The sequence below is a fragment of the Roseateles sp. So40a genome, assembly GCF_048081605.1.
In the GTDB taxonomy this organism is placed as follows: domain Bacteria; phylum Pseudomonadota; class Gammaproteobacteria; order Burkholderiales; family Burkholderiaceae_C; genus Roseateles.
Map to the genome: position 1 here is coordinate 3,046,484 of NZ_CP182288.1, position 111,446 is coordinate 3,157,929.

The window sequence follows — 111,446 nt, forward strand, 5'->3', positions numbered from 1 at the left end:
GAGGCGATGTCCGCCGATCAGGAAAGGCACGCCGTGCTCGGCGTCCTGCGGTGCGTTGCGCATCAGGTCCACGCCCTGCGGATTCGCGCGAGAGCCCGCCAGCACACCGCCCGGATTCACGATCGGCAGGAACACCAGCCGCAGCGATTCCAGTTGCTGATGCAGGCTGAGGTCCCAGCGCAGCCGTCGCACGAGGCTGCCCAGGTAGGCGAGCACGACCTGCGCGCCGATGCGCTCCAGGCCATGAACGCCGCCGATGAAGGCCAGCGCCGGCACGGACGGATCGGGATTGCCCATCGTCACGCCGAGCACCGGCAACGCGCCCTGCGGCGTGGTAACGGTGACGAGTTCACGCGCCCCGATCAGCGCCCCGCCCTGTTCGATCAGGCGGTGCAGCTCGCGCAGTTCCGGCAGGAGGACCTCGGCCCGAGGGGCCGCATCGGCGGTGAAGACGGCCATGTCCGGCAAGCCTCGTGGGCGGGTCGCAGCGAACCCGGCAGGCTAGCCGCGATGGCGGCACTTGGCGATGGCCCGAACGGGCCACGGAAAAGGTCAGCGAGGAGGCGGAGAAGACCGGGAGGCCAGGACGTCCGGGGCTCAGGTCTTGCCGGGCTCGCGGCCGTCGGGCAGCAGGCAGGCGTCGACGACCTGCAGCTTGTTGTCGCGGGCGAAGTTCATGACGAAGTCCCAGGCCATCGGCTCGACGGACTTCAGCGCCTCGTTGACGATGACGCACTTCACGCCGTTGACCACGCGCGGCACGCAGTAGGGGGAGTAGCCCAGGTAGGCGTCGCGGCCGCTGCGCGTGCCGCCGGGACGGAAGCAGGACATGGCCCCGGCCAGACGTTCGGCCCAGTCGCTCGGACGGAAGGTGCGGCCATCCGTGGTGATGCCCTGGATGAACACTTCTCGCGGCTTGGGCTGCTCAGTCATTGGCTACTCGGTCTCACGCGTCCCGGCCCGCGGCGGGGGGACGGGCGTCCGGTCGCGGCAGGCAAAACCGCTATTGTGCCCTGGATGTGTTGCGTCGCAGCACGCATGGGCTTACGGCTCGCCCTGGTCAGCGTGACTGCCGACACTGTCCAGGAGGAATCGTTTCCCCGCTGAGGGTCGACCCGTAGAATCGGCCGCTTCACCCCTCCCATTCACCCCCCACTCCGACTACCTGGAGAGTTGATGAACGCCTCGGACTCCTCGTTCGCCGCCCCGACCGAACCCCATGTGATGCAAACCTATGGCCGCCTGCCGATCGCGTTGTCGCACGGCGAAGGCGTGTGGGTGTGGGACACGGCCGGCCGACGATACCTGGACGGGCTGGGCGGGATCGCCGTCAACACGCTCGGGCACAACCACCCGGTGCTCGTGGAGGCGCTGCGGGATCAGGTGGGCAAGCTGATCCACACCAGCAACTACTACCACGTCCCGCTGCAGGAGCAGCTCGCGGCGAAGCTCTGCGCGCTGTCGGGCCTGACCAACGTGTTCTTCTGCAACTCGGGCCTGGAGGCCAACGAGGCGGCGCTGAAGATCGCGCGCAAGTACGGGCATGACCGCGGCAACACCTCGCCCGAGGTGATCGTCTTCGAGAAGGCCTTCCATGGCCGCTCGATCGCGACGCTGTCGGCCACCGGCAATCCGAAGGTGCAGGACGGTTTCGGTCCGCTGGTGCCGGGCTTCGTGCGCGTGCCGCTGAACGACATCGAGGCGCTGCGCAAGGCCGTGGCCGAGCATCCCAACGTCACCGCCGTGTTCCTGGAGACCATCCAGGGCGAAGGCGGCGTGAACCCGGCGCGCATCGATTTCCTGAAGGACCTGCGCAAGCTCTGCGACGAGCATGAGCTTCTCCTGATGCTGGACGAGGTGCAGTGCGGCATCGGCCGTACCGGCAAGTGGTTCGCGCACCAGTGGGCGGGCATCGTGCCCGACGTGATGCCGCTGGCCAAGGGCCTGGGCTCGGGCGTGCCGATCGGCGCGGTGGTCTGCGGCGACAAGGCCGCCAAGGTCTTCGGACCGGGCAACCACGGCACGACCTTCGGCGGCAATCCGCTGGCGATGCGCGCGGGCGTGACCACGTTGAGCGTCATGGAGGCCGACGGCCTGCTGGCCAACGCGGCCACGGTGGGCGCCGAGCTGAAGGCGGCGATCGAGCGCGGCCTGGCCGGTGAGTCCGGCCTGGTGGAGGTGCGCGGCCAGGGACTGATGCTGGGCATCGAGCTGGACCGTCCGTGCGGCGTGCTGCTGCAGCAGGCGATGGAAGCCGGCCTGCTGCTCAGCGTGACGGCCGACCGCGTGATCCGCCTGGTGCCCGCGCTGACGCTGACCAGCGCCGAGGCCACGCAGATCGCCGACATCCTGGTGCCGCTGGTGAAGGCCTTCCTGGCCCAGACGCCGGCCTCCGCGCCATGAAGCCGGGGAACAGCCTGATGCGTCATTACCTGCAGTTCAAGGACCTGCGCGCGGAAGAGTACGCCCACCTGTTCGACCGTGCCGCGATGATCAAGCGGCGCTTCAAGAACTACGAGAAGTACCAGCCGCTGCAGGACCGCACGCTGGCGATGATCTTCGAGAAGGCCTCGACGCGCACCCGCGTGAGCTTCGAGGCGGGCATGTACCAGATGGGCGGCTCGGTGGTGCACCTGACCACCGGTGACAGCCAGCTGGGCCGCGCCGAGCCGATCGAGGACAGCGCGCGCGTGATCAGTCGCATGGTCGACATCGTGATGATCCGCACCTACGAGCAGACCAAGCTCGAGCGCTTCGCGGCGCACTCGCGGGTGCCGGTGATCAACGGTCTGACCAACGAGTACCACCCGTGCCAGATCCTGGCGGATCTGTTCACGTTCATCGAGCAGCGCGGCATGGACCGTCGCGGCGCGATCGACATGGAGTGCCTGAAGGGGCGCGTGGTGGCGTGGGTCGGTGATGGCAACAACATGGCCAACACCTGGCTGCAGGCGGCGGAGATCCTCGGTTTCACCGTGCACGTGAGCACGCCCAGCGGCTACGAGATCGATCCGGCGGTGGCCGGCATCCGGGACACGAGCTGCTACAAGGTCTTCAAGGATCCGAAGGAAGCCTGCAAGGGCGCGGACCTGGTGACGACGGACGTGTGGACGAGCATGGGCTACGAGGCCGAGAACGAGGCCCGCCGGGCGGCGTTCGCGGACTGGTGCGTGGACGCGTCGATGATGGCGCAGGCCAAGCCGGACGCGCTGTTCATGCACTGCCTGCCGGCGCACCGCGGCGAGGAAGTCGCCGCGGACGTGATCGACGGGCCGCAGTCGGTGGTCTGGGACGAGGCCGAGAACCGCATGCACGTGCAGAAGGCGCTGATGGAGTACCTGCTGCTGGGCCGCATCGGCTGAGCTGACGAATCGATCCAAGCGCTTGTTCCTCGGGACAAGCGCCCCACGACAAGGCCCGCTGCGTGCGGGCCTTTGTTCATGGTGGCGGGCGTCAGATCACCATGCCGTGGGTGATGGCGAAGCGTTGTGCTCGGCTCATCATGACCATATCCAGGGATGGCAGTCGCTCGGCAAGGAGTGCAGCCGAGTGTTCGCGCATGGCGTCATCCCCTTCAATCAACTCGAACTTGAACGGCTTGAAGTCCGTGCCATCGAAATTTCCACAGAAGAATCGGCGAATGCGAGACGCGTTCGCCACAAGGATGTCGAAGACCACCTTGCCGACCACACCTCGCGATTGGAGCTCGTGAACGATCATGTCCATTTCGTCCAAGGGCGCAGACGGACCGACCGCCAGCACGCAAGCGGAAAACCTCATCGGATCCGGAGAGGGACAGACGACGTAATGCTTCATGGCATTCCTTTCAAAAGTCGATGGCAGCTGTCTTCAATCATTGAGAGCACCCGCGTCACCAGATCAATGGCTTCGGCGCGTTCCTCGAGAAGCCGGGCCCCCACGACAATCGCGGAGACGAGTTGCACCGCCACCTCTGGCGCGACCACGTGATCCGCGGTCGCCGACTGCGCCTTCGTTGAACAACGAGCTGCGCATTCTTCGCGTCGCCCTTGCGCGGCGCCATTGCCCAATCAAGTCAATGTGCACGCGTTCAAGTGAGCGTCAGTCGACAACCCGCCATCGCCAAGCCGAGCCGGCGCCCTACTTCACCGCCCCGATCGCCTTCAACCCGTCCTCGTAGGAGCCGGCGGGATAGTGCTTCTGCACCGCCTTCCACACGGTGCCCGCGCGCGCGTTGCGCTCCAGTGCGTCGGTGAGGATCTCCCGCTCCTTGGCCGGCAGATGCCGCGACAGGTAGATCCCGCTGTCCGTCCAGTTCAGCTCCGCCATCGCCTCCAGCCGCAGGCGGTCCAGCAACGGACGTGTCCGCGAGTCCTGCAGCAGTGTGCCCGCCAGGATCGACGGCGCCATGATCGTCACATCGGCCAGGCTGCGCTCCAGCGTGCGCACCACCGACGCCGTGTCCGCCTCCATCACCAGCCGGCGTTGCGCCCGCAAGGTCTTCAGCAGCTCCAGGTAGGGCTCGCCGTAATCGAAGCCGCGCACCACCGCCACCCGCAGCTCGCGCCGCTCGGCCAGGTCCGCCAGGCTCTCGATCGGCGCGCGGTCCGAGGCCAGCGAGATCAGCATCGCCCGCGCCTTCATCATCGGAATGAAGTCGCCGTGCAGGTCGCGCTGCGTCGTGCGGGTCGCCGGCACCAGCACGTCGGCGCTGCCGGCGGCGAACATCGCCTCCACGCGCGCCCGCGGCACGACCACGAAATCAAACTGGCAGCCCGTCTCCGACGCCACCTTGCGCAGCACGTCCGGGAACACGCCGCTGACCTCGCCGCCCGAGGTCACCACGCTCATGCCGATCGGCGCCACCGGCACCCGGATCGCCCGCGTGCAGTCGGCCCGAGCCGCGCCCGCCCACAGCGTCGCGCCGGCCGCCAGCCACACCGCCGCCCGCCGCAGAGCGCGCGCCCGGCGTTCGATCGCCGTGACCCGTCCGCATGCGGATCGGCCCGGCTGCCCGAGATGCCACCCATTCATCGTTGTTATCTCCCGTGCCGGGGCTGCCGCCGGCGCCCCATGTCGAGGGCCAGATTAGCAAAGCCGCGCCCGCCCACAACCGCCGAAACCCGCGACTCCCCCCGCCCGTCGCCCATCCGGAGGGGGATGAACCCTCCGGTTCGGGGGAGCCCGGGGCCGCCGGGTACGCTCCAATGGCGGGTGCGAGGCGGCGCGGGCTCACCCCGGAGGTCGCCCACTCGCGAAGCTTGACGTCAGCCCCGCGTGGCATCCTTGCCGCTGTCATGAAAACCGCTCTGATCTCCGACCTGCACGCCAACCGCCAGGCGTTCGCGGCCGTTCTCGACCACGCCCGGCGCCAGGGCGCCCTCCATTTCGCGCTGCTCGGCGATTACGTCGGCTACGGCAGCGATCCGGGCTGGGTCGTGGATCAGGTCCGCGCGCTGCGCGAGGACGGCGCCATCGTCGTGGCCGGCAACCACGACCTGGGCGTCACCCAGGGCCCCCGCCCCACGATGAACGACGACGCGCGCGCCGCCATCCTGTGGACGCGCGCCCAGCTCAGCGAGTCGCAACTCGCCTTCCTGGCCAGCCTGCCGATGGCCGAGGAAGAGGACGACTGCCTGTACGTCCACGCCAACGCCTTTGATCCGACCGGATTCGCCTATGTCCAGGGGCGCCTGGAGGCCATGCGCAGCCTGCATGCGACCGAGTGCAGATACACCTTTTGCGGCCACATGCACGAGCCGATGCTGTACCACCTCTCGGGGACCGGCAAGGCCGGCGACTTCCGGCCCCAGCCTGGTGTGCCCATCCCGCTGCTGCCCAACCGGCAATGGCTGGTGATCCCCGGCGCCTGCGGCCAGCCGCGCGACGGCAACCCGGCGGCGGCCTACGCGCTGTTCGATCACGACACCGAGGAGCTCACCTTCCAGCGCGTCCCGTACGATGTCGAGGCCGCCGCTGCCGCGCTGCGCGCCGCCTCCGGCCTGCCCGCCGGACTGGCGGACCGACTCGCGCAACGCCTGGCCATCGGCCGCTGAGCGTGCCAAGGAATCGATGAACGACGCCCACCCGACGCCTGCTTCACCCTCCACCCCGGTCCCGATCACCACCCCGCTGCAACCCGGCCAGGTGCTGGATGGGTTCGTGCTCGAGGCGCGGCTGCATCAGGGCGGCATGGCCAATCTGTGGCAGGTGCGGCGCCAGTCCCCGGCTGACGCGCCCGAGGGCGAGACCTTCCCGCTGATCATGAAGGTCCCCCGCATCAAGGGCGGCGAGGACCCGGCCAGCATCGTCGGCTTCGAGGTGGAGCAGATGATCCTGCCCGCGCTCAAGGGACCGCACGTGCCGCGTTTCGTCGCGCGCGGCGACTGGCGCCGGCAGGCCTACATCGTCATGGAGCGCATCGAGGCCGACAGCCTGCGCCCGCGGCTGGACCAGGCGCCGCTGCCGCTGGTGGAGGTGGTGGAGATCGGCATCCAGGTCGCGCACGCGCTCACCGACCTGCATCGCCAGCACCTGGTGCACCTGGACATCAAGCCCAGCAACATCCTGCTGCGCCCCGACGGCAGCGTCGTGCTGGTGGACTTCGGCCTGTCGCGCCACGACTTCCTGCCCGACCTGCTGGAGGAGGAGTTCTCGCTGCCGATGGGCACCGGGCCCTACATGTCGCCCGAGCAGGTGCAGTTCGTGCGCAACGATCCCCGCAGCGACCTCTTCGCGTTGGGCGTGATGCTCTATCACCTGTCCACCGGCGAACGCCCCTTCGGCCAGCCGACCTCGGTGCGGCAACTGCGCCGGCGCCTCTACGTCGACCCGATCCCGCCGCGCGCGATCCGTCCCGAACTGCCGCCGTGGTTCCAGGAGATCGTGCTGCACTGCCTGGAGGTGCGCGCCGAGCGCCGCTATCAGAGCGCCGCGCAGCTCGCCCTGGACCTGCAGCGGCCCGACGCGGTCCCGCTGACCGCGCGCGCGCACAAGCTCCAGCGCAGCGGGCTGGTGCGCCGATTCAAGCGCTGGTTCCTGGCGCTGGGCGAGGAGCCGCAGGCGCCGGCCTCGGTGGGCGCGCAGGTCGCCCGCAGCCCGGTGATCATGGCCGCGGTCGACGTGCAGGGCGCCACGCCGGCGCTGCTCGAGGCCCTGCGCGAGGTCGTGCGCCGGCTCATGCAGACCGAGCCGGGTGCGCGCCTGGCCTGCGTGGGGGTGATGAAGACGAACCGCCTCGGCATGGACGAACTCACCGACGCGCAAGGCCGCAGCCATCACGTGCAGCAGCTGATCGCGCTGAAGAACTGGGCCCATCCGATGACGCGCGAGCTGGCCCTCGAGGATGGCCGCCTGACCTTCCACGTGCTGGAGGCCCCCGACACCGGCGACGCGCTGATCGAGTTCGCCGCCAAGACCGGCGTCGATCACGTCGTGATGGGCGCGCGCGCCAGCTCGGTCATCCGCCGCTACCTGGGCAGCGTCTCGGCGCAGGTCGTCACGCAGTGCACCTGCTCGGTGACCGTCGTGCGGGAGCCCCCGCAGCCCGACGATCCGCCGCCGCCCGACAGCCCGCCGATCAGCCCGTCCGCCTCGAACTGAGCCCATGTCCGCCATCGCCGACAACCCCTGCACCCGCTGCGGTGCGTGCTGCGCGAGCTTTCGCGTCGACTTCTCCCGTCAGGAACTGATGAGCGAGGGCGGCACCGTGCCCGACGGACTGACGGTGGAGGTCACCGGCCACACCTGCCGCATGCGCGGCACCGACCACGCGCGCCCGCGCTGCTCGGCGCTGCAGGGCCAGGTCGGCGAGCGCGCCGGCTGCGGCATCTACGAATGGCGCCCGTCGCCGTGCCGCGAATTCGGCATGCGCGCCCCGCTGGGCCTGGGTGACGAGGCCTGCACCCGCGCTCGCGCGCGCCACGGGCTGCCGCCGTTGGGGAACTGAGCCCCGCGGGCTCGGCGCCGCGGCAGCTCAGCGTGACTTGACCGTCGGCCGGTCCATCTTCGCGCGCAGGCTGTCGAGCTTGGCCGAATAGAGCTGGCGTTGGCGGCTGGTGACGCTGTACTCCTCGGCCTTGGCGAGCTCGTCGCGCACGATGTCCCACTTGCCCAGGCCGACGTTGGCCAGGGCCATCCAGAAATGGAACTCGTGGTAGTAGGCCGAGCGGTCGATCTCCTTGGCGAAGTAGTCGCGGGCCTTGGCGTAGTCGCCCGTCTTCATCGCGGCCACGCCCAGGTCGAAGAACTTGAACGGCGGGAACGGCTGCAACGCGGCGAGCTGCGCGTCGTAGGCCTGCGCCTCGGCGAGCTTGTCCTGGAAGCGCAGCGCCTGCACGAGGTTGCCCATGGCCTGCACGTTGGCCGGTTCACGCGCCAGCACCGCGCGGAACACGCGCTCGGCGAGGACGGTCTCGCCGTGGCGCCGATAGATCACGCCCAGCGTGTTGAGCGCCGACAGCAGGCGCGGGTCGTACAGCCAGGCGGCGCGCGCCCACCAGTAGGCGCGGTCGGTCTGAGCCTGGGACATGAGCTCCGCGGCGCGGTTGTTCAGGTACATCGCGACGATCATGCGTTCGTCGATCGCCATCGCGCGCTGGCGCGCGATCTGCGCGCCGGGCAGGAAGTCCACCACCAGCGAGGACTCCTCGCCCAGCACGCGGAAGTCCGTGCGGCGCCGTGCCAGCGCGATGTTGACGTGGCCGGAGACGACCTGCAGGTCGCCGACGCGGCTCCACTGCTCCTCGTCGTAGATCTGGCGGAAGGTGACCGGCAGGCCCATCTCGCGCGCGAAGACCGCGGTCATCATCGCCAGCGACAGGCAGTTGCCGGCCTTGGCGTCATAGGCCTCGGCGGCGGTGCGGGTCATCTCGGCGTCGTACTCGAGCTGCAGGTCGCCGCGCTTGTACAGCGCGTCCAGCAGCATCGCGCGCAGGTCGCGGGTGTCCAGCATCAGCGGCCCGGTGGTGGAGTTGGGCAGCCGGTCGTGCAGGAACTGCCGCATCCTGGGCGAGATCGCCATCACCTTGTCGGGCTCGATCACGTCGCGCGCGGGGGCGAAGAGCTCGTCGTGGATCAGCGGCGCGGGATCGATCGCGGGCGTGGGAGGCGGCGCGGTGGCGCAGCCGGTGAGCGCGAGGAGCGCGAGGAGCGTCAAGGCGCCGAGTGAGCGCAGCGCGGCGCGGCCGCGTGGCGCGGGGTGAGAGACATGGACTGCTTGGATCGCCTGGCTGGTTCCCATGACCGTCTCCGACGCGGCCTCTGACAGGGCCGCTGGAGGGGATGCTAGTCCTGTGGGGACGCGGGCGCATCCCCGCATGCGACGGACGCGGGGATACGGCGGGTGAATCCCGCCGATGCGGGGACCGAGACACCCCTCACCCCAACCCCTCTCCCGCTTCGCGGGCGAGGGGCCTTCGCGCAGTCAGGCATTGAGGCCCCCTCTCCCGCTTCGCGGGCGAGGGGCTTTCGCGCAGTCAGGCATTGAGGCCCCCTTTCCCGCTTCGCGGGCGAGGGGCTTTCGCGCAGTCAGGCATTGAGGCCCCCTCTCCCGCTTCGCGGGCGAGGGGCTTTCGCGCAGTCAGGCATTGAGGCCCCCTCGCCCGCGAAGCGGGAGAGGGCGGGGGGTGAGGGCTCTTGGCAGTCAGCGCCGCTCGACCACGAACACGGCGACGCTGCGTGCCGGCACCCGGAAGACGCCCTTGGCGCCGTCGACGCCGGCCTCACGCCGCACGCGCGCATCGGCGGCCCCGGCCGCGCGCTGCACCGGATGCAGTCGCCAGGCGAAGCCAGCCTCGGCCGGCAGCGTCATCTCGGCCGCTTCGGCGCCCGCGTTGACGACGTACAGCAGCCGCTCAAACCCCGCATCCGCCCTGCCCTTGCCATCCAGCCGCCCGACGATCACGCCCGCCTGCTGCCCCGGCCCCGTGTTGTGGAACACCAGACGGCGCTCGATCTCCCGCGGATCGCTCAGCCGCAACAGCGGTGTGCTCGCGCGGATGCGCAGCAGATCGAGGAACACGCGGCTCGTCCAGCCGATCTGCGCCGGCCCCGGCTTGATCGCGGGATCGGCCAGCAGCGGCCGCAGCAGCGCGTCGTCGGCGACCACGCCGCTCTCGCCACCCACGCCACCCTCTCCACCCGGCGGCAAGCCCGCGCCAAACCCGTTGTCGCGCCCGCGCCAGTCCAGCCGGTTGAACCAGTCGCCGGAGTCGTAGCTATTGCGATCCATCGACTTGGACCGCAGCAGCTCCCCACCCGCGTGGAAGTACGCCACGCCCTGGCTGAGCGCGTTGATGCCCAGCACCACGGCCTGCGTGCGGGCGCGATCCTCCGGCGAGGTCTCGCGCGGCAGCTTCAGCACCAGCGCGTCGAAGAGCGTCTGGTTGTCGTGGTTCTCGACATAGTTGACGACCTCCGCCGGCACCGACGCGTACCCGGCGGGCTGATCCCCGTAGGGCAGCTCGTCGCCGCGCACGCGCCGGCCCTCGGCGGTCTCCAGCACGACGCCGCGCAACGTGCCGGCCATCGCCAGCTTGAGCAGGTCGCCCTGGCGCAGCAGCTCGGCGCGACGTGCCGCGTCACCCGCCGGCGCGGGGATCACGAAGCCGGGCCGATGCATCGAGGTCGCCGCGTCGTCCCCGGCGGCCCCGCCGCGCACCGCGTCACGTCCACGGTCGCTGAAGGTCCCGATACCCGTCCCGTTGAGCGATCGCTGCGAGGCCTGCACGAATCGCCGGCCATCGGCCACCTCGCCGAAGTTCCACCCCTCGCCGATCAACGGCACCTCGCGGCCGAGCTCGCGCCGCAGCCTGGCCTGCAGCCGCTCCATCACCGCGCGCGGCTGATGCCCCATCAGGTCGAAGCGGAAGGACGCGATCTTGTAGGCCCGCGCCCAGAGCACCACCGAGTCCTCCAGCAGCTTGCCCATCATGAGGTGCTCGGTCGCGGTGTTGTCGCAGCAGGTCGAGCGCTCGACGCGGCCCGCCGCATCGAGCCGCTGGTAGTAGCCGGGGACGATGCGATCCAGCACCGAGTGCGGATGCTGCCCCGAGGCAGTCGTGTGGTTGTAGACCACGTCCATGCCCACGCGCAGTCCCGCCGCGTGCAGGCCCATCACCATCGCGCGCAGCTCCCGCACGCGCACCGCGCCGTCATTGGCATCGCTGGCGAAGCTGCCCTCGGGCGCATTGAAGTGATATGGGTCGTAGCCCCAGTTGAAGCAGTCGCTCGCGGCTTCGGCCATCACGGCGCGGCGTTGCGCGTCGCTGTCAGGCGCCAGGCCCTGCGGAACACGCGGCACGGTGCAGCCCCGCTCGGGCACGGTGGCCAGGTCGAAGATCGGCAGCAGATGGACGTCGGTCAGCCCGGCGCGGCCCAGCGCGCGCAGGTGACGCATGCCGTCGGACCGCGATTGCGTGAACGCCAGGTACTTGCCGCGCTGCGACGCGGGCACGGTGGCGTCGTCGCGGGAGAAGTCGCGCACATGCAGCTCGTAGACGACCATGTCGGTCGGCGTCTTCACGCGCGCGGGAATCGCGCTGGCGTCCCAGCCCGCGGGCTTGAGCCGCGGCTCGTCCAGGTCGGCCACGTAGCTGCGCGCCGAGTCCGCCGACAGGCTCACCGAGTACGGATCGGTCACCAGGTTGCGCACGCGTCCGACGCCGGGGACGAAGACCTCGACCAGGTAGCGGTAATACGCGCCGCCGCGCACGCCGGCGGCGGTGGCGGACCAGATGCCGGTGGCGTCATCGCGGACCATCGGCTGGCGCGAGCGCGCGGCGCTGTCCGGGCCGTCGTGGACGCAGAGCTCGACCCGGTCGGCCGTCGGCGCCCAGAGCTTGAATCCCGCTCCTTGAGCACCATGGGCGCCGAGCGACACACCCAGCGCCGTCTCGCGCTGCGCCGCGGCGTAGCGCTGGTCCAGCGCCCGCGCCGTCTGCGCCGGACTCCAACGCGTCACGCGGCCATCCGCGCCCTCGACGGTGACGAGCGCCTGCCCGGTCCACAGCGTCGTGGGATCGACCGAGGCGTCCAGCGTCAGTTCCGCGCCCGGCCCCAGATAGGCCGCCTGCGCGGCGACCTCCGCGGGCAGCGGCGCGTCCGTGGCCTGCAAGGTCTGAACCCGATCCGCACCGGTCACCCGGCCGTCGACGATCGCGAGCGCGCCGGCCGCCGACCGGTGCACGCGCACGACCTCGCCCGCAGCGAGCTGCAAGCCGGGCCAGCGCAAACGCCGTGCGTCGAGCCAGACCGGCTGCGGCGCCGCCGGATCAGCGGGCGCGACGCTGGCCGACGCCGCCGCCAGCACCGTGGCGGGCGGGCCGTCGCAATCGGCGAGTGGGCGCTGCTGCGCGGCGGCCAGTCCGGGCATCGCCAGCGCGGCCAGGAGCGATGTGACAAGCGAGGTCGCGATCCAAGTCATGTTTTAGATGGTAGCAAAACTACATACGCGAAGGATCAGGACTTCCCTTCATAGGTCATTCCTTCTATGCTGCGGCGCGGCGACCGGGAATCACCGGTCACGCAGATGTACTTTTGCTACAGACAAGAAGATCCGGAGACCGATCGATGGTGCGAACCGCCCTGACCTGCGCGATGGCCGCGCTGGGCCTTCTGAGCGTCGATGGCGCGTGGGCCGCAACCACTGCACCCGCCGCGCCCGATGCCGCCGCCACGCCGGTCGACCTGTCTCCGGTGAAGGAGCTCCGAGGGCGCAGCCCCCTGCCCGAAGGCTGGCAGCACGGCGCGTTCATCGAGATCTTCGTGCGCGGCTTCCAGGACAGCGACGGCGACGGCATCGGCGACCTGCGCGGCGTCATCCAGCGGCTGGACTACCTGCAGGCGCTCGGCATCAAGGGCATCTGGCTGATGCCCATCACCGCGAGCGCCGATCGGGACCACGGCTACGCGACCACCGACTACCGCGCCATCGAGCCGCAGTACGGCACGCTGGCCGACTTCGACGCGCTGATCCGCGAGGCTCACAAGCGCGGCATCGGCGTGGTGATGGATTACGTCATCAACCACAGCGCGCGCGAGCATCCGTTGTTCCAGGCCGCGGCGGCCGATCCGGCCAGTCCCTGGCGCGACTGGTTCGTGTGGAACACGCAGCCGCTGAGCGCGCTGCAGGACTGGGACATCTGGGGCAAGACGCCGTGGTACCTGCCCGGCGAGGAAGTGCCCGAGGTCGCCGAAGGCGCGAGCGCGCCGCCCAAGCCCGAATCCACCGCGTCGTCGCCGGCAGGCTCGCCGCGCTACTTCGCCACCTTCGGTCCGCACATGCCGGACTACAACATGCGCCACCCCGCCGTCGTGAAGTACCACGAGGACAACCTGCGCTACTGGCTCAATCGGGGCCTGGACGGGTATCGACTCGACGCCGTGCCGCACCTGATCGAGAACAGCGCCAAGGACTGGAATGACCAGCCCGAGAGCCGCGCCCTCACCGGCGCGTTCACGCGGCTGATCCAGCGTTATCCGCATCGCTTCGTCGTCTGCGAGGCCACCGCCGAGCCCAAGGTCTACACCCGGCCCGAGATCTGCGGCAGCGCCTTCGCGTTCGGCCTGGAGCGCGCGGTGATCGACGCGGCCAAGGGCGGGGACGGCGCGGTCGAGGCGACGGCCAAGGTCGCGCGTTTCTTCACCGAGGCGCCGCTGGGCATGGCCACCATGCTCAGCAACCACGACATCTTCGCGGGCCGGCGTCCCTGGGACCAGTTCGGCGGCGACGAGGCCGGTTATCGGCTCGCCGCGGCGACCTACCTGCTGCTGCCCGGCACGCCCTTCCTGTATTACGGCGAGGAGATAGGACAGGCCGGCGTCGCGGGACTGCCCGGCGACGCGCCGCTGCGCGCGCCGATGAGCTGGACCGCCGATGCGCGCGGCTTCACCACCGGCACGCCGTTCCGGCCGGTCTCACCGAACATCGCCACGCACAACGCGCAGGCGCAGGCGGCCGATCCGGGCTCGCTGCTCAACTTCTACAAGGCGATGCTGGCGCTGCGCAACACGCAGCCCGCCCTGGCGCGTGGCAGCTACGAGGCGCCGCTCGCGCAGGGACGCGTGCTCAGCTTCCAGCGTGCCTACCGGGGGCAGCGCGTGCTCGTGGTGATCAACTACGGCCAGGAGGCGGCGCGCGTCGAGCTGCCGGGCCTGCCGGCCCGCGCGCGGCTGAAGACGCTGTATCCGGCGGCGGGATCCACCGCGGCGCGTCCGCTCGCGGATGCCCCGGCCGCCGCAACTGCCGTATCCGCCGCATCCGCCCCAACGGCCGACGCCTCCGGCCGCCTCACGCTGGACGCCGCGCCACGGTCCTTGCAAGTCTTCCGACTGCGCTGAACGGGGCGCACGATGGCCTTTCTCCCGCTTCTGGCACGATGCCCCTCGCCGCTTGTTTCCCTCGCCTTGAGCCTGCTTGTCATGACGCACACTCCCGCCGCCGCCGCGACGGCCGCTTCCGTCTCCCCTGCCACCGCCGTGGCGCTTGACCGGGTCGAACCGCCGGACTGGTGGGTCGGCATGAAGTCCCCCGAGCTGCAGCTGATGCTGCACGGCGCGGGCATCGGCGCGCTGCAGGCCGAACTCGCGCCGATGCCGGGCGTGACGCTCGTCGGCACGCGGCGCGGGGACAGCCCCAACTACCTGTTCGTCGACCTGCGCCTGGCGCCCGACGCCCGGCCCGGCACGCTGACGCTGCGGCTGAAGCGCGATGGGCAGACCGTCCTCGAGCATCCATACCCGCTGCGCGCGCGGGTGGCGGGCTCGGCCGAGCGCGAGAGCTTCGGCCCGAAGGACACGATCTACCTGGTGGTGCCCGACCGCTTCGCCAACGGCGATCCGCGCAACGACGAGGTGCCCGGCTTGGCCGAGGGGCTGAACCGCGCGGACCAGGGCGGGCGGCATGGCGGCGATCTCGCCGGGCTGACCGCGCACCTGGACTACATCGCCGCGATGGGCTTCACGATGCTGTGGCCCACGCCGCTGTCGGTGAACGACAGCCCCAAGTGGAGCTATCACGGCTACGGCGCGACGGATTTCTATCAGGTCGATCCGCGCTTCGGCAGCAACGCGGACTACGTGCGGCTGGGCGCGGAGGCGAAGCGCCACGGCATCGGGCTGATCCAGGACATCGTGCTGAACCACATCGGCGTGCACCACTGGTGGATGAAGGACCTGCCGACGGCGGACTGGGTCAACGCCTGGCCCCAGTACACGGAAACGCATCACGCGCGGATGTCGCTGCAGGACCCGTACGCGGCGCCCAGCGATCGCAAGCGCTTCAGCGACGGCTGGTTCAGCCCGGGCATGCCCGACCTCAACCAGCGTCAGCCGCTGCTGGCGACCTATCTGACGCAGATGAGCCTGTGGTGGATCGAGACCGCGGGCCTGGCGGGCGTGCGCACCGACACCTACAGCTACTCGGACAAGGACTTCCTGGCGGTCTGGTCACGGCGGCTCAAGGAGGAGTATCCGAAGCTGAACATCGTCGGCGAGGAATGGAGCCCGCATCCGGCGGTGGTGTCGTACTGGCAGGCGGGCAAGCGCAACCACGACGGGTATGTGTCGTCGCTGCCCAGCCTGATGGACTTCCCGCTGCAGGAATCGCTGCTGGCGGCGCTGAATCAGCCGGATTCGCACGACGGCGGGTTCACGAAGCTGTACGAGGCGCTGGCGCATGACTTCGTCTATCCGGACCCGGCGAACCTGGTGCTCTTCGAGGGCAATCACGACACGCCCCGGACCTACAGCGTGCTGCACGAGGACCTGGACCTGACGAAGATGGCGTACGCCTACCTGGCGGTGGTGCGGCGCATCCCGCAGTTCTTCTACGGGTCGGAGATCCTGATGACCAGCCCGCGTCATCGCGACGACGGCGCGGTGCGGGCGGACTTCCCCGGCGGCTGGGCCGGCGACACGGTGAACGCGTTCACCGGCGCGGGGCTTGGCGAGCGCCAGGCGGGCGCGCAGGCGTGGCTGAAGCGGCTGCTGAACTGGCGCAAGTCGGAGCGGCTGGTGCACGAGGGCGCGCTGATGCAATACGCGCCGATGGGCGAGGCGTATGTGCTGTTCCGCTACGACGCGGCGAAGGGCCTGGGCGGCAAGCGGGTGATGCTGGTGATGAGCAAGGCGCGAGAGCCCCGCGAGCTGGACCTGTCGAGGTTCCCCGAGATGATCCGCGCGGGCGACGCGGCCGTGGATGTGATGACGGGTGAGCGCAAGACGCTGGGCCAGTCGATCACGCTGCCGGCGCGATCGGTGACGGTGCTGATGATCGAATGAACGTGGCGGCCTGACGGCTGCCTGTTCGATGTCATGCGAGAGGCTGCGGGATGCAGACCTCTGCTCGGTTTCCCTGAGACACGGGGTCGAAACCGACTTTCATGAGCCAGCGTTTCAGCATCTTCTTGCTGAATGGCTGGCCAATCCTCTTCATTCAAGTCACGGGAAACTCCCACGGGAGCGCTTTCCCGGGGCGGACAAGCTCCGCCCGCTCTAAGAGACTTTCTCCGCGGCCGCAAATTTCCCCCTTCCAACAACGGAAGGGCTTTTTGATTCACGGAGATATTCATGTCCATTCGAGAACTGACGGAAGCCGAGATCGAAATGGTTTCGGGCGGTGATGCCGCAGCGACCCGGACGCCGGGGCAAGACGCATGGGGGGAGAGCAACTTCGGCGGATACGCCCATTACCAGCAAGTCCTCTGGGACTTCTGGTACTCGACACACAGCGTGATCGACGGCGCTGGCCGCGATACGCAGTGCGCGCAGTGATGCGTTAGCCGTCGCTCCCCCATCACACAAGCGCGAGGGGCCAAGCCCCTCGCCAGGAGGCAACCATGAAAGCACTCTGCGGGCTGCTGCTCAGCCTGCCGCTACTTGCCGTGGGACAAACCGGCGTCACCGCCCACACGGACGGGAAGACCGTGTGGATCGAAGACGGTGGACTGGGCCCGAAGGAAGTCGAGAAAGTCCACGAACTCTTCGCGACCCATTGGCATTACGAGGCGATCGTCGTCAGGAACATCATGGGCGGCGTGGACCTCGCCGAACAGATGCTCTACACGAAGTTCGCCAACAAGCCGGTCACGGTATCCAGTCGCTGCCTTTCAGCGTGCGCTTTGCTCGCCTTGGCCGGGGATCCCGTCATCCTGAACCGCGATGCGGTCCTCGCCATTCATGGCACCTACTCGCGCGTTGACGGCAGCCTCAACGCTGAACGTTCCTTGAAAGGCCTGGACTGGCTGGCCGGGCGCCTGCCAACCGTCCCGAAGGAGACCCTCCGTACCGCCCTCACCTTTCCTCGCAAGGACGACCAGGGGCTCTTGATCCGGCCCGCCAACGACGGTTCAGGCTTGATCGCCGTCGACCTCTGCCAGCGTCTGCCCGACCAATGCAAGCGCGTGCGGTACATCGGTCCGGGGGAGTCGCGAATGACGCTGGCCGAGCCCACCGCCATGTCGTCAGCGCCGACCACGGCGAGGGCCGTTCCTTAGCCCACGCACCTCCCGGAGCACCGTCTCGAAGCGATCCGACGCAGAATCCCCGCCATCGCCGCGCTGTCTCACTCCGGGAGTTCCGCCATGGTCCCTGCCCTGCGCTCGTTGCTGCACGTGATCGCCGCGCTCGCGCTGTCCCCGCTGCCCTCGCTCGACGCCCATGCGGAGGACTACACCGGCCCGATCTTCGACGCGCACCTGCATTACAACGAGGAAGCCTGGAACGGCCGCGACGGCCCGCATCCGCCCGCCGACGTGCTCGCCCGCCTCCAGCGCAACGGCGTCAAGGCCGTCCTCGCCAACTCGCGCCCCAACGACGGCTCCCGCTCACTGGCCTCGATGCTTGAGACGAAGGCCGCCGGCATCACCGTCATCCCCTTCGTCCGGCTCTATCGCACCCGCGCCGACTACGACAACTGGTTCCGCGACCCCAGCATCGCGCGCATGGTTCAGGACGAACTCGCGCGCGGCACCGCGTCGGGTCCCTATCGCGGACTGGGCGAATTCCACCTCTACGACAGCGCCAACGCCCGCGGCCCCATCGCCCGTCAGCTGATGGCGCTCGCCGACGAGAAGGCGCTCGTGGTGCTCGCGCATGTCGACGACGCGGCCATCGAGCTGCTCATGGACGCCACGCCCTCCAACGGCCGCGATACGCGTCTGATCTGGGCCCACACCGGCATCAACGGCGCGCCGATCGCGCGCGTCGAGGCGCTGCTCGCGAAGTACCCGCGGCTGATGGGCGAGCTGTCCTACCGGCCCGGGCTCACCTGCGACGACGGCAAGCTCTGCTCCGACTGGCGCGCGCTCATCGAACGCTACCCCGATCGATTCCTCATCGGCTCGGACACCTGGGTCAACCAGCGCTGGTTGCACTACGACGCCACCATGAAGGGCTACCGCGCCTGGCTCGGCGATCTGCCCGCCGACATCGCGCGTCGCATCGCCTGGGGCAACGCGGCCCAGCTCTTCGGGCTCACGCGGTGATCAACGTGCCGGCGCGCTCGGTGACGGGCTTCGCGATCGAGTGATCGCGGCGAACGCCTGCACCGCGGCGGATGGATGTTGCGAGCGCCAGGCGTTCTCGAGGAAGGTCCGGCGGTAGAGCTGCGCCGCCTGGCTCTGCGGCTGCCAGTCGGGACGAGGATCGAGTGATCGTCCCCGGCCCCAGGAGTCTCCCGCCTTCTGCGCCTCCAGCCATTTGCCGGCTCGCGTGGGTGAATGCCTCCGCGAGACCGCCTCGTCGGAGGGAAGCAACCCGAGCCGTCCCAGGCGGCAGCCGACGATGGCCGCGCCCGGGCGGCTGCGCGTATCGGCCCGCCCATCCCCGAACACGCGTCCATAGAAGGTGTCGTACTTGTCGCCGCGCTCAAGGCCACGGCGATCTCGCGTGGCCAGCAGGTCGGCCACCAGCGTCTTCTCGAAGGACGGATGCGAGCGGCGCGCCGTGTGGCACGCGTGGAGCAGGTCGCACAGGGCCGTGGCCACATTGGACGAGGTCGCACTCGCCGAGGCCAACGCCAGCAGCAGCGGCGGCTGGTCGCGTCGGTCCGTGCGTCTCAAGGACTCCAGCGCGAAGCCGGGATCGATGTCCTGGCGACCGACCAGGCTGGCGAGCAGCCGCACGTACTGCACGACCATGGACTCCGCCCTGAGCGCCCGGCCTCCCCTGCCACGCCGGGACAACGCCGTCCATCGGACCATCATGTCCAGCAGATCCTGCCTCAGCAGGCCGTTGAGGCGGGAGTTGCCGGAGGCCGGGCTGAACCAGGCGATGACCGCGAGCGCCTGCAGACGCGCGACACCATCGTCGGAGGTCTGGATGTCGCGCTCGGCGACGCTGTGGTCATACCAGGCCTGGGCCCGTTCGAGGCTGGTTCGTGGCCGCCCCTGCGGGAGCATCCAGTCAGCCACCGAGCCGTCGTAGAGCGCTTGCGCGGGGAAGTCCACGTAGCGGGGGTCGCCATGGGACAGGGGATCGGCCCCGTCGTGAATCCCACCGGCGTCGATGGCGAGACCGGACTCGCTCCTGCCGTAGGCAGGCGGCGGCGTTTCTCCAGAACTGACCGCGTCGTCATAGGACGGCGGTGGTTCGTAGGGGTTGAGATGAGGGACAAGGGTCAGGGGCGGCATGAAGGCTCGGGGCGAAACGAAGCGCACCTAGTCGGCGTCCTTCGGGCCGGGTTCGTCGGTGCCGCCCTCACACGTAGCAACTGCAGCCCAGCGATCCCCAGAACGCCTGCGCCGCCGACGCATCGCGCGCGGCGCTCGCCACCGCCGTGTGGTCGTGACCGTGCACGCCGCACTGGCTAGCGCAGCCGCACATCGCGGCGTATTGATACCGACGCTCCGCGTCGCTCATCGACGAGGACGTCGACTTGCGCGCCTGATACCCGCCGTAGCTGCGCACCGGCGACCAGTCCGGCATCGCCGGCGGCAGCGCGGGCGCGAGCGATGCGTACGCGCCGCTGCCATGCACCGGCTTGCCCGCCACCACCGTCAGCACCGAGGTGATGTCCTGGATCTGATCCTCGGGCACGCTGAGGAAATCGCGGTCCAGCACCGCCAGATCGCCGAACGCGCCTGCCTTGAGCACGCCCTTCCTGCCGGTCTCTCGCGAGAACCACGCCCCGTCCGCCGTCATCAATCGCAGCGCCGCGATCCGGTCCAGCCGGCGCTCTTCCGGATAGAGCACCGTCCCGCCGATCGTGCGGCCCGACACCAGCCAGTACAGCGCCTGCCACGGGTTGTAGCTGTTCACGCGGGTCGCGTCGGTGCCCAGCGACACCGGCAGCCCCATCTCCAGCATGCGCTTGACCGGCGGCGTCTCGGCCGTCGCCTTCAGCCCATAGCGGCGGATGAAGTACTCGCCCTGCATCGACATCCGGTTCTGCACGGCGATCCCGCCGCCCAGCTTCTTGATGCGCTCCAGGTTCTGCGGCGTCACCGTCTCGCAGTGATCGAAGAACCAGCCGAGCTTGTCGATCGGATGGTCGCGATGCACCTTCTCGAAGACATCCAGGCTGCGCGACACCGTCTCGTTGTAGGTCGCATGCATGCGCCACGGCCAGCCGTTGCCCGCCAGGAAGCGCACCACGCCCTCGAGGTCGTTCTCCATCGCCGCGGGCATGTCGGGGCGCGGCTGGAGGAAGTCCTCGAAGTCCGCCGCGCTGAACGCGAGCATCTCGCCCGCGCCATTGAGCTTGTAGAAGTCGGTCCCGTCACCGGGCTTGCCCATCCTGGCCCAGCGCTGGAAGTCCGCCAGTTCCTGCTTCGCCTTCTGCGGGAACAGGTTGTAGGCGATACGCACCGTGAGCCGGCCTTCCTTGGCGAGCTTGTCGATGATCCCGTAGTCGTCGGGATAGTTCTGGAAGCCGCCGCCCGCGTCGCCCACCGACGTGACGCCGAGCCGGTTCTCCTCGCGCATGAAGTGCAGCGTGGAGTTGAGCTGCTGCTCGGGATCGAGCTTGGGCCCGAGGTTCAGCGTGTTGTAGAGGATGAACGCATTGGGCTCGGCCAGCAGCAGCCCGGTGGGCTCGCCGCGCGCGTCGCGTTCGATGATCGCGCCGGCGGGTTGCGGTGTGTCCTTGGTGTAGCCCACCGCGCGCAGGGCCGCGCGATTCAGGAAGGCCTGGTTGTAGAGGTTGAGCACGAACACCGGCGTGTCCGGGGCCGCCGCGTTGAGCTCGGCCAGCGTGGGCATGCGCTTCTCGTCGAACTGGAATTCGTTCCAGCCACCGACGACCCGCACCCATTGCGGCGCGGGCGTGCGCGCGGCCTGCTCCTTGAGCATCAGCAGCGCCGCGCCCAGCGAGCGCACGCCGTCCCAGCGCAGCTCCATGTTGTAGTTGAGCCCGCCGCGGATGATGTGCATGTGCGAGTCGGTCAGGCCCGGGATCACACGGCGCTTCTCGACGTCGACCACCCGTGTGAGCGCGCCTGCGAGCTTGACGATCTCCGCGTCGGTGCCCACGGCCATCACGACGCCGTCGCGCAGCGCGATGGCGGTGGCGTCCGGCCGGGCCGGGTCCATCGTGGTGATGCGGCCGTTGCGCAGGATGAGCTCGGGCGCGCCGCCCGATCCCGACTGCGCGAGCACCGGGCCGGCCATGACGCTCAGCCCGAGCGCGGCGGCGGCCTCCATGAAATCGCGGCGGTTGCCTTGCGGCGCGTCCTCGCGGCCTTGGCGGATCAGGTCGGTGAACATGGCGTCTCCTGTCGGATGAACCCGCCGATTCTTCGCCCGAATGCCGGATCTGGCTTCTCCCAAAGTGGGGACACCCATCAGGGTGGGCGCGACCCTCGAAGGGGTCATTGCGACGCGGGTGCGGCCTGCCTACGCTGCGGGGTTTTCAAGGAGTCCCCATGCAATCACTTTCCGAAAGGTATGGCTTTCCGATCCCGGACAAGCTCGACGAGCGCCCGTCCAAGTACGGCGTGCCCACGCCCGAATCGGTCTATGGGCCAGCAGACCCTGCAGTGATCGAGCTTGCCGAGAAGATCATCGAGGAGCACCGGGAAGTGCTTCGCGCATTGGCCAAGCGGTGATCGACTTGTGTGCGGTCTAACATTTCTCGCTCGCGATCAGATCGCCATCTCTCGCAGCGCTCACTTGGAGGCTGTGATGGTGGACGTCGCGCAAGGGCTGGTGGACGCTCGGGAACTGGCAAGGATCCTGCAGTCGTTTGAGCGGCCCTTCACGGCCGATCCCGTTTGACCACCCGCGACTCCAGCGGCTTGACCTGATAGTCCGGTTCGAAGCGGCAGGTTGAGCCCAGCGTGGCCTTGGCCTTCTCGCAGCCCGCCGCGATCGAGGCCGGCGTGGGCTTGCGCCCCTGCGTGACCCAGCCGGTCAGCGCCTCCATCAGCGCCGCGTAGGTCGGGTCGCTCAGGTAGCTGTGGTCTTTGTCGCCGGTGAAGGTCTGCACCAGCGCATCGCCGCGACCGGCCGCCGTCATCGTGCGTCCGAAGCTCTCCTGCAGCTCGACCATCGCCGTCGGGTCGTGGATCGCATGCACCGTCAGCACCGGCACCGGGATCTTCCCGCCCAGGTCCGCATCGGCCGACAAGGTCGCCACGGCCTTCGCATCGGCCGCGTAACGCGCCACGCCCGCGTTGAGCGCCGCATCGTCGCTCGATCCCGCGTAGACCGCGCCGACGTTGCCGAAGGGACTCGCCCCGCCAGTGCGCTTGAACGCGATGTCCTGGAAGTGCCAGGTCGCCCAGTTCAGATGCGACTGGATGCTGCGCTCCGGGATGTGGATCACGTCGACGATGGTCTTGACCTTCGCGGCCTGCTCCGGCGTGCGCTCCGACGCCGGCTTGTTCAGGCCGAGACACTCGTCCACGCGTTTGGCCAGGTCGGCTTGCTTCATCGTCGAGTCCAGCGGCAGACCGATGTTGAGCGGGTATTGCGGCTCGCTGGGCAACGGGTGGTTGCGGCAGAGGTATTGGTAGACCACGCGCAGGTCCAGACGGAAGTCGTAGCTGCGCGTCCCGCCGCCGAGCACGCCCGAGGTCAGCAGCACCGCGTCATACGGCTTGCCCTCGGCGAACAGCTCCGCGCCCTTGGCCGCGACACTCGCTCCCCAGGACTGGCCGTGCAGGTAGACATGCCTGGGCTTGGCCACCTTGGCGATGAACAGCCGGCGCAGGCGCTCGTTGTCCTGCGCCGCGGCGCTGACGGCGACCCCGCCCTGCCGGTAGCTCGACGCCGCGAACGCGTATCCCAGCCGCGGCATGATCGTCCACCGCTCGACATCCTCCGTGACCCGCTTCATCGTCGGCGCGCCCAGGAAAGGCCCCCCATGCGCGTGCACGACCAGATCGCCGTTCCACTGCCTGGGCATGACGATCATGTAGAGCGCCCCCGCGCTGTCCTTGCCGCTCAGGCAGCTCGCGCCCTCGCCCACACCGGTCGGGCAGGCCGCCGGGCTCGGCGCGGCCTCGGCCGCCATGTCGAAGCCCGCGTCCCCTCCGGGCGCGCCCGCTGGCGCGGGGCCCTTCGCGAAGGCGGCCGGCGCCGCGGCCGTCAGGCCGATCGCGACCATCGCCGCGGCCCGGCCGAGTCGCTTCATCCGCCGATGTCGCAAGGCCCACATCACGCCCAGCGCCAGCGCCGTCAACGCGAGCGATCCCGGCTCGGGCACCGCCGCGATGAAGCCGAGCTGCTCGCTGGCCACGCGCTGCAGCAGCACGGCATCGCGGGCGCTGATGCCGAGGTCGCGCGCGGCGATCTCGTCCAGGCCCAGCACCGACGGATCCACGCCGGTGATCGTGCCGAACAGCGTCAACGCGCTCAGGTAGGACCCGTACTTGCTCGCATGGGTGCCGTCGTCGAACCACAGGTCCAGCAACCCGTCCGTCGTCGCCGTCGACGCGTACATGTCCGGCGTGGCCACGCCCGACGCGATCGCGCGCATGAAGGCCTCGCCCACCGGCGCGATGCCCGCGATGCCGCCCGATCCATCCGTGCCGGCCATCAGCGCCGCCGCGGCATAGGCCTGCCTCAGGTCCTCCGTCATCGCCTGCAGCGACGGATAGAACGACGGCGCGGGCTGACCCGTCGGCGTGACCTCACCGGTCGTCTCGTCCGTCACCGTCGTGCTGGGCGCGTTGACCAGGTTGGGCCGCGCCCAGGTCTGGTAGAGGTACACGTCCGCATCCGCGTTGGCATTGGCATTGCCCGGCACGTTGCGCAGCAGCGAGCAGGTGCCCGTGGAGGCGCCGGTGATCTCCGCGCACCGGGCGTTCGTGCCGCCGATCAGGTCGCGCTCGCGGTAGCTCAGCGCGTTGCCCTGGTGGATCCAGTTCTCGATCAGGTTGGTGTACGTGCCGAAGTACGCCGGGTTGGACGCCAACCCGGGCTGCTTGGTCAAGGGTTCGTCGCTCTGCTCCTGCAGCACGACCTTGTCCCAGGACTGCGCGCCGATGTTGCCGCGCAGGTCCCAGCCCGCCGAGTTGGTGTTGAGGAACTGGCCGCGCAGCGAGGCCGCGTTGCGCGCCGAGATCGACACGTCGTAGTTCAGCCCGACCTGCACCGTGAACTGCTTGAAGATGCCGGCCACGCCGCCCCAGGGATGGGGCTCGAAGCTGTTGGCACCGCTTGGATTGCTGGCGTACATCGCCGCGGTCAGGTCATGGACGTTGGCCGCGTTGTAGCTCATCACCGGGTCGACACGACCGAAGGTGTAGCTGTTGCCGACGAAGAGGATCTTCGTGGCCTCGGCATGGGCGGTCATCGGCGCGACCATCGCGGCGACGGCGGCGGCCGCGGCGATCGACAGCGAGACCGTGACGGCACCGCGTCGAAGCGGACGGGGCATGGAGAGGGACATCGTCGTGCTCCTGCGTGGCTGAGGGGTGAGGCGTTCGACGCCCATCAGAAGTTGTGGCGGATGCCGGCTTCGACGCCGCCGCTGTCGCCGCCCGGCACCGTCGTGGCGAGGCCCACGTTGAAGCGCGTGCCGCGGCCCTTGTTGTCGATGCGCGAGATGTTGCCGTAGAGCGCCGTGCGCTTGGACAGGTCGTGCACGTACCCGAGCGCGATCTGGTTGGCGTCGCTGGCGACATTCTTCGCCTTGAGCCAGGTATAGGCGAAGCGCAGCTCGCCCTGCGGCCAGACTTCCCATTGCGTGCCCAGCATCGTCGCGGTGGTGCTGGTGATGCCGATCTCGTTGCGGCCCCACAGCGCCATCAGCTTCGCGGGGCCCCACTTGTAGGACAGGCCCACGTTGCTCTGCGTGTAGTCGCCGGTGGCGTAACGCGTCCTGGACATCGCCGCCGATGCGTTGAAGGTCTCATTGCGCCAGCCCACGCGCACGCCGGTCAACTGGCCGTCCTTGCGCGTCGGACCCGCGCCCTGCTCGCCCAGCGCGAGCATCGCGTGCCCGTAGAACCCGTTCAGGCCCGAGGGCGTGAAGTAGCCGATCGAGTTGGACGCCCGCACGCTGGTGCGCGCGGTCGTGCCGCCGGCGGGCACCGGGTAGAAGAGCAGCCCTGAGCTGCCCACGCCGTTGGTCCCGAACGGATGCATCGAGGTGGTCAGGTTGCCGAAGGACGGCACGTAGTCGCGGCCCAGGCGCAGCTCGCCCCAGTCCGCGGACGAGATCTGCACCGTGGCGCGCCGGCCCCAGGTCAGGCCGCCGCTGACGGAGTCCTTGTTGTTGGTGCTGGTGGCGCCGCTGGTGCCGTCGTCGACCGCCACGGCGGACTCCAGCCAGAAGCCGACCTTCAGGCCGCCGCCCAGGTCCTCGGTGCCACGCACGCCGAAGCGGCTGGACGTGTTGCCGTCGCTGTTGACCAGGTAGCGCGTGTCGCTGCCGCTGGACTTCAGCGCCTGCACGCCGATGTCGAGCAGGCCGAAGAGCTGCACGCTGCTGTTGTTGCCGCTGCTGTTGGCCTGCGCATGGGCCAGGTTCGCCGCTCCCACCGCGCTCGCGGCCAGGACCAGGGCCGCGGACGCGCTCCTCGCATGTCGTGTCGTGTTCATCAACGTTGTCTCCGTCGGGGTTGTTCTAGGTATCCGGGGCGGACCTTAGAGACCGGGCCTCATAGCGTCAAATACACTGATCGGCAGAGTCCGAGACGATTTCGATATGGGACGTACGTAGCTTTCCCCATGCGGTGGGGAGCCGGCGCGGCGAGCCTGAGGACCTGGAGACAACGCAGACATGGACCTGAGACATCTGCGCTATTTCGTGACGGTCGCGGAGACCGGCCACATGACGCGCGCCGCGGCGCTGCTCGGCATGCAGCAACCGCCGTTGAGCCAGCAGATCAAGACGCTGGAACAGGAGCTGGGCCTGGCCCTGCTCCACCGCCATCCCAAGGGCGTGAGCCTGACCGATGGCGGCCGGCAGTTCCTGGACGAGGCGCGACGGCTGCTGCGCGACTACCACGACATGCGCGACCGCATGGACCGGCTGGCCGGCGGCCAGCACGGGTTGCTGGCGATCGGCTTCACGAGCTCGGCCGCGGCGCATGCGTACACGCCGTCGGTGCTGCGCGCCTGTCGCGGCGAGCATCCCGGCATCGCGCTGACGATGACCGAGAACCACGCCGCCGGCCTGATCGAGGCGATCGTGAAAGCCCGGCTGCACTGCGCTTTCCTGCGCGTGCCGGTCGCGCAACCCGAGGGCGTGTGCTTCGAGACGCTGCTGACCGAGCCCGCGCTGCTGGCACTGCCGCTGGACCACCGCCTGGCCACCGTGCCGCGCGCGGCCACGACACCGGTCCCGCTCGCGGAACTCGAGGACGAGGACCTGATCCTCGTGCGCCGCCCGGGGGCGCCCGGTCTCTACGCCAACCTGCTGGCGCTGTGCGAGCGAGACGGCGTCAAGCCGCGCAGCTTCGTCGAGGTGGACCGGATGATGATGAACCTCAACCTGGTGGCCGCGGGCGCGGGCTTGTCCGTGGTGCCCGCGTCCATGCGCGGCGTGCATGCGCATTCCATCGTCTTCCGCCCGCTGGAGAAACACGCGCGGCTGGAGGCGCCGCTCACGCTGGCCTACCGTGAGCACGACCAGGCCGGCCCGACGGCCACCTTCCTTGCGCTCGCGCGGCGCATCGCGCTGGACCATCGCGATGCATAGGCGCTCGGCGCTGAAGGCCGCCGGGATCGCCGCGATCGCTGGCATCGACGCAATGGCCGCCTGCACGCGCGCGAGCGCCGCGCCGGGCGCCGAGCCCTGGCCCACGCGGCCGCTGCACCTGATCGTGGCCTACCCGCCTGGCGGCGTCAGCGACGAGACCGCCCGCGCGCTGGCCGAGTTCATGAGCGCGCGGCTCAAGGTGCCGGTGATCGTCGAGAACCGCGCCGGCGCGGGCGGGCTGACCGCGCTGGAGTCGCTCGCGCGTGCCGCGCCTGACGGGCACACGCTGGCCTATTGCGCGATCTCGCCGTTGGTGTTCGCGCCGGCCAGCACGGGATCCACCACACTGCTGCGCGACGTCGTGCCGGTGGTCAGCCTCATGGACACGCCGGTGCTCGTGCTCGCGCATCCCTCGTTCAAGGTCCGGGACTTCGCCGCGATGCTCGCCGCAGCGCGGGCCGCGCCGGGCCGGCTGCGCTGGGCCACCTCGGGTCACGCGACGGTGGGCCACATGGTGCTGGCGCAGGTGCGCGCCGCCGCGGGCGTGGACATCATCCACGTGCCCTACAAGGGCGGCGGCCAGCAGCTCACCGATGCGATCGGTGGGCAGTTCGAGCTGCTGTCATCCAACGTCGCGTCGCAGCAGCTGCAGTACGTGCGCCAGGGTCGGCTCAGGGCGCTGGCCATCGGCTCGCCGGTGCGTCTGCCGGTGCTGCCCGATGTTCCGACGCTCGCCGAGCTCGGCTTCGCCGAAGCCAACCTGGTGTCGACCTTCGGGATCTTCGCGCCGCGCGGCGTGCCTGACGAGCGCCTGCGGCTGATCAACGCCGTGATCAACGAGGCACTGCGCCAGCCCGAGCTGCGCGCGCGCATGCTGGACGTCAGCAACCTGCCCACCGGCGGCAGCGCGGCGGACTTCGCGGCTCGCATCGCCAAGGAGCGCGAACGCGCGCTACGCGTGCCCGCGGACTGAGCCTCAGCCCAGCCGCTCGAGCACCTCCTCGGCGATCGCCAGCGCGCTGGTCAGGCCCGGGGACTCGATGCCCATCAGGTTCACGAGTCCCGGCACGCCGTGCTGCGCGGGGCCATCGATGCGGAAATCGGGCGCGGGCTCGTCCGGCGCATGGATCTTGGGGCGCACGCCGCTGTAGGCGGGTTGCAGCGCCCCGTCGGGCAGCTCGGGCCAGTAGCGGCGCACGTCGTCATAGAAGACGTCGGCGCGCGCGGGATCGACGGTGTAGTCGATGTCCTCGGGCCGCGCGACGTCCAGCCACTGCGCATCGGGACCGAAACGCGCCTGACCGCCGAGGTCCAGCGTCAGGTGCACGCCCAGCCAGGCATCCTGCGGGAGCGGGTACACGAGCCGCGAGAACGGCGCCCGTCCTTGCAGCGCGAAATAGCAGCCCTTGCTGAACCGCGCGACGGGAGGTGCCGGCAGGCCCTCGATCGCCGCGGCGACCTGCGGCGCATGCAGGCCCGCGGCATTGACGACGACGCGCGCGGCGATCGACAGGTCCGCGGTGTGGACGTGATGCAGCGGCACCACCGAGTCCGTCGCCATCACCGAGTTCACCGAGGTCACCGATGTCACCACCGCGCCGAACGCCACCGCGCCGCCGTGTCGCTCCAGATCGCCCTGCAGCGCGAGCATCAGCCCGTGGCTGTCGACGATGCCGGTGGACGGCGAGAGCAACGCGGCCTCGCACCGCAGCGCGGGCTCCAACGCGATGGCCTCCTCGCGCGTCAGCCATCGCAGGTCGTCGACACCGTTGGCGGCGGCCTTGGCCTGCAGCGCGCGCAAGCCCGGGAGTTGCTCCGGCGAGGTCGCCACGACCAGCTTGCCGCAGCGCCGATGCTCGACCCCGTGCGACGCGCAGAACGCGTAGAGCAGCTGCTTGCCGCGCACGCACAACCGCGCCTTGAGCGAGCCGGCCGGGTAGTACAGCCCGGCATGGATCACCTCGCTGTTGCGCGAGCTGATCCCGGTGCCGATCGCGTGTTCGCGCTCGAGCACCAGTGTCTCCAGACCGCGCATCGCCAGCGCCCGGCCCACCGCGAGGCCGACCACGCCGGCCCCGATCACCACCGCATCGACTTGATCCATGCGGCCGATTGTGCCGAGCACGTCCGGCATGGCCGTACGCGGAACCCGCAGCGCGAGCGTCCCGGGCGATCAGGCCCGCAGGTCGGCCAACGCCTGCGCGTGCAGCAGGCCGAAGGCGCTGACGGCGGCGGCATCCACGCTGAACTCGCCCGCGGCGAGGCACTGGGCAAGCGTCTCCAGGTCCAGCGTGAGGAACTCGCTGACCTCGCCGTCGCCATTGCGCGGCGCGAAGCCCGCAGGCAGCTGCAGGCTGTAGACATGGAGGATCTCGTCATGCAGGCCCTCGGGCTCCATGCGCGTGCTGCGCAGGGCGCCACGCGGCTGCACCGCGGCGCTGAGCGCCATCGGCACGCCGGCTTCCTCGAGCAGCTCGCGCCGCGCGCAGTGAACGAGATCCTCGTCGGCGGTCAGGCCGCCGGCCGCGAGGTTGTCGAGCTTGCCGGGATCGGTCGCCTTGGACAGGGCGCGGCGTCCGCAGATCAGCCGCGCGCCGGGCAGCAAGCCGTTGACGTGCACCGCGCGGCTCATCAGGCCGAAGAAGCGGAACGCGGACCGCTCCAGGCGGAAGAGCACGTCGCCGCGCGCGGTGGCGGGATCTTCGACGGGATGCTCGCAGGCGTAGCGCTCGCCGCGCCAGCCGGTGATCGCGCCCCGCTCGCGCAAGGCCAGGGCGACCTGACCGACGCGTTCGGAACGCGCGTCGACGTCCCAGGACATCGCGTCCCAGCACAACGCGCCGTCGCGCATCGCGAGTTCGGGCCAGACCTCGGCCAGCACCGCCGCGCGCATCGGATGGATGCGACCGAGAGTCAGGTCTCCCAGCCGCAACGGCAACAGCCCGTCGGGCACGGGCTGCCGCGCCTGTTGCAGGCAGCGCGGCATCACCGCGACCAGCGAGGAAGGGAGCAAGGTGCGCATCGAGGCATTCTCTCCGGGCCTCCCCCAAGAATGACTGGAATGTGCGAGAGACGTGACCCCGCGAACGCAGGATGATCGCGGCCTTGTTCAGAGAAGAACACGCCGTCTATACGAAGGAGCCGCTCGATGAAGCTCGCCTTGCACCACGCCTTCCGCCGGGTCGGCGCCACCGACCACGATGCCCGCATCGCCGCCGAGACCATCGACGGCGCCGTGGAGAAACGCATGACCGATCGCCAGACCCCTTACGCGAAGCTCAGCGACCTGCAGGTCGTGAGGACCGAGGTGATCGACCTGAAGTCGCAGTTTTCGTTGTGGCGAGGCGAGGTCAAGCAGGAGATCTCCGGCGTGCGCGGAGAGATCACTGTGTTGCGCGCGGAACTGAAGCAGGACATCGCGGCGGTGCGCTCGGAGTTGAAGCAGGACATCGCCTCGGTCCGCAGCGAGGTCACGCAAGTCCGCAGCGAGCTGAAACAAGACATTGCAGCCGTGCGAGGCGAGATGTCGTTGCTGCGAGGCGATGTCAAACAGGATCTCGCCAACACGAGGACGGAGCTGATCCGATGGATGGTTGGTGGCCAGTTGGCGACCGTGACGCTGGTGGCGTCGCTGCTGTTCGGGATGTTGAAGTACCTGCATCCCTGAAGCTCTCCGACAAGAAAAAACCCCGGCAGCTTGCGCTGTCGGGGTTGTTCTGGTGGGCGGTGCAGGGTTCGAACCTGCGACCCCTGCCGTGTGAAGGCAGTGCTCTACCGCTGAGCTAACCGCCCGGTATTCAGACCGGGTCACCGGATGCGGCGAATCATCAACAAGACTTTGGTGGGCGGTGCAGGGTTCGAACCTGCGACCCCTGCCGTGTGAAGGCAGTGCTCTACCGCTGAGCTAACCGCCCGGTCTTGTCGTCCTCGACCGCCGCTTTCGCTGCCGCCGGGGATGTCCGGGAAAGACAAAGATTATGCCATGAGTTTTTGACCTCACTCAAGAACTCTTTGAAGAATCCTTCGAGCGAGACGCGCCAGCGCCGGATTCAGGCCGTCGCTGCCGCGGTGGCGGCGGCGGGCTCCGCGCTCTGCCAGATGCGCTTGCCGCCGCTGGCCTTGTCGAGCTCCGCCAGCACCTTGTCGTGCAGCGCGAGTTCCTCGTCGCTCGCTGCGATCACCGGCAGCGCGAAAGCGCTGAAGTCGATGGCCGCGACCTCGAGGTCCCCGCCCTGCCCCGGCGTCGCCGTCGCGCTGTCGTCGATGACCAGCGAGTCCTGACCCCGCGTCAGCCGGATGTAGACCTCGGCCAGCAGCTCCGCGTCCTTCACCGCGCCGTGCAGGCCGCGGTTGCTGTTGTCGACTTCCAGACGCCGGCACAACGCGTCCAGCGAGTTCGCCTTGCCCGGGAACATGTCCCGCGCCATCAGCAGCGTGTCGCGCACGTTGTCCACGCACTCGTGCAGCGGCGCGCGACCGCAACGCTTGAGCTCGGCGTTGATGAAGCCGACGTCGAACGCCGCGTTGTGCGCGATCAGCTCGGCGTCGCGGATGAACTCGAGGAATTCGTCGACGATCTGCGCGAACTTGGGTTTGTCCGACAGGAACTCGGCGCTCAGCCCGTGGACGCGGAACGCCTCCTCGGGCATGTCGCGTTCAGGGTTCAGGTAGAAGTGCAGATGCCGCCCCGTCAGCTGACGGTTCACCATCTCCACCAGGCCGATGTCGACGACGCGGTCGCCCTGCTCGGGGTTCAGGCCGGTGGTCTCGGTATCGAAGAAGATCTGACGCATGAAGGGTCTCTTGAGGTCTCGCCCGGAATCAGCGGAGCGCGGGATCAGCGGCCCGCGGTCGCGGCCTGCAGGCGCGCCGCGCGGCGGTAGGCCCAGATCATCATGAGCACGCCGCCGATGATCATCGGCACGCTCAGCCATTGGCCCTGGCTCAGGTGCAGCGGCTGGTCGTCGAGCTTGAGGAAGCTGTCGGGTTCGCGGAAGTACTCGGCGACGAAACGCGCCACGCCGTAGCCCACCAGGAACAGGCCCGACACCGCCGCCATCGGCCGCGGCTTGCGCGCGAACAGCCACAGCACGATGAACAGCAGCAGGCCCTCGCCGAGGAACTGGTACAGCTGGGAGGGATGGCGCGGCGTCATGACAGCGTCGTGCGCCTGCGGGAACACCATCGCCCAGGGCAGGCCCGGATCGGCCGGACGGCCCCACAGCTCGCCGTTGATGAAGTTGCCCATGCGGCCCGCGGCCAGTCCGGTCGGCACGCAGGGCGCGACGATGTCGCCGACTTCCAGGAAGTGGAAGCCCCGGCGCCACGCGAAGAACGCCAACGCCACGAGCACGCCCAGCAGGCCGCCATGGAAGGACATGCCGCCCTGCCAGACCGCCAGGATCTCGCCCGGATGGCTGAGGTAGTACGCCGGCTTGTAGAAGAAGACGTAACCCAGCCGGCCGCCGAGCACCACCCCGAGCACGCCGTAGAACAGCAGGTCGTCGATGTCGCGGCGGGTCCAGCCGCGCGCCGCGTTCCAGGGCTTGGCGACCATGCGCGTGCCCAGCCACAGGAACAGCGCGAAGGCCGTCAGATACATCAACCCGTACCAGTGGATCGGCCAGCCGAAGACGGAGAAGGCCACCGGGTTGAAATTGGGATGCACCAGCATGGGAAGGGGTCTACTGCGCCGCGAAGGCGCGAATCATAAAGGCGCGGCGAGCCCGTGCCTTAAGGCGCCTTCCGCCGACGTCAGCCGACGTCAGCCGCCGTCAGCCGCCGTCAGCCGCCCAGGGCCGCCAGCTGCTTGCGGCAGTCCTCGGCGTCGCCGCCGCTGCCCCGCCGGTTGTCGACGCAGCGCTGCAGCGCGACGCGCGCGCCCGCCTTGTCGCCCTTGGCCGCCAACGCGCTGCCCAGTCGACGGTCCAGGCCCAGTTGCTCCGCGCCCAGCAGGCCGCGCGCGCGCTCGAACGACGCCACGGCCTTGTCATACTGGCCCAGTGCGTCATAGGCGCGTCCGAGGCCGTACGCGCCCATCGCCTGGTTCGGCTGGTTGCGCAGCAGTTCCTCGAACCACGGCACCGCACGCTCCTTCTGATCGCCGAAGAAGAGGTTGCGGCCGTAATCGCTCCACAACACGCGCAGCTCCAGCAGTAGTTCCGGTCGTTGCGTGCGCACCGCGCGCAGCGCCTTCTCCATCGCCGGCCAATCCTTCTTCGAAGCCGCCACGCGCGCGCGCATCAGGTTCAATTGCGCGGCGTCCTTGACATCCTGCTCCAGCGCGCGGGCCTTGGATTCACCGCCGCCGATGAAGCTGGGCAGCGCGAGGTAGTACTGCTGCAACGCGCTGCGCGGCTCGGGCGCCTCGGGCATCAGGGTCATCGCGCGCTGCGCCAGCTCGCTCACCCGGCCCAGCGACCCCAGCGCCTTGAGCTTGCTGCCGCCGCGCGCCTGCATCACCAGCGACAAGGCCAGCGCGTACTGGCAGGCGCCCTCGTTCGGCGAGCGCTGCACGCACTGCTCCAGCCGCTGGATGTTCTGCTTGAGCACCGCGCCGTCCGCGAGGTCCAGCTGCGACAGCGCCAGCGCGGCCACGGCCTGAGGATCGTCGGCATCGGCCTTCACGCGCTGCGCGGCCAGCTTCTCGAGGTCATCGGCGCGGCCCGCGTCGAGCAGCGCCTGCAGCTCGGCGTCCTTGAAGACGGCGGCCTGGGCGGGCGTGGCGAAGGCCACGCTCATCACCATCGAGAATCCGGTGATCACGCAGATCGCCCCGACCAGGCGGCGCCATCCGGTCAGGCGATCAGACTTCTTCGTGCGGGGAACTTTCACGGGCAAACGTCCTTTCATCGGCGCATGGTGGCAGAACTCGGCGGCGCCTGCACGACCGACGCCGCCGCCGAACCTGCCGTCGCCGCGATCTGCGACCGCACATGGTCCACGAATCGCCGCACGACCGGCGGCGCGTCGGCGCGCCAGATGAGGCTGGTGTCGCAGGCCGGCACATCGACGCCAGGCCAGGGGCGGTAGCGCACGCCGGGCCGCTGCAGCGCGCAGACCGATCGCGGCACCCACGCCACGCCCATGCCGGCGGACACCAGGTTCACGATGGTCTGCATCTGGATGGCCTCCTGGGCGATCTGCGGCGTCGCCCCATGCGCGCGATAGAAACCCAGCAACGCGTCGAACAGCGAGGGCGCGATCTCGCGAGGAAACACCACCAGCGGCTGGCGCAACACGTCCGCCAAGGCCGCTTCGCCTGCGCCCGTCCGTCCCGGATCGCCGCTTTCGTCGAGCGCCCAGTCCTGCGCGTGCGCCAGCACCAGCGGCTCGGTGGAGACGATCAGGCGCTCGAACCCGGGCGGCTCCGCGCCCGGCGCGTGGATCACGAAGCCCGCATCCAGCTCGCCCGACTCGAACCCGCGCAGCTGCACGTCCAGCGTCGCCTCGCGCAAGGCCAACTGCACACCGGGCATCGATTCCCGGAACAGGCGCAGCCAGCGCGGCATGTCGCCATAACCGACCGTCGACACGAAGCCCAGGTTCAGCCGGCCCGCCTCGCCGCTGGCCGCGGCGCGCACCCGCGCGGGCACCTGTTCGGCCTGCTCCAGCAGGCGCGCGCCGGCCTCCACCAGCGCCTGTCCGGCCGCCGTCAGCGCGACGACCCGCCGGCCGCGTTCCAGCAGCGGCACCCCGAGTTGCGCCTCGAGCTTCTGCACGGCCAGGCTCAGCGGCGGCTGCGTCATGTGCAGGCGCTCGGCGGCGCGGCCAAAGTGCAGTTCCTCGGCCAGCACCAGGAACTGGCGCAGCGGACGGAGCTCGATCATCGATACATCCGGTGAATCAAAACGCTGTCAACTATATATTGGACCCGCCAAAACGCGCGGCGCATACTGGCGCGCTCCAAGCATTGCCCGCCAGGACGCTCCCATGACCGCCAAGCCCACCGACGCCACCAACGCCCCGCACGACGACGCCCCGAATCGCCGCTCGAGGAACATCACCGAGGGCGTCGCGCGCGCGCCCAACCGCTCGATGTATTACGGCATGGGCTACCAGGAGAGTGATTTCGGCAAGCCGATGATCGGCGTGGCCAACGGCCACTCGACGATCACGCCCTGCAACTCCGGCCTGCAGAAACTCGCCGACGCCGCCGTCATCGGCCTGAAGGCGGCCGGCGCGAACGCGCAGCTCTTCGGTACGCCGACGATCTCCGACGGCATGGCCATGGGCACCGAGGGCATGAAGTACTCGCTGGTCTCGCGCGAGGTGATCTCCGACTGCGTCGAGACCTGCGTCGGCGGCCAGTGGCTGGACGGCGTGATGGTCATCGGCGGCTGCGACAAGAACATGCCCGGCGGCATGATGGGCATGCTGCGCGCCAACGTGCCGGCCATCTACATCTACGGCGGCACGATCAAGCCCGGTCACTACAAGGGCCAGGATCTCAACATCGTCAGCGTCTTCGAGGCGGTGGGCCAGTTCAGCGCCGGCAAGATGAGCGAGGAGGACTTCTGCCAGATCGAGAAACGCGCCATCCCCGGCAGCGGCTCGTGCGGCGGCATGTACACGGCCAACACGATGAGCTCGGCGTTCGAGGCGCTGGGCATGTCGCTGCCCTACTCGTCGAGCATGTCCAACGTCGAGGACGAGGTCGTCGAGAACACCAAGCGCGCCGCTGAATACCTGGTCCAGGCGGTCAAGGCCGACCTCAAGCCGCGCGACATCGTCACGAAGCAGGCGATCGAGAACGCGGTTGCGGTGATCATGGCCACGGGCGGATCGACCAACGCGGTGCTGCACTTCCTGGCGATCGCGCACGCGGCCGAGGTGGACTGGACCATCGACGACTTCGAACGCATGCGCACGAAGATCCCCGTGCTGTGCGACCTCAAGCCCAGCGGCCGCTTCCTGGCCGTGGACCTGCACAAGGCCGGCGGCATTCCGGCCGTCATGAAGCAGCTGCTCAAGGCCGGGCTCCTGCACGGTGACTGCATCACCATCACCGGCAAGACCGTGGCCGAGAACCTCGCCGATGTGCCCGAGCTGTCGCCCGAGCAGCAGGTCATCCGCGCGGTCGCGGATCCGATCTACGCGCAGGGCCACCTGGCGATCCTCAAGGGCAACCTGTCGCCCGAAGGCTGCGTGGCCAAGATCACCGGGCTGAAGAATCCCGTCATCACCGGCCCGGCACGCGTCTTCGATGACGAGCAGTCCGCGCTGGCCGCGATCATGGCCGGCCAGATCAAGGCCGGCGACGTGATGGTGCTGCGTTACCTCGGCCCCAAGGGTGGCCCGGGCATGCCGGAGATGCTGGCACCGACCGGCGCGCTGATCGGCCAGGGGCTGGGAGAGAGCGTCGGCCTGATCACCGATGGACGCTTCTCGGGCGGCACCTGGGGCATGGTGGTCGGCCACGTCGCGCCGGAAGCCTATGAAGGCGGCGCCATCGCGCTCGTCCACGAGGGCGACTCCATCACCATCGATGCGGTGCAGCTGCTGTTGCAGCTCAATGTCGAGGAGGCCGAGCTCGCCCGCCGCAAGGCCGACTGGGTCCAGCCCGCGCCGCGCTACACGCGCGGTGTGCTGGCCAAGTTCGCCCGGAACGCCTCCAGCGCCAGTTCCGGCGCGGTGCTCGACAAGTTCGAGTAAGGCGTTCGACTCGTTCAAGTCGCCCGAGTCTCGGGCGTCGCTCGACCAAGACCAACGGGGCCCGCGGGCCCCGTTGTCCATTCAGGCGAGAACGCGGTACCGCGCTTCAAGGGCGCATCAACGGCGCTTGCGCTGCTTGTCGCCCTGCCCGATCGCATCGACCGAACGCTGACGGCGCATCTCCTTGCGCTCGTCGAGTTTCTCCATTTCCTTGCGTTTGGTGTAGCCGCTCTTGTCGGCGAACTCCCACCACACGACGGCCGCGGCGAACGGCGACAGCACCCACCACCAGCTCAGATCCCCAAACGGGCCGATCTCGGCCAGCTTGAGCAAGATCAACAGCACCCCCGTCACGATCAACCACATCGTCTTTCTCCTCGTGCGCGCACCTGGCTGGCGCGACCCCCAACACTACAATCGCCCGGGTCCGGACGCCTCCGCGCCGCCCATCGCATGTCGCGATGTTGGTCCGTGGTGGGGCATGTCGATTGTTCCCGGCAGGACCTGAAAGGATGCCATGAAAAACGCCTTGTTCATCTCCGCGGCACTGCTCGCCGCGCTGTCCGCCCCCAGCGCGTTCGCCAACGAGCAGCTCGCCCAGAAGAAGAACTGCATGAGCTGCCACACGATCGACCAGAAGCGCGTCGGCCCGCCCTTCAAGGACGTCGCCGCCAAGTACGCCAAGGACAAGGACGCGGTGAAGAAGCTGTCCGAGAAGATCGTCAAGGGCGGGTCGGGCGTGTGGGGCCCGGTGCCCATGCCCCCGAACCAGGTCTCTCCGGCCGAGGCCGAACAGCTCGCCAAGTGGGTGCTGTCGGTCAAGTGACCGCCGGGGAAGTGACCACCGGGGATGGGCGCCCCTGACGCAGGCCCTTCGGGGCCTGCCCTGCTTCTGGCGCCAGCGCGTCTTGAATGCAGCGTCGGTCCGGGCGCCCGTCCACCCGAGGTTCAGGCCACGAGCTTGACCAGTTCCTCGTGCGCCAGCTCCGGCAGATGCCCGCGCTCCCGCGCGAGGTTGATGGACTTCGTCACCGTCGCGAGCTCCACCACCGCGTTGTCGATGCGGTAGCTGCCCCGCCCCTGCATCCAGCGCAGCACGTCCCACAAATGCCAGACCGAGGAGGCATTGCCTTCATGGATCGGCGACGGGAAGCTCATCGGGTGGGTCAGCATCAGCTTGCGCATGTTCTGGCGCGACACCCCCACCACCATCGCCACGTCGGTCAGACCGACCATGTCGGGTGCGGCCTCGATCAGCCTCGCGCCCGGCAGGGCCTCGCGCACCTCGCGCAACGCGCCGAGCAAGGCCGGCTCGGCCCGCTCCGCTCGCCTTCTGAAGTTCAGCATCACTCGCCCTCGCAGGCCCATCGCGACCTGCGCGTCACCGCATCCGGCCGCCGCCAGGCGCTGCATCAGGTGCACCTCCTCGCAGTCCTGGGGCGGCATCTGGTACTTGAGCGTGAACACATATTCCACAAACGTCTCCTTCTGGCTGGGCGTTCGCCGGACGGACCCTGTCGCCCGTGCCCGGTCTTGAACGCGATCCGCGCCCTGAGCGGGGCGCGGAATCGGGATTCTTCGCCGCGAGGCGCCCGAGCTCCACAACCCGCGCGAGTGTGAATCTCCCCCGGCTTCCCCCGTTGATGTCAGTCGACCCCTTCGATCCAGGATGGCGAAGCCTCGCGCGGTTTGCGACAGCGCAAGAAAAAGCCCCGCCAAGGCGGGGCTCAGAGGGTGTCGGCGGTATCAGACCCGTGGAACCGGCGACAACCGGCGGCTCACACGGCGGGGTACCGGGCCTTCGATCAATAGGCCTGGCCCAGCTGCTCGAGGATGGCCGGGTTCTCCAGCGTGGAGGTGTCCTGCGTGACGGTCTCGCCCTTGGCGACCGAGCGCAGCAGCCGGCGCATGATCTTGCCGCTGCGGGTCTTGGGCAGGTTGTCGCCGAAGCGGATGTCCTTGGGCTTGGCGATCGGACCGATCTCCTTGGCCACCCAGTCGCGCAGCTGCTTGGCGATGGCCTTGGCCTCGTCGCCGCTCGGACGCGGGCGCTTGAGCACGACAAACGCGCAGATGGCCTCGCCGGTGGTGTCGTCGGGACGGCCGACCACCGCCGCTTCGGCCACCAGCTCGGTGCAGCCCACCAGCGCGGACTCGATCTCCATCGTGCCCATGCGGTGGCCGGACACGTTCAGCACGTCGTCGATGCGGCCGGTGATCGTGAAGTAGCCGTTGTCCGCGTCGCGGATCGCGCCGTCGCCGGCCAGGTAGTAGCCCTTGAGCTCGGGCGGGTAGTAGCTCTTCTTGAAGCGCTCGGGATCGCCCCAGATCGTGCGGATCATCGACGGCCACGGCTTCTTCACGACCAGGATGCCGCCCTGTCCGTTGGGCACGTCATTGCCGGTCTCGTCGACGATGGCCGCGGTGATGCCGGGGAACGGCAGCGTGCAGGAGCCCGGCACCAGCGGCGTGGCGCCCGGCAACGGCGTGATCATGTGACCGCCAGTCTCCGTCTGCCAGAAGGTGTCGACGATCGGGCAGCGGCCGCCGCCCACATGCTGGTGGTACCACTCCCAGGCCGCGGGGTTGATGGGCTCGCCCACCGAGCCCAGCAGACGCAGCGACGTCAGGTCGTAGTTCTTCGGGTGGACGGTCTCGTTGGTCTCCGCCGCCTTGATCAGCGAGCGGATCGCCGTCGGCGCCGTGTAGAAGATCGTCACCTTGTGCTTCTGGATCATCTGCCAGAAGCGGCCGGCGTCGGGGAAGGTCGGGATGCCCTCGAAGACGATCTCCGTGCCGCCCAGTGCCAGCGGGCCGTAGGCGATGTAGGTGTGGCCGGTCACCCAGCCGATGTCGGCGGTACACCAGAAGATGTCGGAGTCCTTCAGGTCGAAGGTCCATTTCGTGGTGAGCGCCGCGTGCAGCAGATAACCGCCCGTGCTGTGCTGCACGCCCTTGGGCTTGCCCGTCGACCCCGACGTGTAGAGCAGGAACAGCGGGTGTTCGGCCTCGACCCACTCGGGCTCGCAGCTGGAGGACTGGCCCGCGACCGCGTCGTGCAGCCATTCGTCCCGGCCGTCGACCCAGGCGATCTGGCCGCCGGTGCGCTTGTAGACCAGGACGGACCGGATCGTCGGACAGCTGTTGCCGGCCAGCGCCTCGTCGACGATGGCCTTGAGCGGCAGGGACTTGCCGCCGCGCGCCTGTTCGTCGGCCGTCAGCACCATCACCGCGCCGGCGTCCTGCACGCGATCGCGCAGCGACTGCGCGGAGAAACCGCCGAACACCACCGAATGCGTCGCGCCGATGCGCGCGCAGGCCTGCATCGCCACCACGCCCTCGACCGACATCGGCATGTAGATGACGACGCGGTCGCCCTTCTTCACGCCGCGCGCCTTGAGCGCATTGGCCAGCTGCGCGGTCTTGGCCAGCAGCTCGGCATAGGTGACGCGGGTGACGCTGCCGTCGTCGGCCTCGAAGATGATCGCGACGCGGTCACCGCGGCCCGCCTCGACGTGACGGTCCAGGCAGTTGTAGGACACGTTGAGCCGGCCGTCCTCGAACCACTTGAAGAAGGGTGCGTCGGACTCGTTGAGCGTCTTCGTGAACGGCTGCTTCCAGCTCAGCAGCTCGCGCGCCTGGCGCGCCCAGAAGCCGGCGTAGTCGGTGTCGGCCTCCTGGCACAGCGCCTCGTAGGCGGCCATGCCGGACACATGCGCGCCCTGGACGGCGGATGCGGGGGGGTTGTAGATCTTGTCGCTCATGGCCTTTGTCTCCGTACAGGCAGGATCTTTCGAACTTGGAATCACGCTCGGGCGAACTCTGAGCGTTCACACTGACGATGTGCTTACTCTTGTAGAAGAGCTTCCGGCGAGCGGATGACATGCCCGTTCGGAAACCCGCCGGCATGCTCTCACTAAAATCGCCCGGTTTGGCGGTTACCGCCAGTTGCGACATTTCGACTCGAAGGACACCTCCCGATGACCGCTCCGAAGCCCCGGCTCAATCCGATGGCCTCCATCATGTTCGGCAGCCGCTGGCTCCAGTTGCCGCTGTACCTGGGCCTGATCGCGGCGCAGGCGGTGTATGTCTTCCAGTTCTGGACGGAGCTGGTGCATTTGGTCGAAGCCGCCTTCGGCAACAAGGAGGCGCTGGACCTGCTGATCCACAGCGTGGGCTACAAGGCCGACACCGACGTGCCCAAGCTCAACGAGACGATCATCATGCTGGCCGTGCTGGGCCTGATCGACGTGGTGATGATCTCCAACCTGTTGATCATGGTGATCGTGGGCGGCTACGAGACCTTCGTCTCTCGACTGCACCTGGAGGGCCACCCCGACCAGCCCGAGTGGCTGGACCACGTGAACGCCTCGGTGCTGAAGGTCAAGCTGGCGACGGCCATCATCGGCATCTCGTCGATCCACCTGCTCAAGACCTTCATCAACGTGCAGAACCTGACCGAGCAGACGTTGATGTGGCAGACGCTGATCCATCTGGCCTTCCTCGTGTCGGCGCTGGCGATCGCTGCGACGGACCGGCTGCTGTCGCATCACCACACCCCCAAGCAGCATTGACGCGGCGCCCGGCGCCAGTCTCATGAACGCATGAGCTCATGAACGACGAAGGGACCCTCGGGTCCCTTCTCTGCTTCTGGCGCCTTATGACGCGTACACCTCAGCGTGGCTTGCGCAGCAGGATCAGCGTGCCGGCGATGCCCGACAGGATCGATCCGCCGAGCACGCCCAGTTTCACGCGAGTTTCATAGTCCGGCCCCTGGCCCTCGAAAGCCAGCCCGCCGATGAACAGGCTCATCGTGAAGCCGATCCCGCACAGCACGCACACGCCGAAGAACTGGACCCAGTCCGCGCCGCCGGGTTTCTCGGCCAGCCCGGCGCGGATCATCAGCCAGGAACTGCCGAACACGCCGATCGCCTTGCCCAGCAGCAGTCCCAGCGCGATGCCCAGCGACACCGGGTGCAGCAGGTCGCCCGGGTGCAGGCCCAGCAGGGACACCCCGGCGTTGGAGAAAGCGAACATCGGCAGGATCAGGAAGGCCACCCACGGGTGCAGGCCGTGCTCGAGGTCCTCGGCCGGCGAATGGCCTCTGCCGTCGGTCGACGGGATGAAGAGCGCGGTGGCCACGCCGGCCAGCGTCGCATGGACGCCGGACTTCAGCACGCAGGTCCACATCACCAGGCCGACGACGAGGTACAGGTCCACGCGCGTGACCTTCGCGCGGTTCAGCGCGAACAGCACGAGCAGGCAGGCCCCCGCGGCGCCGAGCATCGCCAGCGACAGCTGGCTCGTGTAGAACAGCGCGATCACGACGATCGCGCCGAGGTCGTCGATGATGGCGACCGCCGTGAGGAACACCTTCAGCGAGGCCGGCACGCGGCTGCCCAGCAGCATGACGATGCCGATGGCGAAGGCGATGTCGGTCGCGGCGGGGATGGCCCAGCCGTGCAGCCCGATGGGATCCGCGTGGTTGATGCCCGCGTAGATCAGCGCCGGCACGGCCATGCCGCCGAACGCGGCGACGATGGGCAGCACCGCCTGCGAGCGCTGCGAGAGCTCGCCGCTGACGAACTCGCGCTTGATCTCCAGCCCGACGAGGAAGAAGAACACGGCCATCCACAGGTCGTTGACCCAGACCAGCAGCGGCTTGGCCAGCACGAGCCAGTCGCCGCCGATGCGGACCTCGCCCTCGATGCGGGTGAAGGCGACGTACAGATCGCGCCACGCGGAGTTGGACAGGATCAGCGCCGCCACCGCGGCGATGGCCAGCACGATGCCGCCCGCGGATTCGCTGGCGAAGAAGCGTTTGAGTCCTGGAGTCAAGAAAAGGTCCTTCCGAAATGGCGATGCACGCCGGGCCCGAGGAGGCGAAGGCGGCAGTAGAGCATTGCAAACGCGGGTCGTCGATGACTTGAGCAGGTCAGCGGCGGCCGTGAAGACCGCATCATCGCTGGTGCGCCGACCGTTCCCTCTGAAGAGGGAGTGTCGCGTTCTCCCCAAGGTGCCGTGAGGGCGGCGTTGCTAGGATCCCGCGCTTCACCACCCGTCCGGGGCAAGTATCCCGGACCTTCTAGGGAAGTCCCATCATGATCCGACTGTTGTTCGCCGCCGTTCCGCTGCTGGCCCTGGCCGCGTGTGCCAGCGATGGCGCGACCGCCACGACCCAGACCGCCGACGCCAACGGACAGAAGGTCACGTGCGAGCGCGAGGCCCGCACGGGCTCGATGCTGGGCAAGCGCGAGTGCGGTCCGGCGATGTCCGACGACGATCGCCGCCGCATCTCCAACGAGGTCGGCAACATGGTCAAGCCGCGCGGCACGACGGCGCCGGGGAGCTGATCCTTCCCCATTCCTTCCCCATTCCTTCCGCATTTGGTGCGGATGGCAGTCCGGATGCCGGACGCCGCGCGGGGGAAATCGGGGGCTGGAGGATAATCCGCCGCGTCCATGAGCCCCCGAGCACGACCATGACCACCACGATCCGCTACGCCGACCTCGTCGAAAGCGTCGCCGCCGCGCTGCAGTACATCAGCTACTACCACCCGGCCGACTACATCCAGCACCTGGCCCGCGCCTATGAGCGCGAACAGAGCCCGGCCGCCAAGGACGCCATCGCGCAGATCCTGACCAACTCGAAGATGTGCGCCGAAGGCCGCCGTCCGATCTGCCAGGACACCGGCATCGTCAACGTCTTCCTCAAGATCGGCATGGACGTGCGCTGGGGCGACTTCCCCGGCTCCATCCAGGACGCCGTCAACGAAGGCGTGCGCCGCGCCTACAACCACCCCGACAACAAGCTGCGCGCGTCCGTGCTCAGCGACCCGATCTTCGAGCGCAAGAACACCAAGGACAACACGCCCGCGGTGATCTTCATGGACGTCGTCCCCGGCAACACCGTCGACGTCATCGTCGCGGCCAAGGGCGGCGGCTCCGAGAACAAGAGCAAGGTCTACATGCTCAACCCCAGCGAGAACATCGTCGACTGGGTGCTGAAGACCGTCCCGACCATGGGCGCGGGCTGGTGCCCGCCGGGCATGCTGGGCATCGGCGTCGGCGGCACCGCCGAGAAGGCCGCCCTGCTCGCCAAGGAAGCCCTCATGGACGACATCGACATGTACGAGCTGCTCGAGCGCGGTCCCAAGGACAAGCTCGAGGAACTCCGCATCGAGCTCTATGAGAAGGTCAACGCGCTGGGCATCGGCGCGCAAGGCCTGGGCGGCCTGACCACCGTGCTCGACGTCAAGATCAAGACCTATCCGACGCACGCGGCCTCCAAGCCCATCGCGATGATCCCGAACTGCGCCGCCACGCGCCACGCGCACTTCGTGCTCGACGGCTCCGGCCCGAGCTACCTCACGCCCCCGAGCCTGGACCTGTGGCCTGACGTGCAATGGGCGCCGGACTACAACAAGAGCAAGCGCGTCGACCTGAACACGCTGACCAAGGACGAGGTCGCCAGCTGGAAGCCGGGCGACACGCTGCTGCTCAACGGCAAGATGCTCACGGGCCGCGACGCCGCGCACAAGCGCATCCAGGACATGCTGGCCAAGGGCGAATCGCTGCCGGTGGACTTCACCAACCGCGTCATCTACTACGTCGGCCCGGTCGACCCGGTGCGCGATGAGGTCGTCGGTCCCGCGGGCCCGACCACGGCCACGCGCATGGACAAGTTCACCGACATGATGCTGGAGAAGACCGGCCTGATCGCCATGATCGGCAAGGCCGAGCGCGGCCCGGTCGCGATCGAGTCCATCAAGAACCACAAGTCGGCCTACCTGATGGCCGTCGGCGGCTCGGCCTACCTCGTGTCCAAGGCGATCAAGCACGCCAAGGTCGTCGGCTTCGAGGACCTCGGCATGGAAGCGATCTACGAGTTCGACGTGGTCGACATGCCGGTGACGGTCGCGGTGGACGCCGGCGGCACCAGCGCGCACATCACCGGCCCGGCAGAGTGGCAACAGCGCATCGCCTCGGGCAAGCCCGTCAAGATCCCGGTCGCGGCGGGCTGATCGCCCCCTCGCGAGCGATGGACTGGCCACCTTCGGGTGGCCTTTTTCTTGCGCGGGCGCCTCAGCCGACCATCTTCGACAGCTTGTCCACCAGCCCCTGCTTCTGGCCCAGTCCCGACATCGAGGTATCGAGCGCGGTGTACTGGCGCCGCAAGCGCTTCTCGTAGCTGGCGACGCGGTCCTCCAGCGCCTCGACCCGCTTGCCGTTGGACTTCAGGTTGTCCTGCAGCCCCTTGGTCCGGGTCGTCAGCGCGCCGTCCATGCCCAGGATCTGGTCCGTCATCGTGCGCAGCTTCACCGCGATGCCGCTGTTGTCGGGGTGATCCTTGTCGATGCCCATGAACAGCTGCTTCATGTCCGCGCGCTGCGCCAGCGCCTTCGTGAACTTGCTGTCGTTGATGGTGATCGCGCCGTTCACCCCCATCGTCAAGCCGATGTCAGGCAGGTGCGCGAACGCGCCCGGCAGCGTCGTGCCCGCGGACACCGCGCCGCGCAGCCGGCTGGTCAGGCTCACCGCGGTGCTGTCGCCCTGCAGGGCGGCCGCGGTCTTGTTCTCCGCGTCGTACTTCGTGTTGTCGCGCAACAGTCCGATCGCGGCGTTGTAGGCCGTCACGAACTCGGTGATCACCTTCTTCAGCGCCTCCTTGTCCTGGCTCGCCGTGACTGTCGCCGCGCCCGCCTTCTGCAAGGTGAAGGTCACGCCGTCGATGGCCGAGTCGATGGTGTTGGTGGCCGAGGTGATCGCCAGTCCGTTCACCGTCAGCTTGGCGTTGGCCGCGCGCAGGTCCTCGGTCATCCGCGAGGGCTGACCCGGTCCCCCGAAAGACAGGTCCGCCAGCGAAGGCTGCCCCTGTCCGGGGGAGGTCGGCGGGTTGGTCGTGATCCGGAAGCCGTTCTCCGCACCGGTCTCCCGCGAGCGGATCACCAGCCGCGAACCGCTGACGTCATTGACCAGCGAGGCCACCACGCCCCCGCCGGCGGCATTGATCCGGTCGCGGACATCCTCCAGCGAGTCGCGTGGAGGCTCGATCGTGATGGACTTCGGCGAGCTGCCCGCCTTGGAGGTGAAGCTCGACCGGTCGGCGCTCCATTCGCCGAGCTCCAGCGTCAGCGAACCGCCGCCGAGCTTGTCGCCCTTGGCGAACATCGGGCTCGACAGGCTCTGCGACGCCGCGAGCCGCTCGACGTTCATCGCGTAGCTGCCCTCGGCCGCCCCGCTGCCGCCGGTCACGCCGACGACGGTCGCATCGGACGAAGTCGCCGTCACGCCCTGCCAGGTGTCAGGTTTGGTGAGCTTGGCCGCCGCGTCGCGCAAGGCGCTGAGCGAGGCCTGCACCTTGCCGAACACCGAGATCTTGGTCTTGATCTTGTCGCTGGCGGCGTTGAGGTTGTCGATGGGCGTGCGCTCCACCGACACCAGCTTCTGGACGATGGCCTCGACATTGAGGTTGCTGCCCAGTCCTGCTGAACTGATTCCCATGGAATCCTCCCTGGTCCATGCGCCTGTAGGCGGCGCTGTTTATGCCAGGAAGGTTAAGCAAGTTTGCTGGTTCGTGAAGCGATCAGGTATGCGGGATTCACGCCCCTGTTTGGTGCCTCGGTGAATCGGTGGACATCACGGCCACTGGCAGCGCGGCATCTCCGGCCGTGCGCAGCACGCGCTGCGGGAACGGGATGTCGATCTCCAGGCGGTTGAGCAGGCGCAGGATCGCCAGGTTCACGTCGGAGCGCACCCCGCCCTGCCCGTTGTGCGGGTCCGAGATCCAGAAGCCGACCGTCAGCTCCAGGCCGTCGGCGGCGAAGTTGCTCAGCGACACCGACGGCGCCGGCTCGGACAGCACGCGCGGCACCCGCTTGATCTCCTCGATCAGCTGCGGGAACAGCGCGTCGACGTCGGTGCCGTAGGCCACCTGCACGACCGTCGTCACGATGACCTGCGGATCCGCGAGCGACAGGTTCTCCACGCGCGTCGTGATCAGCGACTCGTTGGGCACGATCGCCTCGCGGCCGTTCAGCGCGCGGATCACCGTGTAGCGGGTCTTGATGTCGCTGATTCGGCCCTCGAAGTTGTCGACCTTGACCATGTCGCCGATACGCAGCGAGCGCTCGGCCAGGATCATGAAGCCCGAGACGTAGTTGGCCGCGATCTTCTGCAAGCCGAAGCCCAGACCCACGCCCACCGCGCCGCCCAGCCACGACAGCGCGCTCAGGTTCAGGCCCACCATGTTCAGCGCCACCATCGCGCCGATCACCAGCAGCGCGGTACGCGTCAGGTTGACCGCGATCTTGCGCATGGACAGGTCCATCACCGCCTTGCCGCGCAGCAGCCGCGACTCGATCGCCGAGGACAGCCACAGCACCACGAGCATCACCGCGCCGACCTGCAGCACGCCCACCAGCAGGTCATAGACCGTCGTGTAGTGGTTGCCGTTCTTGGGCAGGAAGGTGAGCTGGTAGTCGTCGAGCTCATCGATGATGATGGGCAGCACGCCCACGATCCACAGGATCGATCCCAGCCACGCGACCCACGACACGCTGCGCTCCAGCAGCTTGATGCCCAGCGAATCGGGCATCGTCGCGCGCAGCACGCGCGCCACCAGCCGGATCACGACCAGCGACAGCAGCACCGGGATCACCACGCGGAACAGCGCCACGGGCTCGCCCAGCAGCGGCATCAGGCGACGCGCGCCCAGCGCCAGCAGCAACGCGATCACCGGGAACAGCACGCCGTCGAAGACGCGATGTCCCATCAGCACCGAGTGGTGGCCCGGCGCGGGCCGCACGTGCTTGCCGATGCGATGCACGATCAGCCACGACAGCGCCAGGCAGGCCAGCACCAGGCCGACCTCGATCAAGGCCTGCGGTCGCGCCAGCATCGTCAGCAGCGACTCGAGTTCGCGCAGGCTCAGGGTGTGGTTCAGGGGAGTGGTGGTACCCAAGATGGAACTCAAGAAGGAAAACAATTCGGGGGCCGGCCGCGGCCGGATCAATCAGTCCAGGAGGCGGCTGGGTGGCCGCGACCCTCGTGCCGGCTCAGATGCCGGCCAGCGTGCGCAGGTGCACGCCCACGCTGCGGGCCAGCGCGCCGAGGTCATAACCGCCTTCCAGGCACGACACGATGCGACCCTTGGCGTGGCGCCGGGCCACGTCCATGATCCGCAGCGTGATCCATTCATAGTCCGCCTCGACCAGCCCGAGCTGCGCGAGGTCGTCGTCGCGGTGCGCGTCGAACCCCGCCGAGACGAACAGCATCTGCGGCTTGAAGCGCTCGAGCGCGGGCATCCACAGCGCCTCGATCATCTCGCGCACCTCGGGCCCGCGCGTGTACGGCGGCACCGGCACGTTGAGCATGTTCGCGCCCTTGGGCTCGGTGCCCGAGTACGGGTACAGCGGGTCCTGGAAGATGCTGACCATCAGCACGCGGTCGTCGCCGGCCAGGATGTCCTCGGTGCCGTTGCCGTGATGGACGTCGAAGTCGATGACGGCGACGCGGTCCAGGCCGCGCACGTCCAGCGCGTGGCGGGCCGCGACGGCCACGTTGTTGAAGAAGCAGAACCCCATCGTCTGCTCGCGCGTGGCGTGATGGCCCGGCGGGCGCACGGCGCAGAAGGCGTTCTCCGCGCGGCCGTCGATGACGAGGTCGGTCGCCTGCACCGCCGCGCCCGCCGCGCGCAAGGCCGCGGACCAGGTGTGCGCGTTGGCGCAGGTGTCGGGATCGAGCGCCTTCATCGGATGCGGCACGCCGTCCCGGGCCTGCTGCTCCAGCGTCTCGAGCTCGGCCTTCAGCTCCGCGACGTAACGCGCGGAGTGGGCACGCTCGAGCGACTGCAGCGCGGCGCGCGGCGCGTCGTGGCGGTCGAGTGCGGTGTCGATGCCGTGGGCGATCAGCCAGTCCTCGATCGCGGCCAGGCGCTGCGGGCATTCCGGGTGACCGGCGCCCATGTCGTGGCGATGGCAGTCGGGGTGGCTGATGAAGGCGGTGGACATGGTCGGGTCATGCGCGTGGCGTCGTCGGACCGAAGGGATTCTGCGCTATCGTGCGCCGATGAGTTCCGACGCTCCGACCCTCGCCTCCCAACCGCTGGCCGACCTGCGCCGGCAGATTAGCACGATCATCAAGGGCAAACAGGCGCAGACGGAGGACTGTCTGGCCTGCCTGCTCGCCGGCGGCCACCTGCTCATCGAGGACCTCCCGGGCGTGGGTAAGACCACGCTGGCGCATGTGCTGTCGATTTCACTGGGGCTGCGTTTCTCGCGCGTGCAGTTCACGACCGACCTGATGCCGTCGGACCTGCTGGGCGCCAACATCTACCAGCCCGGCGCGCAGGCCGCGGGCGGCAGCGCCTTCCAGTTCCACCCCGGGCCCGTCTTCAGCCAGGTGCTGCTGGCCGACGAGATCAACCGCGCCGGACCCAAGACGCAGAGCGCGCTGCTCGAGGCGATGGAGGAGTACCAGGTCAGCGTCGACGGCACGACCCACGCGCTGCCGCTGCCCTTCTTCGTCATCGCCACGCAGAACCCCAGCGAGCAGCTCGGCACGCATCCGCTGCCCGAGTCGCAGCTGGACCGCTTCCTGATGTGCATCAGCCTGGGCTATCCCGACCGCCAGGCCGAGCGCGAGCTGCTGATGGGCCAGGACAGCCGCGAGCTGCTGCGCGCGCTGCGCCCGGTCATGACGCCCGATCAGCTGCGCGAGCTGCAGCGCGAGGTGCTCGCCGTGCACGTGTCCCCGGCGCTGCTGGACTACCTGCAGGCGCTGCTTGAGGCCACGCGCTCGGGCGAATGGTTCCAGGAAGGACTGAGCCCGCGCGCGGGCCTGGCGCTGCTGCGCGCGGCACGCGCCAAGGCGCTGCTGAGCGGGCGGGACTACGTGTCGCCCGACGACGTGCAGGCGATCCTGCCGCAGACGATCGCGCATCGGCTGCGTCCGCGCGGCGGCAGCGCGCGCGGCGCCCGCGAGCAGGTGCGCGCGATGATGGCCGCCGTCCCGCTGCCATGAAACGGCGCCTCCTCCCCGCGTGGCGCTGGCCGTGGCAACGGCGCTGGGACACGTGGTGGCAGGCGCGGCATCCGGCCAGCGACACGACCGCGCTGACCCAGCGCAACCTCTACATCCTGCCCAGCCGGCCGGGCTTCGCCTTCGTGATCACGCTGCTGGTGCTGCTGCTCGCCTCGATCAACGACCAGCTCAGCCTGGGCTACCTGCTGACCTTCGTGCTCGCGGGCGCGGGCCTGGCGTCCATGCATGCGACGCACGGCAACCTGCGCGGGCTCAAGCTCGACCTCAAGACGCCGGCGCCCACGCACGCGGGCCAGCCGCTGATGCTGGACATCCGGCTGCACAACCCGGGCACGGCGCGGTTCGGCGTCGGCCTTCGACACCCCGACGTCAAGGCCTCGGAGACCGCGTTCGCCGACGTGCCCGCGCAGGGACACGCGCAGCTCCAGTTGCAGCTCAGCCTGCCCACGCGAGGCCGCCACGCGTTGCCGAGGCTGCGCGTCGAATCGCAGTTCCCCTTCGGCCTGTTCGTCACCTGGAGCTACTGGCGGCCCGCCGCGATGGCCTGGGTCTATCCGGCGCCGGAGCTCGACGCGCCGCCCGCGGCCGCTGTCGAGGAGGGCCTGCCGCAAGGCCAGGGCCAGCCGGGACTGGGCGACGACCCGGGCCTGCGGCCGTATCGGCATGGCGACTCGCCGCGGCAGATCCTGTGGAAGAAGTCGGCGCTGGCGCTGGCGCAGCCCCAGCCGCCCGGCGGTGGCGTGGGCGGCGGTGGCGGTGGCGCGACTCTGCTCGTGCGTGAACGCCTGGGCAGCCGCGCCAGCGAGCAATGGCTGGACCTGGCCGCCACGCGCGGCCTGCCCTTCGAGCAACGCCTGTCCCGACTGGCCGCCTGGGTCCTTCGCGCCGAGGACGAGGGCCTGCCCTACGGCCTGCGGCTGGGCGGGCTCGCGCTGGCGCCGGACCTCGGCCCGGAGCACCTGCGTGCCTGCATGGAAGCGCTGACGCTGGCCGGAGAGCAGGCATGAGCGCCGCCATGAGCGTCGCAGCGGCTCGTCCGCATCGCAGCCCCCTGCCCCGCGAGGCGCGCGACACGCTGTTCCTGCTGGCGATCATCACGGCGACGCTGCTGCCGCACGCCGGTCACCTGCCCTGGTGGTGCAGCCTGCTCACGGCCTTGATGCTCGCGTGGCGCGCGCGCCTGGCCTGGCGCAGCGAGGCGCTGCCCGGCCGCTGGAGCCTGCTGGCCGTGCTGGCGCTGGTGATCGGGCTGACGCTGGCCACGCACAAGACCATCCTCGGACGCGAGTCCGGCATCACGATGCTGGCGATGCTGATGGCGCTCAAGACGCTGGAGCTGCGCGCCCGGCGCGACGCCTTCGTCGTCTTCTTCCTGGGCTTCTTCCTGGTCCTCACGCAGTTCCTGTATTCACAGTCACCGCTGGTGGCGCTGTGGATGATCGGCTGCGTGTGGGCGCTGCTGTCGGCGCTGGTGCTCGCGCAGATGCCGCAGGGCGTGCCCAGCCTGAAGCTGGCCGCGCGCATCGCCGCGCGCAACACGCTGTACGGGCTGCCGGTGATGGTGGCGCTGTTCGTGCTGTTCCCGCGCTTCCCGCCGCTGTGGGGACTGCCCAAGGACGCGGGGGCGCGCACGGGGCTGTCGGACTCGATGACCTTCGGCGCCTTCGCCGAGATCGCCTCCGACGACACGATCGCGATGCGCCTGCGCTTTGACGACGCGCCGCCGCCGCAACCGCAGCTCTACTTCCGCGCCCAGGTGCTGACCCGCTTCGACGGCCGGACCTGGAACGCGCCGCGCGTGAACTGGGCCGCGGGCGAGGAAGCGCCGGTGCTCAGCGGTCCGTCCTACCGTTATCAGGCCACCATCGAGCCGCTGCGCGTGACCGCCATCCCCTTGCTGGAGTTCAGCGATGGCGCGGCCGGCGCGCGCTTCTCGCTGGGGCGGCTGACCGCGGTGCGCGCGCCGCAAGGCCAGTGGCAGGCGCCGGTGGCGGTGGCCGAGACGCTGCGTTTCCGACAGGAAGCATGGCCGCGCGCGACCTGGGGCACGCGGCTGAGCCGCGCCGACCGGATCGAGGCGCTGAGCCTGCCGCCGGGATTGAATCCGCGCGCGCAGGCGCTGGGCGCATCGCTGCGCGAGCGCTTCGAGGGCATGGGCGAGGACGCCCTCGCGCAGGCGGTCAGCCGGGAACTGCTGCGGCAGATCCGCACCGGGCGCTTCAGCTACACGCTCACGCCCGATGTCTACGGCGAGAACACGCCCCATGCGATCGACGAGTTCTGGTTCGACCGCCAGCTCGGCTTCTGCGAGCACTTCGCGTCCGCCTACGTCGTGCTGATGCGCGCGGCGGGCGTGCCCGCGCGCGTGGTCACGGGCTTCCAGGGCGCCGATCAGCAGCTGCAGGACGGCGACCTGATCGTGCGCCTGAGCCAGGCCCATGCGTGGGCGGAGTACTGGACCGCCTCGGGCGGCTGGCAGCGCGCCGATCCGACGGCGGCCGTGTCGCCCGACCGCGTCCAGGGCCGGCCGCTGCGCGCCGCGCCGGGGGCGTTCACCGGCGTGATGGAGCAGCTGCAGCCGGGCCTGCTGCTGGACCTGCGCACCGCGTGGGAACGCTTGAACAACCGCTGGCAGCAGACGGTGCTGAACTTCTCCACCGGCGAGCAGATGGACCTGCTCAAGCGGCTGGGCTTCGAGAACCCGGACTGGACCGCGCTGGGCCAGGTGGCCGGCGGGCTGCTGACGCTGGTGGCGCTGGGCGGCGCGGGCCTCGCCGCGTGGCAGCGCCGGCCGCACGACCCGTGGTCGCGCCAGCGCGCCCGCGTGCGCCGCGAGCTGGCGCGGCTCGGCCTGGACACGCGCGACGACGAGACCCCGCGCGGTTGGGCCGCGGCGCTGACGGCGCGTCACGGCGAGCGCGCGGCCGCGGTCGCGCAGGCGCTGTTGCAATTGGAAGCGCAGCGCTATCGCCAGGATCGCGCCGCCGCGACGTCACAATGGCAGGGATCGTTCGCGGCCGTCTGCGCCGCGCTCCGGCAAGACCTTATCCGCCGTCCCGCATGACCGCTGCCCGACTCGCTTCCCCTCGCCGTCCGTTCCTGCTCTCCCTGCTCCAGCTCTCGATGGCCGCGCTGCCGTTGACGGTCGCCCTGGCGCCGGTCGCGTCCGCGTCCGCCCAGGTGAGCAGCACGGCCAAGGCCGCCGCGCATAAACCCAGGCCCAAGCCCGCCGCGAGGAAACCGGCGCGCACGCCAGCGGCGCTGCCCGCCTACGGCGATCGCGCCGACGTGATGGCCTTCGCCGACGCGCAGGCCGCCTCGCTGGGCTACCGCCCCGAGGAGCTGCGCGCGATCCTGGCGCTGGCGCGCTCGCAGCCGGTCGTGCAGCGGCTGATCCTGCCGGGCGCGCCCGGTCAGGCCAAGGACTGGGGCGCTTACCGCCAGCGATTCATCGAGCCGCAACGGCTGCAGGCCGGCCTGAACTTCTGGGCCACGCATGAGGCGGCGCTCGCGCGCGCCGAGGCGGCCTATGGCGTGCCGGCGGAGATGATCGCGTCGATCATCGGTGTGGAGACCTTCTACGGCCGGATCATGGGCAGCTTCCGCGTGCTGGACGCGCTGGCCACGCTGAGCTTCGACTACCCGTCGCCGCTTCCGCCGGGCGCGCGCGACCGCAGCGGCTTCTTCCGCGAGGAGCTGCGCCAGTTCCTGATCCTGGCGCGCGAGAACGGGCTGGATCCGCTGGCGATGAAGGGCTCGTACGCGGGCGCGATGGGCTGGGGCCAGTTCATGCCCGGCAGCTGGCGCCGCTACGCGATCGACTTCGACGGCGACGGCCATGTGGACCTGATCAACAGCCCGGTCGACGCCATCGGCTCGGTGGCCAACTTCCTGCGCGAGCACGGCTGGGAGCGCGGCATGCCCACGCATTACGAGGTGCAGGTGCCCAACGACACGGCCGCGCGCGCGCAGCTGCTGATCAGCGACGTGCTGCCGCAGCTCGACGCGAAGCAGTTCGAATCGGTGGGCGCGCAGCTTTCGCCGCAAGGGCGCGCGCACCAGGGTCCGCTCGCGCTGATCGAGTTGCAGATGGGCGGCGCCGCGCCGGTCTACGTGGCCGGCACGCAGAACTTCTACACGATGACCCGCTACAACCAAAGCAGCTATTACGCGATGGCGGTCATCGAGTTCGCCAACACGCTGGCCAGCTGGCGCAAGGCCACCGGCGTGAACGCCGCACCGACGTCGGCCTCCGGGGCGGGCTCGTCCAACGGGAACTGAGCGCCCCCGGACGGCGCCCCGGGCGGCGCGTACCTCAGCCCTTGCGCGCCGCTCTGAGGCGGCGCATCACCGGCTCGTTCAACTGCCGGGCCATCGCGTTCCACTTCGCGCTGGCCTTGTCGATCTGCGCCAGCAGCGGCTGAGCGGTCGCGGTGTCACCGCGGCCCAGCGCCCAGATCGCGTACTCGGCCCACACCTCGACGCTGCCGAATCTCGACGAGGCCGACTCGAATTCGGCCTTGGCTTCCGCGGGCCGCTCCAGGTCTCCCAGCGCGCGCGCCGTCAGCAGCGACACGGGCTCGGCGCGGAAATCGGGGCGCTCCGCGCGGATCGACATCAGGTGGTCCAGCGCCGGCTTGGGCTGGCCGGCCGCGATGAAGGCGCGGGCCGCGCCCAGGCGGATCTCCAGGTCCTTGGCGAACGGGCCGCGCAGGCAGGCTTCGTACTGCGTGGCCGCCTCGACGCCGTTGCCCGCGTCCAGCAGCGCCGCGGCCAGGCGCATCTGGTTCTGCGCGGTGGGGGTGTCGTCGAAGGCGGCGCGGGCCTCGCGCAGCTCGCGGCCCGGATCCATCACCCGGCCTGCCGCCCGCACGGCGCGCACCGCGCCGCGCTCCAGGCGCGCATGCGGCAGCACGAACATCACGATGTAGACCACGCTGCCCAGCAGCGGGAACGAGAACAGGATGATCAGCCAGTACAGCTGCTGTCCATGACGCACCACATGAATGGCGCAGAACAGCGCCAGCAGGATGTGAACCCCCAATCCAACGAACGGCATCGCCTTTTCCTCCCGAGATCAATCGACTTGTTGTCTTTTCAGCGAGCGGCGATTCTGCCCGTCGTCCGTGAACACGCCAAGGCGGAATTCGGGGGAGGCGAACGGGGGAGCGGAAAACGCCGAAGGCGCCTCTGGGGCGCCTTCGTTGGGGGGAGCTCGGGGGAAGAGCGGGCGCTCAGTGCACCAGGCCGATCCACTCGCCGCGACGCTGGTAGGCGTCGAAGAGGTCCTGCGCCACCGCTTGCAGGCGGGCATCGCCACGGGCGTGCGCCGTGGTCAGGCGCTCCAGCGCGTACAGGCGGTCGTAGAGCATGCGCGTGGGCTGCAACTTGAGACCGTGGTCGGCCATCAGGTCCTGCAGCACCAGCAGCTCGTCCATGCTGGCGGTTCCGGCCACGGTCAGACCGAGGTCCGGCACCAGGCCCCAGGGGGCTTGCGTGGATTCGGGCATCAGATGGGGCGGGATGGCGGTGTGCATGGCGGCCTCGGAACGATTCATGTCGGCGTGGACGGAATCATGAATCGCCCGGTCCGGAACTTGAGCGGGAAAAACGGGGGTTTTCCGGCCCAGTTCAGCGGATCGGGATTCGCCGCGATCGGTTGGGGGTCAGGTGCGCGGCTTGGCGATGAAGCCGGACAGCTCGGTGCACCAGGCGGCGGCGGGGATGTCGAGCTCGCTCAGCGAGAGGACGTCGATGCGCGCGTCGGTGAGCATCTTGGCCGAGGCGGTATTGAGGCCGACCTGGTGGTCCTTCTTCTCCAGGTAGACCACGCGCTGGATGCCGACCTGGATGATGGACTGCACGCAGCGCGGGCATGGGTACTGCGTCGTGTAGATGGTGCTGCCGGTGAGCGGCAGCACGACGCAGTTGAGGATGGCGTTGACCTCGGCGTGGACGATGTAGCTGTGGCGCGAGTTCGCGGGATCGGCGTCGTCGTCGGACCAGTAGGCGGGGTCGTGATCGTCGCAGCCGCGCGGCAGGCCGTTGTAGCCGACGCCGACGATCTTGTAGTCCGGGCTGGCGATGCAGGCGCCGTTGCGCTTGCGGCTGTCCTTGGAGCGGGCGCTGGCCAGCAGGGCCACGCCCATGAACATCGAATGCCAGTCGATCAGCGGGTGGTTGTCCATGGTGGAGCAGGAGACGAACGTCGGTGCGAAGGCCCAGCAGTGTAGCGGCGGTGCTTGGGGCGGCCGCGGTGTCGGATTTCTACAAGACCCGCGCGGACCGCTCGGCGACAGTGGACCCACCCCACGAAGGAGTCCTCCATGAGCACGACGATCCATCCCTTCCGCCTCGAGATCGACCAGGCCCGAATCGACGACCTGCATGCGCGGCTCGCCGCCACGCGCTGGCCGCGCCCGGTCGTAAACGACTTCAGCCACGGCCAGGCCGCGTCGCTGGTGCGCGAGCTCGCCGCGTACTGGCGCGACGGTTTCGACTGGCGCGCTCAGGAGGCCAGGCTCAACGCGCTGCCGCAATTCCTCACCGAGATCGACGGGCAGCCGGTGCATTTCATCCACGTGCGGTCGGCCGAGCCCGACGCCCTCCCCCTGATCCTGACGCACGGCTGGCCGAGCTCCCCCGTCGAGTACCTCGACCTGATCGGTCCGCTGACCGACCCGAAGGGCCACGGGCTGAAAGACGGTCCGGCCTTCCACGTGGTGATCCCGTCCGTGCCGGGCATGGGGCTGTCGTCGCCGCTCGCCGGACCGGGCTGGGACGCGGCCCGCGTGGCGGCAGCCTGGGACACGCTGATGCGGCGCCTCGGTCATGAGCGTTACGGCGCGCAGGGCGGCGATGGCGGCGCGCTGGTGACCCGCGAGCTGGGCATCCTCGCGCCGGATGGGCTTGTCGGCGTGCACCTGCAGCAGGTCTTCGCCTTCCCCAGCGGCGCGCCCGGCGAGATGGACGGGCTCTCGCCCTTCGAGCTGGCCGGCTTCGAGCGGCTGGACCATTTCCGCAAGTACGCGGGCTATGTGGACATCCAGTCCAAGCGGCCGGGGACCTTGGCCTTCGGCCTGGTGGATTCGCCGGCGGCGCTGCTGGCGTGGAACGCAGAGCTGTTCTTCGGCTTCGAGGGCGAACGCGCGAGCGAGGTCGACCGGGACCGCTTCCTGACGCATGTGTCGCTGTACTGGTTCACGGGCACGGGCGGTCAGGCGGCGGAGATGTACCTGGCCAACGCCGCCAGCGGCGCGGGTTACCGCGAGCTGCTCAATCCGACACCGACGGCGGTGGCGGTGTTTCCGGATGACTTCCGCTCGGTGCGCCGCTTCGCGGAGCGCTCGCACAGCCGGCTGCTACAGTGGACCGAGATGCCCCGCGGCGGGCATTTCGCCAACGAGACCGAGCCCGGTCTCGTCGTGGACGATCTCCGCCGCTTCTTCGGCGCGCTGCGGGCGCGAGAGGCCATCGATGCCGGGACCGATCGCTGACGAACAGGAACGCGTGGCGGACTCGCCCTTCGTGGCGAAGGTCCGCCATCTGCGCATCCACGCGGCCTCGCGCGAGCTGGCGCTGCCGGACGGGTCGTGGGACCTGCTGTTCGTGCGCCGTGGCGACGGTCCGGCAATGGTGATCCAGACCGGTCAGATCACGGCGCCGGTGGTGGTCGAGCATGAGGCCGGCGACGAGTTGCTGAGCATCGCCTTTCGGGGTGAGGTCTACCTGCCGCGCTCGCCCGGACGGGTGATGCGGGGGCGCGGCGTGGTGTGTCCGGTGGAAGAGGACGGCCGCTTCCGGCTGGGCGAGGAGCGCTTCGAGATCCCGCGCTTCGACAACGCGGAGCAACTGGTGGCGGCGCTGGCGCGTCGTGGCGTGCTGGAGCGCGATCCGGTGGTGCAGCGCGCGCTGCAGGGGGCGAGCCAGCGGCTGGATGAACGCAGCGTCCAGCGGCATTTCGCGGAGGTCGCGGGTGTGGGCCTGAAGGCGATGCAGCAGATCGCGCGGGCGCACGAGGCGGCGCGACAGTTGCGATTGGGGCTGGCGGCCTCGCAGGTCGCGGCCGGGCTGGGCTTCACGGACCAGGCCCACCTGACGCATTCGCTCAAGCGGCTGCTGGGACAGACGCCGCGGGAAATCGCGAGTGGGGGTGATGTCACGAGGGCAGCGATGCGCTGAGGCGTCGCGTCGTGCCCGATCCGCGCGTGGCGCGGCGTCCGATGCGCGGAGGTTTTTTCTCCCACCGCCAGCTCTCAAGCGCCGACCGCAGCAGTCGGGAACTTGGCACCGGGAGCCCCTCGCCCGCGAAGCGGGAGAGGGGTTGGGGTGAGGGCTCGTGTGAGGGCACGGAGCTCTTCGCAGAGCCCTCACCCCCCGCCCTCTCCCGCTTCGCAGGCGAGGGGGCCCAATCCATCGCGCGCCGCTTGCGGCGCGCGATCACTTCAAGCGGCCAACGCCGGCGTCACATCCTCCCCGGGGACGCGCTGGCGGGCGAAGAGCACGTACATCGTGGGAACGACGAACACCGTCAGCGCGGTGCCCAGGCTCATCCCGCCCACGATCACCCAGCCGATCTGCTGGCGGCTCTCCGCGCCCGCGCCCGATGCCAGCGCCAGCGGCAAGGCCCCCAGCACCATCGCCCCGGTCGTCATCAGGATCGGCCGCAGCCGCAGCGTCGCCGCGTCCACCACTGCCTCCAGCGTCGCCCGCCCCTCGCGCCGCAACTGGTTGCTGAACTCCACGATCAGGATGCCGTGCTTCGTGATCAGCCCCACCAGCGTGATCAGCCCGATCTGCGAATACACGTTCAAGGTCCCGCCTGTCCAGCGCAGCGCCAGCAACGCGCCCAGCATCGACAACGGCACCGACAACATGATCACGAACGGATCGATGAAGCTCTCGAACTGCGCCGACAGCACCAGGAAGATGAACAGCAGCGCCAGCGCGAACACCAGCCCCAGCGCGCCACTGGCGGACTTGTATTCCCGCGACACGCCGTTGAGCTCCGTCGCGTAACCCGACGGCAGCACCTTCGCCGCCGTCGCATCCATGAACTTCAGCGCGTCGCCCAGCGCATACCCCGGCGCCAGCGCCGCGGAGATCGACACCGACCGCCGCTGGTTGAAGTGGTTCAGCTCGCGCGGACTCACCGTCTCGCGCACCCGCACCAGGCTCGACAGCGACACCATCGCGCCGTCGCGACCGCGCACGAACAGCCGCTCGATCTGGTCCGGCGTCGCGCGGTCGCGCGCCTCGGTCTGCACCATCACGTCGTACTGCTCGGCGTCGCGCTTGTAGCGCGTCACCACACGACTGCCCAGCATCGTCTCCACCGTGCGCGCGATCGCATCCACCGGCACGCCGAGGTCGGCCGCGCGCTCGCGGTCCACCTCCATGAAGATCTCCGGCTTGTTCAGCCGCAGGTCGTTGTCCGGCTGGATCAGGCCCGGGTTCTTCGCCATCTCCGCCATGAAGGCCTGCGTGACCTTGGCCAGGTTCGCATACGAGTCGCTCGTCATCACGACGAAGCTCACCGGCCGCGAGCCGAAGCCCTGCCCCAGGCTCGGCGGCGTGATCGGGAAGGCCTGCACGCCGGGCAGCAGGCCCAGCTGCGGCAGCATCGCCTGCGCGATCTGCGGCGTGCTGCGCGCGCGATCGGCCCAGTCCACCGTGCGCAGGATCAGGTTGCCGCTGGCCACGTTGCTGCCGTTGGAGAACGAGAAACGCCGATCGAATTCCGGATACGTCGCCGAGATCCGGTCCACCGCGTCCAGGTAGCGCGCGGTGAAGTCCAGCGTCGAGCCGTCCGGCGCGTTGACCGGCATGAAGATCACGCCGCGGTCCTCCACCGGCGCCAGCTCCGACTTGGCCTGCGTGAACAGCCACACACCCAGTCCGCCCGCGGCCATCATCAGCGCCACCACCGCCCAGCGCGCACGCAGCGCCCGGCCCAGCGCGCGGCGATACCCGCCCTCGATGCCCTGCAGCACCCGCTCCATGCCGCGGTCAAAGCGCGTCGGCGCCGACGCATGGCGCAGCAGCTTGGAGCACATCATCGGCGTGAGCGTCAGCGCCACGAAGCCCGACACCACCACCGCGCCCGCCAGCGTCAGCGCGAACTCGACGAACAGCCGCCCGGTGCGGCCCGGCGTGAACGCCAGCGGCGCGAAGACCGCCGCCAGCGTCAGCGTCATCGCCACCACGGCGAAGCCGATCTCGCGCGCGCCGCGCAACGCGGCCTGGAACGGGCTCAGCCCCTCCTCCACGTGGCGGAAGATGTTCTCCAGCACCACGATCGCGTCGTCCACCACCAGCCCGATGGCCAGCACCAGCGCCAGCAGCGTCAGCGTGTTGACCGTGAAGCCCGCCGCGGCCATCAGCGCGAAGCTGCCGATCAGGCTCACCGGAATCGTCACCAGCGGAATCACCGACGCCCGCAGCGTGCGCAGGAACACGAACACCACCAGCGCCACCAGCACCACCGCCTCGCCGATCGTGTGATAGACCGACTTGATCGAGCGGTCGATGAACACCGAGTTGTCGTTGGCTGGCTTGACCTCGATGCCGGCTGGCAGTTCCGACTGCAGCTTGGGCATCATCGCCGTCACGCCGGCCGACACCTCCAGTGGGTTGGCGGTGGCCTGGCGCACCACGCCCACCGACACCGACGGGATGCCATTGAGCCGCACCCGAGAGCGCTCGCTGGCCGCTGCCTCCTCGACACGGCCCACGTCCTTGAGCCGCACCGTGTAGCCGCCGCTGGAGCGCAGCGCCACCTCGGCGAACTGCGCGGGCGTGTTCAGGTCGGTGCGCGCGGTGACGTTGAACTCGCGCTGCCGGCTCTCGATGCGGCCGGCCGGCACTTCCAGGTTCTGCTTGCGCAGCGCGTCCTCGACGTCCTGCACGGTGAGCTGGTGCGCGGCCAGCCGCTCCGGGTCCAGCCACACCCGCATCGCATAACGCCGGTCGCCGCTGACCTGCACCTCGGCCACGCCGGCCACCGTCTGCAGCCGCGGCTTGACGACCCGGTTGACGATGTCGGTCACGGCCAACGGATCGATCGTCTCGCTGGTGAAGGCCAGCCAGATCGTCGGCTGCGCGTCGGCCTCGACCTTGGCCACCACCGGCTCGTCCACCGCCTCGGGCAACCGGAAGCGCACCCGCGCCACACGGTCGCGCACGTCGGCCGCGGCGTTGTCGGGGTCCTTCTCGAGCTTGAACCGCACCGTGATCTGGCTCTGCTCGGCGCGCGAGATCGAGGTGACGATGTCCACGCCGTCGATGCCGGCGATCGAGTCCTCCAGCGGCTTGCTGACCTGGCTCTCGATCACCTCGCTGGACGCGCCGACCAGCCGCGTGCTGACGGTGACGACGGGCTCGTCGATGCGGGGGTACTCGCGCAGGGTCAGCTTGTTGAAGCTGACCAGCCCGACCAGCACCAGCAGCAGCGACATCACCGTCGCCAGCACCGGGCGACGAATGGAGATCTCGGAGAGCTTCATGTGCGGCCGCCCAGCTCGACGACCTGGATCGCTTGCGCGTCGCCGCGCATCAGCCGCTGCTGCCCGGCGGTGACGACGAGGTCGCCATGCGCGAGGCCGTCGAGGATCTCGACCTTGCCCGGCACGCGCAGACCCAGACGGGCCTCGATGCGCTGCGTGGTGCGGCCCGAGCCGGTGGCGCCCTGCGGGACCACCTTCAGCACGTACTGCTTGCCGCCCTGCGGCACCAGCGCCTCCTCGGGCACGACGATCGCCTGCTCGCGCAGCGCGAAGCGCACCTTCACCCGGGCGAAGAGACCCGAGCGCAGTTCCGGTGCGACCTGCGTCAGCCGCGCGCGCACCAGCATCGAGCGGCCGTTGGCGTCGAGCTGCGCATCGACCGCCTCCACCTGCGCGCGGAACTCGCGCTGCGGCAGCGCGTCCAGCGCGAGCTCGACCGTCTGACCCGTGCGCAGGCGCGGCACGTAGCGTTCGGGCAGGCGGAAGTCCACCCACATGCTCGAGGCGTCCTCGATGCCGACGAGGTCGGCGCCGTCCTTCACGTAATCGCCCAGGTTGACCGAGCGGATGCCGGCGACGCCGTCGAAAGGCGCGCGCACCTGCATGCGCTGCACCTGCGCGCGCGCCAGCGCGACCTGCGCCTCGGCCACGTCCAGCGCGGCCTGCGACTGATCGACCGCGTTGGCCGACACGAAGCCCTGCGTGAGCAGCTCGCGGTTGCGTTGCAGCTGCGTGCGCGCGATGCCGGCCTGCGCCTCGGCCTGTTTGAGCTGCGCGGCCTGCAGGCTGTCCTCGAGCTGCACCAGCAGCTGTCCCGCCCGCACGCGTTGGCCGTCGGAGAAGCCCAGCTTGACGACACGCCCCGAGACCTCCGGGCGCAGCAGCACCGACTGGCGCGCCCGCAGGCTGCCCACGGCCTGCGCCTCGTCGGCGAGCGCGAGGCGCTCGACCGGCCGGGCCTCCACGGGCACCGGGCCGTCTGCGGGTTTCTGATCGGGTTTGCTGTCGGATGTCGCGGACCTGGCGGACTTCGTCGCCGTGGCGGCCGCGGGCTCGGAGGCTGTCACCGCCGCCGGGCTCGTCGCCGGGCTCGTCGCCGAGCGCTGCCAGGCATAGGCCAGCACCAGGGCGGCGGCCAGCGCGCTCAGCGCGATCCACGTGGTCGGACGTGTCAACTTCATTGCTTCTAGTTTTCGTGCGGGTTTCCGGGGCGCGCGGACTGTAGCCGCGAACCCCGTGAAAACCGGGAAGCAATGGGACGGGCGACGGCGTGGCGGCCGCCAGTCGCGACAGGCGGGCGAGACCCGCACGGGGGTTGCGGGTTAACCCGCGAGTTCAACCTCTCGCGTCACTTCGCGACGCCGACGCCCTTGTTGGCCAGCGCGTCGGCACGTTCGTTGCCGGGATCGCCGGCATGGCCCTTGACCCAGCGCCAGTCCACGGTGTGCAGCTTGCGCAGCGCGTCCAGGCGCTGCCAGAGGTCGGCGTTCTTCACCGGCTTGCCGTCGGCCGTTTTCCAGCCGCGGCGCTGCCAGCCCGAGATCCACTCGGTCATGCCCTTGCGAACGTACTCGCTGTCCGTGTAGATGACGATGTTGCAGCTGCGCTTGAGCGAGGTCAGCGCCTCGATCACCGCGGTGAGTTCCATGCGGTTGTTGGTCGTGTTGCGCTCGCCGCCGAAGAGCTCCTTCTCGTGGTCGCCGCTCTTGAGCCACGCGCCCCAGCCGCCCGGACCCGGGTTGCCCTTGCAGGCCCCGTCCGTGTAGATGACCACGGCCGGCTTGGCGATCTTGGGCGCGGCGGGAGAGGAGGCAGGTGCGGGAGCGGTATCGGTCATGGGGACTTCAGCGAATTCAGGAAAGGACGAGGACGGCACGAGAAGAGAACGCGGAGCAGGTACTGGCCAGCGCCGCGATCAATCGATCTCGACGTCCTCGCGGTGATGTCGTGGTTGGAGGCGGTGGTGGTGGTGATGGACCGCGGCCACCGCCGGCGCGGTCTTGGCCACGCGCTGCTTGCCGCGCGTCAGCCCGACCAGCCGCATGCCGTGCACGCGCTTGACGGCGATCACGCCATACAACGCGCCGAGCACAGTCCACCACTTGCCGCCGGGCTTCTCGATCCACTGCCACCGCGTCAGCCACGCGTCGCTGAGCAGCGGCGGCCGATAGCAGCCGAACTGCGCGCGCTCGACCTCGAAGGACAGCAGCCGCAGCCAGTCGCGCAGTCGCCAGTAGCCGATGTACTCGCCCTCCTCGGGCAGGTACAGCCGCGGCGGGCGGCCCAGCATCCGGCCGTTGACGCGGGCGAGATTCTGCCTCACCGCCCACAGGCTGGCCGGGTTCAGGCCGAGGATCACGACCCGCCCCTCGGGCCGCAGCACGCGCTCGACCTCGCGCAGGCAGCGGTGCGGATCGGCGGCGAGTTCCAGCGTGTGCGGCAACAGCACCAGGTCCAGGCTGTTGGCCTCGAAGGGCAGCGCGTCGAACTCGCAGTACACGGCCGCGCGGCCCGCGCCGGTGAGACCCGACGCGAAATCGGCCTGCGGTTCGGGCTGGTATTCCAGCGGATGGGTCGCCGGTCCGGGGACCGGCGGACCGGCCACGTCGTCCTCGACGGGCGGGTGATTGAGCGCGAGCCAGCGGTTGCTCATCCGGTTGGTGCGCAGGCCATGCAGTTGCGGGAAACCCAGCTGCACCGCGTGATAGCCGAACCAGTCGATGACGGCCGCGTCGATGAAGCGCTGTTCCCACGCGAGCAGGTAGCGTCCGGCAGGCGTGCGCAACCAGTGCGCATGCTCGGCCGCCGCGGCCTCCAGACGCAGGCGCGCCTCTACAATCGGCGCCTTCTCGTCGGTGTCGCCGATCCCGCCGTCCTGGTCCGGAGTCTTCATCGCTGCGACCTGTCGCCCTTGCCTGCATGAACCTCGTCGCCATCCCCGCCTTCACAGACAACTACCTCTGGCTGCTGCATGACGGTCGATCGGCGCTCGTCGTGGATCCGGGCGAGGCGGCGCCGGTGAAGGACACCCTGCGCGCGCTCGGCCTGGACCTGCGAGGCATTCTAGTGACCCACCACCATGGCGATCACGTGGGCGGCGTTCGCGAATTGCTGCCGCTGCTCGCCGAGGGCGGCCAGGTCTGGGGTCCCGCCACCGAGACCCTGCCCGTGCCGGTCGTGCCGCTGCGCGAGGGCGACCGGGTCGAGCTGCTGGGCCAGACCTTCGACGTGCTGGACGTGCCCGGCCACACCGCCGGTCACATCGCTTTCGTGTTGAAGCAACCGAGCGACGGCAGCGCGCCGATCCTGTTCTGCGGGGACACGCTGTTCTCCGCGGGCTGCGGCCGGCTGTTCGAGGGCACGCCCGCGCAGATGCTCGCGTCGCTGGCCAAGCTGGCCGCGCTCCCCGGGGATACCCGGGTGTGCTGCGCGCATGAATACACCTTGTCGAATCTGCGGTTTGCTCGCACAGTCGAGCCCCAGAACGAGGCGGCCGCGCGTCATGAGGCCTGGTGTCTGGCCCGGCGCGAGCAGTCGCTGCCCACCCTGCCCTCCACGATCGCCGTGGAGCTCCAGATCAACCCCTTCCTGCGCTGCGAGCACGCCGAGGTCCGCGAGGCCGCGCAGCGCCACGACCCGCGCGTGACCGCGCAGCCGGTCTCGGTCCTGGCCGGACTGCGCCAATGGAAGAACGACTTTCGCTGAGATCCCGATGCACCGACACCCGACCCCGTCCTGCCCGCCGATGCGTTCCTCCCGCTCCTCCGATTCCGGTTCTTCCGGCTCCTCCCCGTCCCGCCCCGCGCTCACGCTGATCGCCGCGCTGCTGCCGCTGGTGCTGGCCGCCTGCGCGACGCGCCCGACCGCGCCCGCGGACAACCAGGACGCGCAGGCGATCGCGCATCAGACGGTGCAGGCGGTCGAGTCCGCCGCCTCGGCCGTGCCCTCGCCCGCCACGCCGGTCGCCCGCGTGGCCACGGCGCCCGAGGACAAGCTCGACGTGCTGCTCGAGGACAACCTGAACCCGGGCGAGAAGGTCGACCTGGACGCGCCCAAGACGCATGTGGACCTGTGGGCGCGGATGCGCGCCGGCATGGCCATGCCCGAGCTCGACAACGACCTCGTGCGCCGGGCCGAGGACTGGTACAGCAGCCGCCCGGAGTACGTCGGCCGCATGACCGGCCGCGGCAGCCTGTACCTGTACCACGTGGTCGAGGAAGTGCAGAAGCGCGGCATGCCGATGGAGCTGGCGCTGCTGCCCTTCGTCGAGAGCGCGTTCCGCAACGACGCGCAGTCCAGCGCGAAGGCCGTGGGCATGTGGCAGTTCATGCCGGCCACGGGCCGTGACTTCGACCTCAAGCAGAACATCTTCCGCGACGACCGCCGCGACGTGCTGGCCTCGACCAAGGCCGCGCTGGACTACCTGCAGCGCCTGAACAAGATGTTCGACGGCGACTGGCAGCTCGCGCTGGCCGCGTACAACTGGGGCCAGGGCAACGTCAGCAAGGCCGTGGCGCGCAACCAGAAGGCGGGCCTGCCGATCGACTACGACAGCCTGCGCATGCCCGACGAGACGCGCTACTACCTGCCCAAGCTGCAGGCGGTGAAGAACATCGTCATGCGTCCCGAGGCTTTCGGCCTGACGCTGCCGGCGGTGGCCAATCACCCGTACTTCCTGTCCGTCAACATCGACCGTGACATGGACGTGGCGCGCGCGGCGCAACTGGCCGAGCTGGACGAGGACACCTTCCGCCAGTTCAACCCGTCGATGAACAAGCCGGTGATCCTGGCAGCGAGCAGCGGCCAGCTGCTGCTGCCGTATGACAACGCCAGCACCTTCGTGGCCAACCTCGAGAAGCATCGCGGCCCGCTCGCGTCGTGGACGGCGTGGGTGGTGCCGCGGACGATGAAACCGGCGGACGCGGCCAAGCAGGTGGGCATGAGCGAGACCGGGCTGCGCGAGATCAACCGCATCCCGGCGCGCATGCTGGTGACGAAGGGCTCGACGCTGCTGGTGCCGCGCACGGCCTCGCGCGACCAGGACGTGTCCGAGCATCTGGCGGACAACGCCAGCATCGGCTTCGCGCCGGATGTGCCGCCGATGCGGCGCGTCACGCTCAAGGCCGGCAAGGGCGACACGGTGGCCAGCGTGGCCCGCCGGTATCGGCTCGGGACGACGCAGCTGGCGCAGTGGAACCGCGTGAGCACCAAGGCGACGTTCAAGCCGGGGCAGCAGGTCGTGGTCTACGTGCGTGAGGGCCAGACGCTGGCGGCGGCGGAGACGAACAACGCGTCGTCGAAGTCGGCGCGCGGTGGGAAGTCGACGAAGACGACAAAGGTCGCTTCAAACGCGACGGCCAAATCGGCCAAGTCCACCGCGAAGACCCGCAGCGCCAAGGTCGCCAGCGAGTCCAAGGGCGCCCGCACGGTCTCAACGAAGACCGCGCTGCGCTGAGTTTCCGGAACAGCGAGAACTTCGAAAAGCCCTCACCCCAACCCCTCTCCCGCTCCGCGGGCGAGGGGCTCAACGAGCGACGCCATCTTGGCCCCCTCTCCCGCTCTGCCGGCGAGGGGCTCAACGAGCGACGCCATCTTGGCCCCCTCGCCCGCGAAGCGGGAGAGGGCGGGGGGTGAGGGCTCGTCGAGAACCGCCGATTCAGGCGAAGAAAAGCGCCACGGAGAGCGCCAGGCCCACGCCCCACGCGAGGCTGCGCAGCGTGGGCTGATCGGCGAGGTACAGCGCGATGTAGACGACCCGCGCCGCGATGAAGCCCATCGCGAGCTGATCGATGCGCGTTTGCGCCAGCTGCATCTGCTGCGCCGCGAGCACACCCGCGATGAACAGCGGCAGCGCCTCGAAGCTGTTGGCCTGCGCCGCGTTCGCGCGCGCCTGCCAACCGGTCTGACGCTCCAGCCAGCCGCGCGGATCGTGGTTGTCGAAACCCCCATCGCGACGGCGCTTGCCGAAGCCGCGGGACTTCGCCAGCGCGGCGCACAGCACCGGCATCACGCAGGCAACGATCAGGCAGTAGTTCGCGACGGTCATCCAGGCCTTCCAGGTCTTCGAGGTCTTCAGGTCTTCGGATCAGGTCGAGCGCCGGTCCACCAGCGCGTGCGCGATGGTGCCCAGGTCCACGTATTCCAGCTCACTGCCCACCGGCACGCCACGCGCCAGCCGCGTGCTGCGCAGACCGCGCGAGCGCAGCGCCTCGGCCAGCACATGCGCGGTGGCCTCGCCCTCGGCCGTGAAGCTGGTGGCGAGGATCACCTCCTCCACCTGTCCGTCCGTGGCGCGTCCCAGCAACTGCTCGACGCCGATCTCGCGCGTGGACACGCCGTCCAGCGGGCTGATCCGCCCCTGCAGCACGAAGTAGTAGCCGAAGTAGGACGCCGTGCGCTCCATCGCCGCCTGATCCGCCGGCGACTCGACGACGCACAGCAGGCGCGCGTCGCGCTGCCGGTCCGCGCAGATCGGACACAGCGGCGTCTCGCTGAAGGTGTGGCAGCGCTCGCAGTGGCGCACGTTGCTGTCCGCCTCCTGCAGCGCGCGCGCGAGCGCGTCGATGCCGGCGCGGTCGTGCTGCAGCAGGTGGTAGGCCATGCGCTGGGCCGACTTCTGGCCCACGCCGGGCAGGCGCCGCAAGGCCTCGATCAATTGGTCGAGCGCGGTCACCGGGGTCCGATCAGAACGGGAACTTCATGCCCGGGGGCAGCGGCATGCCGGCGGTCAGCTTGGACATCCTCTCCGAGCTGACCTGCTCGGCGCGGCGCACGGCGTCGTTGAACGCGGCGGCCACGAGGTCTTCCAGCATGTCCTTGTCATCGGCCAGCAGGCTGGGATCGATGGTGATGCGCTTGACGTCGTGCTTGCAGGTCATCGTGACCTTCACGAGACCGGCGCCGGACTGGCCCTCGACCTCGACGTTGGCGAGCTCGTCCTGCGCCTTCTTCAGGTTGTCCTGCATCGCCTGGGCCTGCTTCATCAGGCCGGCGAGTTGACCCTTCATCATGATCGTGATTCCTTGTTCAGAGGTTCAATGGCTCGGCGCCAGGCCGAGCCGGAGATGACCCGGAGGTCGATGCGATGGGCGGGATTGTCGCCCAGCGCCGGGGCGAGCGCTCGACGCCCTGCCCCGCGGCGCCGGTCAGACCGGCTTGATCGAGCCCGGCAGGATGCGCGCGGTATTGAACTGCGCGAGCAGCTGCCGGACCTCGGGATCCTCCAGGATGATCGACTCGGCCTGCCGCTGCCGCGAACGCGCGGCCATGGTGTCGCGCAGCGCCGGCGAATCGGTGGCCCGGCCGGTCTCGATTTCCACGCGCGCGGGCTTGCCGGCGAAGGCGCTCAGCGCCGCCTGCAGCTTGTCGAGCAAGGCGGGCTGGCGCAGCGATTCGCGCTCGACGCGGAAGCGCCAGCGCGGCGAGTCGCCCGCGTCGTCGATCTCCAGGCACTCGGCCTGCAGCGCGAGCTCGCGCGACAAGGCGTTGAGGCCCAGCTGGGACACGGTCGCGTACCAGCGCTCGCCCATCGGCGTGGGCACCAGCTCGACCTCGTCGATCGCAGTGGACAGGTAGATGCCGCCGGCCGCGCCGGCCGCACCGGAAGCGCCTGGAGAACCGGCGGAATCACCGCCATCGGGCATCGGATCGTCCAGGTCTGACATCCCCATGCCGACCGCGGCCTCCTCGTCGGAAGGCGGCGGCACATCCATCCACGGCGGCGGACCGTCCTCATCGTGTGGCGGGGACAGGTCCTCGGGCTCGTCGTTGTCGGACTCGGCCTTCTCCGCAGGCGGCGGCGCGGCGCGCGGGCGCAGGCGCTCGCTGAAACGCGTGGCCGGTGCGCCGGCCGTGGCCGCGCGCAACGGGCCGGACGGCGCGCGCGGGGCGACTGCCACCGCGGCGGGAGCGGGTTCAGGCGCAGGTGCTGGCGCAGGCGCCAGTGCCAGTGCCAGTGCCGGCGCGGGCGCGGGCGCGGGCGCAGGCGCAGCCGCAGGCGCAGGTTCAGGCGCGGCGGCCGGTGCGGCCGCAGGCTCAGGTTCGGGATCCGGCGGCGCGGCCTCGGCCACGCGCGGCACGGCGGGTGCGGGCGTCGGAGCAGGCGCCGGCTCCGCGGCCTGCGCTTGCGGCGCGGGCGGATTCACAGCGGGCGGACGGACCGGCGCCGCCGAAGCCATCGGCGCCGCGGCGGGCGCGCTCCGCGCGGCTGCTTCCGGCAGCGTCGGCTGACGCGCGCCCTGCCCGTTCGGCCGGAAGGCCATCATCCGCAGCAGGACCATCGTCAGCCCCGCGTATTCGTCGGGCGCCAGCGGCAGCTCCTGCCGGCCATGCAGCGCCATGCTGTACATCAGCTGGATCTCGTCGGCGGGCAACTGCGCCGCCAGCGGCAGCAGCTCGACCAGGTCGGGATCGCCGGCATCGAGCGCACCGGGCGCCGCCTGCGCGATGGCCAGCTGCTGCAGCGCCACCGCCAGGTCCTCCAGCGTGCCGCCCGCGGACAGGCCCATGTCGCGCAGCCGGTCGGACGCGCCCACCAGCGCCGCGCCGTCACCGGCGATCAGCGCGTTCAGGATGCCCAGCACATGGCCGCGATCGACGCTGCCCAGCATCTGGCGCACGCCGGTTTCCTCGAGCTTGCCCGAGCCGAAGGCGATCGCCTGGTCCGTCAGCGACAACGCGTCGCGCATCGAGCCACGCGCGGCGCGCGCCAGCAGGCGCAGCGCGCCGGGTTCATTCGGGACTTGCTCCTTGGCCAGCACGCGCGTCAGGTGTTCCAGCACCGTCTGCGGCGCCATCGGGCGCAGGTTGAACTGCAGGCAGCGCGACAGCACGGTGACCGGCACCTTCTGCGGATCGGTAGTGGCCAGCACGAACTTCAGGTACTCGGGCGGCTCCTCCAGCGTCTTGAGCATCGCGTTGAACGCGGTGTTCGACAGCATGTGCACTTCGTCGATCATGTAGACCTTGAAGCGCCCCACGACCGGCTTGTAGACGGCCTGGTCCAGCAGCTGGGAAATTTCCTCCACACCGCGGTTGGACGCGGCGTCCAGCTCGACGTAGTCGACGAAGCGGCCGGCGTCGATGTCGCGGCAGACGTCGCAGACGTTGCAGGGATGGGCGGTGATGCCGCCGGTGCCGTCCGGGCCGATGCAGTTCAGCGACTTGGCCAGGATCCGCGACACCGAGGTCTTGCCCACCCCGCGGGTGCCGGTGAAGAGATAGGCGTGGTGCAGGCGTTGCTGCGTCAGCGCGTTGGCCAGGGCCTGCACGACGTGTTCCTGACCCATCAGCTCCTCGAACGTGCGGGAGCGGTATTTGCGTGCGAGGACCTGGTAACTCATGGCGGGGCATTCTACGGGGGCAGACTTCCCCGTCCGGACGGGGTGCGGGGGGATGGCGTCCGGGTTTGTCAGGAGAGTCCGTTGGCGCTGACGGATAATCCGCCGCCATGAGCACCCCGCACGATCCCTCCTCCGGCACGCTGAGCTATGAACAGGCCGGCGTCAACTACGACCTGATCGACCCGCTGAAGATCAGCGCCCAGCGCGCCGCGGCGGCCACGGCCGTCCACATGAGCGCGCATGGTTTCACCGAGGTGAAGGCCTCGCGCGGCGAGTCGGCGTACGTCGTGGACGTGGGTCCGTTCTACCTGGCGTCGATCGTCGAATGCCTTGGCACGAAGACGCTGGTCGCCGACGAGATGGCGACGCTGACGGGCAAGAGCTATTACGACGGCATCGCGCAGGACACGATCGCGATGGCGGTGAACGACCTGATCACCGTGGGCGCGACGCCGCTGGTGGTGCAGGCCTACTGGGCCGCAGGCGGCTCGGACTGGTTCGGCGACGCGCAGCGCGCGCAGGCGCTGGTGGAGGGCTGGAAGAAGGCCTGCGACGTCTGCCAGGTGGCCTGGGGCGGTGGCGAGACGCCGGCGCTGGCGGGGATCGTGGAGTCGGGCCGCATCGACCTGGCGGCGTCCTGCACCGGCCTGATCAATCCGAAGGAACGGCTGTCGGTCGGCGACAAGCTGGGCGCGGGCGACGCGATCGTGCTGCTGGCTTCCTCGGGCATCCACGCGAACGGCCTGAGCCTGGCGCGCAAGCTGACCGAGCGTCTGCCGCAAGGCTACCTGACCGAGATCGAACCTGGCTTGAGCTACGGCGAGGCGCTGCTGGCGCCGACGACGCTGTACTCGCCGGTGACCGAGGCGCTGTACAAGGCGGGCATCACGCCGCATTACTGCGCCAACATCACGGGCCACGGCTGGCGCAAGCTGCTGCGTCACCCCGGCAAGTTCACGTACCGCATCCACACGGTGCCGCCGGTGACGCCGGTGCTGAAGTTCATGCAGACGCATGCGCAGCAGGATGACCGCGAGGCCTATTCGACGCTGAACATGGGCGCCGGTTTCGCGATCTTCGTGAAGGCGGACCAGGCGGCGAAGGTGGTGGAGATCGCCAAGGCCTGCGGCATCGACGCGTGGGACGCGGGCCGTGTCGAAGACGGCGAGAAGCAGCTGCTGATCGAGCCGCTCGACATCCGCTTCGGCGACGACGATCTGCAGCTGCGCTGAGGGGTCCGCGGATTGAAGAACATGAAGGGCGCTGAGGCGCCCTTCGTCGTTCATGCAACCGGCTTGCATCTTCATTCAGGTCGAAGTGATGCATGGCTCACCCGCCCCACCGTTCATGACGGTCCGCGAATTCGCCGCGTTTGGCATCGATGCCGACGGAGCCAAACAGAAGGCGGAAGGCAGGGACGGAAAACCAGAGCTGGTTCATCGTCCTGACTTCCCGGGATTCCAACCCCCATTCCTCCTCCCCGAATCCCCACAACGTGAACCACAGGCTGAGCGTACCGAGCTCGGGATCGTTGCTGACTTCCACGCTGATCTCGCGTCCCGGCACGCACCGCACCAGCTCCTCCGCGAAGCGGTGCAGATCCTGTCCAGACACGGCCGGATGTCGCTCCAGGAACCAGGCGATCACGTCGTTCCAGTCTTCCGTTCCGATGAGCGCTTGCAGGTCGTACGGCCACTCGTTCGGCGCGCAAGGATTGAAGCAGGGAAAGAACTTGTACGGCGCCTGTGACTTGCTGTCGACCCGGACCCATCGATGAGGTGGCCACCCCGCTTCGACGCCTGATGCTGCGAGCACCGGCTCCTTTTCAACTGCATTCGAAGTCATCGTCACTGTCCTTTCTGCGTCGACCCCACGTCGATGCCAGGCGCTCATTCTCGAAATCGCCGTTCGTTCCGCCATGACTCAAACTGGTTGGCGGCGGGGGAGATGAAGAGGGCCCTCTTCCGAGCGAATCACCGAGTCGCCTCTCCCCTCCCCGCCCCGCATTCCCCCGATTGACATCCCCCGACCGGGTGACGAAGCTCCCCGGTCATGGACTGGTTCTATGTCCCGATGCTCAAGATGCATGCGCTGCTCGCGTGGTGCAGCGTCGGGCTGTTCCTGGTCCGCGGGCTCGCTCATCAATTCGGCGCGGCGTGGGTCGGCGACGAGCGACTGCGCACGCTGGTCTTCAGCAGCCATGTGCTGATCGTCGTGTCCGGTATCAGCCTCTGGGGCGCGCTCCATCACGACCCGCGCTACGAGCCGTGGATGACCGCCAAGTTCATCGCGCTGGGGATCTACTTCGCGACCGGCCACTGGGCCTTCGGCCGCGGAGAGTTCCGCGTGATCGGCTACGTGCTGGCGCTGGTCGCGCTGGCCTATGTCGTGGCGGTGTCCGTGACACGGCAGGCCTTGCTCGGGCTCTGAGCACACGGCGGCCACCGCGCGCCCGGTCCGCCGACGCGGTCTTGACGCCCGGGCGCGACGCGCGGCGTAGGATCGTCCGATGACTTCGCCCCGCCCCATCCACGAGGCCGCGCAGCGCGGCTACACCGCCGCGTCCGACAACTACCAGCGCGGACGCCCCGAGTACCCCGAGGCGCTGAACGCCTGGCTGCAGGACACGCTCGGCGCTCGCGCGCCGGCCCGGGTCGTCGACCTCGGCGCGGGCACCGGGAAGTTCACCAAGCTGCTCGCGCGCACCGGCGCGACGGTGACCGCGGTCGAACCCGTGGACGCGATGCGGGCGCGCTTGTCGGAGAGCCTGCCCGAGGTGCGCGCGCTGGCCGGCACCGCGGAGGCCATCCCGCTGCCCGACGGCGACGCCGATGTGCTCGTCTGCGCGCAGGCCTTCCACTGGTTCGCCAACACGCAGGCGCTGCGCGAGATGCACCGCGTGCTGCGTCCCTCGGGCCGGCTCGGTCTGGTCTGGAACGTGCGCGACGAGTCCGTCGACTGGGTCGCCGCGATCACCGAGATCATCACCCCCTACGAGGGCGATGCGCCGCGCTTCTACAAGGGCACGTGGAAGCAGCCTTTCGAGGGACAGGTCTTGTTCGCCCCCCTCCAACGGACGGTGTTCCCGCACAGCCATGTGGGGACCTTTGATCAGGTGGTGCTGGACCGGATCCTGTCGGTGAGCTTCATCGCCTCGCTGCCCGAGGCGGAACAGCAATCTGTCGCGGACCGGTTGCGCGGATTGAAGGATCGCTTCGCCGTGCTGCGCGAGCCGACGATTGCCTTCCCTTACGCCACCGAGGCCTGGCTGGCCGACCGGCTCCCCGCACCGTGAATCGCCGAGCGGATCCGGGCGGAGCGCATCAAGGCTGACCGAAACGCGGCGTCGTGACGGCCGCGGTCGCGCACGCGGCGTTGCGCAGATGGTCGTCGAGGAAGGCGGACACGCGCGTGGTGTAGGCCTCGGGCGTGAAGTCGAGCAGATCGACATGCGCCGCGCCGGGCACCATCCACAGCGATTTCGGCGACGCGGCGGCGGCGAAGATCCGCTGCGTCTCGGCCGCGGTGGTGTGGCGATCCTCCCCGCCGGAGATCACCAGCAAGGGGGCTTGCAGCTCGGCGATGTGCTCGATCGGGCGCAGCTGTCGGGGCGAGATGCCCAACTGAAGGGGGAGCTGGGTCAGCAGCAGCGGCGAGAGCGATCCCGCCCAGTCGCCCAGCCGCATCTTGAGGCGGTCGGCCACGGCTTCCTCGATGGTCGGGAACATCGACTCGAGGACCACCGCATCCAGCGGGGGCCGCCCCTTGGCCAGGACGGTCGAGGCGGCGCCGAGCGACACGCCGATGACGGCGCGGCGCTCGCAGGGGACTTCATGCACGAGGAAGTCCAGCGCGGCGACAACCGCTTCGGATTCGCGCAGGCCGAAGGTGATCGCGGTGCCGCCGCTCTCGCCATGCCCCGGCAGGTCGATCAGCAGCGCGCCGCGTCCCTGCCGATGCAGGAACAACGCGCGTTGCAGCATCTGACGGCGGTCGCCGCGCACGCCGTGCAGCAGCAGGACGGTGCCCATGCCGGGCTGACCGGGGCTCCACCAGCCCGCGACGGGGACGCCCTCGGCGGTGGTCAATTCGATCTGACGCGCCTGCAAGGCGGGCGGCGGTGCCCCGATCGGGCGGAAAGCCGGCGCGGACAGCTGATGCCCCATCAGATAGAGGGCACCCATCAGGAGGATGACCAGCACGGCCAGTGCTGTGAGCAGTCGCGCCATGCGTGTCATCGGGGGGTGATCAGGCGAGTTTCCAGCCGGCGAGCCAGAGCTGGCGCACGGCCGCGGCGTGCAGTTGGCGGCGCAAGGTGGCGGGACGTTCGCCGGGGCGCGCGGTCTGCTGCGGGCTGATCCATTGGGGGCCGGGCTCGCGCGACACGCGGGCCTGGCCGTGGCGGTCGGCGCGCAGCAGCGCGAGGCGCCAGACGGCGTTCAGGCGCTGGGACTGGGCGTCGTCGGCGAGCGCGCCGATCCAGTCGTCGGGCTGGAGGCGATGGGCGGCCTTGAGGAGCTCGAGGTCGGAGGGGAAGCGGGAGAACTCGGCGACCGGTTCGCCCCAGGGGTCGCGCAGGGTGCGTTGGGGCTGGGCGGGGGCCGGGGTGGCGCGAGCGGCGCGGCGGCGGGTCAGCAGCGAGTCGAACTGAGCCAGACGAGCGGACATGAAAAAACTCCGAGAGCCCACAGAGATCACCGGCGTTTGCCGGCCCGGGGGCAGTCGGAGCCGCAACGCTTTAGCCGCATTTGTTGATCGCCCGCAAGTAGTTGGTAAATCGGCGATGGAACTGGACGGTGTGTCCGCTCCGGGGCGGATTTAACCACAGGCGAGGCGGATGAGTCGACGGCGGCGCGGCGGTGATCGCACGCGGGAACGTGCGAAGTGGCACGGCGGGAGGGAGCTCGGCGGGAGGGTGCTGAAAGCTCGGCTAGAATCCGCCGCTGACGGGCCTCCTCGCATGGAAGCGCGGCCAACCGGGTCAGGTGGGGAACCAAGCAGCCCTAACCGTTGTGACCAGTGCCGAGGGTAAGGCTCGTCAACCTCATTCAAACAGAAGGCTTGCAGATCCAGCATTTAGCGTCGTGATGACGTCTGATGCGGGCCTTTTGTCTCACTTCCTGTCTCACGACCCTGCCGGAACAAGGCGTTCGCCCCGCCGAGCCGTCACGGGCTGGAAGGCCGAACGCCTCCTCCGGCAAGTACCGCGCGCGGGGTCGATGACCTTCTGCACTGTGGCGCCCCGTGCTCCCTGCCTAGGCTGGCTTCCCTCAAGACCAGGGAGGCGACCATGTCCCATGACTTCTTCCGCAAGGAACGGCGCGATGTGTTTCTGTCGCGCATCAGCGCGCCCACCGCCGAGCGCAACTTCTACCGGCTGCGGTCGGGCACGGTGTTTCAGGCCAAGAACGCGAACGGCGCCAAGCGGTTCACCGTCACGGTGGCCGGCAAGACGCTGAAGCTCAAGGCCACGGTCTCCGGCACGACGCTGGTCATCACAGACGACACGAAGCCCAACGGCACGCCTCCATTGCTGCGCCTGACCGAAGCGGACATGCCGGCGCTTCAAGCGCTTGGTCTCGAGCAGAAGAAGGCTTCGCTGGCCTGCCAGGTCATGAACCGCCTCTGCGCCGACCACGCGCTCGCGTCCACCCACTCCCCGCTCATCTCCGGCTGCGTGGTGAACAACTTCGACGCCTCCAAGACCTACGCGGGCGAGCGGCTGCACCTGCAGCTGAAAACGCGCGAGCCCTTCCTCAACCCGCTGGCGTCGGGCAACGAGAAGGAAGCATTCCTGATCGGTCGCATCGAATCCAAGGAGTGCACGCTGATCAAGTACCTCGGCAGCACGCATGCCATCGGCGTCAACGAGATCGTGCGCGAGATGGGGAGTGGGATTCCCAAGCCGAGGTGAGGCGCCGCGGCCCCCTAGACCCAAGCCACTCACCAGCCCCCGCCGCGTCGCGGCAACTTCAATCAGATCAAAAAACCGCCGGGAGGCGGTTTTGTCGTTTGGGCCGTGCTGCGCGCCGCCTTCTCTCCAGTCCCATCTGTTTCAGCCAGTGCACGGCAGGTTCTCCGGCGTGGGAAAGAGGTCGCCCATTGCCGCTTTGAGAAATCATCCGTGCGCGATTTCACGGATGTTTCGTCATCCATTCACGCTCTACATTTTGAGAACTTCCAAGGGAGATCAATAGATGGAAAACGCCGCTCCTGGCCTATTCTCGGACCAAAAAAATAAAGCAGCACTCGAGAGAGTATCGTCAATCTTGTCGGAAAAGGATTCGCATGGAAGCCCCAGCTTCATCCCATACTTGCGCACCATTCTGCGGTTCATGATATCGGCACCAATCGAGTTTGACAAATACTCCCCGATAAATTCCAAATGGATTGGAAAAGCCTTTATTGACGCAGTTCGTGAGTTCAAGCAAACCACCGGGACCGAGGAGGATCTAGCGGACATATTCACAATGGCCTACAGATTCCTGAGCGAACTCCAATTCTCAATGCCAGAGGATTTGACAATCGAACTTCGTCAAGTAATTTCCTTTGCTCAGGATAATCTGAATGAATTCTCTAGCCAACATCAACGTCAATTGATCTACGCGTCATTCATCATGCCGGCGTCGATCGCGAGAGAATTACTCCATCACCCACATATCGAATCAATTCGCAGTTTCAACGAAAACCAAGACTCAGCAGCAAAACTAAAGCAACAATGGGACGACGAGATCGCTTCGAAAGAAAAGCGAGTTGAAGCACTCAGAACCGAACTATCGGGCCTCGAGACCGGCTTCAATTTTGTAGGACTCGTTCACGGCTTCAAAAATCTCGTAGATCAGAAGAAGGCCGAGCAGCGATTCGCGTTTTGGTGTCTCGTGGCGCTTGGGATCGCTGTCACGACGCCGTTGCTTTTCGAGTTATGGCTCATCGTTAGCCATCAGACAAACTTCTCCAACTACAAGGATTTTTTCATCTACGCAGTTCCGCCAGCAATCGCGATGGAGTTGATACTGATCTACTTTTTTCGCGTCGTTCTTTTACATTTCCGCTCCGTCAAAGCTCAACTACTACAATTGGAATTCCGAGCGACGCTTTGCCAATTCATTCAAAGTTACGCAACCTATTCTTCAGAAATCAAAAAGACAAACAACGTCGCATTGGAGAAATTTGAAAGCCTAGTGTTCAGCGGCCTTTTATCCAACGAAGACAAGTTGCCCGCAACATTTGATGGAGCCGATCAAATTGTAAAGCTATTCAAGTCCGCGCGAAATCAATAAAGGATTTATAAAGAATCAAGAACACCGACAATATCGCAAATGCCAAATCACGTGGCTCGCCAGCGTAATTGCAATGAATTTATTCGCCTTTATCAATGTAGAGAAGGCCTAGAAATACATTACTCTGCCCGCCTCACACCAACGTTCAAAATCGTCGTGAAGCCGAAGATTGAAGTTCCGGATTCCACAAAAGGTTCTTCACTTGGCTTACGCGAGTAGCAGAAGCACTTCGCCACCCGTTCATCGATTCGCGAAGGAGTCGGTGATCCAAGATCGAAATTCGTAGTCCAGGTAATCGCTGCATGCAACGCTTCTTAGTTTGCAGCGCCCCGCAAAATCACGCGCTCTACTTGTTAGAGTCTCCCATCCCGCCCCTCCCCATGCCCGCCTTCACCCGCCTCCCCTGCCCGCTCGCGGGTGTCGAGATCGTCCATGCCGACAGCGCGCGGGCGTTTCCTCGCCACATCCACGATGAATTCGGCATCGGGCGCATTGACCGCGGCGCTCAGCGCACCGCCAGCGCGCGCGGGCAGGTCGAGTCCTTCCCCGGCGACGTCATCACCGTCAACCCCGGCGAGGTCCACGACGGTCTCCCGCTCGGCGACCACGGGCGCACCTGGCGCATGCTCTACCTCGCCCCCGACCTCGTCACCCGCGCGATGGCCGACATCACCGCCGAGGCCTTGCCCCGCCTCCCGCACCTGACCGCCACGCGCTCAACCTCCGACGTCGAATTCCACCAGCCCACGCTGCACGACGACCGCATCGCCGCGCGTTTCGAATCCCTCTTCCGCGCCAGCGCCGCCACGCCGCCCGGCGCCGCCGACACGCTCCACGTCGACAGCGCGCTGCTCAGCCTGCTGCAGTCGCTCCTCCAGCCCCGCCTGGCCGCGCTCGACGACATCCCCGCCGGCATCGCGCTCGCTCGCGCGCGCATCGACGACGACGCCGCCGCGCCGGTCAGCCTCGACGAGCTCGCGCGCGAGGCCGGGCTCAGCCGCTTCCAGTTCCTGCGCGCCTTCACCCGCGCCACCGGCCTGCCGCCGCACGCCTACGTCGTGCAACGTCGCCTGCAACGCGCGCGCCATCTGATCGCCCGCGGCACCTCGCTCGCCGACACCGCCGCCTCCTGCGGCTTCTTCGATCAGAGCCACCTCACGCGCCACTTCGTCCGCTGCTTCGGCCTCGCGCCGGGCGCCTACGCCGCCGCGACGCGCTGATCGGCGCGCCTCGCCTCGCTGGCCGTGAGCCACGAGCCACGAGCCACGAGCCGCTGCAATTTCATCCAAGACGCCCCGCCTTCAGCCGGCCACGATGCGGCTCCCGCCACTTCGCGCCGAGGCCCGCCGTGCCCTTCTCCTCGCTGTCCGACCCCGAATTCCTGCTGACCTCGCTGATCGTCGTCGCCTCGCCGGGCAGCGGCGCGCTGGTCACGCTCGCCGCCGGCCTCTCACACGGCGCCCGCGCCGCGCTGCTCACCGCCCTGGGCTGCACCGTGGGCATCGTGCCGCACATGCTCGCCGCCATCACCGGTTTGGCTGCCCTGCTGCACGCCAGCGCCCTGGCCTTCGACGCGATCAAGTACGCCGGCGTCCTCTACCTCCTCTACATGGCCTGGACCGCCCTCCAGGACCGCGGCTCGCTCGCCATCGACCCCCACAGCCCGCCGCGCTCCGCCACCGGCTTCGTCATCCACGCCGCGCTCATCAACCTGCTCAACCCCAAGCTCTCGATCTTCTTCGTCGCCTTCCTGCCGCAGTTCATCCCCCATGACACCCCGCGTCCCACGCCGCTGATGCTCGAGCTCTCCGCCGTGTTCATGCTCATGACCTTCATCGTCTTCGCGCTCTACGGCGTCTTCGCCGCCGCCATGCGCGACCGCGTGCTCTCGCGTCCGCCGGTGCTGCGCTGGATGCGCCGCGGCTTCGCGGCCGCCTTCGTCGGCCTCGGCGTCAAGCTCGCGTTGGTCCAGCGTTGATGTCACGTTGAGGGCGCGTTGATGACGCATCGAGGACGCGTCGACATCGACATCAGCCGCTGACAAGGCTTGACCCTCACGTCACGTGAGGCTTCATGATCGCGTCCGTTGACACGACCCCGGCCCCGCCGGACTGCCATGGACTACACCGTCGGCGACCTCGCCAAGCGCACCGGGCTGACCGTCCGCACGCTCCATCACTACGAGCAGCTCGGGCTGCTGATGCCCGCGTCGCGCTCCGACGGCGGCTACCGCCGCTACACCGACGAGGACGTGCGCACGCTGCATCGCCTGCTGGCCTACCGCCAGATGGGCCTGCCGCTCAAGGACATCGCCCCGCTGCTCGCGCCGGGCGCGCAAGTGCCGCTCGCTGAGCTGCTCGCCAAGCAGATCGCCGCGGTCGAACGCGAGATCGCCGAGCAGCAGCGCCTGTTGACGATGCTGCGCCGCGTGGAGCGCCGCGCGCTCGACGGCGCCGAGGACACCGAGGACCTGCTGCGACTGATCACCGCGCAGCAGGTCTTCGCGCGGCATTACTCGGGCGAGGACCTCGACCGGCTGCGCGCGCTGCAGGACGGCCTCGCGCCGGAGCTGCTCGCGCATCTGAAGGTCGAGATCCCCGCGTTGATCGCGGACTTCCGCTCCGCTCACGACGCCGCGCGACCGGTCGATGCGCAAGCGCTGGGTCCGCTGGTGCGCCGCTGGCTCGCGGTCGAGGACCTCGTCCCCGTCGACGAGGACCTGCGCCGCAAGGGCCGCCGCATGATCGGCGAGGACGCGGACTTCCAGCAGATGAGCGGCATCGACGCCGCGCTGGCTCGCTACATCGACGCCGCGATCCTCGCGCATCAACCAGCTTCGCCGGATGCTGAGGGAGCGCCCGCATGAACGCCGCCGTTTCCGCCGACGTGCCCGCCACGCCCGTCCCCGTGCGTCCCTGGGCCGACCGCAACTTCCGCTGGCTCGCCGTCGGTGGCCTGGTGTCGATGCTCGGCGACCAGTTCACGCTGCTCGCGCTGCCCTGGCTCGTGCTGCGGACCACCGGCGATCCCCTGGCGCTGGGCACCGTGATCGCCGCGATGGCGCTGCCGCGCGCCTTGCTGATGCTGGTCGGCGGCGCGATCGTCGACCGACACGCGCCACGCCGCGTGCTGCTGCTCACGCGTCAGATCAGCGCGGTGCTGCTGGCCTTGCTCGCGCTCGGCGTGGCCAGCGGCGTCATGACGCTCCCCTGGATCCACGTCTTCGCCGTGGCCCTCGGCATCACGACGGCCTTCTCGCATCCCGCAGGCAGCGCGATCCTGCCGCGCGCCGTTCCGCCCGCGCTGATCCGGTCGGGCAACGCGCTGCTGATGGCGATGCGTCAGGTGACGATGCTCGCCGGCCCCTTGCTCGCTGCCGCGCTCATCGCAGGCACCGCCGCCTCGCATGAGCTGGGCGGCCTCGCCTGGGCCTTCGCGCTCGATGCGGCGAGCTTCGCCCTGGCGGCACTCGCGCTGTGGCCGGTGACGATGATGGCGACGAGCGCCTCATCGACGGCCCCATCCGAGGCCGCGAAACCGTCGATCCTCGCGTCGATCGCCGAGGGCCTGCGCGCGCTCTGGAACGATCCCCTGCTGCGCGCGCTGTGCCTGTACGTGACCGCGATCGGGCTGCTCGTCGGCGGTCCGCTGCAGGTCGCGCTGCCCGTGTTGGCAGAACGCCAGCTCCACGGCGACGCGACCACGCTCGGGTTGCTCACGGCCGGACACGGCGCCGGCATCCTCGCGGGCCTGCTGCTGGCGGCTCGCGCCGGACGCCGTACCCGGGCAGAAGGCCAAGGTCCGCTCGTGTCCCTCGGCGGATCGATCCTGCTGATCGACGCGGTCGCCGGACTCGTGTTCATCGCGTTGGGCCAGGCCTCGCACACCTGGCAGGCGATCGCGCTGCTCGCGCCGATCGGCGCGATGGCCGGTTTCGTGCAGGTCGCCGTGATGAGCTGGATCCAGCGCCGCGTGCCGCCGCAGATGCTCGGCCGTGCGATGTCGGTGCTGCTCTTCCTCGTGATGGGACTGACGCCGCTGTCCTCGGCGCTGGCCGGCTGGCTGCTGCGCGGATGGTCGACGTCACTCGTGTTCGGCGTCTGCGGCGGCGCGATGCTCGCCGTGGTCGTGATCGGCGCCGTGCTGCTGCCGATGCGCCGCATCGAGGAGCCGTCCGAGGCCTCGGCCCGAACTGCGGACCAGCCCTCGACCTGAGGCGACATGAAACGCAACGAGGCGCCCTGGGGCGCCTCGAGGTCTCTGCGTCACGGTCGGCTTACTGCGCCGGCTTCGCGGGTTCCGGCCCCATGTGAGGGCCGGTGCGGTGGAGCGCACCGCCCTCGCCTTCCCAGGTCGTCATCTCCTCGGGCTTGGCATGCGAGGTCTTCAGGCGCTGCTCGTTGCGGCGGGTCTGCCACTGCCACAGCGCGTAACCGGCCAGCCCGGACAGGGCCATCGGCAGAAAGCGTTTCATCAGCATGGTGTCACTCCTCTCTGGCTCTCAATCAGCGCGGATCAACGCTTGGGCGCGCTGGCAGGCTGGCGCGGCGGAGGCACGTCCGGACCCGGACGCATCGTGGCGCTGGGCGGCGCGGCGGGCACGCCCGCGGCGGTCGGGTTCTCCTGGACCATGCGCTCGATGCGCGTCAGGATGCCGCCGCTCTGCACGCTGCCGTCACGGGTGCCTTGACCCATCACCATCATCCGGCAGTCCTCGCGGTCTTCCTCGGCCACGCGCTGGCAGCGCAGCATCGCGTTGTTGGCAAGCTCCTGCGTGCTGGCGGTGTTCAGCTTGCCGGCCTGCGCGGCCTGGCGAGCAGCGCCGGCTTCCTTCAGGCAGGCCGCTTGCGCCTGACCCGTCTTGCCGGACAGGCAGTTGGCGCGATCGCGCTCGTAGGTCGACTGGATGTCGGACGAGGCGGACGCCTTCGCCGTCGAGCCGGCAGCGAAGACCGGCGTGGCGATCATCATGACCGCCGAGAGCACCGCACCGGCGGTGACGAGCGTGGCGGCGGAGGGCGCCTTCAGCGAAGGGCGCAGCGTGTTGTGCTTGGCGGTGTTGAGCGTGTACATCGGGACTCCTTTCCGGCGGAGGGCGCCGAGGTCGGAAGGCGGATGGGAGGATGAGTGAAGGCTAGGGCTTCGTCCTCGCCGCGTCTGTCGTACCGCGCCGGAGCCGGTTGTAGGACGTGTCCGGCAACGGCTGGGAAGCCCGTCACGCGGCGTGCTGTCCTACACCCGGACGTGGGTCCTGCTGATCCCTTCGCGCCGGGGGGCGCTCCTACAGTGAGGTCAAACGACCGCGCCGCGGCCGACAGCAGGAAAGGACATCGTCATGTTGAAGTGGGCCCTGATCTTTGCCGTGATCTCGCTGGTGGCGGGTGTGCTCGGCTTCACCGGCATCGCCGCGGGCGCGGCCGGCATCGCCAAGATCCTCTTCGGGATCTTCCTGGTCATCTTCCTGGTGCTCCTGGTCTTGGGCATCACCGGCTTCAACGCCATCCGCAAGTGACGCTCCCGCCACTTGTCCGACTGTCTGACTTCAGAGGAGCCAGCCCATGAACGCCCCCGAACACAAGCACCTGCAGCTCGACGAGCAGGCCTTGAAGCGCGCTCGCCAGCATCTCGATGAAGGCCCCGTCACGCCCAGCTACGGCCCGTGGCGCGAGGACGTCATCCGGCTGCTCAACGACGCGCTCGCCACCGAGCTCGTCTGCGTGCTGCGCTACAAGCGCCATTACTTCACCGCGCACGGCATGAACTCGCCGCGCATCGCCGAGGAATTCCTCGAGCACGCGACGCAAGAGGCCGTCCACGCCGACCGCATCGCCGAGCGCATCGTGCAGCTGGGCGGCGATCCGGACTTCCAGCCCGATTCGCTGACCCGTCGCAGCCACGCCGAGTACGACGAGAGCAAGGATCTCAAGGCGATGCTGCGCTCCAACCTGGTCGCCGAGCGCGTGGCCGTGGAGGCCTATCGCCAGATGATCCAGCTCATCGGCGACAAGGACCCGACGACGCGCCGCATCCTCGAGGAAGTGCTCGCCGAGGAAGAAGAGCACGCCGACGATCTCGCCGACCTGTTGCGGGAGTAAGCCGTGCCACGGCGTGTCGCGGCCCTGATCCTGGCCTTCGGCCTGAGCGCCGGCCTCGTGGCCTGCGGCACGCCGCGCGCGCCCGTCAACGGCCGCGTGCCCGATCCACCCGCGGCGGCGCCTTCACTGACGCGCGTCGCCGCGCAGGTGGACGTCGTTGGCGCGCGCGGCCCGCTCGGCCAGGCCAGCCGCGAGCAGGTGCTGCAGGCCGCCGCCGCGCAAGGCAAGGCGGACCTGCTCAAGCGCCAGATCGCCGCGATGTCCTCCTTCGGGGACGTCGATCTGTACGCGGGCAACGACACGAAGCTGCTCGTCGACGGACCGGCGACCTTCGCCGCGATGTTCGATGCCATCGGCAAGGCGCGCCGCCAGATCGTGCTCGAGAGCTACATCATCGAGGACGCCGATGTCGCCCAGCAGTTGGCCGACCTGCTGCTGCAGCGCCGCGCGCAGGGCATCGAGGTCGCGATCCTCTATGACGCCGTCGGCTCGATGGGCACGCAGGACGCGTACTTCGACCGCATGCGCCAGGGCGGCATCGCGGTGTGCGCGTTCAATCCGGTGAATCCGCTCAAGCGGTCCCGGTATCACAAGATCACGCACCGCGATCACCGCAAGATCCTCGTCGTGGATGCCGAGACCGGCTTCACCGGCGGCATCAACATCAGCGCGGTGTACTCGTCGGGCTCGGGCGGCTTCGGCAGCCGCGGGCCGTCCAAGCCCAAGCCGAAGTCCGCGACACCGGGCGCTTCAGCCAGCAATGCCGCCAGCAATCCCGCCAGCGATGCCAAGGCGGAAGAAGAGAACGGCTGGCGCGACACGATGATCCAGGTGCGCGGGCCGGCGACGCGCGCGCTGCACACGATGTTCCGCGAGGTCTGGGCGCAGCAGCATTGCGAGGGCACGGTCGCTTCGATCGAGCCGGTGGCCGGACCGGCACCCGGCAAGCAGCTGATGCGCGTGATCCCGGCGACGCCGCAGGACACCGAGAACCGCATCTACACGCTGCTGCTGGGCAGCATCCGCGCCGCGCAGCGCAGCGTGTACCTGACGATGGCCTATTTCGCGCCGGGCCAGGACATGGTCGACGCCCTGTGCGACGCCGCCCGCCGCGGCGTGGACGTGCAGCTGATCCTCCCTTCGCGCAGCGACTTCGGCCCGGTGATGCAGGCCGGGCGCAGCCATTACGAGCGCATGCTTCAAGCAGGCGTGCGCATCCACGAGCTGCAGGACGCCGTGCTGCACGCCAAGACCGCCGTCATCGACGGCGTGGTGTCCACGATCGGCTCGAGCAACATGGACTGGCGCAGCTTTGTCTACAACAACGAGGTCAACGCCGTCGTGCTCGGCGAAGACTTCGGCGATGCGATGACGCGCATGTTCGATCGCGACCGCGCGGCTTCCAAGTCCATCGATCTGCAGCGCTGGCAGGACCGTGGTCTGTGGCAGCGCGGCAAGGAATACTTCTCCAGGATGTTTGAACAATGGTGGTGAACGACACGCCCTCCTCCGCCCCGGCGCCGACGCCGCCGGGCCCTCGACGACGATCCGGCCGCCATGGCGTGGCCAAGGGCGTGGGCGCCGTCGTGCTGCTGCTGCTCGTGGCCATCGGCGTATGCGAGTGGCTGGGCTGGCCCTTCCTGCGCCGGCCCGCCGAGCAATGGCTGAGCCAGAAACTCGATCGGCAGGTGCGTTTCGATGGCACCGACGGCGACGCCTGGACGCTGCGCCTGATCGGCCATCTGCGCCTGAGCAGCGACAGCCTCACCATCGCGGGTCCGAGCTGGAGCACGATGGGCGGGCCCACGCTGCAGGCGCAGCACGCGTCGCTGACGCTGCGCTACTCGGATCTGCTCGCGATGCGCGAGGACGGTCAGCCGCTGCGGGTGAAGGCCTTGCGCGCGGGCGATATCGCGATGCGGCTGGAGCGCGACGTCGAGGGACGCGCAAGCTGGCAGTTCGGCAAGCAGCCACCCAGCGACACGCAGGTCCGCAAGCGTCCGAGCGTCGACGGCATCCGCTTCGACCTGCTCGATGTCCGCAACGGCACGCTGCTGGTGGACGACAAGATCCAGCGCTTGTCGCTGCTGGGGCGATTCGCCTTGCGCGAGACCTGGACGACGGCGGAAGAAGCGGCTTCAGCGGCTGCATCCAGTTCACGCGTGGCCGTGGACTTCGGCGAGCGCGTGGCGGGCAAGCGTCCTGGCGCGTCCGCGGCCTCCGCGCCGATGGGTGATCCCGGTCCCGGCGAAAGCGACCGCTACGGCGTGACCGCGAGCGCCGAAGGCCACTTCCGCGACCTGCCGATCAAGGCCAGCCTGCAGACCGGATCGGCGCTGCCCTGGCTGTCCTCCGACCCGAACGCCCCGGCGGTGCCGGTGACCCTGCGCGGCAACATCGGCAAGGCGCAACTCAGCTTCGACGGCCTGGTGCGCGACCTGCTCTTCAGCCAGGGGTTGTCGGGCCAGTACAGCCTGAGCGGTCCGTCGCTGGCGGCGGTCGGCGAGCCGCTGGGCGTCACGCTGCCCACGACGCCGGCCTTCGCGATGCAGGGCAAGCTGACGCGCGACGGCTCGCGCTGGACCACCGCGGTGAGCAAGGCCACGATCGGCAAGAGCCACCTGAGCGGCGAGTTCGAATACAACAAGCCCGAGAACGCGCTGCCGACGCTGACCGGCGAGCTGCGCGGCCGCGAGCTGTGGCTGGCGGACCTGGGGCCGGCGGTCGGCGTGCCGGCGCAGCCGGGTGAGCGCAAGGAGAAGAAGGCGGCGTCGCGCGTGCTGCCGGACAAGCAGTTCGACCTGCCCTCGCTGCGCGCGATGAACGCCAACGTGAACGTGAAGCTGGCGCGCTTTGAATCGGGCACCGCGCTGCTGCAGGCCGCCGAGCCGCTCAACGCGCGCATCGTGCTGCAGGACGGCGTGCTGGAGCTGCGCGACATCGACGCGCGCGTGGCGCGCGGTCAGGTCGCGGGCCGCATGCTGCTCGATGGCCGCGGGCCGCAGGCCAAGTGGCAGGCGCGGCTGCGCGTGGGCGGCGTGCACCTGGAGCAGTGGCTGAACCTGGAACGCAAGAACGGCAAGCGCTGGGTGACCGGCGTGATGGGCGGACGCGTGGCGCTGGACGGCGTCGGCCGCTCGACCGCGGAGCTGCTGGCCAGCGCGGATGGGCGCATGGTGCTGTATTGGACGGACGGCACGATCTCGCACCTGATCGTCGAGGCCGCGGGCATCGACATCGCGCAGGGCCTGGGCCTGCTGGTGCGCGGCGACGATGCGTTGCAGGTGAACTGCGGTGTCGCGGATCTGCGGGTCAAGGACGGGGTGGTGACGCCGCGGCCGATGGTGATCGACACGCGGGACTCGGTGGTGCTGGTCGATGGCGGGATGTCGCTGGCCACGGAGCGGCTGGCGCTCACGGCCAAGGTCGATCCGAAGGACAAGAGCCCGCTGACGCTGCGCACGCCGCTGAACATCCAGGGCACGATGGGCGATCCTCAGCTCAGCCTGCAGAAGGGTCCGCTGCTGCGCAAGCTGCTGCCCGCGGCGGTGCTGGGCGTGGCGGTGGCGCCGCTGGCGGCGATCGTGCCGCTGATCGACCTGGGCGAGGAGCCGGACGCGGAGAACCTGCGGGCGCTGTCCGAATGCAACGCGCGGCTGGCGCCGACGTCAAAGGGGAGGACGGGTTCGTGATAATGGGCGCCTCGTACACGCCCATACCCATGTCCACCGTTCCCGTTCCCGTCACCGCTCCGACGCCCGGCACGCTGAACTGTTTCCTGGTCGAGGACAGCACGCTGATCCGCGAGAACCTGGTCGCGACCCTGCAGGAAATGCTGGACCTGGAGGTGGTGGGCTGGGCCGAGGATGAGGCCGGCGCGATGCGCTGGCTGCACGACGAGGCCGTGCCCTGCGACATCCTGATCATCGACCTGTTTCTGAAGCGGGGATCGGGCTTGTCGTTGCTGCCGAAGGCGCGGCTGCTGCAGCCCGAGGCCAAGCTGATCGTGCTGAGCAACTACGCGACCGCAGACATGCGCCAACGTTGCGAGCAGCTGGGCGCCGACCGCGTCTTCGACAAGTCCAGCGAGCTCGACGAGCTCATCGCGTACTGCCTGGATCTGGCGGCGTCGAAGGCTTGACTACACCCTCTCCAAAGCGCAAGACTGACGGACGATTTCAATCGCAAGCCATTGTTTTTAGGCGATTTACTCCATTTTTCGAAAATGTCTGGCACATCGGTACAAATCGAGCTTCGACGACTACCGGACCTGACCTTGCGGCAGGTCATCGATTCGACGCGCTTGTTCAAGGAGAAAGTGCGCGTGGATCGGGCGTTGACGGCCCTCGGGGGCTCCATGTTCTGGAAGGCCGTGGGCGACTACGAGTACCTCGTCCAGCGGCAAGGCAGGAAGCTGATCTATCTGGGGCCTCGCACGTCCTCGATGCAGGCCCGTCATGACGGCTTCCTGAACGATCGGGAACAGTTGAAGCAGCGATCCTCAGCGCTGCACCAATCGGTCGGCGTGGCTCAGCGGATGAATCGGGCCGTGCGCGCCGGTGTCACGCCGGTGGCCTTCGTCGATGCCCTCAACCAGATCGAACTGCTCGGGCTATCGGGCCGATGCATGGTGCTGGGCCCTGCCGCGCTGCTCGTCTATGCACAGGCCGCCGGAGTCAGCGGATACGCGGCACCGAGCTCCGCACTCGTGCATGTCGCCCTGACCGCGGTCGAAGCGAGCGAGTGGACCCCCAAGCTCCGCGTGGCGATGCGCCGACAGGCGCGGGTGGACGTGGTTGACCTGGGTGGCGAGGACGGCCTGCTTCTGCACGTGCGGCGGGACGAGAGCGATCTGACCGCACTCCCTGGAGGTCGTCGGCAGCCATTGGCACGAGCGGAGGCTCAGCGGCTGGCAGGGACGATGCGTGTGATCCGGAATGAGCCCGCCCTTGAACACGTGGTCATCGGCACGACGGGCAAGATGGCCCCGGTGCGCGCTGTCGATCCGGGCGTGTATGCGTTGCTGGCACAACAGCAAGACAGCCACACCTTGCCGGTGATCGAGCGGATGCTCGAGCAACACATGGTCGCCCCGCTGTCATCCGCTGACCGATATGAGCAGCTAAAACAACAACTCCAAGGAATGGAAGAAGGGACAGGTCTTGCCATAGCGTAGTCACCGGTTCAACTCCGGTGGCACACATGTCCTTCCTCCCACACGAATCCGCTGTCTGCAAGCAGCTCGACGACGCGATCGCCTGCTTCCAGCGGCGACAGATCGCCAACCAACACGCGAAGCGGTTCCGGCATCAGCTGCACTGGTCCCGTACATCGACACAGACCCGTCTTCTGCGTGTGGACCCGGAAAGCGGCGCCTGCATCGCGGATCTCGGGGTTCAGAGTCCACTCCTTGCCCATCTCCATGACGACTACGGTCGACGGCGCTCGAAGGCCTTGGCCGATCTAGCCGCTCACGACATCGCACTGGTCGAAGCTCATGCTGGACGTGCTCCGCACGGGCGATCCCACTTTCCGCCGCGATGAATCGCAGAAGGAGTCAGCGATCAACGCGGCCGGCTTCTCGGTCGATTTCCTGCGACGGCTTGAGCCGTGCAAGCACAGCGATGCGTTTCCCATCAGCGGCCATGATGGCGACGTCTATCCCGTGCAAGCCGGAAGTGCCCAATTGCTCTTGAGCTCGCCCCGATTCGACCAGGTGGTCGTGGGGACCGATGGTCGGATGGCGTTGATGCGCACCATCGATCCGCTGGCCTTCGTTCAGGTGAAGCTTGCGCTGAGCGTGAGCGACTCCAGGGAGTTCATCAAGCGCGCTCGCGACCGGCGCCAAGCCGAGGCCGTGCAAGCGCTGCTCGATTCGGGCCGGCTCCGCTCCCAGCTCCTAGCGAAGGCCGCATAGAAAAAGAGGGCCCCGCAGGGCCCTCCTCATGTCACGACCGAAGGTCGCTATCAGTGCGCCCCACCGGCATCCACCGGCGCGCCCATCTTCGGCGGTCGCTTGGTCAGCCAGACGAAGGCGATCAGGACCAGGAACAGGATCGCCGACGCCAGGAAGATGTCGTCCGCCGCGCGCGTGAACGCCTGCTGATCCACCAATCGGTTCAGGTAGGCCAACGCCTGATCCTGGCTGAAGCCCTGCCGCGTCAAGGTGTCGATCGCCTGCATCTCCGGCACGTCGCCCAGCGACAGCCGCTCCGCCAGGTGATGGTGGTGCAGCGCCGCGCGGTTCTCCCACAAGGTCGTCGAGATCGACGTCCCCATCGCCCCCGCCGTGATCCGCACGAAGTTCGACAGCCCCGCCGCCGCGGCGATCCGGTCCGGCGTGATGCCCGACAAGGTCAGCGTCGTCAGCGGAATGAAGAAGAACGCCAGCGCCCCGCCCTGCAGGATCGTCGGCACCATGATCGTGCCCAGGTCCGTGTCGGTCGTGAACACCGAGCGCATCAGCAGCACGATCGCGAACATCACGAAGGCGAAGCTCGCCATCATCCGCGGATCCCACACCGACACCTTCTTGCCGACCACCGGCGACAGCAGGATCGCCAGCACCCCCACCGGCGCCAGCGCGAAACCCGCCGCCGTGGCCGTGTAGCCCATGTGCTGCTGCAGCCACAGCGGCAGCAGCACCACGTTGCCGAAGAACAGCCCGTAGGCGATCGACAGCACCGAGGCCCCGAACAGGAAGTTGCGCCGCGCGAAGAGCCGCAGGTCCACCACCGGATGGTCGTTGGTCAGCTCCCAGACGATGAACACCGCCAGGCCCACCACCGCCAGCACCGCCAGGATCACGATCTGGTTCGACGCGAACCAGTCCAGCTCCTTGCCCTTGTCCAGCATCACCTGCAGCGAGCCCACCCACAGCACCAGCAGCGCCAGCCCCACGGTGTCGATCGGCAGCTTCTTGGTCGGCGTCTCGCGGGTGCGGTAGATGCTCCATGTCAGGCCGGCCGCGAACAGCCCAACCGGCACGTTGATGTAGAAGATCCACGGCCAGGTGACGTTGTCGGTGATCCAGCCGCCCAGCAGCGGCCCCACCACCGGCGCCACCAGCGTCGTCATCCCCCATAACGCGAGCGCCGTGCCCGCCTTGTGCTTGGGATAACTCGACAGCAGCAGCGTCTGCGACAGCGGGATCATCGGCCCCGCCACCAGCCCCTGGAACACGCGCGCCGCCACCAGCATCTCCAGCGAGTGCGCGAAGCCGCACAGCCAGGACGCGAGCACGAACAGCAGCACGCTCATCGTGAAGAGCCGCACCGCGCCGAAACGCTGCGTCAGCCAGCCCGTCAGCGGCACCGAGATCGCGTTGGCCACGCCGAAGCTCGTGATGACCCAGGTGCCCTGCACCGGGCTCACGCCCAGGTCGCCGGCGATCGCGGGCAGCGACACGTTCGCGATGGACGAGTCCAGCACGTTCATGAAGGTCGCCAGCGACAGCGAGATCGTGCCCAGCACCAGCGCCGTGCCGGTCAGCGGCGCCGGTCCGGCGGGAGGCACCGGCGCGGCGGCCGGCTGGGGCGCCGGTGCCGCATCGATGGTGGTGGAGTTGCTCATTGCACGCGGGTGGACGTGGACAGCTTGGCGGCGGCCGCCTTGCCGAGGTTGGCCGCGATGATCTTGCTCACCTGCTCATCGGCGGCCTTCTCCTGCGCGTCGAAGATCGTCGTCTGCAGGCGCGGCGCGCTCGCGCCGGTGGCCGCGGCCAGCATCTGGCCATCCTGGTCGCGGATGTCGACCTGGACGTCCATCGACAGGCCCACGCGCAGCGGGTGTTCCTGGACTTCCTTCGGATCCAGCGCGATGCGCACCGGCACGCGCTGCACGACCTTGATCCAGTTGCCGGTGGCGTTCTGCGCCGGCAGCAGCGCGAAGGCCGCGCCGGTGCCCGCGCCCAGGCCCTGCACGGTGCCGTGGTACTCGGTCTTCTTGCCGTAGACGTCGGCTTCCAGCGTCGCCTTCTGGCCGATGCGCAGCTTGGCCAGCTGGCTTTCCTTGAAGTTGGCGTCGACCCAGACCTGCTGCAGGCCCACGACCGCCATCAGCGGCGCGCCGGCGGCCACGCGCTGGCCCAGCTGCACCGAGCGGCGGGCGACCCAGCCGTCCACCGGCGCGATCAGCTCGGCGCGCTGCAGCGCCAGCGAGGCCTGGCGCAGGTTGGCGGCGGCGCGCAGCACGTTGGGGTGATCCTCGACCTTCACGCCGTCGGTCAGCACCTGGTTGGAGCCCAACTGCTCCTTGGCGGCCTGCAGCGCGGACTGCGCCGCGGCGGCCTGCGCGCGGGCGGCGGTCAGCTGCGCCTGCGCGTGATCGAGTTCTTCCTTGCCGACCGCGCCCGTGGCCACCAGCGGCTGGCGGCGCGTGACGTCGGACTGCAGGCGCTCCAGGTCGGAGGTGACGCGCTTGAGGTCGGCCTCGCGGACCTTGACCTGCGCTTCCAGGCCGCTGTTGTTGGCATACAGCGTGCGGACCTCGCGGACGGTCTGCGCCAGTTGCGCTTGCGCCTGCTCCAGCGCGACGCGCGCGTCGACTGGGTCCAGGCTCACCAGCTTCTGGCCGGCCTTCACGAAATCGGTGTCGTCCGCGTAGACCGCGCGCACGGTGCCGCCGACCAGCGGCGTGATCTGCACGACGTTGGCCTGGACGTAGGCGTTGTCGGTGGTCTCGTAGCGGCTGCCGACGATCCACTCGTATCCGCCGTAGATCAGGCCGGCGATGACGACGGCGGCGGCGATGACGGTCAGGCCCTTCTTGCGGGTGCCGTTCTTGTTGGGAGCTTGCGTGGTGTTGTCAGGCGTGGCGCTCATGGTGTGCTCTTGGAGATTCTTGGAGATTCTTGGAAATGGGGTCGCGGGTGCGAGGAAAGAGGTGCCGGGCTCAGCGGCTGTCGGCCCCAGCGGTCACGCGGGCAGGATCAGCCGGAGCGGCCGGATCGGCATACCCGCCGCCCAGCGCGCGCATCAGGTTGACCTGCGCGTCGACGGTCAGCGCCTGCAGGTCGATGCGGCCGCGCTGCTGCAGCAGCTGGTTCTGCTGCGCGTTGAGCAGCGCGATGCGGCCGGTCAGGCCGGCGCGATGGCGTTGCTCGGCCAGCGCGGCCTGGCTGTCGGCGTTGGCGACCAGCGCGTCCTGCTGCGTGCGCTGCTGGCGCAGCGATTCCAGCGTGGTGAACTGGTCGCTGGCATCGCGCACCGCGTCCAGCACGGCGGCGTTGTAGGTCGCGATCGCGGCGTCCTGCTCGGCGGCGCTGCCGCGCAGGTTGGCGCGCAGCCGGCCGCTGTCGAACAGCGGCAGGTGCAGCGCCGGGCCGGCGCCGTACTGGCGGCTGCCGCTCTTGAAGAGCTCATCCAGCCCGATCGAGTTCAGACCGACGAACGCCGTCAGGCTGACGCTCGGATAGAACTGCGCGCGGGCCACGCGGATGTCCTGCGCGGTGGCCTCGACGCGGGCGCGCGCGGCGGCCAGGTCGGGCCGTCGGCCCAACAGGTCCAGGTGGGGCGCCTGCTGCCAATCGAGCACCGCGGGCAGCGCGGCGTCGAGCGACTCGGTGGCCTTGGGGCCCTGGCCGGTCAGCGCGGCGATCTGGTGACGCAGCAGCGCCTGCTGCTCGCGCAGCACGACCTGCTGGCGCTGGATGTCGGGCAGCGGGGCCTCGGCGACGCGCAGGTCCTGGCCGTTGTCCAGGCCGGCGGCGCTGCGCTGGCGCACCAGGTCCAGGCTCTGGTCGCGCAGCGTCTTCTGCTGCTCCAGCAACCGGCCCTGCGCCTGGCTGCGCGCCAGCGCCACGTAGGCCTTGGTCACGGCGTTGGAGACGCTCAGGCGCGCGGCGGCGGCGTCGGCCTCGGCGGCGCGGCGCTGGCCGAGCGCGGCCTGCAGCGCGGCGTCATGCTTGCCGAAGAAGTCGAACTCGTAGCTCAGCCCGGCCTGGATGTTGGCCAGCGTGCGCACGCTGCCGGCGAGCGGCGGCGGGTAGATGCCGTTCTCGGTGATGCGCTGGCGGGTGACGTCGGCCGAGAGCTGTCCCGACGGGCGCTGCGCGGCCTCGGCGTTCTCGGTCAGCGCCGCGGCGCGTGCGATGCGGGCCCGCGCCAGCGCGAGGTTGGGCGAGTTGGCGATGGCTTGGTCGACCAGCGCGTCCAGTTGCGGATCGCGGAAGGTCTTCCACCACTGGGCGTCGAGCGCCTGGCTCTGGCCGCCGTCCAGGCCGAGGCGCTGGGCGGCGACGTCGCCCTGCAGCGTCTGGCCGGGGGCATCGAGCTTGGGGATGGGCGCGCAGGCGGCGAGCACCATCAGCAGCGCCGCGCCCATGGCCAGGACCAGCGTCGTGTGATGAAGGGAACGGGAAGTCATCGGGGGATCCTCGAGGGTGTTTTTCTTGTGGAAGTTCATGTCGTCGCTCAGGCGTCCTTGTCGTCCAGCGTGGACGTCTCGGACATCAGGCCCGCGTCGCGGATCGCCTGGCCGTTGGCGACGATGCGCTGCATCAGCGCGATCAGCGTGCGGAACTCCTGATCGGAGAAACCGGCCAGGTGGTCGTTGAACACCTTGGACAGCACGCCCGGCGCGGCGGCCATTGCATTCACGCCGACCTCCGTCAGCGACACCATGACGACGCGGCGGTCCTCGACCGAGCGGTCCCGGCGCACCAGCGACTTGGCTTCGAGCCGGTCGAGCAGGCGCGTCATCGCGCCGCCGTCCATGGCCAGCTCCCGCGCGAGCGCGGCGCTGGACATCGGCCCGTTGAAGCGCAGGCGCAGCATCGGCGCCCACTGGGCGTGGGTCAGGTCGTGCTCGCCGAGCATCTTGTCGGCCTGCAGCACCATCGACTGCTTGATCTGACGCAGCAGCCAGCCCAGGCTGGGCTCCGACGTGAAACTGTCGGCGCTGTAGAAATCGGCGGGCGGGGGCAGCTTGGCGGTCATGGCTTCGGCTTTCCGGGACGAAGGTTCTGGAAAATGCGTGGATGCAATTATTGCTTAGGCAATGATTGCCCACCCAATGACTGCCTGGGATGGGCTTTGTGGTCGTGGGGGCTTTCGCGACACACAGGCCCCCTAAACTGGCCCGATGTCTGCCATGACCCCTGCCTCCGACCCCTTCGACACCGACGCCGCCCCGGCAAATCCCGTGCGCATGCCGCCCTCACCACCGCCCTTGCGGGCCATGTGGCCGGCGCTGTGGCCGTTCCTGAAGCCCTACCGGGGCCGGATCGCCGCGGCCGTGGTGTTCCTGATGCTGGCGGCCGCGGCGACGCTGGTCTTCCCGATCGCGCTGCGGCAGCTGATCGACGAGGGCCTGGTCTCGGCCGATCCGGGGCAGCGGCTGATGGCGCTGCGGGAGCACTTCGTGTGGCTGTTCGCGACGGGCGCGGCGCTGGGCGTGTTCTCGGCGCTGCGCTTCTACGCGGTGACCTGGCTGGGCGAGCGCGTCAGCGCGGACCTGCGCACGGCGGTCTACAGCCACGTGCTGCGCCAGAGCCCGGAGTTCTTCGAGACCACGCAGACCGGCGAGGTCATCAGCCGCATCACCACGGACACGACGGTGATCCAGGGGATCGTGGGGTCCAGCCTGTCGATGGGGCTGCGCAACGTGATCATGGGCCTGGGCGCGGTGGCGCTGCTGATCGCCAGCAACCCGTGGGTGATGACGCAGGTGCTGGGGATCCTGGTGCTGGTGGTGGCGCCGGCGATGTTCTTCGGACGCCGCGTGCGGCGGTTGTCGCGCTCGAGCCAGGACCGGATCGCCGACACCAGCGCGATCGCCGCGGAGATGCTCAACGCGATCGGCGTGGTGCAGTCGCATGCCCAGGAGGACCGCGAGGCGCGGCGTTTCGACGCCGCGAGCGAGGCTGCCTTCGACACGGCGCGCAAGCGCACGCGGGTGCGCTCGTTCCTGGTGGCGTTCATCATCACGGCGACCTTCGGCGCGCTGCTGTGGGGGCTGTACCAGGGCACGCAGGCGGTGATGGCCGGCAAGATCAGCGCGGGTCATCTGGGGCAGACGGTGGTGTACGTGATCCTGCTGGTGTCGTCGGTGGCGGTTCTGGCGGAGGTCTGGGGCGACCTGCTGCGCGCGGCGGGCGCGACGGAGCGGCTGATGGAGCTGCTCGCGGCGCAGTCACCGGTGGCGGATCCGGCGGCGCCGGTCGCGCTGCCCGTGTCGACGGGCCCGGCGCGGGTGAGCTTCGAGCAGGTGCGATTCCATTACCCGTCGCGGCCGGACCGCGCGGCGCTGGAGGACTTCACGCTGCGCATCGAGCCCGGCGAGACGGTGGCGCTGGTGGGGCCGAGCGGCGCGGGCAAGAGCACGGTCCTGCAGCTGCTGCAGCGCTTCTACGACGTGCAGTCCGGCGGGCTGCTGCTGGACGGCGTGCCGGTGGACCGGGTGCGGCTGGCCGAGCTGCGGGCGCGCATGGCGCTAGTGCCGCAGCAGAGCGTGATCTTCTCGGCGAGCGCGCTGGACAACATCCGATATGGCCGCCCGGACGCGAGCCCCGAGGCGGTGATCGCCGCGGCGAAGGCGGCGCATGCGGACGAGTTCATCCGGCAGCTGCCGCAGGGGTATGACAGCTTCCTGGGCGAGCGCGGGGTGCGGCTGTCGGGTGGTCAACGCCAGCGGATCGCGATCGCGCGGGCGATGCTGCAGGACGCGCCGCTGCTGTTGCTGGACGAGGCCACGAGCGCGCTGGACGCCGAGAGCGAGCGGCTGGTGCAGCAGGCGCTGGACGAGGCGATGCGCGACCGCACGACGCTGGTGATCGCGCACCGGCTGGCGACGGTGCAGCGGGCGGACCGCATCGTGGTGATGGACCACGGGCGGATCGTCGAGCAAGGCACGCATGCGGAGCTGGTCGCGCGCGGCGGTCTGTACGCCCGCCTCGCCGCCCTCCAGTTCAACGCCTGACTAGAATCCTTCCCCATGACCGCCCCGACGCCTTCCCTCCCCTTCTCCGAACGGCCCGTCCGCCATCAATACGAGGATTTCATGCGCCATGTCTTCGAGCATGGCGTGGCCAAGGGGGACCGCACGGGGACGGGCACGCGGAGCGTCTTCGGTCATCAGATGCGTTTCGATCTGAACGAGGGATTCCCGCTCGTGACGACGAAGAAGGTGCATCTGAAGTCGATCATCCTGGAGCTGTTGTGGTTCCTGCGCGGGGACTCGAACGTCAAGTGGCTGCAGGAACGCGGCTGCACGATCTGGGACGAGTGGGCGCGCGAGGACGGTGACCTGGGGCCGGTGTATGGCGTGCAATGGCGCAGCTGGCCCAAGGCGGGCGGCGGCCATGTGGACCAGATCGCCGAGGTGGTGAAGCAGCTTAAGGCCAACCCGGACTCGCGCCGGATCATCGTGTCGGCGTGGAACGTGGCGGAGCTGGACCAGATGGCGCTGATGCCGTGCCACGCGTTCTTCCAGTTCTACGTGGCGGACGGCAAGCTGTCGTGCCAGCTGTACCAGCGCAGCGCGGACATCTTCCTGGGCGTGCCGTTCAACATCGCGAGCTACGCGCTGCTGACGCAGATGCTGGCGCAGCAATGCGGACTGGGGCTCGGGGACTTCATCTGGACGGGCGGCGACTGCCACATCTACGCGAATCACTTCGAGCAGGTGCAGACGCAGCTGGCGCGCGAGCCGTATGCGTATCCGACGATGGTGATCAAGCGCCAGCCGGCGTCGATCTTCGACTACGAGTTCGAGGACTTCGAGCTGCAGGACTACCAGCACCACGCGGCGATCAAGGCGCCGGTGGCGGTGTAGGAACGCTATCCCTTGTAGGTATCCAGGAACTTCCCGACGAAGTTCCCCTCTTCGGACCCATCCGGTTTCGTGATGAGCCAATCGAGGAGGCGGTCCTCAGGGAACGCGTACGGATCCTTGTACTTGTAGGCGTGGACGACGTGGATCTCGCTCCAGATCCTGCCGATGATCTGGCCATCGCGGATCGATTGCACCGCGATGAAGACCTGCTCGTAGTTCCCATCCGCGCCATACAGCCGCGTGGTGACGAAGAAGGCCTGGCCCTTGGGCAGGCCTTTCAGGAATCGTTCCTTCGCCTGCGGGTAGGTGGATTTCGCCTGCGCGACAAACGGCGCGATGCTCCGCTCAAACTTGTCGCGAGCCTGCACCGCGGTCGGTTTGTCCTTCGGCGCATTCGGGGCCAGCACCGGGTCCTGTGCATGGGCACTGGCGCACAACAGCAAGACGGCTAGAAACTTCGCGTGGCTGGGCCACATATTGGACTCCCTCGTTTTGATGCGCGCGAGTGTCGCTCAACCGGATGGCGCGTCGGGGCCTGCTACTCCTGCACCGGATATGCCGCCGGCGTCACCTGCCAGATCTGGATCGTTGCCTCGCGCACGGGCCGTGATCAAATCCTCCGCGAACACCTTCAAGAGTCGACCTTCAACATCACCCAGTTGCATGCGCACCTCCACCTTCTCTTCCTGGGCCACCACCGCGGCACTCGCCTTGGCGGCATCCGTCGCCCATGCAGACAGCTGGAAGTTTCCGGCCACGACCACCGACCGCACGTTTGACTTCGATGCCACGCGCATCGTCCTGACCACCGATGCGCGCAAGAGCCAGCGGATGCCGGATTTCCAGATGCGGGTTCTCCTCGCAGGCCGGGAGCAGGCGCGCTTCCCCGGCGTCTCAGTCGATCAGATCTTTGCGTCGCCGGACAAGAAGGTGTTCCTCGGTCTCTCGAATCAGGGATTGCCGGGCACGGCCGTCATTCTGTTCAGCAACACGGGAAGAATCATCCTGCTCGCCAATCATGGGCTCGCGGAGTTTGATTACTGCTCGAAGAGCGTCACCCTCGCCCGCGACTGGTACGACCAACTGAAGCCTGAGATCCGATGGGATCTGGACAACGAGAAGAATCCCGGCATCTACCTCCGGGACTGCAAGGGCCAGACCATCGAGCTCCTCAGCACCGTTCAACTCGCCTATGCGCGCGCGGCCCAGTTGATGGCGAAGACACCGCGCTGAGGTCGTCGCGCCCAAGTTTCTGCATCCTTCACCAAAGCATCGGCCCATGCCCCCGCTCGGCTGAACCCGCGACACCCCAATCCCGGGTCGTCGCGTGATGCAAGCCCACCGCCACGGCCACGAGCGGCGCGCAGACCCAGACGAGCGAATCGGTCCACCACAGGCCCGCAGCGGCGACCAACATCCCCACCACCGCGTAGATCGCGACGATGCCCAGCTGGCGGCGCCAACTGCGGACTGGCGGTGGTGCATCGGGTCCCACGCCCTCATCGGGCGATCGCCTGCGCATCGGCGGCAACTGGTCGGGCGGATAGAACTTCATGGCGTCCTCACTTGCGCCGGAACGCGATCTGGAGGAACTCAACGCACATCGGCGACGCCTCCAGCGCGCTCGGATTGATCGAGATCTCCACCGAGAGATCCCGCGTCTCGCGCACGTACTCCTCGCGAATCCGCTTGGACTCATGGCGCCAGGTCGGCGGCAGCAGCTTCCCGGCGACGTCTTCCGTGCTCAGGCATGTCGACAGCTCCTGACCTCGCGCCGTTGTCATCGCCACGACGAAATCGCGCGCGGGCCCCTCATCTCGCCACTCCTCCGCATATGACACGCGCCATCCGGCGAAGGGTCCCGTCGTCGCCCCCGCGAAGACCGACACGCCGTCGCTGCGCGATGAGAAGCTCAGCTCCGCCTTCAGCGCGCGAGCGACCGCTTCCCGCTGCGGAAACCCTCCGTTGAGCAGACGGTGCAGCGCATCCGCCAGCCCTCTGGCTTCAGGACCGGGCAAGGGCTGGCCCTCATTGGACAGAGAAGGGGTCGGCGGCTCCGCCGGACGTCCGACATAGATCGGCCAGCCCTCGGAACTCATGTAGACGCGAACGCGAGGACCGAGCGCCTGATCGACCGGCATGCAACGGTGGCTTCCCACCCCGCCGATCTTGAAGAGCCCTCGGTTGTCCCGCAGCAGCGGCGGCATGCCGCGAAGCGGAATCGCATCCTCCAGAGTGGCGATGTTGCCAGATGACATGGACGTCGCCTCGATGATCGAAGTCGCGTGCTTCATCGCGCACGCGCGCCGCTCGGGTTCCGGCGCCCCCGACAAGGCATCGCAGGGTTGGGGCGGGCAAGGAAACTCGAAGGCGACCGAGATCGCATGCGCCGTCGAGCCCGCCATCAGCAACGCAAGAAACGTCGCCATGGCGCCCGCGATACGGGGGGCCGGGTATTGACAGCGCATCTCATCCCTCATCTCGCTTCCTCCCAGAAGCACCGCGCGGCGCGAAGGTGGGAAATCGTATGTCAGCCCTTGTCGGCGAGGCGATTGCGGCGATACCGGCGCAGGCCGCCATACGCAGCCCCTGCCAACCCGACGATCAAGACATAGAACGCCAACAGGAAAAAGTTGAGGATCCAGCGCCCCAGGTGCCTCCAGCCCAGACTGGTCAACGGAGGGATGGGGCTGGCTTCCTGCAGCGCGTAGCGCGGAGCCCAAACCGCAATCGATCGGCCCTTCGGGTGATTGGCGATGAATTCAGCGGCCGCCCTGCGCTCCTCGTCTCCCCAATTGGTGCTCGAGCTCTTGCGCGGGTCGTAGAGGCCACGGCCACGGTAGGACTTTCCCTGCCACGGAAAGCTGAATTCAAGAACGACATAAGGAACTTTCATGCGCCCCGATGTCGGCGTATCGACGTACGCGTCTGTCACGGTGCCTAAGACTTCCTCGCCAAAGCCTTGAACCCACAGCGGCCACTGCAGCCCAACGGTGATGAGAAACGCGACCAGGAAGTGCCACTTCCACGCGATGGGCAAGCCGCCTAGCCGCGGAAATCCTTGTCGCCCCCTCGGCTGCACGATCGTGCTCATCGCTCCCTCTCCTGCCTGTTCGATGCAGGTTCTCTCCTCACCGGAGCGCGTTGCGCCATGGCCCGAGGATCCGGGTCTTGCCATCTCATCTCGTCTTCCTCCCAGAAGCTCCAGGCGGGCGATCTTAGGCTCGGGCCAACCCGATGGCCGTTTGTCCTACACGCACTCCCACCGCTCTCCGGCAGCGACGGCCCCGGCCACCCGGCACCATCACGGCAACTCTTCAGAGACCCAACACCGAGACCCGCCATGACCACCAACCCGCCGATCACCGCCGTCGACCTGATCCTCTCGCAGTTCACCTCCGCCCGCCCCGCCCTGCGCGCGCAGGACGTCGCGCTGCAGACCACCGCCCGCCAGCTCTCCGATGCCGCGCTTGATGCCATCGTCGAGCTCGCCGCGCTGACCGAACCCACCGACGAGGCCAGCGCCGAAGCCGCCCTGCGCCAGGCCATCGCCGCCGATCCCTGCCACGTCCAGGCCTTCTCCCAGCTCACCTCGCTGCTGTGCCGCCAAGGCCGCCATGAGGACGCGCTCGACATGATCGACCAGGCCGTCGGCTGGTGCAGCGACATCGCCTCGCTCTACCACTTCGCCGGCTGCGTGCACGAAAGCGCCGGCCGACTGCCCCAGGCCATCACCGCCTTCGAGCAGGCCCTGGACCTCAACCCCGCCCTGGCCGAATCGCATTACCGCCTCGGCGCGCTGTGCGAGCAGCTCGGCGAGCCCCGCGCCTCCGCCGCCCACTTCCGCGTCTATCAGCGCCTGGTCGACGAGAACCGCTCCAACCAGCGCCTGAGCTGATCGACCTCCCGGTGGCCGTCGCCGCTAGGATCGGCGCATGACCACCGCCCCCTCCTCTCGTCCGTCCCCCTCCGGCTTCGCCGCGCACGGCCCGCTGCACCTGGGCATCGTCGGGTGTTCCGCCGAAGGCGCCGCGCTCTGCTACCGGACGATCTGCGCCGAGGGCGCCGCGCTCTTCGGCCCGCATGCGCATCCCGAGGTCTCGATGCACACGCCCTCGCTGCATCGCTACGTCGAAGCGCTGGATCGCGGCGACCTCGACGCCGTGGCCGAGTTGATGCTGGACTCCGCGCATCGCCTGCGCGCCGCCGGCGCCCAGTTGCTGCTCTGCCCCGACAACACCATCCATCAGGCCTTCGACCTCGTGCAGCCGCGCACCCCGCTGCCCTGGCTGCACATCGCGCGCGTGGTCGCGGATGAAGCGCGTTCGCGTGGATTCCGCCGCGTCGGCGTGCTGGGCACGCAGTGGCTGGTGCGCAGCGAGGTCTATCCCGACGCGCTGAACGCCGTCGGCATCGAGGCGGTCCGGCCCACCGACGCGTGGCGCGATGAGATCGGCGCGCGGATCATGGATGAACTGGTGACGGGGCGTCTGGAATCGGGCACCGTCGAGCGCTTCCAGCACGCCATCGATGCGCTGCGCGAGCGCGGCTGCGACGCCGTCGTGCTCGGCTGCACCGAGATCCCGCTGATCATCAGCGACCACAACGCCTCGCTGCCGACGCTGGACTCGACCCGGCTGCTGGCGCGTGCCGCGCTGCGCGCCGCCGTCGGCACGCGCGAGCCGATGTCCTCGACCTGACCCGTGCGTGCCCCGCTGACCGCGGGGCTCAGTACTTCGCCGGCACGAACATCTCGGCCGGCACCGGATGGCGCTGGTAGTCCTCGTGGCGCTCGCGCTCCGGCAAGCGGATCTCCGCGCGCTCGACCTCGTGATACGGGAAGTGATCCAGCAGATGCTGGATGCAGTTCAAGCGCGCGCGCTTCTTGTCGTCCGCGGCCACGACCCACCACGGCGCCTCCGGGATGTGCGTGCGGTCCAGCATCAACTCCTTGGCCACCGTGTACGCCTCCCAGCGCCGGCGCGACTCGAGATCCATCGGCGACAGCTTCCACTGCTTGAGCGGATCGTGGATGCGGCCGAGGAAGCGCAGATGCTGCTCCTCGTCGCTGATGGAGAACCAGTACTTGATCAGCGTGATGCCCGAGCGCACCAGCATGCGCTCGAACTCCGGGACCGAGCGGAAAAACTCCTCGACATCGTCCTCGGCGCAGAAGCCCATCACGCGCTCGACGCCCGCGCGGTTGTACCAGCTGCGGTCGAACAGCACGATCTCGCCGGCCGCCGGCAGATGCGGCACGTAGCGCTGGAAATACCACTGCGTGCGCTCGCGGTCATTGGGCGCGGGCAGCGCCACCACGCGGCACACGCGCGGATTCAAGCGCTGCGTGATGCGCTTGATTGCCCCGCCCTTGCCCGCCGCGTCGCGGCCCTCGAAGAGGATCACCACTTTCTGCCGCGTGTGCTGCACCCAGTCCTGCAGCTTCACCAGCTCGCGCTGCAGCCGGAACAGGTGCTTGAAGTAGGCGATGCGCTCACCGTGCGCGCTGTCGCTGTCGCTCTCGTCCAGCGCGCGCAGCGCCTCGTCGACATGGCGGTCCTCGATCTCGAGTTCCAGTTCCTCGTCGTACCCGTCCTGCAGGTCGCGGCGGATGCGCTCGACGAGGGCGTCGTGATCGGAAACAGGCGGCATGGCGGATGAGCTCGGAACGAGGGACCCGCCATCATTGGCCGCGCCGGTGACCGCTTCGTGACGGTCGCCCGCGCGGATGCCCGCCGCGTGCCCGCGCGGATGCTCAAGACCTACCTTCGTACAGGTCGTGCAGACGAGCGTCGGATGGGCGCGCGCGCCGCCGTTTGATGTGATCGGTTCCGCATTCACAGCCCATTGCGGAGACCCCATGTCCGAGAAGTTCCTTCAGTCCCCTCCCGCCGATCGCCGGCGTTTCCTCGCCACCTCCGCCGTGGCGGGTGCCGCGGGCCTGGGCCTGCTGCCCGCGGCGGGCGCGGCGCGCGCCTCGACCGCCGCGGACGCGAGCGCCAACGTGACCGTCGGCGGCGGCGACACCACCGCCCTCACGACCGCCGTTCCCATCGGGGACAGCTCGATCCGCCGCTTCAAGATCGACATCCCCGAAGCCGCGCTCACCGACATGCGCCGGCGCATCGCCGCCACGCGCTGGCCCGATCCCGAGCTGGTGGGCGACGGCTCGCAAGGCATCCAGCAGGCGCGCCTGCGCGGCCTGTGCGACTACTGGGCCGGCGCCTACGACTGGCGCGAGGTCGAGCGCCGGCTCAACGCGCTGCCGCAGTTCATGACGCAGATCGACGGCCTGGACATCCACTTCATCCACGTGCGCTCGAAACACGCCAACGCGCTGCCGCTGGTAATCACGCATGGCTGGCCCGGCTCGATCCTCGAGATGCTCGGCAGCATCGGCCCGTTGACCGATCCCACCGCGCACGGCGGCCGCGCCGAGGACGCGTTCCACGTCGTCATCCCGTCCATCCCCGGCTACGGCTTCTCGGGCAAGCCGCGCGAGCTGGGCTGGGGCCCCGAGCGCGTCGGCCGCGCCTGGGACGTGCTGATGAAGCGCCTGGGCTACACGCGCTACGTGTCCCAGGGCGGCGACCACGGCTCGGTGATCTCCGACGCGATGGCGCGGCTCAAGATCGAGGGCCTCGTCGGCATCCACGTCAACATGCCGCCCACCGTGCCGCCGGAGCTGGTCAAGCCGATCAACTCGGGCGACGCGCCGCCGCCCGGGCTGACCGACTCCGAACGCACCGCGTTCCTCACGCTGAGCAAGTTCTTCGGCCGCAACGCCGCCTACGGCGCGCTGATGGTCACGCGACCGCAGACCATCGGCTATGCGCTGTGCGACTCGCCGGTGGCGCTGGCGGGCTTCATGATCGAGAAGATCATCGAGTGGACCGACAGCGACGGCCAGCCCGAGCGCGTGCTGGGCAAGGACGCCATCCTCGACGACGTCTCGCTGTACTGGCTGACCAACACGGGCGCCTCGTCCTCGCGCTTCTACTGGGAGAACAACAACAACAATTTCAGCTCGGCGCATCAGCGCACGACGGAGATCACCATCCCCGTCGCGGTCACCGTCTTCCCCAAGGAGATCTACCGCGCGCCGCGCTCCTGGACGGAACGCGCCTATCCCTCGCTGGCCTACTTCCACGAGGTCGACAAGGGCGGCCACTTCGCCGCGTGGGAGCAGCCCGAGCTCTTCGCGCGCGAGCTGCGCGAGGCGTTCCGCCCGCTGCGCTGAGCGGCCATGACGAGGCGGCCCCTCGTCCGAAAGGATGAGGGCCGTCTCCGCGCTTGGAAGGACCGCGCGCCCAGCGTCCGTGCTGAAGACAAGGCCGCGCGGCCGGCGGGACAGTCAGGACCTCGATCAGAAGGACCCTGCCCATGCCCTACCAGCTCAAGATCAACGGCAAGACCCGCACGGTCGATGTCGACGGGGATACGCCGCTGTTGTGGGTGATCCGCGATGTCGTCGGCCTCACCGGCACGAAGTTCGGTTGCGGCATGGCCATGTGCGGCGCCTGCACGGTCCATGTGAACGGCAACCCGACGCGCTCCTGCTCGTTCCCCGTCGAGGCCGTGGGCAAGCAGGCCATCACCACGATCGAGGCCATCGGCCAGACGCCCGAGGGCAAGCGCATCCAGGCGGCCTGGGTGGCCAAGGACGTGCCGCAGTGCGGCTACTGCCAGTCGGGCCAGATCATGTCGGCCTGCGCCCTGCTGCGCCAGAACCCCAGGCCCAACGCGGCGGACATCGATGCCGCGATGTCGGGCAACCTGTGCCGCTGCGGGACCTATCCGCGCATCCGCTCGGCGATCCTGATGGCCGCGGCCGGCGCGCCGGTGAAGGGGTGAGCCATGGAACGCCGTGACTTCCTCAAGATCGGCGCGGGCGCCGGTGGCGCCTTCGTCGCGAGCTTCAGCCTGCCGCTGCCCGCCACGGGCGCCGCGCGGGCGGCCGCATCGGCCGTGGCCTCGGCATCGGGCTCGGCATCCACCGCTGCCTTCGAGCCCAGCGTCTACATCCGCATCGCGCCCACGGGCCGCATCACCTACGTGATCCCCTTCGTCGAGATGGGCCAGGGCGCCTTCACCGCGATCCCGATGATGCTGGCCGAGGAGATGGACCTCCCGCTGTCCGCGGTCACCATCGAGCAGGCCCCCGCCGACGAGAAGCGCTACGCCAATCCGATCTTCGGCATGCAGATCACCGGCGGGTCGGCGTCGATGCAGGCGGCGTGGAAGGCGGTGCGCACGGCCGGGGCGACCTGCCGCGCGATGCTCGTCGACGCGGCCGCGGCGACCTGGCAGTGCGGCGCGCAGGATTGCGCCACGCGCGATGGCACGGTCGTGCAGAAGGCCACCGGCAAGCAGCTGAGCTACGGCGCGCTGGCCACGCGAGCCGCGGCGCTGCCCGTGCCCAAGGACGTGCCGCCCAAGGACCCGACCTCGTATCGCCTCGTGGGCACGCCGGCCAAGCGCCTGGACACGCGGTCCAAGACCAACGGCAGCGCGCCCTTCGGCATCGACGTGCGCCTGCCCGGCATGAAGGTCGCGGCCATCACGCATTGCCCGGTGGCCGGCGGCAAGGTCCGGCGCGTCGATGACGCCAAGGCGCGCGCGGTGCGCGGCGTGCGCCAGGTGCTGGTGGCGGACGACATCGTCGGTGTCGTCGCCGATCACTACGGCGCCGCGCGCAAGGGCCTGGCTGCCCTGGTCATCGATTGGGACGAGGGCCCCAACGCGGAGTTCTCGACAGCGACGTGGAAGCGCTCGGTGCGCGACGCGCTCAAGGGCCAGGGCATCGTGTCCAAGCAGGAAGGCGACGTCGCCGCCGCGATGGACAGTGCCGGCAAGGGCAGCGGCGGCGCGCGCCTGATCCGCGCCGACTACGACGCGCCCACGATGGTCCACGCGCCGCTGGAGCCGATGAATTGCACGCTGCACTTCAAGGACGGCGGCTGCGAGGTCTGGCTCGGCACGCAGGCGCCGGTGAAGACGCAGCAGGCCATCGCCGCGGTCAGCGGCGTGCCGGTCGAGCGCATCGTCGTGCACAACCACCTGATCGGCGGCGGCTTCGGCCGGCGGCTCGATGCGGAGTACGTCGGCCAGGCCGCGAAGCTGGCGAAACAGGTCGCGTATCCGCTCAAGGTCGTCTACAGCCGCGAGGAGGACATCCGCCATGGCAGCCTGCGCCCGCTGTACTGCGACGAGATGGCCGCGACGCTCGACGCGTCGGGCCGGATCTCGGGCTTCTCGCACCGGCTTGCCGGCTCGTCGATCGTGGCGCGTTACGCGCCGCAATGGCTGCAGCCCGGTGTCGCCGACCCCGACGCGGTCGAAGCCGCCGAGACACCGTATGCGATCCCCGCGCGCCGCGTCGAGTACGTCGCGGTCGAGCCGCCGGCTGGCTACCTGACGGCCTTCTGGCGCGGTGTCGGGCCCAACCACAACGCCTGGGTCGTCGAGGGCTTCATGGATGAACTGGCGCTGGCCGCGAAGGCCGATCCGGTGGCCTTCCGGCTCGCGCACCTCGGCGAGAACCCGCGCCTGAAGGCGGTGCTGGAGACCGCCGCGGCCAAGTCCGGCTGGGGCAGCCCGCTGCCCGCGCGCAGCGGCCGCGGCGTGGCGGTGCTCAACGCCTGGGGCAGCTACATCGCGATGGTGGTCGAGCTCGGTGTCACGCCCGACGGGGCGGTGCTGGTGCGCCGGCTGACGACCGCGCTGGACTGCGGCATCGCCGTCAACCCGGACAGCGTCGTCGCGCAGATGGAAGGCGGTCACATCTTCGGCCTGACCGCGGTGATGCTGGGCAACCTGACGATCGAGCGCGGCCGCGTCCAGCAGAGCAACTTCCACGACTTCCCGCTGATGCGCATCGACCAGACGCCGCGCATGGACATCCACCTGGTGCGCAGCAGCGCCGAGCCCGGCGGCGTCGGCGAGATCGGCACCGCCATCGTCGCGCCCGCCTACATCAACGCGCTCTACGCGGCCACCGGCAAGCGCTTCCGCAGCTACCCCCTCACCGCCGAGGAGCTGAAGGCATGAACCGCATCGTCCCCCTCCGCCCCGTCCGTCTCCTCCTCCCCGCGCTCGTCCTGTCCGCGCTCTGCGGCACCGCTCTGGCCCAGGACGCCTCACCGCCGATGACATCGCCGATGACACCTGCGATGGCGCCGCTGCGCACCGTGCGGAGCTTCGACGCGATCGCCGATCCACAGGAGCGCTCGCGGGCGCTGTTCGTCGAGGCGGGCCGCGTGATCCAGAGTCCGCGCTGCGTGAACTGCCACCCGTCCGGCGACCGCCCGCTGCAGGGCCAGGGCGTGCAGCGCCGGCTGCACATCCCCAACGTCACGCGCGGTGTCGACGGCAAGGGCGTTCCAGCGCTGCGCTGCAGCAGCTGCCACCAGGCGCAGAACAACGTGGCCTCGGGCGTGCCCGGCCATGCGATGTGGCACATCGCGCCGCGCGAGATGGCCTGGCAGGACCTGTCGCTCGCCGAGATCTGCGAGCAGCTCAAGGATCCCAAGCGCAACGGCAACCGCACGCTGGCGCAGATCCACGAGCACATGGCCCACGACACGCTGGTGGGCTGGGCATGGATGCCGGGCGCGCAGCGCGAGCCCGCCCCCGGCACGCAGGCTCAGTTCGGCGCGCTGGTCGACGCCTGGATCAAGACGGGTGCCTTCTGCCCCGCGAAGTGAGGCGGCCGCGACGTCAGCCCGCTGCGCGCGGCGATCGCCACCGCCTCGGTGCGCGCGCCCGCGCCGACCTTGCTCAGGATCGCGCGCACATGCGTCTTGACGGTCGCGTCGGTGATGCCCAGCCGCTGGGAGATGTCCTTGTTGGACGCGCCCGTGGACATCGCCAGCAGCACGTCCATCTCGCGCCGCGTCAGCCGGTCCTGCGTGAGGCAGCGCGCGAGCTTGGGCACCAGGTCCGGCGACACGTACTGCACGCCGCGCATCACCGCCTCCACGGCCTCGATGAGCTGCTCGGGCCGGCAGCGCTGCAGCTGATAGCCGTGCACGCCGGCCTCCAGCGCCACGCGCAGGTCCCATTCGCGATCGAGCGCGGTCAGTACCAGGATCCGGGGACATCGGCCGCCACCGCGGCCTGCATGCCGGCGCGCCGCCTGGCGCGCGGTCAGCGCCAGCGCCAGCGCGCTCGTGTGGTCGGCGATGACGAGGTCGCATCGATCTGGCACGGACGCGGTGGCGTGGGCTCCGCCGTGTGCTGCGCCAGACGCAGCGCCCTCGCCCGCCATCAGCGCGACCGCGCCGCCCAGCGAGCCGATGGAGACGACGGCATCGGGCCGGCTGCCCAGCACCGCGGCGCAACCCGCGCAAGTCAGGTACTCGTCGTGGACGATCTGGAGGTAGGTCGGTCCGGCTGGAGGCATGGTCACTCACCTCGTTGTGAGGGACAGGGTGGTCCCCGTCGCCTGGCTCCCGGGACAATGTAGACCCGCGCCCCGCGCGGCGGCAACCGTCTCTCGCACCGACGAAGGGGACACGTCATGAGCTCCGAGCCCTCCTCCGATCCGGGATCGTCCTCCAATTCGCTGGAGACCCGGCGCCATCAGATGTACCCGCGGCTCAGCGCCTGCGACATGGCGCGCATGCGGCGTTTCGGCACCGAGCGCGCCTTCGCGCCCGGCGAGCGCCTGATCACCGCGGGCGAGTCCGCCGCCGGTCTCTTCCTGATCCTCTCCGGCAACGTGGCCGTCACGCAGCGCGATGGCCTGGGCCGCGTGACGCCGCTGGTGGCGCACTCGCGCGGCAACTTCTCGGGCGAGCTCGCGGCGATGTCGGGCAAGCCCTCGCTGGTGGACGCCGTGGCCACCGAGCCCGTGGAGACGCTGCTGCTGACGCCCGGTCAGCTGCGCGCGCTGATCATCGCGGAGGCCGACCTCGGCGAGCGGCTGGTGCGCGCGATGATCCTGCGCCGCGTCGGGCTGATCGAATCGGGCGCGAGCGGCCCGGTGCTGATCGGCCATCCGAATGCGGCGTCGCTGCTGCGGCTGCAGAGCTTCCTGCACAGCAACGGCGAGCCCTACCGCGTCGTCGATGTCACGCAGGACGCGCCGGCCGCCGCGCTGATCGAGCAGTACGGCGTCGCGCCAGGCGACGCGGTCGTCGTGTGCCCCGACGGCTCGGTGCTCGTCAACCCACCCGAGGCCACGCTCGCGCGCTGCATCGGCATGGTGGACGAGGCGCCGCGCGAGGAGCTGTTCGACGTGGCCATCGTCGGCGCGGGCCCGGCGGGCCTGGCCACCGCGGTGTACGCCGCGTCGGAGGGCCTGCGCGTGGTCGTGCTGGACCGGCGCGCCTACGGCGGACAGGCCGGCAACAGCGCGCGCATCGAGAATTACCTCGGCTTCCCGACCGGCATCTCCGGCGGTGCCTTGACCGGCCGGGCCTGCGTGCAGGCGGAGAAATTCGGCGCCGAGCTGCTGATCCCCACCGAGGTCGCGGCGCTGGATTGCGGCCGCGAGGATCCCGAGCACGCGCTGTCCATTGCGCTGACGGACGGCCGGCGGCTGCGCGCGCGCACCGTGGTCATCGCCAGCGGCGCGCATTACCGCCGCTTGACCGTGGCGCGGCTGGCGGAGTTCGAGGGTCGCGGCATCTGGTACTGGGCCTCCGCGCTGGAGGCCCCGTTGTGCCGGGGCGCGGAGGTCGTGCTGGTGGGCGGCGGCAACTCGGCCGGACAGGCGGCGGTGTTCCTGTCGGAGCACGCGGCGCAGGTGCACCTGCTGGTGCGCGGTCCGGGGCTGGCGGAGACGATGTCGCGTTACCTGATCGACCGCATCGAGGCGACGTCCAACATCACGCTGCGCCCCTTCACCGAGATCACCGAGCTGCATGGCGAGCCGCTGGCCGGGCTGGACGCGGTGACCTGGCGCTGCAGCCGCACCGGCACGCAGGCGCGCTGCGAGACGCGCAACGTGTTCCTGTTCGTCGGCGCGGAGCCCGAGACCGCGTGGCTGGAGGGCTGCCCGGTGCTGTCGGACGCCAAGGGCTTCGTGATGACGGGCGCGGACGTGGCGCGCGCGCTGCCCGGGGTCACGCCGGCGGCGCTGGAGTCCAGCGTGGCGGGCGTGTTCGCGGTCGGCGACGTGCGCTCGGGGTCGGTGAAGCGCGTGGGCGGCGCGATCGGCGAGGGCGCGGCGGTGGTCGCACAGATCCATCAATGTCTGGCGAGAATGCGGGCCCGGAGGTCCCCATGATTCTTGAAGTTGCCCTCATCGCCGGTCTCTGGCTCGTCCTCAACGTGCTGGTCACGCGCCGCGTACTGGCTGTCGCCCGGCACCTGTACACGCCGCATCGGATGCTGATCGCCACGATCTGGCTCTTCCCGTTCATCGGCGCGCTGATGGCGTTCACCAGCACGCCGTCGCTGCGCGTGGCCCGCGGCGTCGTCGACAGGGAGACGCCGCAGGATCGCGACGCCGCGCATGGTCCGGCACCCGAGACGCTGGCCGCGGACGGCGCGCCGGATTTCGCGGTGACCGAGCACCTGCAATGGTTCCACGAGCTGCCCCTGCTCGATTGGGACGCACTGGCCGCCTGGGCGCCGCCGGCGATGCCTGGCGACGAGCGTTCCCTCGCGACCCACGCGGACGCCATCGAGCGCGGCCGCCACGCCTGGCTGCTGCACCTGCGCGAGCAGCTCGGCGCC

At 69.1% G+C, this 111,446-nt stretch carries 103 protein-coding genes, 2 tRNA genes, 1 other RNA gene and 1 pseudogene (2 of these 107 running past the window's edge); 55 read left to right on the forward strand and 52 right to left on the reverse strand.

What is annotated here, in order from left to right; genetic code table 11:
* Together ACNI65_RS13845 and ACNI65_RS13850 are read right to left on the reverse strand one after the other, a co-directional pair.
* Window positions 1–459 carry the start of a M14 family zinc carboxypeptidase gene (locus ACNI65_RS13845; RefSeq protein WP_416757323.1) on the reverse strand. 597 nt of this gene lie to the left of the window's left edge, so the window shows 459 of its 1,056 coding nt (coding positions 1–459); it begins with the start codon at window positions 457–459; its stop codon lies off the left edge, out of view.
* A gap of 138 nt (window positions 460–597) precedes the next feature.
* Window positions 598–933 carry a DUF3579 domain-containing protein gene (locus ACNI65_RS13850; protein ID WP_416757325.1) on the reverse strand — a complete coding sequence of 112 codons (336 nt, stop codon included), beginning with the start codon at window positions 931–933 and terminating at the stop codon, window positions 598–600.
* 243 nt (window positions 934–1,176) lie between these two features.
* On the opposite strand from ACNI65_RS13850, the gene ACNI65_RS13855 reads away from it, so the two are divergent.
* Both ACNI65_RS13855 and argF read left to right on the forward strand, forming a co-directional pair.
* Window positions 1,177–2,403, forward strand: coding sequence for an aspartate aminotransferase family protein (locus ACNI65_RS13855; protein ID WP_416757326.1), 1,227 nt, complete (start codon window positions 1,177–1,179; stop codon window positions 2,401–2,403).
* The gene (gene argF / locus ACNI65_RS13860; protein WP_416757328.1) at window positions 2,400–3,362 is read left to right on the forward strand and encodes an ornithine carbamoyltransferase; all 963 of its coding nucleotides are present in this window, start codon (window positions 2,400–2,402) and stop codon (window positions 3,360–3,362) included. The genes ACNI65_RS13855 and argF overlap by 4 nt, the downstream gene beginning before the upstream one ends.
* Before the next feature lie 91 nt (window positions 3,363–3,453).
* Here argF and ACNI65_RS13865 read toward each other — a convergent pair whose 3' ends face one another.
* Both ACNI65_RS13865 and ACNI65_RS13870 read right to left on the reverse strand, forming a co-directional pair.
* A complete protein-coding gene (locus ACNI65_RS13865; RefSeq protein WP_416757330.1) occupies window positions 3,454–3,816 on the reverse strand; it encodes a type II toxin-antitoxin system RnlB family antitoxin in 363 nt (120 codons plus the stop codon).
* Between the two features lie 303 nt (window positions 3,817–4,119).
* Window positions 4,120–5,013, reverse strand: a complete 894-nt coding sequence (locus ACNI65_RS13870) for a substrate-binding periplasmic protein (protein ID WP_416757331.1) — start codon at window positions 5,011–5,013, stop codon at window positions 4,120–4,122.
* A 263-nt stretch (window positions 5,014–5,276) separates the two neighbouring features.
* On the opposite strand from ACNI65_RS13870, the gene ACNI65_RS13875 reads away from it, so the two are divergent.
* Genes ACNI65_RS13875 through ACNI65_RS13885 form a run of 3 tightly spaced genes read left to right on the forward strand, consistent with a single transcriptional unit; the run spans window position 5,277 to window position 7,927 of the window.
* Entirely contained in the window at window positions 5,277–6,035 is a 759-nt protein-coding gene (locus ACNI65_RS13875; RefSeq protein WP_416757333.1) for a metallophosphoesterase family protein, read from the forward strand.
* Window positions 6,036–6,051: 16 nt separating this feature from the next.
* Window positions 6,052–7,581, forward strand: coding sequence for a protein kinase domain-containing protein (locus tag ACNI65_RS13880; RefSeq protein ID WP_416757334.1), 1,530 nt, complete (start codon window positions 6,052–6,054; stop codon window positions 7,579–7,581).
* Window positions 7,582–7,585: 4 nt separating this feature from the next.
* Window positions 7,586–7,927, forward strand: a complete 342-nt coding sequence (locus ACNI65_RS13885) for a YkgJ family cysteine cluster protein (RefSeq protein ID WP_416757336.1) — start codon at window positions 7,586–7,588, stop codon at window positions 7,925–7,927.
* Between the two features lie 27 nt (window positions 7,928–7,954).
* Here the strand turns inward: ACNI65_RS13885 and ACNI65_RS13890 are convergent, their stop codons facing one another.
* Window positions 7,955–9,220, reverse strand: coding sequence for a tetratricopeptide repeat protein (locus ACNI65_RS13890; protein ID WP_416757338.1), 1,266 nt, complete (start codon window positions 9,218–9,220; stop codon window positions 7,955–7,957).
* 402 nt (window positions 9,221–9,622) lie between these two features.
* Window positions 9,623–12,403: an alpha-1,6-glucosidase domain-containing protein gene (locus ACNI65_RS13895; RefSeq protein WP_416757339.1), complete on the reverse strand. Its 2,781-nt coding sequence runs from the start codon at window positions 12,401–12,403 to the stop codon at window positions 9,623–9,625.
* A gap of 146 nt (window positions 12,404–12,549) precedes the next feature.
* Between ACNI65_RS13895 and ACNI65_RS13900 the strand changes: the two genes are divergently transcribed.
* From ACNI65_RS13900 to ACNI65_RS13920, 5 genes are all read left to right on the forward strand, one after another.
* A complete protein-coding gene (locus tag ACNI65_RS13900; protein WP_416757340.1) occupies window positions 12,550–14,319 on the forward strand; it encodes an alpha-amylase family glycosyl hydrolase in 1,770 nt (589 codons plus the stop codon).
* Window positions 14,320–14,400: 81 nt separating this feature from the next.
* Window positions 14,401–16,260 carry a glycoside hydrolase family 13 protein gene (locus ACNI65_RS13905; protein WP_416757341.1) on the forward strand — a complete coding sequence of 620 codons (1,860 nt, stop codon included), beginning with the start codon at window positions 14,401–14,403 and terminating at the stop codon, window positions 16,258–16,260.
* A 288-nt stretch (window positions 16,261–16,548) separates the two neighbouring features.
* Window positions 16,549–16,752 carry a hypothetical protein gene (locus ACNI65_RS13910; protein ID WP_416757342.1) on the forward strand — a complete coding sequence of 68 codons (204 nt, stop codon included), beginning with the start codon at window positions 16,549–16,551 and terminating at the stop codon, window positions 16,750–16,752.
* 65 nt (window positions 16,753–16,817) lie between these two features.
* Window positions 16,818–17,474: a hypothetical protein gene (locus ACNI65_RS13915; protein ID WP_416757343.1), complete on the forward strand. Its 657-nt coding sequence runs from the start codon at window positions 16,818–16,820 to the stop codon at window positions 17,472–17,474.
* 87 nt (window positions 17,475–17,561) lie between these two features.
* Window positions 17,562–18,464: an amidohydrolase family protein gene (locus ACNI65_RS13920; protein ID WP_416757345.1), complete on the forward strand. Its 903-nt coding sequence runs from the start codon at window positions 17,562–17,564 to the stop codon at window positions 18,462–18,464.
* Here the strand turns inward: ACNI65_RS13920 and ACNI65_RS13925 are convergent, their stop codons facing one another.
* Window positions 18,465–19,610 (reverse strand): hypothetical protein, encoded by a 1,146-nt coding sequence (locus tag ACNI65_RS13925; protein ID WP_416757347.1) that lies wholly within the window; start codon window positions 19,608–19,610, stop codon window positions 18,465–18,467. It abuts the gene before it with no gap.
* 67 nt (window positions 19,611–19,677) lie between these two features.
* Window positions 19,678–21,588 (reverse strand): amidohydrolase, encoded by a 1,911-nt coding sequence (locus ACNI65_RS13930; RefSeq protein ID WP_416763625.1) that lies wholly within the window; start codon window positions 21,586–21,588, stop codon window positions 19,678–19,680.
* 254 nt (window positions 21,589–21,842) lie between these two features.
* On the opposite strand from ACNI65_RS13930, the gene ACNI65_RS13935 reads away from it, so the two are divergent.
* Window positions 21,843–22,025 carry a hypothetical protein gene (locus tag ACNI65_RS13935; RefSeq protein WP_416757348.1) on the forward strand — a complete coding sequence of 61 codons (183 nt, stop codon included), beginning with the start codon at window positions 21,843–21,845 and terminating at the stop codon, window positions 22,023–22,025.
* A 149-nt stretch (window positions 22,026–22,174) separates the two neighbouring features.
* Here ACNI65_RS13935 and ACNI65_RS13940 read toward each other — a convergent pair whose 3' ends face one another.
* The 3 genes and pseudogenes from ACNI65_RS13940 to ACNI65_RS13950 form a co-directional block, all read right to left on the reverse strand.
* Entirely contained in the window at window positions 22,175–23,527 is a 1,353-nt protein-coding gene (locus tag ACNI65_RS13940; protein WP_416763626.1) for a hypothetical protein, read from the reverse strand.
* A gap of 36 nt (window positions 23,528–23,563) precedes the next feature.
* Window positions 23,564–24,859: pseudogene (locus tag ACNI65_RS13945) on the reverse strand (hypothetical protein); the annotation flags it as partial.
* Window positions 24,859–25,968 carry a porin gene (locus ACNI65_RS13950; protein ID WP_416757349.1) on the reverse strand — a complete coding sequence of 370 codons (1,110 nt, stop codon included), beginning with the start codon at window positions 25,966–25,968 and terminating at the stop codon, window positions 24,859–24,861. The pseudogene ACNI65_RS13945 and the gene ACNI65_RS13950, both read right to left, overlap by 1 nt.
* Window positions 25,969–26,149: 181 nt before the next feature.
* On the opposite strand from ACNI65_RS13950, the gene ACNI65_RS13955 reads away from it, so the two are divergent.
* Together ACNI65_RS13955 and ACNI65_RS13960 are read left to right on the forward strand one after the other, a co-directional pair.
* Window positions 26,150–27,070 (forward strand): LysR family transcriptional regulator, encoded by a 921-nt coding sequence (locus tag ACNI65_RS13955; protein ID WP_416757350.1) that lies wholly within the window; start codon window positions 26,150–26,152, stop codon window positions 27,068–27,070.
* Window positions 27,063–28,043, forward strand: coding sequence for a Bug family tripartite tricarboxylate transporter substrate binding protein (locus tag ACNI65_RS13960; protein WP_416757351.1), 981 nt, complete (start codon window positions 27,063–27,065; stop codon window positions 28,041–28,043). The genes ACNI65_RS13955 and ACNI65_RS13960 overlap by 8 nt, the downstream gene beginning before the upstream one ends.
* Window positions 28,044–28,046: 3 nt before the next feature.
* Here ACNI65_RS13960 and ACNI65_RS13965 read toward each other — a convergent pair whose 3' ends face one another.
* Window positions 28,047–29,174, reverse strand: a complete 1,128-nt coding sequence (locus ACNI65_RS13965; RefSeq protein ID WP_416757353.1) for an NAD(P)/FAD-dependent oxidoreductase — start codon at window positions 29,172–29,174, stop codon at window positions 28,047–28,049.
* 69 nt (window positions 29,175–29,243) lie between these two features.
* A complete protein-coding gene (locus tag ACNI65_RS13970) occupies window positions 29,244–30,092 on the reverse strand; it encodes a DUF4743 domain-containing protein (protein WP_416757354.1) in 849 nt (282 codons plus the stop codon).
* A 126-nt stretch (window positions 30,093–30,218) separates the two neighbouring features.
* On the opposite strand from ACNI65_RS13970, the gene ACNI65_RS13975 reads away from it, so the two are divergent.
* Window positions 30,219–30,737: a coiled-coil domain-containing protein gene (locus ACNI65_RS13975; RefSeq protein ID WP_416757356.1), complete on the forward strand. Its 519-nt coding sequence runs from the start codon at window positions 30,219–30,221 to the stop codon at window positions 30,735–30,737.
* A 50-nt stretch (window positions 30,738–30,787) separates the two neighbouring features.
* On the opposite strand, the gene ACNI65_RS13980 is transcribed toward ACNI65_RS13975, so the two are convergent.
* The 6 genes from ACNI65_RS13980 to ACNI65_RS14005 all read right to left on the reverse strand — a co-directional run bounded on the left by ACNI65_RS13980 (window position 30,788) and on the right by ACNI65_RS14005 (window position 34,899).
* Window positions 30,788–30,862: transfer RNA gene (locus ACNI65_RS13980), tRNA-Val, on the reverse strand.
* Window positions 30,863–30,909: 47 nt separating this feature from the next.
* A tRNA-Val gene (locus ACNI65_RS13985) sits at window positions 30,910–30,984 on the reverse strand.
* A 135-nt stretch (window positions 30,985–31,119) separates the two neighbouring features.
* The gene (dnaQ, locus tag ACNI65_RS13990) at window positions 31,120–31,863 is read right to left on the reverse strand and encodes a DNA polymerase III subunit epsilon (RefSeq protein WP_416757357.1); all 744 of its coding nucleotides are present in this window, start codon (window positions 31,861–31,863) and stop codon (window positions 31,120–31,122) included.
* Between the two features lie 44 nt (window positions 31,864–31,907).
* Window positions 31,908–32,744: a prolipoprotein diacylglyceryl transferase gene (lgt, locus tag ACNI65_RS13995; protein ID WP_416757358.1), complete on the reverse strand. Its 837-nt coding sequence runs from the start codon at window positions 32,742–32,744 to the stop codon at window positions 31,908–31,910.
* A 110-nt stretch (window positions 32,745–32,854) separates the two neighbouring features.
* The gene (locus ACNI65_RS14000) at window positions 32,855–33,904 is read right to left on the reverse strand and encodes a hypothetical protein (RefSeq protein ID WP_416757359.1); all 1,050 of its coding nucleotides are present in this window, start codon (window positions 33,902–33,904) and stop codon (window positions 32,855–32,857) included.
* A 14-nt stretch (window positions 33,905–33,918) separates the two neighbouring features.
* Window positions 33,919–34,899, reverse strand: a complete 981-nt coding sequence (locus tag ACNI65_RS14005) for a LysR family transcriptional regulator (RefSeq protein WP_416757360.1) — start codon at window positions 34,897–34,899, stop codon at window positions 33,919–33,921.
* 103 nt (window positions 34,900–35,002) lie between these two features.
* Between ACNI65_RS14005 and ilvD the strand changes: the two genes are divergently transcribed.
* Entirely contained in the window at window positions 35,003–36,724 is a 1,722-nt protein-coding gene (gene ilvD, locus ACNI65_RS14010; protein ID WP_416757361.1) for a dihydroxy-acid dehydratase, read from the forward strand.
* A gap of 117 nt (window positions 36,725–36,841) precedes the next feature.
* On the opposite strand, the gene ACNI65_RS14015 is transcribed toward ilvD, so the two are convergent.
* Window positions 36,842–37,090 carry a TIGR04438 family Trp-rich protein gene (locus tag ACNI65_RS14015; protein WP_416757362.1) on the reverse strand — a complete coding sequence of 83 codons (249 nt, stop codon included), beginning with the start codon at window positions 37,088–37,090 and terminating at the stop codon, window positions 36,842–36,844.
* Window positions 37,091–37,241: 151 nt separating this feature from the next.
* Here ACNI65_RS14015 and ACNI65_RS14020 point away from each other — a divergent pair, with 151 nt between their 5' ends.
* Entirely contained in the window at window positions 37,242–37,550 is a 309-nt protein-coding gene (locus tag ACNI65_RS14020; RefSeq protein ID WP_416757363.1) for a c-type cytochrome, read from the forward strand.
* 122 nt (window positions 37,551–37,672) lie between these two features.
* On the opposite strand, the gene ACNI65_RS14025 is transcribed toward ACNI65_RS14020, so the two are convergent.
* Both ACNI65_RS14025 and acs read right to left on the reverse strand, forming a co-directional pair.
* Complete coding sequence (locus tag ACNI65_RS14025; RefSeq protein WP_416757365.1) at window positions 37,673–38,200, reverse strand: helix-turn-helix transcriptional regulator; 528 nt, start codon at window positions 38,198–38,200, stop codon at window positions 37,673–37,675.
* A 329-nt stretch (window positions 38,201–38,529) separates the two neighbouring features.
* On the reverse strand, window positions 38,530–40,488 hold the full coding sequence (gene acs / locus ACNI65_RS14030) for an acetate--CoA ligase (RefSeq protein WP_416757367.1): 1,959 nt from the start codon (window positions 40,486–40,488) through the stop codon (window positions 38,530–38,532).
* 216 nt (window positions 40,489–40,704) lie between these two features.
* On the opposite strand from acs, the gene ACNI65_RS14035 reads away from it, so the two are divergent.
* Entirely contained in the window at window positions 40,705–41,298 is a 594-nt protein-coding gene (locus tag ACNI65_RS14035; RefSeq protein ID WP_416757369.1) for a TIGR00645 family protein, read from the forward strand.
* A 100-nt stretch (window positions 41,299–41,398) separates the two neighbouring features.
* On the opposite strand, the gene nhaA is transcribed toward ACNI65_RS14035, so the two are convergent.
* Window positions 41,399–42,562: a Na+/H+ antiporter NhaA gene (gene nhaA, locus ACNI65_RS14040; RefSeq protein ID WP_416757371.1), complete on the reverse strand. Its 1,164-nt coding sequence runs from the start codon at window positions 42,560–42,562 to the stop codon at window positions 41,399–41,401.
* A 263-nt stretch (window positions 42,563–42,825) separates the two neighbouring features.
* Here nhaA and ACNI65_RS14045 point away from each other — a divergent pair, with 263 nt between their 5' ends.
* Together ACNI65_RS14045 and ACNI65_RS14050 are read left to right on the forward strand one after the other, a co-directional pair.
* Entirely contained in the window at window positions 42,826–43,077 is a 252-nt protein-coding gene (locus ACNI65_RS14045; RefSeq protein WP_416757373.1) for a hypothetical protein, read from the forward strand.
* Between the two features lie 128 nt (window positions 43,078–43,205).
* Entirely contained in the window at window positions 43,206–44,747 is a 1,542-nt protein-coding gene (locus tag ACNI65_RS14050; RefSeq protein WP_416757374.1) for a fumarate hydratase, read from the forward strand.
* Between the two features lie 61 nt (window positions 44,748–44,808).
* Here ACNI65_RS14050 and fliD read toward each other — a convergent pair whose 3' ends face one another.
* From fliD to ACNI65_RS14065, 3 genes are all read right to left on the reverse strand, one after another.
* Entirely contained in the window at window positions 44,809–46,227 is a 1,419-nt protein-coding gene (gene fliD, locus ACNI65_RS14055) for a flagellar filament capping protein FliD (protein WP_416757376.1), read from the reverse strand.
* A gap of 97 nt (window positions 46,228–46,324) precedes the next feature.
* Window positions 46,325–47,686: a mechanosensitive ion channel family protein gene (locus tag ACNI65_RS14060; RefSeq protein WP_416757378.1), complete on the reverse strand. Its 1,362-nt coding sequence runs from the start codon at window positions 47,684–47,686 to the stop codon at window positions 46,325–46,327.
* Between the two features lie 94 nt (window positions 47,687–47,780).
* On the reverse strand, window positions 47,781–48,734 hold the full coding sequence (locus ACNI65_RS14065) for a histone deacetylase family protein (protein WP_416757380.1): 954 nt from the start codon (window positions 48,732–48,734) through the stop codon (window positions 47,781–47,783).
* Between the two features lie 58 nt (window positions 48,735–48,792).
* Here ACNI65_RS14065 and ACNI65_RS14070 point away from each other — a divergent pair, with 58 nt between their 5' ends.
* Genes ACNI65_RS14070 through mltB form a run of 4 tightly spaced genes read left to right on the forward strand, consistent with a single transcriptional unit; the run spans window position 48,793 to window position 54,048 of the window.
* Window positions 48,793–49,746 carry an AAA family ATPase gene (locus tag ACNI65_RS14070; protein WP_416757382.1) on the forward strand — a complete coding sequence of 318 codons (954 nt, stop codon included), beginning with the start codon at window positions 48,793–48,795 and terminating at the stop codon, window positions 49,744–49,746.
* Complete coding sequence (locus ACNI65_RS14075) at window positions 49,743–50,774, forward strand: DUF58 domain-containing protein (RefSeq protein ID WP_416757383.1); 1,032 nt, start codon at window positions 49,743–49,745, stop codon at window positions 50,772–50,774. Before ACNI65_RS14070 ends, ACNI65_RS14075 begins: the two co-directional genes overlap by 4 nt.
* A complete protein-coding gene (locus ACNI65_RS14080; RefSeq protein WP_416757385.1) occupies window positions 50,771–52,831 on the forward strand; it encodes a transglutaminaseTgpA domain-containing protein in 2,061 nt (686 codons plus the stop codon). Before ACNI65_RS14075 ends, ACNI65_RS14080 begins: the two co-directional genes overlap by 4 nt.
* Complete coding sequence (mltB, locus tag ACNI65_RS14085; RefSeq protein ID WP_416757386.1) at window positions 52,828–54,048, forward strand: lytic murein transglycosylase B; 1,221 nt, start codon at window positions 52,828–52,830, stop codon at window positions 54,046–54,048. Before ACNI65_RS14080 ends, mltB begins: the two co-directional genes overlap by 4 nt.
* Before the next feature lie 34 nt (window positions 54,049–54,082).
* Here mltB and ACNI65_RS14090 read toward each other — a convergent pair whose 3' ends face one another.
* The 3 genes from ACNI65_RS14090 to ACNI65_RS14100 form a co-directional block, all read right to left on the reverse strand.
* Window positions 54,083–54,826 carry a tetratricopeptide repeat protein gene (locus ACNI65_RS14090; protein WP_416757387.1) on the reverse strand — a complete coding sequence of 248 codons (744 nt, stop codon included), beginning with the start codon at window positions 54,824–54,826 and terminating at the stop codon, window positions 54,083–54,085.
* Between the two features lie 175 nt (window positions 54,827–55,001).
* The gene (locus tag ACNI65_RS14095; RefSeq protein WP_416757389.1) at window positions 55,002–55,325 is read right to left on the reverse strand and encodes a hypothetical protein; all 324 of its coding nucleotides are present in this window, start codon (window positions 55,323–55,325) and stop codon (window positions 55,002–55,004) included.
* A 108-nt stretch (window positions 55,326–55,433) separates the two neighbouring features.
* Complete coding sequence (locus tag ACNI65_RS14100; protein WP_416757391.1) at window positions 55,434–55,955, reverse strand: deoxycytidylate deaminase; 522 nt, start codon at window positions 55,953–55,955, stop codon at window positions 55,434–55,436.
* A gap of 138 nt (window positions 55,956–56,093) precedes the next feature.
* Here ACNI65_RS14100 and ACNI65_RS14105 point away from each other — a divergent pair, with 138 nt between their 5' ends.
* Window positions 56,094–57,263: an epoxide hydrolase family protein gene (locus ACNI65_RS14105; protein WP_416757392.1), complete on the forward strand. Its 1,170-nt coding sequence runs from the start codon at window positions 56,094–56,096 to the stop codon at window positions 57,261–57,263.
* Window positions 57,244–57,948: a helix-turn-helix domain-containing protein gene (locus ACNI65_RS14110; RefSeq protein WP_416757394.1), complete on the forward strand. Its 705-nt coding sequence runs from the start codon at window positions 57,244–57,246 to the stop codon at window positions 57,946–57,948. Before ACNI65_RS14105 ends, ACNI65_RS14110 begins: the two co-directional genes overlap by 20 nt.
* 263 nt (window positions 57,949–58,211) lie before the next feature.
* Here ACNI65_RS14110 and ACNI65_RS14115 read toward each other — a convergent pair whose 3' ends face one another.
* The 4 genes from ACNI65_RS14115 to ACNI65_RS14130 form a co-directional block, all read right to left on the reverse strand.
* Window positions 58,212–61,271 carry an efflux RND transporter permease subunit gene (locus ACNI65_RS14115; protein ID WP_416757396.1) on the reverse strand — a complete coding sequence of 1,020 codons (3,060 nt, stop codon included), beginning with the start codon at window positions 61,269–61,271 and terminating at the stop codon, window positions 58,212–58,214.
* Window positions 61,268–62,452 (reverse strand): efflux RND transporter periplasmic adaptor subunit, encoded by a 1,185-nt coding sequence (locus tag ACNI65_RS14120; protein ID WP_416757398.1) that lies wholly within the window; start codon window positions 62,450–62,452, stop codon window positions 61,268–61,270. Before ACNI65_RS14120 ends, ACNI65_RS14115 begins: the two co-directional genes overlap by 4 nt.
* A 167-nt stretch (window positions 62,453–62,619) precedes the next feature.
* Complete coding sequence (rnhA, locus tag ACNI65_RS14125) at window positions 62,620–63,108, reverse strand: ribonuclease HI (protein WP_416757400.1); 489 nt, start codon at window positions 63,106–63,108, stop codon at window positions 62,620–62,622.
* Between the two features lie 78 nt (window positions 63,109–63,186).
* Window positions 63,187–64,164: a class I SAM-dependent methyltransferase gene (locus ACNI65_RS14130; RefSeq protein WP_416757402.1), complete on the reverse strand. Its 978-nt coding sequence runs from the start codon at window positions 64,162–64,164 to the stop codon at window positions 63,187–63,189.
* Between the two features lie 26 nt (window positions 64,165–64,190).
* On the opposite strand from ACNI65_RS14130, the gene gloB reads away from it, so the two are divergent.
* A complete protein-coding gene (gloB, locus tag ACNI65_RS14135) occupies window positions 64,191–64,976 on the forward strand; it encodes a hydroxyacylglutathione hydrolase (RefSeq protein ID WP_416757403.1) in 786 nt (261 codons plus the stop codon).
* 40 nt (window positions 64,977–65,016) lie between these two features.
* Window positions 65,017–66,726 (forward strand): transglycosylase SLT domain-containing protein, encoded by a 1,710-nt coding sequence (locus tag ACNI65_RS14140; RefSeq protein WP_416757405.1) that lies wholly within the window; start codon window positions 65,017–65,019, stop codon window positions 66,724–66,726.
* Window positions 66,727–66,927: 201 nt separating this feature from the next.
* Here the strand turns inward: ACNI65_RS14140 and ACNI65_RS14145 are convergent, their stop codons facing one another.
* The 4 genes from ACNI65_RS14145 to dnaX form a co-directional block, all read right to left on the reverse strand.
* A complete protein-coding gene (locus ACNI65_RS14145; protein ID WP_416757407.1) occupies window positions 66,928–67,317 on the reverse strand; it encodes an MAPEG family protein in 390 nt (129 codons plus the stop codon).
* 39 nt (window positions 67,318–67,356) lie between these two features.
* Complete coding sequence (gene recR / locus ACNI65_RS14150; protein WP_416757408.1) at window positions 67,357–67,944, reverse strand: recombination mediator RecR; 588 nt, start codon at window positions 67,942–67,944, stop codon at window positions 67,357–67,359.
* A gap of 10 nt (window positions 67,945–67,954) precedes the next feature.
* A complete protein-coding gene (locus ACNI65_RS14155; protein WP_416763627.1) occupies window positions 67,955–68,284 on the reverse strand; it encodes a YbaB/EbfC family nucleoid-associated protein in 330 nt (109 codons plus the stop codon).
* A 132-nt stretch (window positions 68,285–68,416) separates the two neighbouring features.
* Entirely contained in the window at window positions 68,417–70,612 is a 2,196-nt protein-coding gene (gene dnaX / locus ACNI65_RS14160; RefSeq protein WP_416757410.1) for a DNA polymerase III subunit gamma/tau, read from the reverse strand.
* Between the two features lie 107 nt (window positions 70,613–70,719).
* Between dnaX and ACNI65_RS14165 the strand changes: the two genes are divergently transcribed.
* Entirely contained in the window at window positions 70,720–71,844 is a 1,125-nt protein-coding gene (locus ACNI65_RS14165) for an AIR synthase-related protein (protein WP_416757411.1), read from the forward strand.
* Window positions 71,845–71,941: 97 nt separating this feature from the next.
* Here ACNI65_RS14165 and ACNI65_RS14170 read toward each other — a convergent pair whose 3' ends face one another.
* Window positions 71,942–72,457 carry a hypothetical protein gene (locus ACNI65_RS14170; protein WP_416757412.1) on the reverse strand — a complete coding sequence of 172 codons (516 nt, stop codon included), beginning with the start codon at window positions 72,455–72,457 and terminating at the stop codon, window positions 71,942–71,944.
* 207 nt (window positions 72,458–72,664) lie between these two features.
* Here ACNI65_RS14170 and ACNI65_RS14175 point away from each other — a divergent pair, with 207 nt between their 5' ends.
* Both ACNI65_RS14175 and ACNI65_RS14180 read left to right on the forward strand, forming a co-directional pair.
* Complete coding sequence (locus ACNI65_RS14175; RefSeq protein ID WP_416757413.1) at window positions 72,665–73,042, forward strand: SirB2 family protein; 378 nt, start codon at window positions 72,665–72,667, stop codon at window positions 73,040–73,042.
* Between the two features lie 79 nt (window positions 73,043–73,121).
* Entirely contained in the window at window positions 73,122–73,907 is a 786-nt protein-coding gene (locus tag ACNI65_RS14180) for a class I SAM-dependent methyltransferase (protein WP_416757415.1), read from the forward strand.
* A gap of 28 nt (window positions 73,908–73,935) precedes the next feature.
* On the opposite strand, the gene ACNI65_RS14185 is transcribed toward ACNI65_RS14180, so the two are convergent.
* The gene (locus ACNI65_RS14185) at window positions 73,936–74,841 is read right to left on the reverse strand and encodes an alpha/beta hydrolase (protein ID WP_416757417.1); all 906 of its coding nucleotides are present in this window, start codon (window positions 74,839–74,841) and stop codon (window positions 73,936–73,938) included.
* A gap of 19 nt (window positions 74,842–74,860) precedes the next feature.
* On the reverse strand, window positions 74,861–75,280 hold the full coding sequence (locus ACNI65_RS14190) for a hypothetical protein (RefSeq protein WP_416757418.1): 420 nt from the start codon (window positions 75,278–75,280) through the stop codon (window positions 74,861–74,863).
* A 277-nt stretch (window positions 75,281–75,557) separates the two neighbouring features.
* Here ACNI65_RS14190 and ffs point away from each other — a divergent pair.
* The 7 genes from ffs to ACNI65_RS14225 all read left to right on the forward strand — a co-directional run bounded on the left by ffs (window position 75,558) and on the right by ACNI65_RS14225 (window position 82,107).
* Window positions 75,558–75,655: signal recognition particle sRNA small type (gene ffs, locus ACNI65_RS14195), an RNA gene on the forward strand.
* A gap of 247 nt (window positions 75,656–75,902) precedes the next feature.
* Complete coding sequence (locus tag ACNI65_RS14200; protein ID WP_416757420.1) at window positions 75,903–76,526, forward strand: hypothetical protein; 624 nt, start codon at window positions 75,903–75,905, stop codon at window positions 76,524–76,526.
* A 283-nt stretch (window positions 76,527–76,809) separates the two neighbouring features.
* Complete coding sequence (locus ACNI65_RS14205) at window positions 76,810–77,892, forward strand: hypothetical protein (RefSeq protein ID WP_416757421.1); 1,083 nt, start codon at window positions 76,810–76,812, stop codon at window positions 77,890–77,892.
* 380 nt (window positions 77,893–78,272) lie between these two features.
* Window positions 78,273–79,112 carry an AraC family transcriptional regulator gene (locus ACNI65_RS14210; protein ID WP_416757422.1) on the forward strand — a complete coding sequence of 280 codons (840 nt, stop codon included), beginning with the start codon at window positions 78,273–78,275 and terminating at the stop codon, window positions 79,110–79,112.
* 128 nt (window positions 79,113–79,240) lie between these two features.
* Window positions 79,241–79,870, forward strand: a complete 630-nt coding sequence (locus ACNI65_RS14215; RefSeq protein ID WP_416757424.1) for a LysE family translocator — start codon at window positions 79,241–79,243, stop codon at window positions 79,868–79,870.
* Between the two features lie 138 nt (window positions 79,871–80,008).
* Window positions 80,009–80,758, forward strand: coding sequence for a MerR family transcriptional regulator (locus tag ACNI65_RS14220; protein ID WP_416757426.1), 750 nt, complete (start codon window positions 80,009–80,011; stop codon window positions 80,756–80,758).
* On the forward strand, window positions 80,755–82,107 hold the full coding sequence (locus ACNI65_RS14225) for an MFS transporter (RefSeq protein ID WP_416757428.1): 1,353 nt from the start codon (window positions 80,755–80,757) through the stop codon (window positions 82,105–82,107). Before ACNI65_RS14220 ends, ACNI65_RS14225 begins: the two co-directional genes overlap by 4 nt.
* Window positions 82,108–82,168: 61 nt before the next feature.
* Here the strand turns inward: ACNI65_RS14225 and ACNI65_RS14230 are convergent, their stop codons facing one another.
* Together ACNI65_RS14230 and ACNI65_RS14235 are read right to left on the reverse strand one after the other, a co-directional pair.
* Window positions 82,169–82,372, reverse strand: coding sequence for a hypothetical protein (locus ACNI65_RS14230; protein ID WP_416757430.1), 204 nt, complete (start codon window positions 82,370–82,372; stop codon window positions 82,169–82,171).
* 35 nt (window positions 82,373–82,407) lie between these two features.
* Window positions 82,408–82,965 (reverse strand): hypothetical protein, encoded by a 558-nt coding sequence (locus ACNI65_RS14235; RefSeq protein WP_416757431.1) that lies wholly within the window; start codon window positions 82,963–82,965, stop codon window positions 82,408–82,410.
* 262 nt (window positions 82,966–83,227) lie between these two features.
* On the opposite strand from ACNI65_RS14235, the gene ACNI65_RS14240 reads away from it, so the two are divergent.
* The 7 genes from ACNI65_RS14240 (at window position 83,228) to ACNI65_RS14270 (ending at window position 89,904) form a co-directional block, all read left to right on the forward strand.
* On the forward strand, window positions 83,228–83,404 hold the full coding sequence (locus tag ACNI65_RS14240) for a DUF1328 family protein (RefSeq protein ID WP_416757433.1): 177 nt from the start codon (window positions 83,228–83,230) through the stop codon (window positions 83,402–83,404).
* Window positions 83,405–83,450: 46 nt separating this feature from the next.
* The gene (locus ACNI65_RS14245; RefSeq protein WP_416757434.1) at window positions 83,451–83,987 is read left to right on the forward strand and encodes a ferritin-like domain-containing protein; all 537 of its coding nucleotides are present in this window, start codon (window positions 83,451–83,453) and stop codon (window positions 83,985–83,987) included.
* A 3-nt stretch (window positions 83,988–83,990) separates the two neighbouring features.
* Window positions 83,991–85,481: a phospholipase D-like domain-containing protein gene (locus tag ACNI65_RS14250; protein WP_416757435.1), complete on the forward strand. Its 1,491-nt coding sequence runs from the start codon at window positions 83,991–83,993 to the stop codon at window positions 85,479–85,481.
* Complete coding sequence (locus tag ACNI65_RS14255; protein ID WP_416757437.1) at window positions 85,478–87,679, forward strand: AsmA family protein; 2,202 nt, start codon at window positions 85,478–85,480, stop codon at window positions 87,677–87,679. Before ACNI65_RS14250 ends, ACNI65_RS14255 begins: the two co-directional genes overlap by 4 nt.
* A 29-nt stretch (window positions 87,680–87,708) precedes the next feature.
* The gene (locus ACNI65_RS14260) at window positions 87,709–88,128 is read left to right on the forward strand and encodes a response regulator (RefSeq protein ID WP_416757439.1); all 420 of its coding nucleotides are present in this window, start codon (window positions 87,709–87,711) and stop codon (window positions 88,126–88,128) included.
* A gap of 135 nt (window positions 88,129–88,263) precedes the next feature.
* Window positions 88,264–89,163: a hypothetical protein gene (locus tag ACNI65_RS14265; RefSeq protein ID WP_416757441.1), complete on the forward strand. Its 900-nt coding sequence runs from the start codon at window positions 88,264–88,266 to the stop codon at window positions 89,161–89,163.
* A 321-nt stretch (window positions 89,164–89,484) separates the two neighbouring features.
* Window positions 89,485–89,904 (forward strand): GSU2403 family nucleotidyltransferase fold protein, encoded by a 420-nt coding sequence (locus ACNI65_RS14270; protein WP_416757443.1) that lies wholly within the window; start codon window positions 89,485–89,487, stop codon window positions 89,902–89,904.
* 50 nt (window positions 89,905–89,954) lie between these two features.
* Here ACNI65_RS14270 and ACNI65_RS14275 read toward each other — a convergent pair whose 3' ends face one another.
* The 4 genes from ACNI65_RS14275 to ACNI65_RS14290 form a co-directional block, all read right to left on the reverse strand.
* On the reverse strand, window positions 89,955–91,559 hold the full coding sequence (locus ACNI65_RS14275; RefSeq protein WP_416757446.1) for a DHA2 family efflux MFS transporter permease subunit: 1,605 nt from the start codon (window positions 91,557–91,559) through the stop codon (window positions 89,955–89,957).
* The gene (locus ACNI65_RS14280; protein WP_416757447.1) at window positions 91,556–92,809 is read right to left on the reverse strand and encodes an efflux RND transporter periplasmic adaptor subunit; all 1,254 of its coding nucleotides are present in this window, start codon (window positions 92,807–92,809) and stop codon (window positions 91,556–91,558) included. The genes ACNI65_RS14275 and ACNI65_RS14280 overlap by 4 nt, the downstream gene beginning before the upstream one ends.
* 70 nt (window positions 92,810–92,879) lie before the next feature.
* Window positions 92,880–94,352 (reverse strand): efflux transporter outer membrane subunit, encoded by a 1,473-nt coding sequence (locus ACNI65_RS14285; RefSeq protein WP_416757449.1) that lies wholly within the window; start codon window positions 94,350–94,352, stop codon window positions 92,880–92,882.
* A gap of 47 nt (window positions 94,353–94,399) precedes the next feature.
* On the reverse strand, window positions 94,400–94,924 hold the full coding sequence (locus ACNI65_RS14290) for a MarR family winged helix-turn-helix transcriptional regulator (protein ID WP_416757451.1): 525 nt from the start codon (window positions 94,922–94,924) through the stop codon (window positions 94,400–94,402).
* A gap of 211 nt (window positions 94,925–95,135) precedes the next feature.
* On the opposite strand from ACNI65_RS14290, the gene ACNI65_RS14295 reads away from it, so the two are divergent.
* Both ACNI65_RS14295 and ACNI65_RS14300 read left to right on the forward strand, forming a co-directional pair.
* Window positions 95,136–96,905: an ABC transporter transmembrane domain-containing protein gene (locus ACNI65_RS14295; RefSeq protein ID WP_416763628.1), complete on the forward strand. Its 1,770-nt coding sequence runs from the start codon at window positions 95,136–95,138 to the stop codon at window positions 96,903–96,905.
* Window positions 96,906–96,920: 15 nt separating this feature from the next.
* Entirely contained in the window at window positions 96,921–97,760 is an 840-nt protein-coding gene (locus ACNI65_RS14300; RefSeq protein WP_416757453.1) for a thymidylate synthase, read from the forward strand.
* Window positions 97,761–97,765: 5 nt separating this feature from the next.
* Here the strand turns inward: ACNI65_RS14300 and ACNI65_RS14305 are convergent, their stop codons facing one another.
* Complete coding sequence (locus tag ACNI65_RS14305; RefSeq protein ID WP_416757454.1) at window positions 97,766–98,236, reverse strand: hypothetical protein; 471 nt, start codon at window positions 98,234–98,236, stop codon at window positions 97,766–97,768.
* Between the two features lie 187 nt (window positions 98,237–98,423).
* On the opposite strand from ACNI65_RS14305, the gene ACNI65_RS14310 reads away from it, so the two are divergent.
* Window positions 98,424–98,993 (forward strand): hypothetical protein, encoded by a 570-nt coding sequence (locus ACNI65_RS14310; protein ID WP_416757456.1) that lies wholly within the window; start codon window positions 98,424–98,426, stop codon window positions 98,991–98,993.
* Window positions 98,994–99,021: 28 nt separating this feature from the next.
* Here the strand turns inward: ACNI65_RS14310 and ACNI65_RS14315 are convergent, their stop codons facing one another.
* Genes ACNI65_RS14315 through ACNI65_RS14325 form a run of 3 tightly spaced genes read right to left on the reverse strand, consistent with a single transcriptional unit; the run spans window position 99,022 to window position 100,854 of the window.
* Window positions 99,022–99,315 carry a hypothetical protein gene (locus ACNI65_RS14315; protein ID WP_416757457.1) on the reverse strand — a complete coding sequence of 98 codons (294 nt, stop codon included), beginning with the start codon at window positions 99,313–99,315 and terminating at the stop codon, window positions 99,022–99,024.
* 7 nt (window positions 99,316–99,322) lie between these two features.
* Window positions 99,323–100,240, reverse strand: a complete 918-nt coding sequence (locus ACNI65_RS14320; protein WP_416757459.1) for a hypothetical protein — start codon at window positions 100,238–100,240, stop codon at window positions 99,323–99,325.
* Between the two features lie 50 nt (window positions 100,241–100,290).
* Entirely contained in the window at window positions 100,291–100,854 is a 564-nt protein-coding gene (locus tag ACNI65_RS14325) for a hypothetical protein (RefSeq protein WP_416757460.1), read from the reverse strand.
* 249 nt (window positions 100,855–101,103) lie between these two features.
* Between ACNI65_RS14325 and ACNI65_RS14330 the strand changes: the two genes are divergently transcribed.
* A complete protein-coding gene (locus tag ACNI65_RS14330) occupies window positions 101,104–101,658 on the forward strand; it encodes a tetratricopeptide repeat protein (RefSeq protein ID WP_416757462.1) in 555 nt (184 codons plus the stop codon).
* A gap of 37 nt (window positions 101,659–101,695) precedes the next feature.
* Window positions 101,696–102,460, forward strand: coding sequence for an aspartate/glutamate racemase family protein (locus tag ACNI65_RS14335; RefSeq protein WP_416757463.1), 765 nt, complete (start codon window positions 101,696–101,698; stop codon window positions 102,458–102,460).
* Between the two features lie 28 nt (window positions 102,461–102,488).
* Here ACNI65_RS14335 and ppk2 read toward each other — a convergent pair whose 3' ends face one another.
* A complete protein-coding gene (gene ppk2 / locus ACNI65_RS14340; RefSeq protein WP_416757465.1) occupies window positions 102,489–103,412 on the reverse strand; it encodes a polyphosphate kinase 2 in 924 nt (307 codons plus the stop codon).
* Window positions 103,413–103,620: 208 nt separating this feature from the next.
* Here ppk2 and ACNI65_RS14345 point away from each other — a divergent pair, with 208 nt between their 5' ends.
* From ACNI65_RS14345 to ACNI65_RS14360, 4 genes are all read left to right on the forward strand, one after another.
* Window positions 103,621–105,000: an epoxide hydrolase family protein gene (locus ACNI65_RS14345; protein ID WP_416757467.1), complete on the forward strand. Its 1,380-nt coding sequence runs from the start codon at window positions 103,621–103,623 to the stop codon at window positions 104,998–105,000.
* Window positions 105,001–105,143: 143 nt separating this feature from the next.
* Window positions 105,144–105,614, forward strand: coding sequence for a (2Fe-2S)-binding protein (locus ACNI65_RS14350; RefSeq protein WP_416757468.1), 471 nt, complete (start codon window positions 105,144–105,146; stop codon window positions 105,612–105,614).
* Window positions 105,615–105,617: 3 nt separating this feature from the next.
* Entirely contained in the window at window positions 105,618–107,810 is a 2,193-nt protein-coding gene (locus ACNI65_RS14355) for a molybdopterin cofactor-binding domain-containing protein (RefSeq protein WP_416757469.1), read from the forward strand.
* Window positions 107,807–108,466 (forward strand): Isoquinoline 1-oxidoreductase subunit, encoded by a 660-nt coding sequence (locus ACNI65_RS14360; RefSeq protein WP_416757470.1) that lies wholly within the window; start codon window positions 107,807–107,809, stop codon window positions 108,464–108,466. The genes ACNI65_RS14355 and ACNI65_RS14360 overlap by 4 nt, the downstream gene beginning before the upstream one ends.
* Here the strand turns inward: ACNI65_RS14360 and ACNI65_RS14365 are convergent.
* The gene (locus ACNI65_RS14365; protein ID WP_416757472.1) at window positions 108,406–109,164 is read right to left on the reverse strand and encodes a LuxR C-terminal-related transcriptional regulator; all 759 of its coding nucleotides are present in this window, start codon (window positions 109,162–109,164) and stop codon (window positions 108,406–108,408) included. The two genes, ACNI65_RS14360 and ACNI65_RS14365, sit on opposite strands and share 61 nt — an antisense overlap.
* 117 nt (window positions 109,165–109,281) lie before the next feature.
* On the opposite strand from ACNI65_RS14365, the gene ACNI65_RS14370 reads away from it, so the two are divergent.
* The gene (locus ACNI65_RS14370) at window positions 109,282–110,994 is read left to right on the forward strand and encodes an FAD-dependent oxidoreductase (RefSeq protein WP_416757474.1); all 1,713 of its coding nucleotides are present in this window, start codon (window positions 109,282–109,284) and stop codon (window positions 110,992–110,994) included.
* Window positions 110,991–111,446: the start of a hypothetical protein gene (locus ACNI65_RS14375; RefSeq protein ID WP_416757476.1), read on the forward strand. The gene runs 759 nt beyond the window's last position; 456 of the gene's 1,215 nt are visible here — the first part of the coding sequence; the start codon lies at window positions 110,991–110,993; its stop codon lies beyond the right edge, outside the window. The genes ACNI65_RS14370 and ACNI65_RS14375 overlap by 4 nt, the downstream gene beginning before the upstream one ends.

Excerpts from the sequence above, each read along its gene's own strand:
- ACNI65_RS13850 (WP_416757325.1), bottom strand. The coding sequence starts at position 933 with ATGACTGAGCAGCCCAAGCCGCGAGAAGTGTTCATCCAGGGCATCACC.
- ACNI65_RS13855 (WP_416757326.1), top strand. The coding sequence starts at position 1,177 with ATGAACGCCTCGGACTCCTCGTTCGCCGCCCCGACCGAACCCCATGTG.
- argF (WP_416757328.1), top strand. The coding sequence starts at position 2,400 with ATGAAGCCGGGGAACAGCCTGATGCGTCATTACCTGCAGTTCAAGGAC.
- ACNI65_RS13865 (WP_416757330.1), bottom strand. The coding sequence starts at position 3,816 with ATGAAGCATTACGTCGTCTGTCCCTCTCCGGATCCGATGAGGTTTTCC.
- ACNI65_RS13870 (WP_416757331.1), bottom strand. The coding sequence starts at position 5,013 with ATGAATGGGTGGCATCTCGGGCAGCCGGGCCGATCCGCATGCGGACGG.
- ACNI65_RS13875 (WP_416757333.1), top strand. The coding sequence starts at position 5,277 with ATGAAAACCGCTCTGATCTCCGACCTGCACGCCAACCGCCAGGCGTTC.
- ACNI65_RS13880 (WP_416757334.1), top strand. The coding sequence starts at position 6,052 with ATGAACGACGCCCACCCGACGCCTGCTTCACCCTCCACCCCGGTCCCG.
- ACNI65_RS13885 (WP_416757336.1), top strand. The coding sequence starts at position 7,586 with ATGTCCGCCATCGCCGACAACCCCTGCACCCGCTGCGGTGCGTGCTGC.
- ACNI65_RS13890 (WP_416757338.1), bottom strand. The coding sequence starts at position 9,220 with ATGGGAACCAGCCAGGCGATCCAAGCAGTCCATGTCTCTCACCCCGCG.
- ACNI65_RS13895 (WP_416757339.1), bottom strand. The coding sequence starts at position 12,403 with ATGACTTGGATCGCGACCTCGCTTGTCACATCGCTCCTGGCCGCGCTG.
- ACNI65_RS13900 (WP_416757340.1), top strand. The coding sequence starts at position 12,550 with ATGGTGCGAACCGCCCTGACCTGCGCGATGGCCGCGCTGGGCCTTCTG.
- ACNI65_RS13905 (WP_416757341.1), top strand. The coding sequence starts at position 14,401 with ATGACGCACACTCCCGCCGCCGCCGCGACGGCCGCTTCCGTCTCCCCT.
- ACNI65_RS13910 (WP_416757342.1), top strand. The coding sequence starts at position 16,549 with ATGTCCATTCGAGAACTGACGGAAGCCGAGATCGAAATGGTTTCGGGC.
- ACNI65_RS13915 (WP_416757343.1), top strand. The coding sequence starts at position 16,818 with ATGAAAGCACTCTGCGGGCTGCTGCTCAGCCTGCCGCTACTTGCCGTG.
- ACNI65_RS13920 (WP_416757345.1), top strand. The coding sequence starts at position 17,562 with ATGGTCCCTGCCCTGCGCTCGTTGCTGCACGTGATCGCCGCGCTCGCG.
- ACNI65_RS13925 (WP_416757347.1), bottom strand. The coding sequence starts at position 19,610 with ATGCCGCCCCTGACCCTTGTCCCTCATCTCAACCCCTACGAACCACCG.
- ACNI65_RS13930 (WP_416763625.1), bottom strand. The coding sequence starts at position 21,588 with ATGGCCGGCCCGGTGCTCGCGCAGTCGGGATCGGGCGGCGCGCCCGAG.
- ACNI65_RS13935 (WP_416757348.1), top strand. The coding sequence starts at position 21,843 with ATGCAATCACTTTCCGAAAGGTATGGCTTTCCGATCCCGGACAAGCTC.
- ACNI65_RS13940 (WP_416763626.1), bottom strand. The coding sequence starts at position 23,527 with ATGGTCGCGATCGGCCTGACGGCCGCGGCGCCGGCCGCCTTCGCGAAG.
- ACNI65_RS13950 (WP_416757349.1), bottom strand. The coding sequence starts at position 25,968 with ATGAACACGACACGACATGCGAGGAGCGCGTCCGCGGCCCTGGTCCTG.
- ACNI65_RS13955 (WP_416757350.1), top strand. The coding sequence starts at position 26,150 with ATGGACCTGAGACATCTGCGCTATTTCGTGACGGTCGCGGAGACCGGC.
- ACNI65_RS13960 (WP_416757351.1), top strand. The coding sequence starts at position 27,063 with ATGCATAGGCGCTCGGCGCTGAAGGCCGCCGGGATCGCCGCGATCGCT.
- ACNI65_RS13965 (WP_416757353.1), bottom strand. The coding sequence starts at position 29,174 with ATGGATCAAGTCGATGCGGTGGTGATCGGGGCCGGCGTGGTCGGCCTC.
- ACNI65_RS13970 (WP_416757354.1), bottom strand. The coding sequence starts at position 30,092 with ATGCGCACCTTGCTCCCTTCCTCGCTGGTCGCGGTGATGCCGCGCTGC.
- ACNI65_RS13975 (WP_416757356.1), top strand. The coding sequence starts at position 30,219 with ATGAAGCTCGCCTTGCACCACGCCTTCCGCCGGGTCGGCGCCACCGAC.
- dnaQ (WP_416757357.1), bottom strand. The coding sequence starts at position 31,863 with ATGCGTCAGATCTTCTTCGATACCGAGACCACCGGCCTGAACCCCGAG.
- lgt (WP_416757358.1), bottom strand. The coding sequence starts at position 32,744 with ATGCTGGTGCATCCCAATTTCAACCCGGTGGCCTTCTCCGTCTTCGGC.
- ACNI65_RS14005 (WP_416757360.1), bottom strand. The coding sequence starts at position 34,899 with ATGATCGAGCTCCGTCCGCTGCGCCAGTTCCTGGTGCTGGCCGAGGAA.
- ilvD (WP_416757361.1), top strand. The coding sequence starts at position 35,003 with ATGACCGCCAAGCCCACCGACGCCACCAACGCCCCGCACGACGACGCC.
- ACNI65_RS14015 (WP_416757362.1), bottom strand. The coding sequence starts at position 37,090 with ATGTGGTTGATCGTGACGGGGGTGCTGTTGATCTTGCTCAAGCTGGCC.
- ACNI65_RS14020 (WP_416757363.1), top strand. The coding sequence starts at position 37,242 with ATGAAAAACGCCTTGTTCATCTCCGCGGCACTGCTCGCCGCGCTGTCC.
- acs (WP_416757367.1), bottom strand. The coding sequence starts at position 40,488 with ATGAGCGACAAGATCTACAACCCCCCCGCATCCGCCGTCCAGGGCGCG.
- ACNI65_RS14035 (WP_416757369.1), top strand. The coding sequence starts at position 40,705 with ATGACCGCTCCGAAGCCCCGGCTCAATCCGATGGCCTCCATCATGTTC.
- ACNI65_RS14045 (WP_416757373.1), top strand. The coding sequence starts at position 42,826 with ATGATCCGACTGTTGTTCGCCGCCGTTCCGCTGCTGGCCCTGGCCGCG.
- ACNI65_RS14050 (WP_416757374.1), top strand. The coding sequence starts at position 43,206 with ATGACCACCACGATCCGCTACGCCGACCTCGTCGAAAGCGTCGCCGCC.
- fliD (WP_416757376.1), bottom strand. The coding sequence starts at position 46,227 with ATGGGAATCAGTTCAGCAGGACTGGGCAGCAACCTCAATGTCGAGGCC.
- ACNI65_RS14065 (WP_416757380.1), bottom strand. The coding sequence starts at position 48,734 with ATGTCCACCGCCTTCATCAGCCACCCCGACTGCCATCGCCACGACATG.
- ACNI65_RS14070 (WP_416757382.1), top strand. The coding sequence starts at position 48,793 with ATGAGTTCCGACGCTCCGACCCTCGCCTCCCAACCGCTGGCCGACCTG.
- ACNI65_RS14075 (WP_416757383.1), top strand. The coding sequence starts at position 49,743 with ATGAAACGGCGCCTCCTCCCCGCGTGGCGCTGGCCGTGGCAACGGCGC.
- ACNI65_RS14080 (WP_416757385.1), top strand. The coding sequence starts at position 50,771 with ATGAGCGCCGCCATGAGCGTCGCAGCGGCTCGTCCGCATCGCAGCCCC.
- mltB (WP_416757386.1), top strand. The coding sequence starts at position 52,828 with ATGACCGCTGCCCGACTCGCTTCCCCTCGCCGTCCGTTCCTGCTCTCC.
- ACNI65_RS14090 (WP_416757387.1), bottom strand. The coding sequence starts at position 54,826 with ATGCCGTTCGTTGGATTGGGGGTTCACATCCTGCTGGCGCTGTTCTGC.
- ACNI65_RS14095 (WP_416757389.1), bottom strand. The coding sequence starts at position 55,325 with ATGAATCGTTCCGAGGCCGCCATGCACACCGCCATCCCGCCCCATCTG.
- ACNI65_RS14100 (WP_416757391.1), bottom strand. The coding sequence starts at position 55,955 with ATGGACAACCACCCGCTGATCGACTGGCATTCGATGTTCATGGGCGTG.
- ACNI65_RS14105 (WP_416757392.1), top strand. The coding sequence starts at position 56,094 with ATGAGCACGACGATCCATCCCTTCCGCCTCGAGATCGACCAGGCCCGA.
- ACNI65_RS14110 (WP_416757394.1), top strand. The coding sequence starts at position 57,244 with ATGCCGGGACCGATCGCTGACGAACAGGAACGCGTGGCGGACTCGCCC.
- ACNI65_RS14115 (WP_416757396.1), bottom strand. The coding sequence starts at position 61,271 with ATGAAGCTCTCCGAGATCTCCATTCGTCGCCCGGTGCTGGCGACGGTG.
- ACNI65_RS14120 (WP_416757398.1), bottom strand. The coding sequence starts at position 62,452 with ATGAAGTTGACACGTCCGACCACGTGGATCGCGCTGAGCGCGCTGGCC.
- rnhA (WP_416757400.1), bottom strand. The coding sequence starts at position 63,108 with ATGACCGATACCGCTCCCGCACCTGCCTCCTCTCCCGCCGCGCCCAAG.
- ACNI65_RS14130 (WP_416757402.1), bottom strand. The coding sequence starts at position 64,164 with ATGAAGACTCCGGACCAGGACGGCGGGATCGGCGACACCGACGAGAAG.
- gloB (WP_416757403.1), top strand. The coding sequence starts at position 64,191 with ATGAACCTCGTCGCCATCCCCGCCTTCACAGACAACTACCTCTGGCTG.
- ACNI65_RS14140 (WP_416757405.1), top strand. The coding sequence starts at position 65,017 with ATGCGTTCCTCCCGCTCCTCCGATTCCGGTTCTTCCGGCTCCTCCCCG.
- ACNI65_RS14145 (WP_416757407.1), bottom strand. The coding sequence starts at position 67,317 with ATGACCGTCGCGAACTACTGCCTGATCGTTGCCTGCGTGATGCCGGTG.
- dnaX (WP_416757410.1), bottom strand. The coding sequence starts at position 70,612 with ATGAGTTACCAGGTCCTCGCACGCAAATACCGCTCCCGCACGTTCGAG.
- ACNI65_RS14165 (WP_416757411.1), top strand. The coding sequence starts at position 70,720 with ATGAGCACCCCGCACGATCCCTCCTCCGGCACGCTGAGCTATGAACAG.
- ACNI65_RS14170 (WP_416757412.1), bottom strand. The coding sequence starts at position 72,457 with ATGACTTCGAATGCAGTTGAAAAGGAGCCGGTGCTCGCAGCATCAGGC.
- ACNI65_RS14175 (WP_416757413.1), top strand. The coding sequence starts at position 72,665 with ATGGACTGGTTCTATGTCCCGATGCTCAAGATGCATGCGCTGCTCGCG.
- ACNI65_RS14180 (WP_416757415.1), top strand. The coding sequence starts at position 73,122 with ATGACTTCGCCCCGCCCCATCCACGAGGCCGCGCAGCGCGGCTACACC.
- ACNI65_RS14185 (WP_416757417.1), bottom strand. The coding sequence starts at position 74,841 with ATGGCGCGACTGCTCACAGCACTGGCCGTGCTGGTCATCCTCCTGATG.
- ACNI65_RS14190 (WP_416757418.1), bottom strand. The coding sequence starts at position 75,280 with ATGTCCGCTCGTCTGGCTCAGTTCGACTCGCTGCTGACCCGCCGCCGC.
- ACNI65_RS14200 (WP_416757420.1), top strand. The coding sequence starts at position 75,903 with ATGTCCCATGACTTCTTCCGCAAGGAACGGCGCGATGTGTTTCTGTCG.
- ACNI65_RS14205 (WP_416757421.1), top strand. The coding sequence starts at position 76,810 with ATGGAAAACGCCGCTCCTGGCCTATTCTCGGACCAAAAAAATAAAGCA.
- ACNI65_RS14210 (WP_416757422.1), top strand. The coding sequence starts at position 78,273 with ATGCCCGCCTTCACCCGCCTCCCCTGCCCGCTCGCGGGTGTCGAGATC.
- ACNI65_RS14220 (WP_416757426.1), top strand. The coding sequence starts at position 80,009 with ATGGACTACACCGTCGGCGACCTCGCCAAGCGCACCGGGCTGACCGTC.
- ACNI65_RS14225 (WP_416757428.1), top strand. The coding sequence starts at position 80,755 with ATGAACGCCGCCGTTTCCGCCGACGTGCCCGCCACGCCCGTCCCCGTG.
- ACNI65_RS14230 (WP_416757430.1), bottom strand. The coding sequence starts at position 82,372 with ATGCTGATGAAACGCTTTCTGCCGATGGCCCTGTCCGGGCTGGCCGGT.
- ACNI65_RS14235 (WP_416757431.1), bottom strand. The coding sequence starts at position 82,965 with ATGTACACGCTCAACACCGCCAAGCACAACACGCTGCGCCCTTCGCTG.
- ACNI65_RS14240 (WP_416757433.1), top strand. The coding sequence starts at position 83,228 with ATGTTGAAGTGGGCCCTGATCTTTGCCGTGATCTCGCTGGTGGCGGGT.
- ACNI65_RS14245 (WP_416757434.1), top strand. The coding sequence starts at position 83,451 with ATGAACGCCCCCGAACACAAGCACCTGCAGCTCGACGAGCAGGCCTTG.
- ACNI65_RS14260 (WP_416757439.1), top strand. The coding sequence starts at position 87,709 with ATGTCCACCGTTCCCGTTCCCGTCACCGCTCCGACGCCCGGCACGCTG.
- ACNI65_RS14270 (WP_416757443.1), top strand. The coding sequence starts at position 89,485 with ATGCTGGACGTGCTCCGCACGGGCGATCCCACTTTCCGCCGCGATGAA.
- ACNI65_RS14275 (WP_416757446.1), bottom strand. The coding sequence starts at position 91,559 with ATGAGCAACTCCACCACCATCGATGCGGCACCGGCGCCCCAGCCGGCC.
- ACNI65_RS14280 (WP_416757447.1), bottom strand. The coding sequence starts at position 92,809 with ATGAGCGCCACGCCTGACAACACCACGCAAGCTCCCAACAAGAACGGC.
- ACNI65_RS14285 (WP_416757449.1), bottom strand. The coding sequence starts at position 94,352 with ATGACTTCCCGTTCCCTTCATCACACGACGCTGGTCCTGGCCATGGGC.
- ACNI65_RS14290 (WP_416757451.1), bottom strand. The coding sequence starts at position 94,924 with ATGACCGCCAAGCTGCCCCCGCCCGCCGATTTCTACAGCGCCGACAGT.
- ACNI65_RS14295 (WP_416763628.1), top strand. The coding sequence starts at position 95,136 with ATGCCGCCCTCACCACCGCCCTTGCGGGCCATGTGGCCGGCGCTGTGG.
- ACNI65_RS14300 (WP_416757453.1), top strand. The coding sequence starts at position 96,921 with ATGACCGCCCCGACGCCTTCCCTCCCCTTCTCCGAACGGCCCGTCCGC.
- ACNI65_RS14305 (WP_416757454.1), bottom strand. The coding sequence starts at position 98,236 with ATGTGGCCCAGCCACGCGAAGTTTCTAGCCGTCTTGCTGTTGTGCGCC.
- ACNI65_RS14310 (WP_416757456.1), top strand. The coding sequence starts at position 98,424 with ATGCGCACCTCCACCTTCTCTTCCTGGGCCACCACCGCGGCACTCGCC.
- ACNI65_RS14315 (WP_416757457.1), bottom strand. The coding sequence starts at position 99,315 with ATGAAGTTCTATCCGCCCGACCAGTTGCCGCCGATGCGCAGGCGATCG.
- ACNI65_RS14320 (WP_416757459.1), bottom strand. The coding sequence starts at position 100,240 with ATGAGGGATGAGATGCGCTGTCAATACCCGGCCCCCCGTATCGCGGGC.
- ACNI65_RS14325 (WP_416757460.1), bottom strand. The coding sequence starts at position 100,854 with ATGAGCACGATCGTGCAGCCGAGGGGGCGACAAGGATTTCCGCGGCTA.
- ACNI65_RS14330 (WP_416757462.1), top strand. The coding sequence starts at position 101,104 with ATGACCACCAACCCGCCGATCACCGCCGTCGACCTGATCCTCTCGCAG.
- ACNI65_RS14335 (WP_416757463.1), top strand. The coding sequence starts at position 101,696 with ATGACCACCGCCCCCTCCTCTCGTCCGTCCCCCTCCGGCTTCGCCGCG.
- ppk2 (WP_416757465.1), bottom strand. The coding sequence starts at position 103,412 with ATGCCGCCTGTTTCCGATCACGACGCCCTCGTCGAGCGCATCCGCCGC.
- ACNI65_RS14345 (WP_416757467.1), top strand. The coding sequence starts at position 103,621 with ATGTCCGAGAAGTTCCTTCAGTCCCCTCCCGCCGATCGCCGGCGTTTC.
- ACNI65_RS14350 (WP_416757468.1), top strand. The coding sequence starts at position 105,144 with ATGCCCTACCAGCTCAAGATCAACGGCAAGACCCGCACGGTCGATGTC.
- ACNI65_RS14355 (WP_416757469.1), top strand. The coding sequence starts at position 105,618 with ATGGAACGCCGTGACTTCCTCAAGATCGGCGCGGGCGCCGGTGGCGCC.
- ACNI65_RS14360 (WP_416757470.1), top strand. The coding sequence starts at position 107,807 with ATGAACCGCATCGTCCCCCTCCGCCCCGTCCGTCTCCTCCTCCCCGCG.
- ACNI65_RS14365 (WP_416757472.1), bottom strand. The coding sequence starts at position 109,164 with ATGCCTCCAGCCGGACCGACCTACCTCCAGATCGTCCACGACGAGTAC.
- ACNI65_RS14370 (WP_416757474.1), top strand. The coding sequence starts at position 109,282 with ATGAGCTCCGAGCCCTCCTCCGATCCGGGATCGTCCTCCAATTCGCTG.